The 110,326-nt window shown below is 63.8% G+C and carries 124 protein-coding genes, 1 tRNA gene, 1 other RNA gene and 1 pseudogene (2 of these 127 cut by a window edge); 42 read left to right on the top strand and 85 right to left on the bottom strand.

All coding sequences use genetic code 11. The annotated features are described in order from the left end of the window. Positions 1-988: the 5' portion of a glycosyltransferase family A protein gene (locus DAES_RS11900; protein ID WP_013515275.1), read on the bottom strand. It extends 632 nt beyond the left edge of the window; only the first 988 of its 1,620 coding nucleotides appear in the window; the start codon lies at positions 986-988; the stop codon falls past the left edge of the window. Positions 989-1,080: 92 nt separating this feature from the next. Between DAES_RS11900 and DAES_RS11905 the strand changes: the two genes are divergently transcribed. Continuing rightward, positions 1,081-2,814 carry a glycosyltransferase family 2 protein gene (locus DAES_RS11905; RefSeq protein WP_013515276.1) on the top strand — a complete coding sequence of 578 codons (1,734 nt, stop codon included), beginning with the start codon at positions 1,081-1,083 and terminating at the stop codon, positions 2,812-2,814. Positions 2,815-2,854: 40 nt separating this feature from the next. After that, positions 2,855-3,178 carry a hypothetical protein gene (locus tag DAES_RS11910; RefSeq protein ID WP_013515277.1) on the top strand — a complete coding sequence of 108 codons (324 nt, stop codon included), beginning with the start codon at positions 2,855-2,857 and terminating at the stop codon, positions 3,176-3,178. Between the two features lie 20 nt (positions 3,179-3,198). Here the strand turns inward: DAES_RS11910 and DAES_RS11915 are convergent, their stop codons facing one another. Then, entirely contained in the window at positions 3,199-3,429 is a 231-nt protein-coding gene (locus tag DAES_RS11915) for a cold-shock protein (protein WP_013515278.1), read from the bottom strand. A gap of 45 nt (positions 3,430-3,474) precedes the next feature. Continuing rightward, a complete protein-coding gene (locus DAES_RS11920; RefSeq protein ID WP_013515279.1) occupies positions 3,475-5,064 on the bottom strand; it encodes an ABC transporter ATP-binding protein in 1,590 nt (529 codons plus the stop codon). An 81-nt stretch (positions 5,065-5,145) separates the two neighbouring features. On the opposite strand from DAES_RS11920, the gene DAES_RS11925 reads away from it, so the two are divergent. Beyond that, complete coding sequence (locus DAES_RS11925; RefSeq protein ID WP_013515280.1) at positions 5,146-6,084, top strand: DUF362 domain-containing protein; 939 nt, start codon at positions 5,146-5,148, stop codon at positions 6,082-6,084. Positions 6,085-6,125: 41 nt separating this feature from the next. Then, the gene (gene hypF / locus DAES_RS11930; protein WP_013515281.1) at positions 6,126-8,453 is read left to right on the top strand and encodes a carbamoyltransferase HypF; all 2,328 of its coding nucleotides are present in this window, start codon (positions 6,126-6,128) and stop codon (positions 8,451-8,453) included. Between the two features lie 82 nt (positions 8,454-8,535). On the opposite strand, the gene DAES_RS11935 is transcribed toward hypF, so the two are convergent. The 4 genes from DAES_RS11935 to ispG form a co-directional block, all read right to left on the bottom strand. After that, positions 8,536-9,720, bottom strand: coding sequence for a phosphoglycerate dehydrogenase (locus tag DAES_RS11935; protein ID WP_013515282.1), 1,185 nt, complete (start codon positions 9,718-9,720; stop codon positions 8,536-8,538). 15 nt (positions 9,721-9,735) lie between these two features. Beyond that, entirely contained in the window at positions 9,736-10,878 is a 1,143-nt protein-coding gene (locus tag DAES_RS11940) for a pyridoxal-phosphate-dependent aminotransferase family protein (RefSeq protein ID WP_013515283.1), read from the bottom strand. Positions 10,879-11,222: 344 nt separating this feature from the next. Continuing rightward, positions 11,223-12,962, bottom strand: a complete 1,740-nt coding sequence (locus DAES_RS11945; protein ID WP_013515284.1) for a proline--tRNA ligase — start codon at positions 12,960-12,962, stop codon at positions 11,223-11,225. Positions 12,963-12,965: 3 nt separating this feature from the next. Next, a complete protein-coding gene (gene ispG, locus DAES_RS11950) occupies positions 12,966-14,036 on the bottom strand; it encodes a flavodoxin-dependent (E)-4-hydroxy-3-methylbut-2-enyl-diphosphate synthase (RefSeq protein ID WP_013515285.1) in 1,071 nt (356 codons plus the stop codon). A 158-nt stretch (positions 14,037-14,194) separates the two neighbouring features. Between ispG and DAES_RS16980 the strand changes: the two genes are divergently transcribed. Then, positions 14,195-16,156 carry a methyl-accepting chemotaxis protein gene (locus tag DAES_RS16980; protein ID WP_013515286.1) on the top strand — a complete coding sequence of 654 codons (1,962 nt, stop codon included), beginning with the start codon at positions 14,195-14,197 and terminating at the stop codon, positions 16,154-16,156. A gap of 67 nt (positions 16,157-16,223) precedes the next feature. Here DAES_RS16980 and DAES_RS11960 read toward each other — a convergent pair whose 3' ends face one another. From DAES_RS11960 to DAES_RS11990, 7 genes are all read right to left on the bottom strand, one after another. Further along, the gene (locus DAES_RS11960) at positions 16,224-16,664 is read right to left on the bottom strand and encodes a 4Fe-4S binding protein (protein WP_013515287.1); all 441 of its coding nucleotides are present in this window, start codon (positions 16,662-16,664) and stop codon (positions 16,224-16,226) included. 12 nt (positions 16,665-16,676) lie between these two features. Beyond that, positions 16,677-17,756, bottom strand: a complete 1,080-nt coding sequence (locus DAES_RS11965; protein WP_013515288.1) for a hydrogenase large subunit — start codon at positions 17,754-17,756, stop codon at positions 16,677-16,679. A gap of 12 nt (positions 17,757-17,768) precedes the next feature. Then, a complete protein-coding gene (locus DAES_RS11970; RefSeq protein WP_013515289.1) occupies positions 17,769-18,137 on the bottom strand; it encodes an NADH-quinone oxidoreductase subunit C in 369 nt (122 codons plus the stop codon). A gap of 24 nt (positions 18,138-18,161) precedes the next feature. Then, positions 18,162-18,605 carry an NADH-quinone oxidoreductase subunit B family protein gene (locus tag DAES_RS11975; protein ID WP_013515290.1) on the bottom strand — a complete coding sequence of 148 codons (444 nt, stop codon included), beginning with the start codon at positions 18,603-18,605 and terminating at the stop codon, positions 18,162-18,164. 3 nt (positions 18,606-18,608) lie between these two features. After that, the gene (locus DAES_RS11980; protein ID WP_013515291.1) at positions 18,609-19,457 is read right to left on the bottom strand and encodes a respiratory chain complex I subunit 1 family protein; all 849 of its coding nucleotides are present in this window, start codon (positions 19,455-19,457) and stop codon (positions 18,609-18,611) included. Beyond that, complete coding sequence (locus tag DAES_RS11985) at positions 19,457-21,352, bottom strand: NADH-quinone oxidoreductase subunit 5 family protein (protein ID WP_013515292.1); 1,896 nt, start codon at positions 21,350-21,352, stop codon at positions 19,457-19,459. The genes DAES_RS11980 and DAES_RS11985 overlap by 1 nt, the downstream gene beginning before the upstream one ends. A 331-nt stretch (positions 21,353-21,683) precedes the next feature. Then, a complete protein-coding gene (locus DAES_RS11990) occupies positions 21,684-22,361 on the bottom strand; it encodes a phosphoadenosine phosphosulfate reductase family protein (protein ID WP_013515293.1) in 678 nt (225 codons plus the stop codon). Between the two features lie 102 nt (positions 22,362-22,463). Here DAES_RS11990 and DAES_RS11995 point away from each other — a divergent pair, with 102 nt between their 5' ends. The 3 genes from DAES_RS11995 (at position 22,464) to DAES_RS17370 (ending at position 24,123) form a co-directional block, all read left to right on the top strand. Then, the gene (locus DAES_RS11995; RefSeq protein ID WP_013515294.1) at positions 22,464-22,904 is read left to right on the top strand and encodes a pyridoxamine 5'-phosphate oxidase family protein; all 441 of its coding nucleotides are present in this window, start codon (positions 22,464-22,466) and stop codon (positions 22,902-22,904) included. Positions 22,905-22,955: 51 nt separating this feature from the next. Next, a tRNA-Arg gene (locus DAES_RS12000) sits at positions 22,956-23,032 on the top strand. A gap of 380 nt (positions 23,033-23,412) precedes the next feature. Then, positions 23,413-24,123 (top strand): DUF4136 domain-containing protein, encoded by a 711-nt coding sequence (locus DAES_RS17370; RefSeq protein WP_013515295.1) that lies wholly within the window; start codon positions 23,413-23,415, stop codon positions 24,121-24,123. Positions 24,124-24,313: 190 nt separating this feature from the next. On the opposite strand, the gene DAES_RS12005 is transcribed toward DAES_RS17370, so the two are convergent. The 38 genes from DAES_RS12005 to DAES_RS12195 all read right to left on the bottom strand — a co-directional run bounded on the left by DAES_RS12005 (position 24,314) and on the right by DAES_RS12195 (position 52,932). After that, positions 24,314-25,449, bottom strand: a protein-coding gene (locus tag DAES_RS12005; protein ID WP_157864856.1) for an IS3 family transposase whose coding sequence is annotated in 2 segments (ribosomal slippage) — positions 24,314-25,194 and positions 25,194-25,449 — 1,137 coding nt in all. Because the reading frame shifts where the segments join, the coding sequence is not laid out codon by codon here. Between the two features lie 390 nt (positions 25,450-25,839). Beyond that, on the bottom strand, positions 25,840-26,637 hold the full coding sequence (locus tag DAES_RS12015; RefSeq protein ID WP_013515298.1) for a DNA adenine methylase: 798 nt from the start codon (positions 26,635-26,637) through the stop codon (positions 25,840-25,842). Between the two features lie 155 nt (positions 26,638-26,792). Beyond that, a complete protein-coding gene (locus DAES_RS12020) occupies positions 26,793-27,008 on the bottom strand; it encodes a TraR/DksA C4-type zinc finger protein (RefSeq protein WP_013515299.1) in 216 nt (71 codons plus the stop codon). Between the two features lie 4 nt (positions 27,009-27,012). Next, positions 27,013-27,330, bottom strand: a complete 318-nt coding sequence (locus tag DAES_RS12025) for a hypothetical protein (RefSeq protein WP_013515300.1) — start codon at positions 27,328-27,330, stop codon at positions 27,013-27,015. Between the two features lie 9 nt (positions 27,331-27,339). Continuing rightward, positions 27,340-28,140: a hypothetical protein gene (locus DAES_RS12030; protein WP_013515301.1), complete on the bottom strand. Its 801-nt coding sequence runs from the start codon at positions 28,138-28,140 to the stop codon at positions 27,340-27,342. 8 nt (positions 28,141-28,148) lie between these two features. After that, positions 28,149-28,949, bottom strand: a complete 801-nt coding sequence (locus DAES_RS12035; RefSeq protein WP_013515302.1) for a hypothetical protein — start codon at positions 28,947-28,949, stop codon at positions 28,149-28,151. Then, complete coding sequence (locus DAES_RS12040; RefSeq protein ID WP_013515303.1) at positions 28,949-29,548, bottom strand: YmfQ family protein; 600 nt, start codon at positions 29,546-29,548, stop codon at positions 28,949-28,951. Before DAES_RS12040 ends, DAES_RS12035 begins: the two co-directional genes overlap by 1 nt. After that, positions 29,548-30,603 (bottom strand): baseplate J/gp47 family protein, encoded by a 1,056-nt coding sequence (locus DAES_RS12045; RefSeq protein WP_013515304.1) that lies wholly within the window; start codon positions 30,601-30,603, stop codon positions 29,548-29,550. Before DAES_RS12045 ends, DAES_RS12040 begins: the two co-directional genes overlap by 1 nt. After that, positions 30,603-31,043, bottom strand: a complete 441-nt coding sequence (locus DAES_RS12050; protein ID WP_013515305.1) for a phage GP46 family protein — start codon at positions 31,041-31,043, stop codon at positions 30,603-30,605. The genes DAES_RS12045 and DAES_RS12050 overlap by 1 nt, the downstream gene beginning before the upstream one ends. After that, positions 31,043-31,594: a phage baseplate assembly protein V gene (locus tag DAES_RS12055; RefSeq protein ID WP_013515306.1), complete on the bottom strand. Its 552-nt coding sequence runs from the start codon at positions 31,592-31,594 to the stop codon at positions 31,043-31,045. Before DAES_RS12055 ends, DAES_RS12050 begins: the two co-directional genes overlap by 1 nt. After that, on the bottom strand, positions 31,594-32,634 hold the full coding sequence (locus DAES_RS12060) for a phage baseplate assembly protein (protein WP_013515307.1): 1,041 nt from the start codon (positions 32,632-32,634) through the stop codon (positions 31,594-31,596). Before DAES_RS12060 ends, DAES_RS12055 begins: the two co-directional genes overlap by 1 nt. After that, complete coding sequence (locus DAES_RS12065; protein WP_049776402.1) at positions 32,627-33,823, bottom strand: DNA circularization protein; 1,197 nt, start codon at positions 33,821-33,823, stop codon at positions 32,627-32,629. The genes DAES_RS12060 and DAES_RS12065 overlap by 8 nt, the downstream gene beginning before the upstream one ends. Next, positions 33,820-35,700: a phage tail tape measure protein gene (locus DAES_RS12075; RefSeq protein ID WP_013515309.1), complete on the bottom strand. Its 1,881-nt coding sequence runs from the start codon at positions 35,698-35,700 to the stop codon at positions 33,820-33,822. Before DAES_RS12075 ends, DAES_RS12065 begins: the two co-directional genes overlap by 4 nt. Positions 35,701-35,707: 7 nt before the next feature. Further along, complete coding sequence (locus DAES_RS18045) at positions 35,708-35,833, bottom strand: hypothetical protein (protein WP_013515310.1); 126 nt, start codon at positions 35,831-35,833, stop codon at positions 35,708-35,710. Beyond that, on the bottom strand, positions 35,817-36,191 hold the full coding sequence (locus DAES_RS12080) for a phage tail assembly protein (RefSeq protein WP_013515311.1): 375 nt from the start codon (positions 36,189-36,191) through the stop codon (positions 35,817-35,819). The genes DAES_RS18045 and DAES_RS12080 overlap by 17 nt, the downstream gene beginning before the upstream one ends. Before the next feature lies 1 nt (position 36,192). Continuing rightward, positions 36,193-36,549, bottom strand: coding sequence for a phage tail tube protein (locus DAES_RS12085; protein WP_013515312.1), 357 nt, complete (start codon positions 36,547-36,549; stop codon positions 36,193-36,195). A gap of 12 nt (positions 36,550-36,561) precedes the next feature. Further along, a complete protein-coding gene (locus DAES_RS12090; RefSeq protein ID WP_013515313.1) occupies positions 36,562-38,028 on the bottom strand; it encodes a phage tail sheath subtilisin-like domain-containing protein in 1,467 nt (488 codons plus the stop codon). A 3-nt stretch (positions 38,029-38,031) separates the two neighbouring features. After that, positions 38,032-38,229: a DUF2635 domain-containing protein gene (locus DAES_RS12095; protein ID WP_013515314.1), complete on the bottom strand. Its 198-nt coding sequence runs from the start codon at positions 38,227-38,229 to the stop codon at positions 38,032-38,034. A gap of 2 nt (positions 38,230-38,231) precedes the next feature. Next, positions 38,232-38,786, bottom strand: coding sequence for a phage protein Gp37 (locus DAES_RS12100; RefSeq protein ID WP_013515315.1), 555 nt, complete (start codon positions 38,784-38,786; stop codon positions 38,232-38,234). Continuing rightward, positions 38,783-39,256: a phage virion morphogenesis protein gene (locus DAES_RS12105; protein WP_013515316.1), complete on the bottom strand. Its 474-nt coding sequence runs from the start codon at positions 39,254-39,256 to the stop codon at positions 38,783-38,785. The genes DAES_RS12100 and DAES_RS12105 overlap by 4 nt, the downstream gene beginning before the upstream one ends. After that, positions 39,253-39,663, bottom strand: a complete 411-nt coding sequence (locus DAES_RS12110; RefSeq protein WP_013515317.1) for a gp436 family protein — start codon at positions 39,661-39,663, stop codon at positions 39,253-39,255. Before DAES_RS12110 ends, DAES_RS12105 begins: the two co-directional genes overlap by 4 nt. 3 nt (positions 39,664-39,666) lie before the next feature. After that, on the bottom strand, positions 39,667-39,915 hold the full coding sequence (locus DAES_RS12115) for an HI1506-related protein (RefSeq protein WP_013515318.1): 249 nt from the start codon (positions 39,913-39,915) through the stop codon (positions 39,667-39,669). Between the two features lie 12 nt (positions 39,916-39,927). Next, on the bottom strand, positions 39,928-40,821 hold the full coding sequence (locus DAES_RS12120) for a Mu-like prophage major head subunit gpT family protein (RefSeq protein ID WP_013515319.1): 894 nt from the start codon (positions 40,819-40,821) through the stop codon (positions 39,928-39,930). Positions 40,822-40,830: 9 nt separating this feature from the next. After that, positions 40,831-41,238 (bottom strand): hypothetical protein, encoded by a 408-nt coding sequence (locus tag DAES_RS12125; protein WP_236608409.1) that lies wholly within the window; start codon positions 41,236-41,238, stop codon positions 40,831-40,833. Then, positions 41,235-42,362: a phage protease gene (locus DAES_RS16985; protein WP_013515321.1), complete on the bottom strand. Its 1,128-nt coding sequence runs from the start codon at positions 42,360-42,362 to the stop codon at positions 41,235-41,237. The genes DAES_RS12125 and DAES_RS16985 overlap by 4 nt, the downstream gene beginning before the upstream one ends. A gap of 416 nt (positions 42,363-42,778) precedes the next feature. After that, positions 42,779-44,044 (bottom strand): phage head morphogenesis protein, encoded by a 1,266-nt coding sequence (locus DAES_RS12135; RefSeq protein WP_013515322.1) that lies wholly within the window; start codon positions 44,042-44,044, stop codon positions 42,779-42,781. A gap of 3 nt (positions 44,045-44,047) precedes the next feature. After that, positions 44,048-45,610: a DUF935 domain-containing protein gene (locus DAES_RS12140; RefSeq protein ID WP_013515323.1), complete on the bottom strand. Its 1,563-nt coding sequence runs from the start codon at positions 45,608-45,610 to the stop codon at positions 44,048-44,050. Further along, positions 45,610-47,262 carry a hypothetical protein gene (locus DAES_RS12145; protein ID WP_013515324.1) on the bottom strand — a complete coding sequence of 551 codons (1,653 nt, stop codon included), beginning with the start codon at positions 47,260-47,262 and terminating at the stop codon, positions 45,610-45,612. The genes DAES_RS12140 and DAES_RS12145 overlap by 1 nt, the downstream gene beginning before the upstream one ends. Next, the gene (locus DAES_RS12150) at positions 47,259-47,780 is read right to left on the bottom strand and encodes a DUF3486 family protein (RefSeq protein WP_013515325.1); all 522 of its coding nucleotides are present in this window, start codon (positions 47,778-47,780) and stop codon (positions 47,259-47,261) included. The genes DAES_RS12145 and DAES_RS12150 overlap by 4 nt, the downstream gene beginning before the upstream one ends. A gap of 6 nt (positions 47,781-47,786) precedes the next feature. Beyond that, entirely contained in the window at positions 47,787-48,095 is a 309-nt protein-coding gene (locus DAES_RS12155; protein ID WP_013515326.1) for a hypothetical protein, read from the bottom strand. Further along, positions 48,085-48,432, bottom strand: a complete 348-nt coding sequence (locus tag DAES_RS12160; protein WP_013515327.1) for a hypothetical protein — start codon at positions 48,430-48,432, stop codon at positions 48,085-48,087. Before DAES_RS12160 ends, DAES_RS12155 begins: the two co-directional genes overlap by 11 nt. After that, positions 48,423-49,094: a hypothetical protein gene (locus DAES_RS12165; protein ID WP_236608410.1), complete on the bottom strand. Its 672-nt coding sequence runs from the start codon at positions 49,092-49,094 to the stop codon at positions 48,423-48,425. The genes DAES_RS12160 and DAES_RS12165 overlap by 10 nt, the downstream gene beginning before the upstream one ends. Then, entirely contained in the window at positions 49,091-49,696 is a 606-nt protein-coding gene (locus DAES_RS12170) for a transglycosylase SLT domain-containing protein (RefSeq protein ID WP_013515329.1), read from the bottom strand. The genes DAES_RS12165 and DAES_RS12170 overlap by 4 nt, the downstream gene beginning before the upstream one ends. A gap of 38 nt (positions 49,697-49,734) precedes the next feature. Next, a complete protein-coding gene (locus tag DAES_RS12175) occupies positions 49,735-50,160 on the bottom strand; it encodes a putative holin (protein ID WP_049776404.1) in 426 nt (141 codons plus the stop codon). A gap of 90 nt (positions 50,161-50,250) precedes the next feature. Next, the gene (locus DAES_RS12180) at positions 50,251-50,748 is read right to left on the bottom strand and encodes a hypothetical protein (RefSeq protein ID WP_013515331.1); all 498 of its coding nucleotides are present in this window, start codon (positions 50,746-50,748) and stop codon (positions 50,251-50,253) included. Beyond that, a complete protein-coding gene (locus DAES_RS12185; RefSeq protein ID WP_013515332.1) occupies positions 50,749-51,705 on the bottom strand; it encodes a hypothetical protein in 957 nt (318 codons plus the stop codon). Positions 51,706-51,835: 130 nt separating this feature from the next. Beyond that, the gene (locus DAES_RS12190) at positions 51,836-52,561 is read right to left on the bottom strand and encodes a hypothetical protein (RefSeq protein WP_013515333.1); all 726 of its coding nucleotides are present in this window, start codon (positions 52,559-52,561) and stop codon (positions 51,836-51,838) included. Between the two features lie 29 nt (positions 52,562-52,590). Beyond that, positions 52,591-52,932 carry a helix-turn-helix domain-containing protein gene (locus DAES_RS12195; protein WP_041271433.1) on the bottom strand — a complete coding sequence of 114 codons (342 nt, stop codon included), beginning with the start codon at positions 52,930-52,932 and terminating at the stop codon, positions 52,591-52,593. A gap of 122 nt (positions 52,933-53,054) precedes the next feature. On the opposite strand from DAES_RS12195, the gene DAES_RS12200 reads away from it, so the two are divergent. From DAES_RS12200 to mltG, 25 genes are all read left to right on the top strand, one after another. Next, complete coding sequence (locus tag DAES_RS12200; RefSeq protein WP_013515335.1) at positions 53,055-53,279, top strand: DNA-binding protein; 225 nt, start codon at positions 53,055-53,057, stop codon at positions 53,277-53,279. A gap of 42 nt (positions 53,280-53,321) precedes the next feature. After that, positions 53,322-53,771: a hypothetical protein gene (locus DAES_RS16990; RefSeq protein ID WP_013515336.1), complete on the top strand. Its 450-nt coding sequence runs from the start codon at positions 53,322-53,324 to the stop codon at positions 53,769-53,771. A gap of 12 nt (positions 53,772-53,783) precedes the next feature. Beyond that, complete coding sequence (locus DAES_RS12210; protein ID WP_013515337.1) at positions 53,784-54,230, top strand: hypothetical protein; 447 nt, start codon at positions 53,784-53,786, stop codon at positions 54,228-54,230. Further along, positions 54,223-54,528, top strand: a complete 306-nt coding sequence (locus DAES_RS12215) for a helix-turn-helix domain-containing protein (protein ID WP_013515338.1) — start codon at positions 54,223-54,225, stop codon at positions 54,526-54,528. The genes DAES_RS12210 and DAES_RS12215 overlap by 8 nt, the downstream gene beginning before the upstream one ends. A gap of 13 nt (positions 54,529-54,541) precedes the next feature. Next, complete coding sequence (locus tag DAES_RS12220) at positions 54,542-54,736, top strand: hypothetical protein (protein WP_013515339.1); 195 nt, start codon at positions 54,542-54,544, stop codon at positions 54,734-54,736. After that, positions 54,726-55,712, top strand: a complete 987-nt coding sequence (locus tag DAES_RS17810; protein WP_013515340.1) for a hypothetical protein — start codon at positions 54,726-54,728, stop codon at positions 55,710-55,712. The genes DAES_RS12220 and DAES_RS17810 overlap by 11 nt, the downstream gene beginning before the upstream one ends. A 1-nt stretch (position 55,713) precedes the next feature. Next, the gene (locus tag DAES_RS12230) at positions 55,714-57,432 is read left to right on the top strand and encodes a DDE-type integrase/transposase/recombinase (RefSeq protein ID WP_013515341.1); all 1,719 of its coding nucleotides are present in this window, start codon (positions 55,714-55,716) and stop codon (positions 57,430-57,432) included. A 3-nt stretch (positions 57,433-57,435) separates the two neighbouring features. After that, positions 57,436-58,587: an AAA family ATPase gene (locus DAES_RS12235; RefSeq protein ID WP_013515342.1), complete on the top strand. Its 1,152-nt coding sequence runs from the start codon at positions 57,436-57,438 to the stop codon at positions 58,585-58,587. 30 nt (positions 58,588-58,617) lie between these two features. Beyond that, positions 58,618-58,863, top strand: a complete 246-nt coding sequence (locus tag DAES_RS12240; protein WP_157864858.1) for a hypothetical protein — start codon at positions 58,618-58,620, stop codon at positions 58,861-58,863. After that, the gene (locus tag DAES_RS12245) at positions 58,856-59,365 is read left to right on the top strand and encodes a host-nuclease inhibitor Gam family protein (protein WP_013515344.1); all 510 of its coding nucleotides are present in this window, start codon (positions 58,856-58,858) and stop codon (positions 59,363-59,365) included. The genes DAES_RS12240 and DAES_RS12245 overlap by 8 nt, the downstream gene beginning before the upstream one ends. Then, complete coding sequence (locus DAES_RS12250; protein WP_013515345.1) at positions 59,362-59,598, top strand: hypothetical protein; 237 nt, start codon at positions 59,362-59,364, stop codon at positions 59,596-59,598. The genes DAES_RS12245 and DAES_RS12250 overlap by 4 nt, the downstream gene beginning before the upstream one ends. Beyond that, a complete protein-coding gene (locus DAES_RS12255) occupies positions 59,591-59,791 on the top strand; it encodes a hypothetical protein (protein WP_013515346.1) in 201 nt (66 codons plus the stop codon). The genes DAES_RS12250 and DAES_RS12255 overlap by 8 nt, the downstream gene beginning before the upstream one ends. Positions 59,792-59,823: 32 nt before the next feature. After that, entirely contained in the window at positions 59,824-60,093 is a 270-nt protein-coding gene (locus tag DAES_RS12260; protein ID WP_013515347.1) for a hypothetical protein, read from the top strand. 16 nt (positions 60,094-60,109) lie between these two features. Further along, positions 60,110-60,388 carry an HU family DNA-binding protein gene (locus tag DAES_RS12265; RefSeq protein ID WP_013515348.1) on the top strand — a complete coding sequence of 93 codons (279 nt, stop codon included), beginning with the start codon at positions 60,110-60,112 and terminating at the stop codon, positions 60,386-60,388. Continuing rightward, the gene (locus DAES_RS12270; protein WP_013515349.1) at positions 60,388-60,648 is read left to right on the top strand and encodes a hypothetical protein; all 261 of its coding nucleotides are present in this window, start codon (positions 60,388-60,390) and stop codon (positions 60,646-60,648) included. The genes DAES_RS12265 and DAES_RS12270 overlap by 1 nt, the downstream gene beginning before the upstream one ends. Further along, an RNA gene (locus DAES_RS17375) (hammerhead ribozyme type II) lies at positions 60,647-60,711 on the top strand. The genes DAES_RS12270 and DAES_RS17375 overlap by 2 nt, the downstream gene beginning before the upstream one ends. Positions 60,712-60,720: 9 nt before the next feature. Next, positions 60,721-60,930 carry a hypothetical protein gene (locus DAES_RS12275; RefSeq protein WP_013515350.1) on the top strand — a complete coding sequence of 70 codons (210 nt, stop codon included), beginning with the start codon at positions 60,721-60,723 and terminating at the stop codon, positions 60,928-60,930. Positions 60,931-61,309: 379 nt separating this feature from the next. Continuing rightward, complete coding sequence (locus DAES_RS12285; protein ID WP_013515351.1) at positions 61,310-61,501, top strand: hypothetical protein; 192 nt, start codon at positions 61,310-61,312, stop codon at positions 61,499-61,501. Between the two features lie 81 nt (positions 61,502-61,582). Beyond that, positions 61,583-62,026, top strand: coding sequence for a regulatory protein GemA (locus DAES_RS12290; protein ID WP_013515352.1), 444 nt, complete (start codon positions 61,583-61,585; stop codon positions 62,024-62,026). 9 nt (positions 62,027-62,035) lie between these two features. Next, the gene (locus DAES_RS12295; protein WP_013515353.1) at positions 62,036-62,377 is read left to right on the top strand and encodes a Mor transcription activator family protein; all 342 of its coding nucleotides are present in this window, start codon (positions 62,036-62,038) and stop codon (positions 62,375-62,377) included. A gap of 241 nt (positions 62,378-62,618) precedes the next feature. Beyond that, complete coding sequence (locus tag DAES_RS12300; protein ID WP_013515354.1) at positions 62,619-66,146, top strand: FAD-binding and (Fe-S)-binding domain-containing protein; 3,528 nt, start codon at positions 62,619-62,621, stop codon at positions 66,144-66,146. Between the two features lie 113 nt (positions 66,147-66,259). Then, the gene (locus tag DAES_RS12305) at positions 66,260-67,345 is read left to right on the top strand and encodes a two-component system sensor histidine kinase NtrB (protein WP_013515355.1); all 1,086 of its coding nucleotides are present in this window, start codon (positions 66,260-66,262) and stop codon (positions 67,343-67,345) included. A gap of 75 nt (positions 67,346-67,420) precedes the next feature. Next, positions 67,421-67,834: a PaaI family thioesterase gene (locus tag DAES_RS12310; protein ID WP_013515356.1), complete on the top strand. Its 414-nt coding sequence runs from the start codon at positions 67,421-67,423 to the stop codon at positions 67,832-67,834. Continuing rightward, positions 67,835-68,251 (top strand): Holliday junction resolvase RuvX, encoded by a 417-nt coding sequence (gene ruvX / locus DAES_RS12315; protein WP_013515357.1) that lies wholly within the window; start codon positions 67,835-67,837, stop codon positions 68,249-68,251. After that, positions 68,224-69,282 (top strand): endolytic transglycosylase MltG, encoded by a 1,059-nt coding sequence (mltG, locus tag DAES_RS12320; protein ID WP_013515358.1) that lies wholly within the window; start codon positions 68,224-68,226, stop codon positions 69,280-69,282. Before ruvX ends, mltG begins: the two co-directional genes overlap by 28 nt. 22 nt (positions 69,283-69,304) lie before the next feature. Here the strand turns inward: mltG and lepB are convergent, their stop codons facing one another. From lepB to DAES_RS12340, 4 genes are all read right to left on the bottom strand, one after another. Next, the gene (lepB, locus tag DAES_RS16995; protein WP_013515359.1) at positions 69,305-70,171 is read right to left on the bottom strand and encodes a signal peptidase I; all 867 of its coding nucleotides are present in this window, start codon (positions 70,169-70,171) and stop codon (positions 69,305-69,307) included. Positions 70,172-70,251: 80 nt separating this feature from the next. Continuing rightward, a complete protein-coding gene (locus DAES_RS12330; protein WP_013515360.1) occupies positions 70,252-71,271 on the bottom strand; it encodes a glycosyltransferase family 2 protein in 1,020 nt (339 codons plus the stop codon). A gap of 3 nt (positions 71,272-71,274) precedes the next feature. Beyond that, on the bottom strand, positions 71,275-72,204 hold the full coding sequence (locus tag DAES_RS12335) for an ATP-binding protein (RefSeq protein ID WP_013515361.1): 930 nt from the start codon (positions 72,202-72,204) through the stop codon (positions 71,275-71,277). A gap of 11 nt (positions 72,205-72,215) precedes the next feature. Further along, positions 72,216-72,413, bottom strand: coding sequence for a ubiquitin family protein (locus DAES_RS12340; RefSeq protein WP_013515362.1), 198 nt, complete (start codon positions 72,411-72,413; stop codon positions 72,216-72,218). 218 nt (positions 72,414-72,631) lie between these two features. Here DAES_RS12340 and DAES_RS12345 point away from each other — a divergent pair, with 218 nt between their 5' ends. Further along, a complete protein-coding gene (locus DAES_RS12345; protein WP_013515363.1) occupies positions 72,632-73,003 on the top strand; it encodes a response regulator in 372 nt (123 codons plus the stop codon). Between the two features lie 80 nt (positions 73,004-73,083). Here the strand turns inward: DAES_RS12345 and hisA are convergent, their stop codons facing one another. After that, positions 73,084-73,818 (bottom strand): 1-(5-phosphoribosyl)-5-[(5-phosphoribosylamino)methylideneamino]imidazole-4-carboxamide isomerase, encoded by a 735-nt coding sequence (gene hisA / locus DAES_RS12350; RefSeq protein WP_013515364.1) that lies wholly within the window; start codon positions 73,816-73,818, stop codon positions 73,084-73,086. 306 nt (positions 73,819-74,124) lie between these two features. Here hisA and DAES_RS12355 point away from each other — a divergent pair, with 306 nt between their 5' ends. Further along, positions 74,125-74,736: a hypothetical protein gene (locus tag DAES_RS12355; protein ID WP_049776406.1), complete on the top strand. Its 612-nt coding sequence runs from the start codon at positions 74,125-74,127 to the stop codon at positions 74,734-74,736. Positions 74,737-74,762: 26 nt separating this feature from the next. Beyond that, a complete protein-coding gene (locus DAES_RS17645) occupies positions 74,763-75,101 on the top strand; it encodes a hypothetical protein (protein WP_157864859.1) in 339 nt (112 codons plus the stop codon). Between the two features lie 88 nt (positions 75,102-75,189). On the opposite strand, the pseudogene DAES_RS12360 reads toward DAES_RS17645, so the two are convergent. From DAES_RS12360 to DAES_RS12460, 21 genes and pseudogenes are all read right to left on the bottom strand, one after another. Continuing rightward, a pseudogene (locus DAES_RS12360) lies at positions 75,190-76,264 on the bottom strand (IS3 family transposase); the annotation flags it as partial. Positions 76,265-76,471: 207 nt separating this feature from the next. Continuing rightward, a complete protein-coding gene (locus DAES_RS12370) occupies positions 76,472-77,131 on the bottom strand; it encodes an IS1595-like element ISDae1 family transposase (protein WP_013515367.1) in 660 nt (219 codons plus the stop codon). A gap of 641 nt (positions 77,132-77,772) precedes the next feature. Beyond that, positions 77,773-78,426 carry a hypothetical protein gene (locus DAES_RS12375; RefSeq protein ID WP_013515368.1) on the bottom strand — a complete coding sequence of 218 codons (654 nt, stop codon included), beginning with the start codon at positions 78,424-78,426 and terminating at the stop codon, positions 77,773-77,775. Beyond that, the gene (gene hisB, locus DAES_RS12380) at positions 78,426-79,013 is read right to left on the bottom strand and encodes an imidazoleglycerol-phosphate dehydratase HisB (protein WP_013515369.1); all 588 of its coding nucleotides are present in this window, start codon (positions 79,011-79,013) and stop codon (positions 78,426-78,428) included. Before hisB ends, DAES_RS12375 begins: the two co-directional genes overlap by 1 nt. Positions 79,014-79,134: 121 nt before the next feature. After that, positions 79,135-80,139, bottom strand: coding sequence for a twin-arginine translocase subunit TatC (gene tatC / locus DAES_RS17000; RefSeq protein WP_423811093.1), 1,005 nt, complete (start codon positions 80,137-80,139; stop codon positions 79,135-79,137). A gap of 368 nt (positions 80,140-80,507) precedes the next feature. Further along, positions 80,508-80,867 (bottom strand): Sec-independent protein translocase protein TatB, encoded by a 360-nt coding sequence (tatB, locus tag DAES_RS12390; protein ID WP_013515371.1) that lies wholly within the window; start codon positions 80,865-80,867, stop codon positions 80,508-80,510. Between the two features lie 33 nt (positions 80,868-80,900). Beyond that, positions 80,901-82,445, bottom strand: coding sequence for a glutamine-hydrolyzing GMP synthase (gene guaA, locus DAES_RS12395; RefSeq protein ID WP_013515372.1), 1,545 nt, complete (start codon positions 82,443-82,445; stop codon positions 80,901-80,903). 65 nt (positions 82,446-82,510) lie between these two features. Continuing rightward, entirely contained in the window at positions 82,511-83,965 is a 1,455-nt protein-coding gene (gene guaB / locus DAES_RS12400; RefSeq protein ID WP_013515373.1) for an IMP dehydrogenase, read from the bottom strand. A gap of 74 nt (positions 83,966-84,039) precedes the next feature. Continuing rightward, positions 84,040-84,756 carry an ABC transporter ATP-binding protein gene (locus tag DAES_RS12405; protein WP_013515374.1) on the bottom strand — a complete coding sequence of 239 codons (717 nt, stop codon included), beginning with the start codon at positions 84,754-84,756 and terminating at the stop codon, positions 84,040-84,042. Further along, positions 84,749-85,543 (bottom strand): ABC transporter ATP-binding protein, encoded by a 795-nt coding sequence (locus tag DAES_RS12410; RefSeq protein WP_013515375.1) that lies wholly within the window; start codon positions 85,541-85,543, stop codon positions 84,749-84,751. The genes DAES_RS12405 and DAES_RS12410 overlap by 8 nt, the downstream gene beginning before the upstream one ends. Next, entirely contained in the window at positions 85,536-86,792 is a 1,257-nt protein-coding gene (gene livM / locus DAES_RS12415; protein WP_049776452.1) for a high-affinity branched-chain amino acid ABC transporter permease LivM, read from the bottom strand. The genes DAES_RS12410 and livM overlap by 8 nt, the downstream gene beginning before the upstream one ends. A gap of 85 nt (positions 86,793-86,877) precedes the next feature. Beyond that, complete coding sequence (locus DAES_RS12420; RefSeq protein WP_013515377.1) at positions 86,878-87,780, bottom strand: branched-chain amino acid ABC transporter permease; 903 nt, start codon at positions 87,778-87,780, stop codon at positions 86,878-86,880. An 83-nt stretch (positions 87,781-87,863) separates the two neighbouring features. Continuing rightward, the gene (locus DAES_RS12425; protein WP_013515378.1) at positions 87,864-89,030 is read right to left on the bottom strand and encodes a branched-chain amino acid ABC transporter substrate-binding protein; all 1,167 of its coding nucleotides are present in this window, start codon (positions 89,028-89,030) and stop codon (positions 87,864-87,866) included. Positions 89,031-89,225: 195 nt separating this feature from the next. Beyond that, positions 89,226-89,837, bottom strand: a complete 612-nt coding sequence (locus DAES_RS12430; protein WP_013515379.1) for a tetratricopeptide repeat protein — start codon at positions 89,835-89,837, stop codon at positions 89,226-89,228. Further along, positions 89,824-89,976 carry a CcmD family protein gene (locus tag DAES_RS17380; protein ID WP_013515380.1) on the bottom strand — a complete coding sequence of 51 codons (153 nt, stop codon included), beginning with the start codon at positions 89,974-89,976 and terminating at the stop codon, positions 89,824-89,826. Before DAES_RS17380 ends, DAES_RS12430 begins: the two co-directional genes overlap by 14 nt. 53 nt (positions 89,977-90,029) lie before the next feature. Beyond that, positions 90,030-90,695, bottom strand: coding sequence for a cytochrome c biogenesis protein CcsA (ccsA, locus tag DAES_RS12435; protein ID WP_013515381.1), 666 nt, complete (start codon positions 90,693-90,695; stop codon positions 90,030-90,032). A 46-nt stretch (positions 90,696-90,741) separates the two neighbouring features. Continuing rightward, positions 90,742-91,419: a heme exporter protein CcmB gene (locus DAES_RS12440; RefSeq protein WP_013515382.1), complete on the bottom strand. Its 678-nt coding sequence runs from the start codon at positions 91,417-91,419 to the stop codon at positions 90,742-90,744. After that, positions 91,413-92,084 carry an ABC transporter ATP-binding protein gene (locus DAES_RS12445; RefSeq protein ID WP_013515383.1) on the bottom strand — a complete coding sequence of 224 codons (672 nt, stop codon included), beginning with the start codon at positions 92,082-92,084 and terminating at the stop codon, positions 91,413-91,415. Before DAES_RS12445 ends, DAES_RS12440 begins: the two co-directional genes overlap by 7 nt. Beyond that, the gene (locus DAES_RS12450; protein ID WP_013515384.1) at positions 92,084-93,979 is read right to left on the bottom strand and encodes a heme lyase CcmF/NrfE family subunit; all 1,896 of its coding nucleotides are present in this window, start codon (positions 93,977-93,979) and stop codon (positions 92,084-92,086) included. Before DAES_RS12450 ends, DAES_RS12445 begins: the two co-directional genes overlap by 1 nt. 377 nt (positions 93,980-94,356) lie before the next feature. Then, a complete protein-coding gene (locus tag DAES_RS12455) occupies positions 94,357-94,788 on the bottom strand; it encodes a cytochrome c maturation protein CcmE (RefSeq protein ID WP_013515385.1) in 432 nt (143 codons plus the stop codon). Between the two features lie 25 nt (positions 94,789-94,813). Then, positions 94,814-95,863: a hemolysin family protein gene (locus tag DAES_RS12460; protein ID WP_013515386.1), complete on the bottom strand. Its 1,050-nt coding sequence runs from the start codon at positions 95,861-95,863 to the stop codon at positions 94,814-94,816. 163 nt (positions 95,864-96,026) lie between these two features. Here DAES_RS12460 and DAES_RS12465 point away from each other — a divergent pair, with 163 nt between their 5' ends. Continuing rightward, positions 96,027-97,064 (top strand): glycosyltransferase family 9 protein, encoded by a 1,038-nt coding sequence (locus DAES_RS12465; protein ID WP_013515387.1) that lies wholly within the window; start codon positions 96,027-96,029, stop codon positions 97,062-97,064. 63 nt (positions 97,065-97,127) lie between these two features. Here the strand turns inward: DAES_RS12465 and nadD are convergent, their stop codons facing one another. After that, complete coding sequence (nadD, locus tag DAES_RS12470) at positions 97,128-97,784, bottom strand: nicotinate (nicotinamide) nucleotide adenylyltransferase (RefSeq protein ID WP_013515388.1); 657 nt, start codon at positions 97,782-97,784, stop codon at positions 97,128-97,130. Between the two features lie 186 nt (positions 97,785-97,970). Between nadD and DAES_RS12475 the strand changes: the two genes are divergently transcribed. The 4 genes from DAES_RS12475 to DAES_RS12490 all read left to right on the top strand — a co-directional run bounded on the left by DAES_RS12475 (position 97,971) and on the right by DAES_RS12490 (position 101,439). Further along, positions 97,971-98,636 (top strand): site-2 protease family protein, encoded by a 666-nt coding sequence (locus DAES_RS12475; protein WP_013515389.1) that lies wholly within the window; start codon positions 97,971-97,973, stop codon positions 98,634-98,636. Positions 98,637-98,658: 22 nt separating this feature from the next. After that, entirely contained in the window at positions 98,659-99,642 is a 984-nt protein-coding gene (trpS, locus tag DAES_RS12480; RefSeq protein ID WP_013515390.1) for a tryptophan--tRNA ligase, read from the top strand. Positions 99,643-99,718: 76 nt separating this feature from the next. Next, complete coding sequence (locus tag DAES_RS12485; RefSeq protein WP_013515391.1) at positions 99,719-100,147, top strand: FKBP-type peptidyl-prolyl cis-trans isomerase; 429 nt, start codon at positions 99,719-99,721, stop codon at positions 100,145-100,147. 116 nt (positions 100,148-100,263) lie between these two features. After that, a complete protein-coding gene (locus DAES_RS12490) occupies positions 100,264-101,439 on the top strand; it encodes a pyridoxal phosphate-dependent aminotransferase (protein WP_013515392.1) in 1,176 nt (391 codons plus the stop codon). Between the two features lie 74 nt (positions 101,440-101,513). Here the strand turns inward: DAES_RS12490 and DAES_RS12495 are convergent, their stop codons facing one another. From DAES_RS12495 to DAES_RS12510, 4 genes are all read right to left on the bottom strand, one after another. After that, positions 101,514-102,308: an MlaA family lipoprotein gene (locus tag DAES_RS12495; protein ID WP_013515393.1), complete on the bottom strand. Its 795-nt coding sequence runs from the start codon at positions 102,306-102,308 to the stop codon at positions 101,514-101,516. A 2-nt stretch (positions 102,309-102,310) separates the two neighbouring features. Beyond that, positions 102,311-103,579, bottom strand: a complete 1,269-nt coding sequence (locus tag DAES_RS12500; RefSeq protein ID WP_013515394.1) for an alpha/beta fold hydrolase family protein — start codon at positions 103,577-103,579, stop codon at positions 102,311-102,313. Between the two features lie 150 nt (positions 103,580-103,729). Continuing rightward, entirely contained in the window at positions 103,730-104,848 is a 1,119-nt protein-coding gene (msrB, locus tag DAES_RS12505; protein WP_013515395.1) for a peptide-methionine (R)-S-oxide reductase MsrB, read from the bottom strand. Positions 104,849-105,029: 181 nt separating this feature from the next. Then, positions 105,030-105,647: a hypothetical protein gene (locus DAES_RS12510; protein WP_013515396.1), complete on the bottom strand. Its 618-nt coding sequence runs from the start codon at positions 105,645-105,647 to the stop codon at positions 105,030-105,032. A gap of 152 nt (positions 105,648-105,799) precedes the next feature. On the opposite strand from DAES_RS12510, the gene DAES_RS12515 reads away from it, so the two are divergent. After that, on the top strand, positions 105,800-106,093 hold the full coding sequence (locus DAES_RS12515) for a late competence development ComFB family protein (protein ID WP_013515397.1): 294 nt from the start codon (positions 105,800-105,802) through the stop codon (positions 106,091-106,093). Between the two features lie 374 nt (positions 106,094-106,467). Here DAES_RS12515 and DAES_RS12520 read toward each other — a convergent pair whose 3' ends face one another. Next, complete coding sequence (locus DAES_RS12520; protein WP_013515398.1) at positions 106,468-109,623, bottom strand: efflux RND transporter permease subunit; 3,156 nt, start codon at positions 109,621-109,623, stop codon at positions 106,468-106,470. Between the two features lie 12 nt (positions 109,624-109,635). Continuing rightward, positions 109,636-110,326 carry the 3' portion of an efflux RND transporter periplasmic adaptor subunit gene (locus DAES_RS12525; protein ID WP_013515399.1) on the bottom strand. It continues 368 nt past the right edge of the window, so the window shows 691 of its 1,059 coding nt (coding positions 369-1,059); the start codon falls outside the window, past its right edge; its stop codon occupies positions 109,636-109,638.

Consider the following 110,326-nt stretch of genomic DNA (forward strand, 5'->3'; position numbering starts at 1 on the left):
TGCGGGCAGCGGGCGCGCCCACGTTGACCGGCAGCCGGACCAGGGCGGCCCGGTCCGAGCCCACCCGGTCGATGAAGCGGCGCACCACCTCGGCGGTGGTGTCCGTGCTCCCGTTGTCGAGGATGCGCACCTGCGCCTCGCCAAGCTCGGAACGGGCCAGGGAGTCGAGGGTCACGGCCAGATCGACCGCCTTGTTCCAGGAGTAACCAAGGACCATCACCCGCCCCGGCAGGGGGCGGCGGTCATGCGCGCCGTCCACGGCCAGTTCATAGAGGCGCAGCCACAGCCCCACGTGCCAGGGCCGGGCCAGGGCGCATTCACGCAGCAGCCCGGTCCCCATGTCGAGCCTGGACGAGCGCAGCCAGGCCGTGGCCAGCCGCTCGCGGACCAGAGGCAGAGGCAGCGTCGCTTCCAGATCGCGGTAGATTCCCGCTGCGGCCAGCCCGTCGCCGGACACCAGCAGGACGTTGGCCTGGGCATAGGCAAAGAGCGGGCCAAGCCCCTCGGGCGGCGCGAGCAGGATCGGGGTCAGGGCCGTGGACAGCGGCGACCAGTCGCCCCGGATGCGGCAGAATTCGTAAAGATGGTGCCACCAGAACAGGTTGCGCGGCGCGTGGCGCAACTGGCCGGTGATGCAGGCGAGCTGGTCCGCGGGTCGGCCTGCCATGGCCAGCCGGATTTCGGGCGTGACCTCGGCCTGCCAGTGGGCCATGACCGAGCGCAGGGCCGGGATCAGGACGCGCGGCAGGGCGGGCAGCCGCCCCAGGGACTCGGCCAGCAGCGCGGCGCACTGCCCGTCAAAGGGGTTCTCGCCCCAGGCAGCCAGGAGCAGGTCCGCCGCTATCCGCGAAAACACGTCGCCCGGTTCGCGGCTGTGGGCCAGGGCCGTGGCCGCAGTGGCGTGCAGATGCGCCTTGCCCGTGCAGCCCAGCAGCAGCGGGCGCAGCAGATCGCCCGGAAGACCGGCAAGATCGGTGGAATGTGCCATGGTTACCACCTATGCGCCGCACTGCGAAAAGTCAACAGCGTGCCGCTGACGGGTGCGCGAAGCCCCTTTCGAAGCACCCGGATTTCTGCTAGATGTCGGGCATCATGGACATGTCCGCATACCCCGAAGCCCTGCGCCCTCCCGCCACGCTGCCCCCCTGCGCCGGGCTCCAGCCCGCCTTCAGGCAGCGCTTCTCCGGCTGGCACCTGGGCATGGGCACGCCCGACACCCTGGCCGGGCTCCTCCGGGGACTGACCATGCTGGGCGCGGATGACCCCGGCTGCCGCAGCGCGGCCATGGGCATGGGACTGTGGGGCGCGCAGGCGCATCCCCTCTCGCCCGCCCTTGGCGCGACCATTGCGCCCGCCACCCTGTCTGCGCATCCCGGTCTGGCCGCGCTCATGACCAGGCTGGCAGCAGCGCCGCCCCTGGGCGACAGCGATGCCGAGGCTGTCGCCGCCTGGCACACCCTGGCGCGAGGCAACGATTTGCCGCTCATCCTGCGTTTCCTGGCAGCGGTCATGCGCGACCGGGTCAAGGGGCTCTCCTGGCTGCGCCACTGCTGGCAGGATTTGATTTTTTTGAACCGGCCCGAGCTGGCCCAGGCCGCCCTGGACCTGATTGCCTGGGACGCGCCCGCCCAGCCGCTCAAGGCGCGGCTGATGGCCGAGCTGGCCTTCCACACCCGACCAGCCGACGAGGCACTCCCCCTGGTCGCGGGACTGGACCCGTCCCTGTGGGGACTCTGGCGCGCCTGCGCGGGCGGCGAACTGCTGCTGCGTCTGGGAGAATCCGAAAAAGGCCGGGATGCCCTGACCATGCTCTGGCAGGCCATCCCCTGGCACGTCAACCTGACCCTCAAGCTGCACGACCTGTACGCGCCGACGCCCCTGGCAGACGAAGGCAGGGACGAAACCGCGTCGGTGGCCGTGCTCCTCTACTCGTGGAACAAGGCGGACCTGCTGGCCGACACCCTGGAGAGTCTGGCCGCCAGCCACCTGGGCCGGGCAGGCGTATTTGTCCTGGACAACGGGTCCACAGACCGCACCCCGGAGGTGCTTGATCGGGCGCGCGGGCTGTTCGGGCCGCAGAATGGACACGCCCCGCTCAACGTCACCACCCTGCCGGTCAATGTGGGCGCTCCAGCGGCACGCAACTGGCTGCTCTCCCTGCCCGAGGTGCGCAAGACCGCCTGGGCCGCCTTCCTGGACGACGACGTGGTCCTGCCGCCAGACTGGCTGACCCGGCTGCTCGACGCGGCACAGGGGCGTCGCGATGTGGGAGCCGTGGGCTGCCGCATCACCTCGGCCACCCCGCCCCACGGGCTCCAGTCGGCGGACTACAACCTCTTTCCCCAGCCGCCCAGGCCGGTGCAACCGGGCGAGCTGCCCAGCCGGGTGCTGGTCTTCGACAACTGCGCCGGGTCACCGGACACGGGGTTGTTCACCTATGTGCGGCCCTGCCTCTCGGTCTCGGGCTGCTGCCACCTCGTATCCATGGCCGCCGTGGAGCGGGCGGGCGGGTTCGACCTGCGCTACACCCCCTCGCAATTTGACGACCTGGACCGCGACCTGCGCTCGGCCCTGGCCGGGATGCCCGCCGTGTACGCCGGGACCCTGGCCGTGCGCCATGTCCAGCATTCGAGCCTGGCCAAGGCGCAGACCGTGCGCCAGACCGGCCACGTCATGGGCAACAAGCTCAAACTCGACACCAAATATTCGGACGACGAACTGGCCGCCCTGGCCCGCGACAACGCCCGCCTCCTCTGGGACGACCTGGAGGCCAAGCACGCAGCCCTGGTTGGCCGGCTGGGCAACGGTGCGTAACTGCGGCTTCGGACCGCCAGTCAACCAAGGAAAGGGAATCATGGAAGATGTCAGGGTATACGCCGATTTCCACCGCATTTCGCCGGAGCTGTTCGAGCGGATCAGGGACTCGATCCCCTTTGATCAGGTGGAATACGACGGCGACGTCCTGCGCCTGGACCACGAGGGCGTCTACCTGATGATCGACGATTTTCTGGAGCTGATCCGGGACGCGCTGCCCGAGGGCGGCTACGGACACGTGGAATACATCGACAACCTCGAATGGGTCGTCACCCGCTACACTATCACCCCTGGCAGGATCGACGAAAAGCGCGTCCTCGTGGACAACGTCCTCGACGCCCACATGCGCGACCACGGGATGTAGGCTGTCCGAACCGCCCGAAATTACAGCAACGTCCGGCGCGCCCCTTCATCGGCCAGATGCACGTCCACGGCCTTGGGGGCGATCTCCTCGTCGGTCACGGCATAGCTGACGCGCTCGCCGGGCTCCAGGCTCTGGAATCCGTCGCGCACGATCTCGGTGTAATGGACGAAGACATCCAGGCCGTCGTCGCCGGTGATGAAACCGAATCCCTTCTTGTCGTTGAACCAGGTCACTTTGCCTTCGCGCCGCACGGGAACCTCCGGTTGCATGATCAGCGTGGAACGGGGTGAACCATCCTACCCCGTGACGGAACCCTTGGCAATGTCCGCGCCCCGGAAAGCGCTGCGCCACGACTCGTATGCCTCGCGGCTGCCGGAAAAGGCCACTCGGCCTGCCTCAAGGACCAGCACCCGGTTGATGGCGTCGATCATGTCCCCGGCGTGGTGGGTGACCAGGACAAAGGACAGACCCGCTCCGGACAGCCGCGCCAGCGACTGACGCATGAGGGCGCGCGAGGGCGCGTCCAGCCCGGTCAGCGGCTCGTCGAGCAGGAGCAGGTCCGGTCCCGGCGCCATGGCCCGGGCCAGGAACACCCGCCGCTGCTGGCCAAAGGACATGCGCCGCAAGGGACGGTCGGCCAGATCGACCAGCCCGACCCGGTTCAGCCACTCGCGGGCGGTGACCAGCTCGTCGTCGGTGGGCTCGTCGAACATGCCCACACTGCCCCGGAACCCGGAAAGCACAGTCTCCAGCGCGCTCACCGCCCAGCCCAGCTCCCGGCCATAGGCGGCCTGAAGCGCGGGCGAGACCACGCCCAGGCGCGGCCTGGCCTCGTCCATGGGCATGCCGCCCAACCGGCTGACGGTCCCGGCCCCGGCCTCGTCCGCATAGGGGGCCAACTCCGAGGTGATCAGCCGCAGCAGGGTGGACTTGCCCGCTCCATTGGGGCCGACCACGGCCCAGCACTCGCCGGGCAGCACCTGCCAGTCAACGGCGTGCAGGATGCGCGTGCCGTCGCAGACCACGGAGACATTGTCCATGCGCACCAGGTACGGATACCCGCCATTCGCGGATTGGGACTCCCCAGGCTCCGTGACCGGCAGGTCGCAGGCGGCCAGCCGGGGCGCGTCGTCGGCCAGTCCGCGCAGGGCGGCCTCCCGACCGCCTTCGGCCTTGATCCGACCGCCGTCGAGGATGGTGACATGTTCGACGCAGTCCGGCACGTCACCCGCCCGATGGGCCACGCAGACCAGGGTGGCCCGCGCCTCGGGGCTGGCCGACGCCGCGTCGAGCAGGCCAAGGATCTCCCGGCGCGTGGGCGCGTCCAGCCCCTCCAGGCATTCGTCGAGCAGGAGCACGTCCGGCCTGGCCGCCAGGGCGCGGGCGATGAGCACCATGCGCGCCTGCCCGGTGGAGAGCGTGCCCATCTCCCGGTCCGCGAGATGGCCAATGGACAGCTCGTCGATGATCGCGCCGGCCAAGGCCAGCTGGGCATCGGTAGGCTCGTCGTAGAGCAGCGGGGTGTCGAAGAATCCGGCCAGGATCACGGAGCGGGCCGAGGCGCGACGGGCGTGGAGAAAATAGAAATCCTGCATGTCCGACGAGACCAGCCCGATGCGCTGGCGCAGGCCGATGGGCGAGGATTGCGGACCGTGGCCAAAGTCAAAGATGCGGGATTGGCCTTGCGTTCTCCCCGCTGCCTGTCCCGCCATTTGGTCGGGCGCGATCTCGCCACGCAGGAGCTTGAGCAGCGTGGTCTTGCCCGAGCCGTTTTCGCCGATCACGGCGGCGTGGCGGCCACGCAGGAGTCGCCAGGAAACCGGGCCGAGCAGCCGGGTCTGGCCGCGCGTGACCGAAGCTTCGGTCAGTTCAATGAGACAATGCATGTTTCCATTGTCCCTTTTCGATCCCTGGTTGGCAACCCTTTTGCCTTGAATGGTCGGAGGGTTCCGGCCTATGCTGTGCCCATGAGCGCAGAGACTCCCAAGGCCGCCGTGGCCATGACCCATGTGCCGGACTACGACCCGGCCCGGCTCGACACCGCCGTGGCCCGACTGCTCGAAACGAGCGGGCTGACGCTCGCGCCGGGCACTCGCGTGCTGGTCAAGCCCAACCTCGTGGCAGCCAGGAACGCCCGCCACTGCACCACCCATCCCGAGGTGGTCCGGGCGGCCTGCGCCTATCTGCTCGACTGCGGGGCCAGGGTGACCGTGGCCGATTCCCCGGCCTTTGGCCCGGCCTCGCAGGTGGCCCGCGCCTCGGGGCTGGCCGAAGCCCTGGCCGGGCTGGGCCTCAGGGTCGCTGGCCTGGGCCGCCCCGCGCCCCTTGCTCTGACGCGAGGCGGGACCATCGGCCTCTCCCGCGACGCCCTGGAGGCCGAGGCCATCCTCAATCTGCCCAAGCTCAAGGTCCACTGCCAGATGGTCATGTCCGGCGCGGTCAAGAACCTGTTCGGCTGCGTGGTCGGGTTTCGCAAGGCCTTTGCCCACCACCACCTGGGCGCGGACCGGGACATCTTCACCGCCATGCTCATGGACGTGTACGCGGCCCTGCCCCGGACGCACCACCTGATGGACGGCGTCCACGCCCTGCACCGCGACGGCCCCACGGGCGGCGACCCTTTCCGGCTCGGCCTGCTGGCCGCGTCCGCAAGCGGCGTGGCCCTGGACACCGCCGCCTATGCCGTGCTCGGCCTCGCGCCCGGACACGTGCCGCTGTGGCAGGAGGCCGTGGCCCGGAACATGGCCGGGGCCGACCCGCGGGGGCTTGTCTATCCCCTGGACGCGCCGGACCGGTTCGACGCCGCCGGGTTCATGCTGTCGCCTGCACGCGCCCTGCAATTCGCGCCTTTGCGCCTGCTCCGGGGCCGGGTGCGCAGCCTGTTGAAACACTTCACCAATTCCTGATACCCCTTGCGCTCGCTCCTGCGGGACGGTACATTGCGGCCATGTCCTTGCTCTTGCGTCACCGCTTCATCGTCACCGGGCAGGTGCAGGGGGTCGGATTCCGGCCCTTTGTCTATCGCATCGCCGCTGCCAACGCGGTCACGGGCACGGTCAACAATTCGAGCCAGGGCGTGATCATCGAGGTGCAGGGCACGGCGGAGCAGGTGGAAACCTTTGGCTTTGACCTGACCGACAAGCTGCCGCCCCTGGCCCGAGTGGTCAGTCTGCACGCGGAACCCACAGACCCGGTGGCCGACGAAAGCGGCTTCACCATCCTCAAATCCACGGGCGGGGCAGGACATTCGGTGCTCATCAGCGCGGACGTGGCCACCTGCCCGGACTGCATGGCCGACATCGCCACCCCCGGCAACCGCCGCCACCGCTATCCTTTCACCAACTGCACCAACTGCGGCCCGCGCTACACCATCACCCGCTCCATTCCCTACGACCGGCCCATGACCTCCATGGCCTGCTTCCCGCAGTGCCCACAGTGTCAGGCCGAATACGACGACCCCATGGACCGCCGCTTTCACGCCCAGCCCAACGCCTGCCCGGCCTGCGGCCCGCAGGTGTGGCTGACCGACCCTGCCGGGACCACCCTGGCCAGGGGCGACGAGGCCATACGGATGCTGGCCGAGGCGCTGGCCCAGGGACGCCTCGCGGCGGTCAAGGGGCTGGGCGGTTTCCACCTGGTCTGCGACGCCGCGTCGGACAAGGCCGTGGCCGAGCTGCGCCGCCGCAAGCACCGGCCCGACAAGCCGCTGGCGGTCATGCTGGCCGACCTGGAAGCAGTGCGGCAGTTGGCCGTGGTAGTGCCCGCCGAAGAGCCGTGGCTGACCGGCATCCGCAGGCCCATTGTCCTGGCCGCCAAGCGCGAGCCGCTGGCCGTGTCCCCCCTGATCGCGCCAGACACGAATTTCCTCGGAGTGATGCTCCCCTACACGCCGCTCCACCACATCCTGCTCGACACCTTTGCCCAGGCGGGCGGAAGCGAGATTCCGGCCCTGGTCATGACCTCGGGCAACCTGTCGTCCGAGCCCATTGCGCTGGGCAACCGCGAGGCCCTGGCCCGACTGGGCGAACTGGCCGATCTTTTCCTGCTCCACGACCGCGACATCCTCATCCGCACCGATGACTCGGTGGTGCGGGTCAACCCGGCCTCTGGCGGGCCGGTGCTGCTGCGCCGGGCGCGCGGCTTCGCGCCCGAGCCGGTCTTCCTGGCCGAGCCCGGCCCCACGGTGCTCGGCACCGGCCCGGAGCTGAAATGCACCCTGACCCTGACCAAGGGCGATCAGGCCTTCCCCAGCCAGCACATCGGCAACATGGCCAACCTCGAAACCCTCGCCTTCTATCGGGAAATTCTCGACCACATGCAGGACATCCTGCGCGTCAGGCCGGAGCTCATCGTCCGCGACCTGCACCCGGACTACATGACCAGCGCCCTGGCCGAAGAGCTGGGCCAAACCCTGGACATCCCGGTCATCAAACTCCAGCACCATGTGGCCCACATCCACGCCGTGCTGGCCGAGAACAAGTTCACGGACCCGGTCATCGGACTGGCCCTGGACGGCACCGGCCTTGGCGAGGACGGAACCATCTGGGGCGGCGAATGTTTGATGGTCGATCCGGAAAGCCTGGAACACCAGCGGCTGGCGCACTTCTCCCACATCCGGCTGCCCGGCGGCGAGGCTGCGGTGCGGCAGCCGTGGCGCATCGCCCAGGCCGCCCTGTGGGAGCTGGGCGTGACCGCGCCGGGCGCGTACCCCTGGCCCTGGCTCGCCCAGTTCGAGCAGGAGAGCGCATTTCTGCCCCAGATGCTCACAAGGGGCGTCAACTCGCCGCGCACCAGCAGCTGCGGACGCCTCTTTGACGCCGTGGCCGCCCTGTGCGGACTGACCTCGGCCATCTCCTACGAGGGACAGGCCGCCATCCTGCTGGAAAAGGCGCAGGACATGACCGAGACCGGAGCCTACCCCTGCCCGCTCAAATCGGCTGATCCGGTCTCGCTGAACACCCTGGAGTTGGTGGCCGCAGCCCTCGACGACCTGGGCCAGGGCGTGCCGGTTGGCACAGTGGCCCGGCGCTTCCACCTGGGGCTGATCAACGGTTTGACCGAGATGGCCTTTGCCTTCTCCACCCTGCTCGACATCCACCACGTGGCCCTGTCCGGCGGAGTCATGCAGAACCTGACCCTGGCCGCCGAACTGCCGCGCGCCCTGGAACGCGCCGGGCTCATCCCCCTGGTCCACCGCCACCTGCCGCCCAACGACGGCTGCATCTCGCTCGGCCAGGCCGTCTGGGGCCAGCGTTACCTGCGGCTGCACGAATAACCAGCCTCTTCCGCCTGACCGACGACACGAAAAAAGGCCGGAACTCGCGTCCCGGCCCTTGATATCTCCATGCTATTACAGGCTACAAGGAGACCCGGCTCACGCCTTTGATGGCGGTCAGTGCTTCGCGCACCGCATCGCCCGGCTGGGTGTGGACGATGTACACGGTCTGGACCTGATCGCCCAGGCGGCGGGAGTTGTTCTCGCGGATGTTGACCCCCATCTCGCCCATGACCGTGCCGAATTTGCCGAACATGCCGGGCGTGTCCTCATGGGTGATGAAGATGGTGTAGACATCCGAGCCCTCGTCATCCACGGTCTGGCCGACGTTGACCGAGTTGTTGAACTCGCCGCGCCGCAAGTAGCCGGTGACCACCTCGGCGATCTCCAGGCCGGTGCGGATGCCCGCGTTGCGGGTGGACGCGCCCAGGTGGGCGGACAGGACGATGTTGTCCAGCTCGCGCAGCTTGCACTCAAAGGGCATGCCCTCGCGCTTGGGCTCTGTCTCGTAGCAGTCGAGCGCGGCCCCGGCGATGGTGCCGGTCTTCAGCGCGTCATACAGAGCATCCTCGCTGACGTTCCTGCCGCGCGAGGCGTTGATCAGGAAGGCGGTGTCCTTCATGATCTTCAATTCTTCCTCTTTGATGACCGGCTCGGCGCCGCCGCAATGCAGGCTGACGAAATCGGACCGCTCCAGCAGCTCGGGAACTGTGTCCACGTATTCAAGGGGGGCGTCGATGGAGCGGTACAGGTCAAAACCGATGACCTTCATGCCCAGCGCGCCCGCCTTGCCAGCCAGGGCCTGACCGATGCGACCGCAGCCGATGATGCCCAGCGTCTTGCCGAACAGTTCCACCCCGCTGAACCGCTTCTTGTGCCAGACGCCGTCCATGAGGGTGTGGTGGGCAAAGGGCACGCGCCGGGCGATGGCGAACATCAGGCCCAGGGCGTGCTCTGCCGTGGCGTTGGTGTTGCCGTTGGGCGCGAACTTGACGATGACGCCAAGCTCCTTGGCCGCTTCAAGGTCAATGTTGTCCGTGCCCACGCCGCCGCGGCCCACGATCTTGAGCCGACCGCCGTCGCGCACGCCCGCTTCGAGCACGGCGCGGGTGACCTTGGTGGCCGAGCGCACCAAAAGCGCGTCAAAGGAACCGATCTCGCTGATGAGGTCGTCCTCGTCGCGCTTCTCGGTCTCGATGGTGAATCCTTCCTTTTTCAGATACTTGACGGCCTCGTCCACCAGCCCGTCGTTGGCAAGTATGCGCATGGCGTCTCCCCCCGGTTATTGAAGTTTCTTCAGTTCGGCTTCGAGCTTGCCGAGGTATTCGGCGAGCATGTCGGGCGTGATGTCGCCCATGTGGCCTACCCGGATGACCAGACGGCGGCCCTCGGCCTCAAGGGCGGCGTTGAGCTTGCCGTAGCCGGGATCCATCAGATACCCCTGCCCGCGCAAAGACTCCTTGACGCCCTTCTTGAGCTGGCCCGTGGTCACCCCTGCCGGACAGAGCACGGCAGACACCGTGGGCGAGCGATAGCCCTTGGGCGCGAACATCTCAAACCCGTCAAGTCTGGACACCCACGCCTCGACCATGCCCCGCATCTCGGCATGCCGGGCAAAGCGGTTGGCGACACCCTCCTCCTTGACGATGCGCTCCAGCTGCACGCACATCTGGTTGGCCAGGGTGCAGTTGGGAGTGGTCAGGGTCTGGTTCTTGCGGGCGCGCTCCAGCTGCTTGGTGATGTCCGTGGTGTGGCCCTTGCAGGTCACGGTCTTGGACTTTTCCTCGGCCTCGCGGCTGATGAAGCCGATGCCGAACCCGGCGGGCAGGGCCAGGGACTTCTGGGTGGCCGTGGAGTACATGGCCGCCCCGGAGTTGGCGAGGTCCAGGTCCGCGCCGCCGAAGATGGACACGCCGTCCACCAGGGGCATGGCGCCGTGTTTGCGGATCAGGGCGCAGACCGCCTTCATGTCGTTGGTCACACCGGTGGAGGTCTCGTTGTGGGTGAAGGAGACCACGGCAGGCTTGAGCTCGACCAGCTTCTTTTCCAGCACAGCCATGTCGATGGCCTGCCCGTAGTCGAACTTGAGATTCTCGGCTTTTTTGCCGTTGGCCACGGCGATATTGTAGTAATGGTCGCCAAACGCGCCCACGGACACGTTGAGCAACGTCTCGCCCTCGGCCACCAGGGAGCGGATGGACGCCTCCATGGCCGTGGAGCCGGAGCCAAGGAACAGGACCGGCTCGTAGGCGGCACCCGCCCCGGCCAGTATCCTCAGATTCTCCCGGATGGGACCGAAACGCAGGTCGTTCTCGGTGTCGCGATGCCCGAACTCGGGCAGCAACGCGGCCTGCTTGACATCGTCCCGAATATAGGTCGGGCCGGTAATGAACAATTTCAAAGGCGCAAAATTCGGCTTATTCATGGATCGTGTCCTTCACTGAATTTAACGGAAAGGGAAAACCCCGACCACCGTTCCAAAAATGTCCCCGTTCATATAACGGGACCGGCCCAATGTCCAGACAGGCCACAATGTCGCTGATTATTCCCCTGCCACTCCAATTCCCAGAACATCATTCTCTCCCCCACCAACCTCCCCACCATTCACTCCCAAAACCCCGCCCCCTTCCCAAAAAACTTCGGCCAGCCTGTCCCGAGGGGCAGGCTGGCCGATTCATCTCTTCAGCGCCGCAGGTTCGCCTGGGGTCACAGGCTCCCGGCCCTTGACGGGTCCAGGGCAGCGCCCTGGCCGCCAGAGGCATTCCTCCCCTACAATTCCAGCCCCCAGCGGCACCAAATCTCCTTGCGCCAGGCGGTGAACGCCTCGGCAAAGCCGTTGATGGGCAGTTCGATCTTTTCGCCGGTCTTGCGATCCTTGGCCTCGACGATGCCGCTTGCCAGCCCCTTGCCGCCCAGGACCAGCTGCATGGGGTAGCCGATGAGGTCGGCCTCGGCAAACTTGACGCCGGGACGTTCCTTGCGGTCATCAAAGCAGGCGTCCACACCAAGAACGCGGAGCTGCTCATAGAGCTCGGCCGCCTTGGCGTCCACGGCCTCGTCCTTGCCGCCCAGGGAGATGAGCACGGCCTCGAACGGCGCGATGGAGGGCGGGAAGCAGCAGCCTGCCTCGTCGTTGTTCTGCTCGATGGCCGAGGCCACGATACGCGAGACCCCGATGCCGTAGCAGCCCATGACCATGTATTGGGTCTTGCCGTTCTCGTCGAGGAAGGTGGCTTCCATCTTCTTGGAATACTTGAGGCCGAGCTTGAAGACGTGGCCCACCTCGATGCCCTTGGTGAACTCGATTTCGCTGCCGCACTCCGGGCAGGGATCGGTGGGTTCAATGACGCGCAGGTCGGCGAATTTCTCGATCTTGCAGTCGCGGCCCAGGGAGAGGTGGCGGACATGGGTGTCGGCACCGTTGGCTCCGGCCACCCAGTCGGTGGCGAGGCAGAGCTCGGCATCGGCGTAGACCGGCACGCCCTCGGCCAGCCCGACGGGTCCGGCAAAGCCCACGGGCGCGTTGGTGAGCTTGCGCACCAGGGCTTCGTCGGCCAGCTCGATCTCGTTGCCGCCCACGATGTTGCGCAGCTTGACATCGTTGACTTCGCGGTCGCCGCGCACCAGGGCGGCCACGGGGTTGCCGTCCACCACAAAGAGCAGGGTCTTGATGAGCGTGTCGGCGGTGATGCCGAGAAAGGCGCAGACCTCGTCCACGGTATGCCGGTCGGGCGTCTCCACCTGCTCGATGGGCGGGCACGGGGCGTTGCACAGGCACTCGCCCTGAGGCACGGCCACCTTGGCCTTTTCGAGATTGGCCCCGAACTGGCAGGATTTGCAGGAGGCGATGGTGTCCTCGCCGGTGTCGGCCAGGACCATGAACTCATGGGAAAAATCGCCGCCAATGGCCCCGGAGTCGGCCTGGACCGGCTTGAAGCGAAGCCCGATGCGCGAGAACGCGGCCTTGTACGCCTCGAACATGGCCCAGTAGGACGTCTCGGCCCCGGCCTCGTCGCGGTCAAAGGAGTAGGCGTCCTTCATGATGAATTCGCGACCGCGCATGAGGCCGAAGCGGGGTCGGATCTCGTCGCGGAACTTGGTCTGGACCTGATAGAGATTGATGGGCAGCTGCTTGTAGGACTTGATCTCGCCGCGCACGAGGTCGGTGATGACCTCCTCGTGGGTGGGTCCGAGACAGTAGTCGCGGCCATGGCGGTCCTTGAGGCGCAGGAGCTCCTTGCCGTAGTAGTCCCAGCGTCCGGTCTCCTGCCACAGGTCGGCGGGCTGGACCATGGGCATGGACACTTCCATGGCCCCGGCCCGGTCCATCTCCTCGCGCACGATGCGGGCCACCTTGTTGATGGAGCGCAACCCCAGCGGCAGGTAGTTGTAGATGCCGCTGGTCAGCTTGCGGATCATGCCCGCACGCATCAGAAGCTTGTGCGACACGACCTCGGCGTCTGCCGGGTCTTCCTTGAGGGTCGGGATGTAATAGCGGGAAAGACGCATGTATTATGATCTCCTTTCGCGTAAGAACGCTTCGATTTCCTTCATGAATTCCGGCAGCAGGTTGGCATCGCCCCGGACCTTGCGCACGACCTCGCCCCTTCTGAAGATGATGCCCAGGCCGCGGCCGCCCGCGATGCCGATGTCCGCCTCGCGCGCCTCGCCCGGCCCGTTGACCACGCAGCCCATGACGGCCACGGTAAAGACCTCCTCCACCCCGCGCAGGGCTTCCTCCACCTGCTCGGCCAGGGTGATGAGGTTGATCTCGGTGCGCCCGCAGGTGGGGCAGGAGATGATCTCCGGCCCGCGCTGGCGCAGGCCCAGGGCGCGCAGGATCTCGTAGGCCACGCCGATCTCGGCCACCGGGTCGTGGGTCAGGGAGACGCGCAGGGTGTCGCCGATGCCCTCCCACAGCAGGATGCCCAGGCCCACGGCGGATTTGACCGCCCCGCGCACCAGGGTTCCGGCCTCGGTGATGCCGATGTGCAGCGGGTAATCCACCCGCTCGGCCATGAGCCGGTAGGCGGCGATGGTGTTCAGCACCGACGAGGTCTTGAGCGAAATCTTGATGTCCGTGAAACCGCGCCGCTCCAGCATGGCCACATGGCGCAGGCCGGACTCGACCATGGCCTGGGGCGTGGGTCCGCCGTGGCGATGCAGCAGGTCTTTCTCCAGCGAGCCGCCGTTGACGCCGATGCGGATGGGCACCCGGCGCTCCAGGGCGGCGCGGACCACGATGTCCACCTTGGATTCGTCGCCGATGTTGCCGGGATTGATGCGCAGGCCGTCCATGCCCGCCTCAAGCGCGGCCAGGGCCAGCCGGTGGTCGAAATGGATGTCCGCGATGAGCGGCACCGGGGAACTTGCGCGGATGGCCGCAAGGGCGGCAGCGGCCTTGTCGTCGGGCACGGCCAGACGCACGATCTCGCACCCGGCCTCGGCCAGGCGGGTGATCTGGGCGACCGTGCTCAGGACGTCTCGGGTGTCGGTGTTGCACATGGACTGGACGCGGACCGGGTTCTCGCCCCCGATGCCGACGCCGCCGATGTCCACGGCCCTGGTCTGTTTTCTTTCCATTGGGAGAGGGACATTACGCAATTTCCCGGCGCAAGCCAAGGGGCGCTTTGTCACCGTCCCGTCATGCGAATATAATTGTTCTCGCATGAAAAACGGCTAGAGTTTTAGGAGAACGGGTCTTTGGGCTCGCCCTCAAAATTCCCAAGGGGAGGAAATCCATGCATCTTTCAATCCGAGCCAAAATCATCTCAACAGTGTCCGGATCGCTGCTGCTCCTGTGCGCCGCCATTCTCACGGTCAGCCTGAGCACCACCTACAGCGATTCACTACACTACAGCACCAATTCCGCCGAGGGTCAGTTGGAGCATATCGACGGAACCATTTCCATGTACATGCAGGAAGCGCTGAACAATACGGTCATGATGGCCAAGGATCCGCGCGTGCTCAGGATAGACGAAATCCTGACCTCGTACATCGACAGGAAGGAGGACAGGGTTGATGTCACGCCCTGGCCAGAGGATACACTGGGTCGGGAGATTCGCGGTTTCTACCAGATGATCCTTGGTTCCCACGCCAGCTACAAGGACTGTTATGTGGGCACGGCCAACGGCTCCTTCATCATCGGCGGCAACGATCCCATGCCCGGCGGCTATGATCCGCGCGCGCGTCCCTGGTACAAGGAGGCGGCGGCCCAGCCGGATAAGGCCATTGTCTCCAAGGCGTATGTCTCCACCACTGGCGACGCCATGGTCTCCACGGCCAAGGCGGTCCAGGGGGATGGCAAGATAGTCGGTGTGGCGGCCATGGACATCTCCCTGTCGCAGTTGACCAAGCTGATCACCTCCATCAAGCTCGGCAAGACCGGCTATGTCATGCTCGTGCAGGACGACGGCGTGATCATCGCCGACCCAAAGAATCCTAACAACAACTTCAAGAACGTCAGCGAACTGCCAGACACAGGGTACGCGGCTATTTTTGCCATGAATTCCGGCAGTATTGCTGAAACCCTTGGCGGCGTGGAGAGTCTGGCCGTGGTGCGGACCTCGCCCACGCTCAAGTGGAAGTTCATCGCCATCATCGAGACCTCCGAGATCACGGCCCCGGTCTGGGCCAACGGCCTGAGCGTCACCGGGCTGTCGCTGGCCGCGCTGATCGCCATCGCGGCGGCCATATGGTTCTACATGAACAGGCTGGTCAGCAACCCGCTGCGCAGCGTGGCGGACATCCTCGCCCTGGCCGCCGACGGCGACTACACCACCCGGGCCAGGGCCGACCGCCAGGACGAGATCGGCGACATCATGAACGCCCTGAACACCATGTCGTCCAAGCTCTCCGAGGTAGTTGGCGAGGTCATGGAAGGCAGTGCCAATGTGGCCTCCGGCAGCGAGGAGCTCTCCGGCACGTCGCAGGCGCTCTCCCAGGGGGCCACCCAGCAGGCTGCCGCGCTGGAGGAGGTCTCCTCGTCCATGGAGCAGATGGCGGCCAACATCCGGGCCACCACGGACAACGCCCACCAGACCGAATCCATCGCCAGGAAGGCGGCGGAAAGCGCCAGAATCGGCGGCACGGCAGTGGCCGAGACCGTGACCGCCATGAAAAAGATCGCGGAAAAAATCTCCATCGTCGAAGAGATTGCCCGCCAGACCAACCTGCTGGCGCTCAACGCGGCCATCGAGGCCGCGCGCGCCGGGGAGCACGGCAAGGGCTTCGCCGTGGTCGCCGCCGAGGTGCGCAAGCTGGCCGAGCGCAGCGGCACGGCGGCCTCCGAGATCAGCGAGCTGTCGTCCAGCAGCGTCGAGGTGGCGGTCAAGGCGGGTGAGATGCTCGGCGACATGGTCCCGGACATCGAGAAGACCGCCGAACTGATCCAGGAAATATCCGTGGCCAGCAGCGAGCAGAACACCGGGGCCGAGCAGATCAACGCCGCGCTGCAACAGCTCGATCAGGTGGTGCAGCAGAACGCGGCCGCGTCCGAGGAAATGGCCTCCACCTCCACGGATTTGGCCAACCAGGCCCACGGGCTGCAACAGGTGACCTCCTTCTTCAAGGTGGCCGGAAACGACATGGTTTCCCGGCCAAACGGACACGTCGGCAGGCTGACCAGCCGAGCTGCGGCAAAGCCCAAGCCCCTTCCATCAGGCGGCACGAGCCCGGATGACACGGAGTTCGAGCGTTTCTAAACGCGACACAGGAAACGCCCCGGCCTCATGCGAGACCGGGGCGTTATTCGTGGCAGGCGCTCAGGCGCTATTTCTTCTTGGACTCGGCCTTGTCGGCGTCGTCCGCCTTCGGCTCGGCCTCGGCCTTGGAGGTTTCAGCCTTGGGAGCGGTCTCGGCAGCCTTCTTCTTGGGCTTGGGCGGCTCGCCCTTCTCGACCATCATGGTTTTTTCGGTCAAGGGCTTGCGGTGCACGTCCTTCATGTGCAGGCACTTGGTCGGGCAGGTGTCCCGGCAGATGCCGCAGTAGACGCAGGCGTGGGGGTCGCAGGTCCAGAGCCCCTGCTCCTTGTCCACCTCGATGCACTGGCTGGGGCACTTGCGGGCGCAGGTGCCGCAGAAGATGCAGCCGTCGATGTCTATGTACAGCTCGCCCCGATAGTTGGGGAACGGGTCGCGGACAGTGAAGGGATACTGGCGGGTGGCCGGTTTCCTCAGCAGGTTCATGATGACTGTGGGTGTGAAGAGCATGTCGGTCCCTCCTTAACGTTCGGTGCAGCTGATGCACGGGTCGATGGAAAGGACGATGACCGGCACGTCGGCCAGCTCGCAGCCGGGCAGCATGGCCAGCAGCGGCGGGATGTTGGCAAACGTGGGCGTGCGGATGCGCAGCCGGTCAAGGTGCTTGGTGCCATTGCCCTTGATGTAGTAGACGCACTCGCCGCGCGGCTGCTCCACCCGGGTGTAGACCTCGCCCTCGGGCGGGTTGCCCTTGACCTTGGCCGCCAGCTCGCCCTCGGGCAGCTTGGCAATGGCCTGGCGCACGAGGTCCATGGATTGCAGGGTCTCGCGGAAGCGGACCGTGGAGCGCGCCCAGCAGTCGCCCGAGGTCTCGAACACCGGCTCGAAGTCGATCTCCGAGTAGCCGCCGTAGCCGAGCATGCGCATGTCCTGGGCCACGCCCGAACCGCGCAGGGTGGGACCGGCAGCGCCCAGGAGGTAGGCGTTCTCCTTGGAGAGCACGCCCACGCCCACGGTGCGGGCCTTGACCGTGTAGTCGTTCATGATGGTTTCCTGCAGGGCGCGGACTTCCTTCTCCACGATGTCGATCTCGCCCAGAATCCAGCGGATCTGATCGGACGAGAGGTCGGCGCGCACGCCGCCGATGACGTTCACGGACACGATGACGCGGCTGCCGGTGGTGGCCTCGTTGATGTCCATGATCCGCTCGCGGATCTTCCAGAACTGCATGAACAGGGACTCAAAACCAAAGGCATCGGCAAAGAGGCCCAGCCACAGCAGGTGGGAGTGGGTGCGGTGCAGCTCGGACCAGATGACGCGCAGCATCTGGCCGCGCTTGGGCACCTCGATCTCCATGAGTTCCTCGATGGCCTGCGAGTAGCAGACCGCGTGGATCATGGAGCAGATGCCGCAGACGCGCTCGCAGACCTGGATCATCTGGTGGTAGTCGCGGATGTCGGCCAGCTTCTCCAGGCCGCGGTGGACGTAGCCCAGGGCCGGAATGGCCTCCTTGACGATCTCGTCCTCGACCTTGAGGGTCAGGTGGACGGGTTCGGGCAGGACGGGATGCTGCGGGCCGAAGGGAATAACGGTGATAGCCATGTCAGCCTCCCCCTATTGCTTGGGCGCGATCTTGATGTTGGAGACCAGGGGAACCTGGGTCACCTCGGGATCAAGATAGAGCGTGCGGTTGAAGTCAAGGACCAGGCCGTCGAACTTGACGTCCCACTGGTCGCGGATCTCGTTCTCCACCAGCAGCGCGGCGAAATAGACGCCGGAGACGCTCGGGATGGAGGCGTTGCGCTTGACCGACAGGCGCAGGTGAACGGTGTCGAAGTCCTTGTCGAAATGATACAGGATGCCCAGCCCGTCCTCGCCAATCTGGTAGGTCGAGTACGTGACCAGCCTGTAGCCGTCGTTCTTCATCTTCATGACCTCGCCGACAACGGTGTCGATGGTCACTTCTATCACTTTACCTTTCACGATATATCACCTCTTGCGGACAGCCTAGTCGGCTTCTTCCACTTTTTGAGCGAACTTGGCCAGGCCCACGACCACGCCGTCGATGATGGCCTCGGGCTTGGCCGGACAACCGGGGACATAGACATCCACGGGAATGACCTTGTCGACGCCGCCGACCACGTTGTAGGCGTCGCGGAACACGCCGCCGGTATTGCCGCACGCGCCGATGGCGATGACGGCCTTGGGCTCGGGCATCTGGTCGTAGATGTTCTTGAGCACCTTCTTGTTGCGGTGGTTGACCGTGCCGGTCACCAGCAGCACGTCGGCGTGCTTGGGGTTGCCCACGTTGATGATGCCGAACCGCTCCACGTCGTAGAGGGGGGTCAGGCAGGCCAGAACCTCGATATCGCAGCCGTTGCAGCTCCCGCAGTCAAAATGCATGATCCACGGGGACTTGGCGCGAGACTTCTTGATGAATGAACCGAACATAACTTACCCCGCGTACAGCCAGATGAGGTTAACAACGGACATGCCCATGCCAAGCAGCCAGACACGCTTGAGCATCCAGCGCCAGGTCATGCGGGCCATGGTGTTGTCCACCAGGATTTCGAGCATGTAGGTGCCGAGCAGCAGCACGGCCATCCAGACCACGTTGGTGGACCAGAAGAGCGCGCACAGGCCGAGCACCAGCACGGTCTCGTACCAGTGAGCGATTTCGATCAGGGCCAGATACGGGCCGGAGTACTCGGTGAGCACGCCCTTGACCAGCTCCTGGTGCCCGTGGTGGGAGGTGGAGAAGTCGAACGGCGACTTGCGCAGCTTGATGGTCAGGGCAAAGCCCAGCGCCAGGTACAACAGCGGCATCTTGGCCAGCAGGGGCTGCTCCAGCTCCCACACGGCGCTGATGGAGAAGCTGCCGGTGACCAGATAGATGCCCACGAACACGAGGATGAGCACCGGCTCGTAGGCCAGTATCTGCATCAGCTCGCGCTGTGCGCCCACCTGGGAGTACGGCGACTTGGCGGACATGGCGCCCATGACCAGGAACACCGCGCCCACGGCCTGCACGAAGAAGATCACCAGCAGGTCGCCCTGGGCAAAGAAGAGCGCCACGGACACGGCAGCCGCGATCATGTACACCCAGGCGCAGAGGATCTGCCACTGGTTGACGACCATTTTTTCCTTACCGAGCAGCTTGGCCACGTCGTAGAAGGCCTGCATGATCGGCGGGCCCTGGCGGGACTGGAACCAGGCGGTGACCCGGCGATCCAGACCGGCGATCAGGCCGCCGAGAACCGGACCGGCCACAAGGCCGATGATGACGAGAATAAGCGTATCCATTAGAGAGCCCCTCCCAGCATGAGCACGATCAAGGCGACCGCCAGCGCGTTGAAGATGGGCGTGAGCTTGCCTTCGGCGAACAGCTCGCCCAGGTACATATTGCCAGCCGAGAACGGAACCGGGCTGTTCATGGGACCGATGTAGGTGCCCTCGTCACCGGTGTTGGAACCGGAGAGATAGGGAGCCACGATCTTCACCTTACGGAAGCCCGACGCGGCCTTGACCGCGTAGAGCGCGCCAAGCCCCAGGACGATGAACAGCGGCACCACGGCAAAGGAGCCGGTGGCCGCGTCCAGGGAGCCGAAGCTGACGGTGAACGGCGGGGCGTCGAACATGGGGGCCAGCATGGAGTTGTAGATCCACGGCGAGGCCAGGGAGAGGAAGACCGCGCCCAGGCACAGGACCGTGAGCGGCATGCGGATCAGGCCCGCCTGCTTCTCCGGGGCCGCGCCCGCCTCGCGGGTGGCCATGAGCAGACCACCCCAGCGCGCCCAGTAGACCATGGTCAGGGCCGAGCCCATGGCCAGCATGACGATGACATAGATGTTGGCCGATGCGGCCTCCATGGCCATCCACTTGCTCATGAGCACGCCAAAGGGCGGCAGGAGCATGGTCAGGATGCCGATGATGGTGATGGTCGCGGTGCGGGGGAACTTGGCGTACAGCCCGCGCATGTCCTCGATATCGCGCGAGCCGATGGCCTGCTCGATGGCGCCCACGCACAGGAAGAGCAGCGACTTGGAGATGGCGTGGAAGATGATCAGCAGCACCGCGGCGGTGATGGCCAGCGGGGTGTTGAGGCCCGCGCAGCAGATGATCAGGCCGAGGTTGGAGACCGTGGAATAGGCCAGGATCTTCTTGCCGTTGGACTGGCCGATGCACAGGGCGGCGCAGGCCAGGAAGGTGAACGCGCCGCACACGGCCACGCCGTCGGAGAGCAGCGTGCCCGAATAGGCCGGGGCAAACCGCAGGACCACGTAGACGCCCGCCTTGACCATGGTCGAGGAGTGCAGCAGGGCCGAGACCGGGGTGGGCGCGACCATGGCGCCCAGCAGCCAGCTCTGGAACGGCACCTGGGCCGCCTTGGTGAACCCGGCCAGACACAGGAAGCCGACGCCCGTGACCATCAGCGCGCCCTGGGGGCCGCCCGCCAGGATGGCGGAGATGTCGAGCGTGCCCACCTTGGAGTAGACCAGCATCATGCCGAGCACAAAGGCCAGCCCGCCCAGGGAGTTCATCCACAGGGCGCGCACCGAGTTCTTGACCGCGACCTCGGTGGCGTCGTGGCCGATGAGCATGAAGGAGCACAGGGTGGTCACTTCAAAGAAGAAGTAGAGCCACAGGATGTTGTTGGAGAGCACCAGCCCGTTCATGGCGCCCAGGAAGAGCAGCAGGAAGAAGAAAAACTGCGGCTGGCGCGATTTCTTCAGGTGCAGATGCTCCTCGTGTTCCTTCATGTAGGGAATGGCGAAAATGCAGATCAGGGAACCGACGATGGAGATAACCAGGACCATGATCAGGGAGAGCTGATCGCCGGCAAGCGCGGGGACCGCAGCGTGCTTGACCATGACCAGCTCGAACCAGACAAGAAGCGCGGCCTGGGCCAGGGTGAAGCCCTGGATCAGCAGGTTCCTGTGTTTGACACCATACATGAAAATGACGCCCAGCAAGGCGAAATCCAGGACTGTGACCAGGAAATCGCTGGGGATTCCAAGGACCGACCCCACGGTCAGTGGATCAAAGATCCCCTGCCCCAGCAGCGCCAGCGACGCAGCCGTGAGGACCGCGCCGGTGGCCAGCACGGTCAGCGTCCGCACGGCACTGGACCGCACGAAATAGCAGACCGCAGCAGCCACTGCGGGAAGCAGAATGAGAAGAAACAGCAAATTCGACATGATGACCTCGTTTCAGAAGATTGACACGAGTACAACGGACACCAGAAAACGGTTCACCTCCAACCGTTTTCGGATACGAATGCACCAAACCCTTAGCCTAGTAACCAAGGGCTATTAGGGGAAGTTAATTGATTGGTCAAGACCCCTCCAGCGGAAAAGACGCGCAAAAGGAGAGCGTCTAACCTCCTTACTTTTTTGTAAAATTCGGATTAAGAATATCTGCGGTCTGGTCGTGAGCCCTGGGGGAGCGGTTGGCGGAAACGAATTTTTCCCGAATCGGACCGGGACTTTTTCCCGGCCCTGCGCCGGGGTACCACCCCGCGTTCTTATATTAGAAATAGCCGAGGCTGGTCAGGGTGTGCAGGGCGCGCTCCTTGGCCTGGTCGCGTCCGCCGCGCTCGCCCTCGGCTGCACCGGGCAAGGCCGTGCACGGGCGGCAGCCCAGGGAGCGGTAGCCCTGGTCGTAGAGCGGGCAATGGGGCAGGTCGTAGCGGGCGTGGAAGGCCCAGATGTCGGTCTCGGTCCAGTCGAGGATGGGATTGACCATGACATGGGGCGGGTCCTGGCGCGGCTCCAGGGCGAGGCGGCCCGCCCTGTCCGGGTGCTCGTCGCGGCGGATGCCGGTGATGAGGTGGCTGGCCCCGGTCTGGCGCAGGGCGCGGGCCAGGGGCTCGATCTTGAGATCGCGGCAGCAGGCTATGACATCGCGGGCCACGGGGTAACCATCGAGCACCACGCCGGGCCGGGCAATGTGCAGGTCCACGCCCCACCGGGCGGCCAGCTGGTCGCGAAAGGCGATGATCTCCGGAAACTTGCAGCCCGTGTCCAGATTGATGGCCCGGACCGGCCCCAGGCCGTGGTGGTCCAGGAGCGCCTTCCAGATGAACAGGACCACGGTGGAATCCTTGCCCCCGGTCCAGGCCACGCGGATGCGGGCCGGGTCCGGCCCGGCAAGCAGCCCGGCTAGCAGGGTTTCAGTGGCGCGTATGGCGTCGTCCAGGCTGGGCATGGCTCCTCCAGCGTTGAGAGTGGCGGGAAAGGGTCAACCGCGCACGTTATAATTGCGCGCCGACGTTGACTGCCATATATGGGTTGCATGAGCCAAGACAAAATGCAAATCATCGACGACCTGATCCTGAGCCGGGAGCTGTGCGTGCTGGCCACGTCCGACGGCATCGAGCCGTACACTTCCCTGATGACCTACCTCTTCGACCACGCGTCCATGAAGTTCTTCTTCCTGACGCGCCGGGACTCGCGCAAGAGCCGCAACCTGCGCAAATGCCCGCACGTGAGCCTGCTCATCGACAACCGCGACAAGCACCTGCCCAACTCGCCCGACACGGCCACGGCCCTGACCATCCAGGGGGTCTTCATCCCCATCCGCAAGGACCAGACCGTGGACGCGATCATCAAGCGGTTCATCATGAAATACCCTTACATACAGGACTTCGCCACCCACCCGGACACCGAGCTTGTCCGCATCCAGGCCCGGACCGGCCTGCTCCTCCAGGGATTCGAGGACAAATTCGAGACCAAATTCGAGAAATCCTAAAAAATCGCTTGACCTCACGGCCGCCTTGAGCATAAACAGGTCTTCCTTTGCGCGCCCGTAGCTCAGCTGGATAGAGTGCCGGACTACGAATCCGTAGGTCGCACGTTCGAATCGTGCCGGGCGCACCACAAAATCAAGGGACTCAGGATAACACCTGAGTCCCTTTTCCTGTTGCTGGGGGGGGAAGAAATGCTGATGGGACTAGGACTATAGCGCAACCTACATAATAATTAAAACCACACATTCACGGCTTGTTTCCCGACCAAAATCTCCTGACCCATAGTTCGGCACCGTCTCAACGGCTACGATCTTTCAATCGCCTTGTACGTGGGGTGTTTTTGCGGAATAACATCAACGTGATGTGGAAAAGTCCCACTACTTCCCCCGATATCACCAAATGGAACAGGGGAAATAGTCACAAATCACATATGGGTGTTGATCAACCCAATGATATAAGGTACGATTTTCAACAGCACAATCGGTACTCTGGGACCAGTGGAGGTGCGGCGTGCGTTTATGGTCTTTTGGTTTACTAATCCTTGTTGCTTTGTTTGCCTCTGGCTGTTTTGGAAATGGGTATAGGGGAAATGTAGACTCTTATTGCTCAACCCCAATTTATAATGGCATGTCCTACGTCCTCCTCCCCGGCAACAAGGATATTTCAGTAGATGACCTTCAATTCAGAGAGTACGCCTCCTATGTGTCAAGGGCTTTGATAAGCAGAGGAATGCGCCCAGCTGAAGGCAATAGCCCAGCAGACTTAGCGATCTTCGTTGGATATGGCATAAGCGACCCCAAAGTTTCTACCATTACGCGATCAACCCCCGTTTGGGGGCAGACAGGGGTGAGTTCTTCTCATACATACGGGACATTAAACACATACGGCGACTATGGGACTTACCAAGGCACTACGATCTACACGCCTCAACATGGAATCAAAGGATACAGACAGATAACAGAGACTCACACCAATTATACTCGATATCTATTTCTGGATGCCTACGATCTAAAAGAATTCTTGAAATCAAAGAAAGAAGTTCAGGTCTGGAGGGTGACTGTCACTAGCTCCGGAGAAACAAACGACTTGCGTCATGCTATCCCCTTTCTTGTCGCTGGTTCAATGGAGCACCTTGGGACTAATACCGGGCAAAAGGTCGAATTCAAAGTTAGAGAAGGGTCTGACGAATTGCTACTCGTTAGAGGAGCACCTGCCCGTTAAGTACCCCCCATCCACTCACATATAGAGCTTACTGCCATGAAAAATCATATTAACTCTCGCGGCAGCCTTCTTCCTCTTATTATAGCCGCCTACCCCAGCGATCAAGCCTCTTAAGGCTTAGAAGCTGACCAAGCGAGGGCTGCGGCTCTTCGAATCACGGAGCCGCTTCGGCGACTTGATTCGGGTGACCTTACCCCGCCGAGTATACCACCCGTAAGTTTGGGTTCTGGCTGGTCCGGTTTTCTTCATTCATGGTTCTTCCGTATTCCTCTGGGGCCAATCCGCCAAGTGCGCTGTGTGGTCGGGCTGTGTTGTAGTCCTGCCTCCACGCCTCGAGGATGTCCCTAGCCTCTGCGAGTGACTGGAACGCATGGGCGTTCAGGCACTCCTCACGGAATTTGCCGTTGAAGCTCTCCACATGCCCATTCTCCATCGGCCTGCCAGGCCGGATGAATTCCAACTGCACCCCCACGCTGGTCGCCCACTGATCCAGGGCCCTACCCGTGAACTCTGGCCCATTGTCAGAACGCAGATGCTTCGGGTATTCGCCGCGCTGGCGCAATTGCTCCAGCACCCGGACCACGCCCTCGCCCGGAATCGATGAGTCCGCTTCGAGCTTGGGGCAGCGGCGGTCCCACAGGTCAATGATCGTCAGCACCTTGATTCTGCGGCCATTGTCCAGGCTGTCACTCACGAAGTCCATGGCCCACTGCTCATTTGGGCCTGTGGGCGCGGGTTGGACCACCCGCAGGTGGCTCTGGCGCTTGCGCTTTGGCCGCAAGCGCAACGACAGTGCCTCTTCCCTGTACAGCCGCTCAACGCGCTTGTGGTTCACCACCAGACCCTCGCGGCGCAGCAGCAGATAGAGTCGGGGGCATCCGAACCGCCTACGCTCCTCGGCTAGCTCGCGTAATCGCATGCGAAGATCCTTATCGCGATCTGGCGAAGGGACGCGCCGCAACGTCCTGCGATTGAGGTCGGTCAATTGACAAGCCCGCCGCTCGGAGTAGCCGTACACCTCAATAATCTGGCGTGCGGCATGACGGCGAAGGGCGGGCTCAGTCATTTTCGGCCCAGCACCTCTTTGAGCACCTGTATGTCAAGCGCCTGATCGGCCACAAGGCCCTTGAGGCGCCGATTCTCTTCCTCAAGCTGCCGCAACCGTCGGGCCTCGGATACCTCAAGGCCCGCGAATTTGCTGCGCCACTTGTAGAACGTCGTGTCCGTGATGCCGATCTGGCGGCACAGTTCTGCCACAGGACGTCCAGCCTCCGCCTGCTTTAAAAGCCCGATGATCTGCTCTTCCGTGAACCTGCTCTTTCTCATCTTCGTGATCTCCTTTGCCGGAGTCACAAACTTATAGCTGGGATACCAAACGGGGGGAAGGTCACGGGAGCAGCCCCGATTGGATCAGATTCTTGGCCGTAGAGTGCTGCGGCCAAGATGGGAAAGGCCCTTTTCTTTGGTGACTTTCTTTTGGGCCAACAAAAGAAAGTCACCCCGCCGGGAGGGCAATCAAATAAACTGGAGGAGCGCCAGCGACGGCTCTTCCCTTCCTCTCCTCCCTTCCCCTCCCCGCTCCTTCTCCCCTTGATGCCGCGCGCGAAAATTAACTCTGAATTGCGCGATAATTGACCCTGTCCCGGTGTTTCACAGTGTGCAAGAGCATTTCAAAAAAACTGAGGGTGCGCGTCAAGGAGATTGACGCGCACCCTTTTAGTCTTCGCAGAGGCCGAGGAGGCCGCGCTTGGGGGTGTAGTTCATGATCAGCAGTTCGTTGACCGGTTGGTTGCTTCCTCGGCTCACGGTGTAGAGGGTCTCGACCTCCTGCAGGGCGAAGAGGCTGAAGGTCTGGCGGATCTCGGGGGTGTCGTTGATGGACAGGAGAAAACGGCCCTTGAGCCCGGCGAGCTGGGCGGCCATGGCGGAGAAGTCCTCGCGGCTGAACAGCCCCTTGCCGTAGTCATCCTCGCAGCCCCAGTAGGGGGGATCGAGATAGAAGAACGCTCCGGCATCGTCATATCTGGCCAAGTAGTCATGCCAGGGCAGGTGCTCAATGACCACGTTGGTCAGGCGCAGGTGGACCTGCGAGAGCTCCTCCTCCATGCGTACCAGGTTGATGCGCGGGGGAGACGACTTGTCCACCCCGAACACCCCGTCCCTGCGCCCGGCAAAGGCGAGGCGCTGCGTGTAGTAGAAACGTGAGGCCCGTTGGATGTCGGTCAGGCCCCTGGCGTCCTGCTGGCGCTTGAAGTCGTCGAACAGCTCGCGGCTTGTCAGGAGCCATTTGAACTGGCGGCAGAACTCCTCCAGATGGTTTTGCAAAACGCGGTAGAAGGCAACCAGGTCGCCGTTGATGTCATTGAGGCTTTCGAGCCTGGTTTGCGGCTTGCGGAAGAAGACCCACCCGGCCCCGGTGAATGCCTCGCCGTAGCGATCATGGGGCGGCATGAGCTTGATGATCCGGTCTGCGAGGCGGGACTTGCCGCCAAGCCATGGAATGGGCGAATTCACTTGTGTTCCTTTACTTTCTGGCCTTTGCCCTGCTAAGAAAACTCCACCCTGATCAGGGGAATGGAGCAGCTGGCTTTGGCCGGTGGACCGGTGGGCCTACACCGGACCAGTGGGGGCGTTGGCGCGCCCCCGCCTGTTCCTCTTGTCATTATCCTTTATATATGCTCGGCCTCCTCCTGGCAGTCGCGGCAGAGGTTGCAGCCGGGGATGGCGATGAGCCGGGCCGGGGCAATGGGCTCGCCGCATTCGTGGCAGATGGCCACGCCGTCCACCATGGGTGCGCCGGGGCCGATGCGGCGGTCTCTGTTAGCCAGGGCGGCGGCGCGCTCCAGGGCCTCGCATGCCTGGGCCATGTCGACGATGTCAGCCATGTGCCTACTCCACCGCCACGGGCAGCCCGTCCGCGCCCAGGGCGGTGCCAGCGGGCCAGCCGTAGTCGGCCATGAGCAGGGAGGGCACGTCCTCGGCAGGCACGGGCACGCCGCCCGCGTCCTGTTCGGCCTCGAATGCGGCCAGCACACGCCCGTCGTGCTCTGCCATCCAGGCATGGGTCTGCGGGTAGCCCAGGAACCCCTTGTGCTCGAACCGCTCCTCGTCGCGATTGGACAGCCCCCATATCTCGGGCAGCGGGTCGATGCCCGCCACCGGGGCGCGGTAGCCGAGGTCGGTCAGGGTGTATTGCGCGTAATTCATGGAGCCTCCTTATGCGGGGATGTAGCAAGGCCGCTTGGCCAGGGTGAGAGATTTTACAGTCTGGCCTCCTGAATAGTTGCTGCCATAGCTCAAAAACGAGCCGAGGATGCACTTATAAACTCCAGCGTTATAAGCCGTAATCTGGTTTGGCCCGGCAAAATCCTCCGAGAATTGATTGATTGAGAAAGTCAGGAAGTCGGTCAGCTTTGACGGGAATACCTCGTTGTCTTGAAGTATGCCTGCGAAGCATATGCCTTTGGCATAGTCCAAACTGGCGATGGTCATGTAAGGCTGGCCGGTGACGGGCCAGAGTTCATTGGTGGCAGGGAGTTTTAAACCAACCCCCAAGCCCGACACATTGTTTGACGAGCCTGCCGAGAGCGTAAATGTCGAGGAGTTTTTCAGCAGCCGCAAGTCCATGGCTTGAAAGCCAGCCGCGTCTTGGCCCAGCAGGTTGACCAGATATGCGTTGCTTCCAACCAGATTCTTGTGGCGCAGTACCATGGACCATCCCAGTGGGGCCTGGGCAAAGGCGTTGTAAAACGCCATTGTCCCGTAAAACGATTGGAACGTCCCGTCTTGAATGGTTCGATAGGTGCCGTCAGAGCCGGGGTTGGCGTTTTGCGTTAGTACCAGGTCCGCGCCGGTCAGCCCGCCCCCCACGCCCACCTCGTTGGCTCCGGCTGCGCCGGTGAACTCGCAGACGTAGGTGGCGTCGTTCGCCCCATCCTCTGTCCATGGCAGCGGCACAAATTTATATTTGCCCTCAATGCCGCTCTTGCCCTGCCCGCCAAATGCCAATCTGCTCATAGAGCCTCCTACCAGCCGGTGACGGCCTGGTTGCACGTGTACTGTATCCAGATGCCCATGAGCTGGCAGTCCGCCGCCATGGGGGTGGCCCCGGCGTCCACGTCGCGCGTGATGCGCAGGTGGATCAGGTTGCCCAGGGCCGGTGTGCCCTCCACGGTCAGTTCGGCGGACGCGGGCGAGACATGGGCCGCGCCCACTGCCTGGGCCTGATCCGCAATGGTCACGCCCGCAGCCGCATATGCGGCGTCCAGGCTCTCGCCATCGCCCAGGGCCACGGCCTGGGCCACCAGGGTCATGTCCTCGCCAGCCGCTGCGCCCTCGCCCGGCGTCCAGATGGCCTTGAGTTTGATCGGCCCCCGATCCCACGCCTCGGGCATGGGGTAGGTGATCTCCACGCTTGCGTCCGCGTCGCCGGGCAGCGCCCGGTAGCCATACCGCTGCCCGTGGGTGGCGGTGGCGATCACCCCGCTGGCCGCGCCGCCGTCCTCGGTGGGCAGCAGCGCGCTGGCGTCGATGTAGTCGGTTTCGATGGTGGGGTGGGCCGCATATGCTTGGGTGCCTAGATGGCTGGCCGGGGCGTATTCGGTGTCGTCCTGGGCGGCCAGGATCAGCATTGCGATGGCCGTGGCCAGCTGGGTCAGGTCGCCGCTGTCGGGCTCGAGCCCGGCGGTGGTGATGACGTTGACTATCTCGCGCTGCGCGTGTTCGATGGCGGCGGCTGAAACCGCAGAGCCTTCAATGCCGGATGCCGGGACAGCGTCCACGTAGCTGTCGTCGGGTGCGCCGCCAATGGGGGGTACGTACTGCATCACTCCTCCTCGTATGCGAAGATCAGGGTTGTGTGGGCCGGGGCCAGGCGGGACAGGATGCATTCCAGGTCCTCGGCCGTGGCGATGGCCCCGAGCTTGTCGCCGCAGGCGGATGCCCCGGCGCGGAAAAAGGTCACGCGCGGCCCGTGGACGCGCATCCTCCACGTGTGGCGGATTGTCGGCGCACCGTTCAGGGTGTCGCCGCAACGGGACAGGCCGGTGATGAACGGGCGGAACTCATCAATGGTCACGGCGTAGCCAAGCCCCTCGGCCAGTCTCTGGAAATAGGCGCGGCTTTGCCCGCCCCGAGCCGTCCACACCGAAACCACGCGACTGCGCCGCTCCTGCAGGGTGGTGGCCGCGCCGGTGCAACCATCGGGCAGGCCGCAGACCCGCTCGTAGTCGGAGAGCATCTCCAGAGCGGTGCGCGGATCCGCCTCGTCGAGCAGGTTGTCTGCCCGCGCGTCGACGTCGGCCATGCCGTCGGCCAGGGCGCGCAAGAGGCGCACCCAGACGCTGCCCAAATCCTGAGGCATGGCCGTGCCCACAGGGGCCAGCGCCATCAGCTGCGCGAGATAATCGTCAGACGACAGGGCCACTAGATGTCCTCCCAGGTGGTGGTGCCGAGCACGGCGATCTCGCCGGTGGCGTGGGTGACATTGGCGGACGGGCTGACCAGTACGTGGTCGGATTCTCCAGCCGCGACGGACACGGCCTCGCGCAGGCGGCTGATGAGGATGGTGCCGCCCGGCTCGGCCTCGCGCAGCAACAGATCGGCCAGCTCGGCGGCCACCGCCGCCCGGACCGCCGCCGTGTTGGGGACCAGGGCAATACGCGGATTGAGAGGCACCGGGATGGGAGCCACGGCATAGACGTCAGCCGTGATCGGGCGCACGCCGTCCAGGTGATCCTGCAGGGCGGCAATCGTTGCGCTGGCGGGAATGCCGTCATCGGTCACGCCGTCCGTCATGGCCCGCACCGTGACCGTGCCGGACCCCATCTCCTTCGGGTAGACCCAGGCGCGGGTGACGCCCGGCACCTCCAACGCCCAGGCCTTGTAATCGAAATCCGCGCCGCCATGCGGGGCCTGGCGAATCCGGGCCAGCAGCCGGGCCAGCAGGGATTGATCAGGCTCGGCGTCCGCTCCGCCGGTCACCTCGCTGCTCACGGCAGTCGAAACCACCCCGGCCACGGGGCTGGGCAGGGACAACATTGTCCCGGCAGCCAGGTTGCCGTCCGCGCCGGTCACGGACGCCTGAATGTCCAGCGTGGCCGCTCCGTCTGCGAGCACGGCCTCGGACACGACATTGTACTCGGCCCCATCTGCCCGGCGCAGCACGGTCCCGGCGGGCACCACTGCCCCGGTCGTGCCGGATACCGTGGCCGTGCCCGTGGCCGTGGATGCGCCGGTGCGCTCCACGCCCCAGATGAACGCCCCTCGCTCCATGATCTCGGCGTCCGCCGTATCGGGCATGATCTGCCTGGATATCCAGTCCAGGTAGCCATAGAGGCCGTGCCGCCCGGCGGCGTCCATGCGGGCCAGCACGCCAAGCACGCTGCGCCGCAGTAGCGACACGGCTCCGCCGAGCCGTGAGGTGATGGTGGCGGAAGATCGCGCGATGAGCGTGTCCAGGGTCGGTCTGTCAAATGGCATCACGCCTCCCAAAGGGTTGCAAAGGTGTAGACGGCGTCCGAGCCGTCTGTGCGCTCGATAACCACGCGCAGGCCGAGCACGCCGGTGCGGACAAACGACGCCTCGACCCGGACGGCGCGGGCCACGCCGTCGTCGAGCATCCAGGCCAGAGCCTCCTCGGCATAGGCGCGGGCGCGGACCAGCACGCGCGGCAGCTGTTTCTCGCGGCTCAGGAGCCACAGCCGCGAGCCATACTTGTCGCCGATGATGTCCGGGTAGGTGTCGCCCCACCAGCCGCGCCGGTCGCCGGTGCCGTCCGGGATGACGTCGTCCGCCTCGGCCCGCCGGTCTATGAACAGCGACAGGACCACGGCGGTCTGCAGGCCGTCGTCCCGGACCAGGTCGAGACCCTCCAGGGCCAGGTCGGCCCCCATCTCCTTCCAGATTAGCCGTACGTCCATCACTGCTCCTGATACGGCCCGCCGGTGACGCCGCCGCTGTCGCCGGGATGGGTGTGCCCGTTGTAAACCTCGCGCATGCCGCGCACGGTCCGGGTGTTGCCTGTGGTGGTCTGGTCGAGGATGTCTCCGGCGGCGCGAATGCCTCCGGTCGTGATCACCTCGGGGGTGTCGAGGATCAGCCGGGTGGCGGCCTTGAGCGTGACGATGCCGCCGCGCCCGAAATGGATGCGGTCGCCCTCGTCGGTGTACAGGGCCACCTCGCCGTTTTTGAGGCCCTTGAGGCGATAGCGGCGATCGTCCACGGCGATGAGCACCGTGTTGGAGCGCTGCCCGCCGACGGACAGGGCGATGCCCTCGGCACCGGGATGCGGCACCGAGGTGAACCCGTACTCCTGGAATCGCTCCAGGCCGTCCATGACCTCGCCAGCCAGCAGCCGGGCCTGCATTGCCTGCATCAGCGCGCCATCGTCGGTCAGGGTGATCACCGCCCTGGTCACCACCATGGACAGGCGGCGGCGGATGGGTGCCAGGAGTTTGGAGAGTGCGCGCATCACATCAATCCCTCGTCTTCGTCGGGCTCGGGCAGGGCCAGCAGGGCAAACGCCTCGGGCGGGCACACGGTCAGCTCGGCCAGCTCGCCCTGGCCGGACAAGATCAGCGACACGCCCGAGATGAGCAACGTCTGGTCCACCCCGATAAAGGCGTCCCGGAGCGTGACCAGCCGGTTGGGAGCCCACAGCCCGCCCGCGTGGGACCAGCCGCGCACGGTCACGGTCATGGTCCGGCCACGGCCATAGCGGACGTTGCGCTCCCACTGGGCGCGCTCCGCAGCCGCTGCCGGGTCGATCTGCTCCTCGGCCAGCACGGTCAGCGGACGGTGGCGGCCCACGCCCTTGTCGCGGGCCTGGCCTGCGGGCTGGGCTGCGGACTCGCCAAACCAATCATCCGAGCCGGACGACTGGCCCTTGACCGTGTAGACCGAATAGCGGTCGCGCCCGGAAAAGCGCGCGCCGCACGACAGGATGTTGGTCCCCAGGACCAACGGGGTGGAGACCCGCGAGGACGAAACCCGCGACAGGACCAGATTGCCCAGGCCGTCCGAGAGCAGGAGCACGGCGCGGACCCTGGCGGCGGCCTCCAGTGTCTCGTAGACTGAGTCGCCCTCGTTGTTCTTGAGGCGCTGGAAAGCGGCGGCGCACGGGGCTTCGATCTTCACCCCGATGCCGTATGGCGCGCACAGCTCGCGGGCCACGCCCGGTAGGGTGCGCCCGGAGAATTGGATCGACGGGGCCGAGCAGTCCACCAGGTCGCCGGTGGCGTCGCGGCCGGACACGGTGACCGTGTGCGATCTGGCGTCGTAATCCACGGACACGTCGTCCACGTGGCCGGTGATGACCGGCGCGCCGTCCACCAGCACAGAGCAGGTCATGCCCGGCCTGATCGGGCGGACGACGTCCTGCCCGGCCCATCGCTCGGACACGGCCAGCTCGAAGGAGCCCGCCACCTGCTCCATGGACCTATTGATGGTGATGGAGGTCCAGCCGCCATACAGCGTGCCGTCGACCTTGAGCCGCACGTCATGATCAGGCATCGACCAACACCTCCAGGGGCATGCCGCCGGGTACGGCTCCAGGCCGCCTGACCCGGTTGCGGGCCACGATATCCTCGGCGCGCCCGGCGTCGCCGTATATCTTGTGGGCCACGACCAGCGCCGGGATGGTGGAGGTCGGTGTCCACGTGCCCAGCCGGGCAAGGTCCGCGCCACGGGCGGTGATGTCCACAACCATGGCCGTGCGCAGGTCGGTCAGGGCCAGATAGACGGCGTCCGGGGCTGATGCGGCAGTCGTGTCCAGGGCATCGGCCAGCGAATCGCGCAGGGCGGCGGCCTGGTCGTAGCTCTCGTACTCCAGCGTGGCGCTGCCCCTGGCCGCCTCCACCAGCGCGGCGCGGCGCACCAGATCGGTCACGGCCTGATCGTTGGCAGCGGCTTGTATCCGGCCCGGCGTTGCGGGCACGACGGTGGACGGAGTGGCCCCGGAGTAGAGACTGGCCAGGGCCGACTGGGCGGACCATCCGACAGTGCCTCCGGAGGAACTGCCCAAAAAAGAAATCAGCCCCAACAGGCGGGAGGCCAGGGATTGCGGCATGCCGACCAGAGAGGTCACGTCGCCATGCAGGGCGGTGGCCTGGGCGAACAGCGTGGAGGCCGACATGGCCGGGAGGGCCGCCAGCTCGGCGGCGCTGCGGATGGAGGCCACACCCCTGCGCACCGACACGATGCCGGACTCGCGCACCCACTCCGAAAACTTGGAGGTGGACCAAGTCTCGGCAAAATCCTCTTGCAGTGTCAGCCCGGCCTGATCCGCCTGCGCGCCGACCGCCCAGGAGGTGTCACGGACCGAATCCGGCTCGGCGCTGTCGCCGGTCTCCACAAAGGACACCTTGAAGCGCACCAGGCCGCCCTCGCGGGTGGACTCCTGGCGCGAGAACTCGGCCACGGCCACACGCCTGGAGCCGAGATAGGGATGAACCAAGGTGGCTGGCCCGCCCTCCTCCAGCGCACCCATGAGCTCGTCGGCACGCGACAGGTAGTCCGCTCCGAGCAGATAGCACTCCACACTGTACATACGGCCCTTGCGGCCCATGTCCTCGGCGTAGGGCAGATCGCGCAGCGGATACTCGTGCTGGACCAGCCTGCGCCCGCCGGTGAGGGTGTGTGCCTCGACGAAAAAGGCGACGCCCCGGAAGGAGGCGTCATGCAGCATGTCGCGCCAGCTCACCGGCCCACCCCCGGCATGTAGGGGCCGGTGTCCACGTCGACATTATCGAAACCGCGCTGATTGACCCGGCTGACCTTGACACGGTCATCCGTGACCGTGATGTCGAGGGTGGCCTTGGCCGGTTCCGCGCCGGTCCACTGGCTCAACAGCTCACCAAGCCGGTCGCCCACGTTGCCGCCAGCCCAGGCCCCGGCCAGTCCACCGCCGATGCCGCCGACCGCCGCGCCGATGGCCGTGCCGAGTCCCGGCACGATGCTGCCCAGGGCCGCTCCCAACTGTGCCCCGGCCACGGCTCCGCCCCAGCCGCCCAACCCGCTGCCCACTGCACCGCCGCTGGCCTGGATTTTTTGCCCGGTCGACAGCTCGTCGTCTGTCCAGGCGTTGTAGAGACCGTACCCCGTGCCAGCCAGCGCCAGCGCGCCCCCGGCGCGACCGGCCCACTTGCCAGCGCCGGATATGGCACCGCTCAATCGCGCCCCACGACTGGCCACTGAACGACCGGTTTTGGTCGAGCCGCCGCCCATCTCGCCCGGCAGCAGCGACATCTTGGAATTGACCACGTACACGGGCAGCGGCAGCTTCATGCCACCCAGGCCAGCCGCCCCAGCGGCTCCGGCCAGCCCGCCGCCCCGGCCAAACAGGGACCGCACCCCGGTATACGCCTTGCGGGCCATGACCAGTGCGCCCAAGCCAGCCGCCCCATAGCCGAGCACGGACATGGCCGTGTCCGCGCCCTCCGAGCCCAGGGTGTCCAGCGCGCTGGCCACGGCCCTGATAGGCGTGGCCAGATTGCTGTCCGCAAACTTCGACCACGCTGTGTACAGGGATGTCAGAGCTGCAGAGGCATCCTTGGCGGCGCGTGCTGAGTCAGACAGAGACGTTGTCCCGTCTCCCTGGACCTCCATGAACTTCTGCAGGTTGTCTAGCGACCCGGTCCGTTTGAATTCACCTGCAGCCTGGTTGAATGCCCTGATTGCCTCGGCGTCGAAAATCTTGGCCAGAGCGCGGGTGGAGCCATCGGCCTTTTTGATGACCTCTTCCATGATCTCGTTGACGGGGCGCAAAATATCGTCATCACCCCAGACCTTGACGCCTAACCGGGCAAGGTCTTTCAGCTTGCGCGGGTCCGTCATGGTGCGCATCACTGCCTCGAACGCAGTAGCCGCCTGCTCTGACGAACCTGTACCCATACGGATCATCTGGAGGGCCGCACCCATCTCGCGCAGAGCTTGCGCGCCGGTTCGCCCTGTCGCGGTATAGGCCGTGATCACACGAGGGCCAAGCGCGGCGAGATTCTGCATGGTGAACGCACCCATCTTGCCCTGCTCGTTCAAAGTGTCGAACGCCTCCAACACCTCCCGAGAAGAGGCAATGCCCATCTTCTGGAACTCGGCAAAGAGCTCGCCGATGCTGGCACCAGCCGCCCCGGCCGCCTGGATGGCCACGCCGATGTTGCGCACGTTCTCTTCCGCAAACTTGAGATCACCGGTTTTCTCGACAATGGCCTCGATGGCCGAGGTGATCTCACCGGGATCCACCCGGATGTCCGACATCTGGGCCGTCTCGTAGATGCTGCGCTTGAGCTCGTCCATCTGCGCGGCTGACGCTGACGCCTGGATGCCCAGGCGGGTGAAACGCGTTTGCAGACCCATGACCATCCTGGCTGTGCCCGCGCCTGCCGCGCCCGTTATCAGGGCGGTGTAGCGGTTGCCCAGGGCGTCGAGCCCACGCCCGGCGCTGGCCGCCGCGCTGCGCAGTCCGGCAAAGGCACGGGATCCACGCTGGCTCATGGAGGCCATGGCGTCGCCGTAGCGTTTGGCGCTGGCCGCCAGGTTGCCGGCCAGGTCGAGGGATATGGAGGTGCGCAGGTTGCTCATCAGGGACTCACTTCAGGTGATTGAGATAGCGGATCAGCCGCCGCAGCGGCAGGCCGAGAATCTCCGCCTCGGCCCACCGGGTGCGGCTGGCCAGGGTCAGCACGAGCCGCTCCAGGTCATTCGTGCGCCCCATCAGATCGCCCCCGGTCCGCCCCCTGGCGGGCCAGGGCCATGGCCACGGCGGCGTCCAGCCGGTCGGCCTCGGCCTGGATCATGCCGAGATCGTGGGGTGTCAGCCGCTTGAGCTCCTTGAGGGATATCGGCCCCTGCACGTTGCCTATGCTCACTATCTGGCGACGCAGGACACCAAGGCCAAGGAGCGTGGGGCTGGCCACCAGGGCCGGACCGCCCGGCGTGTGCACCAGCTTCTCGGCCTCCTCCTGGGCCTCGATGATGTCGCCCGCGCGCACCTCGCGCAGGGTGACATCGCGCAGGAACTCGTCGCCCACGGGCAGGCCGGTGACCAGGGGGAAGGTGATGTTGTCGGCCATGCTAGGCCCCCTCGTCGCAGCTGATAGCGGACATCTTGAGGCCCACGGTGCCGTCCTTGACGTTGAGCGAGGGCACGTCGGTGACAAACGCCTCGCGCAGGACAAAGACCGCGCCCGTGTCGGTCTCGAACATGACCGTGGCCGAGGTGATCGCGCCCAGCGCCTTCAGGGACAGGTCGGCGGTGTGGAAGACCTGGCACTCCAGCTCGGGGGCCTGGGTCTCCTCCTTGTAACCGTGGACCTTGCCGTTGCCGACCTGCGCCTCGCGCTTCTCGCCGCCGGGGTTGAGGGTGGCGCCGTCCTGCGTGCGCAGTTCGGTGCCGTCCACACGGATGATTGCCTTGCCGGTGACTTGCATGATGGATTCTCCTTAGATGATGAACTGGATCTGCTCGGCGAGGATGCGGAGCTGGTTGACCAGGTTGGGCGGGGACAGGACGTCCACACGGTTGCGATCGTCCGCGTTGCGCTCCACGAGCAGATCGGCCTTGTACTGGTCGAAATCCTCCACGAGCCCTTTCTCCTCCAGCTCGCGGAACAGGGCGAGCAGCTCGGCCCGGACGATGGACGGGGTGACGATGGCCTGGCCCGGTCCGAACCGGGTGCCGTCGTCGGCCAGCTTGTGGCGCGGGAACTTGCTGGTGATGCGCACGCGGGTGGCATAGCGGATGTATCCCAGCGTGGCCGGGGTGGTGACGTCCAGGTAGCTGGTGTCCGCCAACCCGTAGCTGTTGGTCTGGTACGTGGTGATGGCGCGCTCGATGCGGGCCGTGCCATCGCTGCCCACCGTGAAGGTGGACAGTCCGTCGTACAGGAGCAGGTTGCGCTCCTCCATGGTCCAGCGGTCGCCCTTGGCCGGAGGAAGGAAGCCGGGCAGCGTCAGTGTCTGCAGCGGGCGGGCCGGGTCCACCGAGAGCGAGGCGGCGGCGACCACGGCGTAGATCGCGGCCAGCGCCCAGGGCGGGGACGCCGCCTTGCCCGTGGGCAGGCAGGTGACCAGCTGCATGTTGCGCCCGGCGCTCCATGCCGATGCCTCGCCAAGGGTGCCGCGCACAGCGGTGTAGGCGATGCCGTCCATCTGGCGCATGGGGCCCCAGCGTTCGGCCAGCTCGGCTTCCAACGCCACCATGTTGGCCGCATCGGTCCAGGGCATGACCAGGCCGTTCCACCATTCGTCGCCGAATGCGGCGATGGCGGCGGACACGTCCGGGTTGCCGGTACCGCCGGACATGGCCGCCACGGACACGCCGATACCGGCGGGCAGGGACTCCCCGGTGTAGTAATTGGTCCGCAGGTCGATATCGTTGCCGGACTCGCCTTTGTGCCGGGCGGTCAGGGTGACCACGGCCTCGGCGGCCAGGGCGGTGACAGGCAGGTCCGCATCGCCGTTGACGGCGGCAGCCAGGGCAGTGGCCACCTCGGCGGCGGTGTCGCCGCTGGCCACCGCGATACGCACCCGCTGACCGGCAATATAGCAGTTGAGGGTGCCCGCAGCCGTGGCCGCGCCGGTGACGGTCAGCGTGCCGGTGGCCGCCGTTCCCGCTTCGGCATCGGCCAGCGGGATGGCCCAGGTCTCCTGGTAGCGGTCGGCCTTCTTGCAGGCCGCGAACATGTCGGCCAGCATGGAGCCGCGACCGAACAGGGCCACGGCGTGGTCGGCGGACAGAACGCGCACCGGGGTGCCGGGCGCGGCGGTGCCGGTGGCCAGCATCTGGCCGAGCACCAGGGTCTTGTAGTCGATTTCCGGAGTGCCCTGCATGGCGCGCGAGCTGTCAAACTCGATATACACCAGAGGGACGCGGAGCTTGTCGGGGATGGTGTTGAAGCTGATGGTCATGGACTACTCCTTGTCGGTCTTGGTTTTGGCCTTGGCCTGACCGATGGCCGATCCGGTGGACAGGACCACGTCGCCGTCGCGCAGACGCCGATGCCAGTAGGTCGTGGCAGGGACGATCGCGCCCTGGGCGGGCACGGCCTGGCCGGTCCGGGGGGCGCGCACCTGGCGGCCCGGTGCGGGCTGGACGAAAATATTCTGCATGATCAATCCTCTTGGGGCAGCTGCACCGCATCCTCGGCAACGGGCGCGTCGTCCGAGATGGGGTATTGCAGGTCACAGGTTGCAAACAGGTCCAGGGCGGCCAGGGCGGCGGCGTCCATGGTCTGGCCGATGACCATCCGCTGCTGCCAGGTCACGGCCCAAAGGGACACGCCGATGCGATCAACCTGACCGGAGTAGAGATTCTCGGACCGGACGCGCTCCGGGTTGCTCACGGACTCGGCCAGCCCCCAGCGGTTGCCGGGCACCAGCAGGGCCAGGGCGTCGACCATGGCCAGGGCGGCGGCGTCCCGGTCTGCCACGTGGCTGTCGCCCGCCAGGGCGTATGCTCCGAAGGTCAGCGTGCCCGTGACCTCGTCGTGCTGCACGGACTGGTCTGTGATGCCGAGCACGGCGACAAAGATCGCCGGGGACCGCGTGGCCAGCCTGGCCAGCTCACCGGCGTCGAACCGACCCGGATGGGTGGCGCAGGCCTTGAGGCTCGGCATGGCCGCCTTGATGGCATCGGCCACGGCCTGCCGCAGGGTGCGAACGCTCATATGTCCTCCATGGTTCGGGTGGCGAAGTCGTCCATGATGGCCTCCAGGTCGGCCTCGTTCTCAATCGACAGGCCGAGGTATGTCCGGGCCGCGATGGTCACCCGACGCCGGGAGCCGACAATGCTCATGTCCAGACCGAGCTGATGCGTGGCGGCGTAGACCAGGTTCGACCCGATATCCACGGACCGGCCATCGAGGCCGACGACGTGCTGGATGGAGTCCCACAACCCGCCGCGCGCCACCAGCAGGCTCTGGTTGCCGTGCCGGGTGCGGGCGTAAGACTCGCTCCAGGGCTGCCAACGCTGGCCGTCCGGGGTTGTTTTCTCGGTATCAATGCGGCGCTGCGTCTGGGACGCAACCTCCGCGCCCAGATCGTCCATGAGTGCGCGGGTGTCAGCCGCGCCCAGGGACTTGATGCGTTCGGCCAGGCGGGTCAGCCCGGCGTCGTCCACTCGCAGCGAGACGCTCATCGGATCCCCCGGCGGAAGGTGCGCGGGGCGGACACCACGCTGGCCGAACCGCTTGAGGTTTGCGGTTCAGGCTGCTGGCCCAGGGCGATCTCGCCCGTGCCGATGCGGCGCAGCAGGGACACGGCATCCTCGTACCGCTTGCGGCGGCCTTCGGTGGCCATGGCGTCCGTGTCGCACATGCGGTAGACGGCGATGTCCACGGCCAGACGCGTAAGCACCGGCGGCACCTCGGCCAGGGGCAGGTCGTACCGCTTGGCCAGATAGGCGTCGATCTCGGCATCGGCATCGGCCAGGCCACCGGCTATCACCTCGGCATCGGCCAGACCGTCGCCGTCGCGGTCGGCCAGGACCAGCAACTGGTCCTGGCCGTAGCGCGCGATGATGTCCGTTTCGGTCGCGTAGCTCATGGATTATTTCCCGGTTCCCTTGGGCGTGGTCTTGCTTTTGGCCGCAACCTTGTCAGCCGAGACCTTGGCATCGGCCACGACCTTGGCGTCCGCCGTGGCCTTGACCTGGTGAACCACCAGATTGGGGTCGGCCTTGAGCACGGCCAGTTCGGCCTCGGTAAACCTGTCGTCGGGATGCTCGGTGGGCTTGGCCGGATGGGCCACGCCGCAACGGCGGAACCCATCATGCTTGGCAGTGATGATCACGGGCATCGGTCACCTCCCCTAAGCCAGCCACGGGGTGACGAGCACCTCGGCGGAATCGCGGTAGACGTTGGTCGCACCGTCGGCGTTGCGCTCGGCCTTGACCACTTCCAGGGCCGCTTTTTCGAGCGTGGGCGGCACCACCAGGGTGGTGGGCCGAATGCCCAGCGGGCGTCCGTTGTCGCCCTTCATGCCCATCATGGCGGCACGAGCCGCGCCGTAGTTGGTGGCGTCGAGAGCAGCCTTGGAACCAAAAGCCATCTGCCACAGGCCGTAGCCGACGTTGCAGCGGGCATCCACGCCGTAGAGGTACTCGCGCCGGTTGAACACGTTGGCGTCGGTCTCCTTATCCAGGGACACGAACGTGTAGTCCTTGCGCTTCTGGAAAATGAGCGGCTTGATGACCCTGGAGGTGTCGAGCAGGAACCAGGGCGTGCCGGAACCGGCCTGCATGTTGGACACGCTGGTGACAGCGCCGCCAGCGCCGACCACGGGATGGTCTGTATCGAAGAAGTACTGGCCGTCGTAGCACCGGGTGGCAAATCCGGCGGCAAGCAGAGCGAAGATGAGCGTGTCCGGGTGTGTGCGCGCGTCCTCGCCGAGCTGGGCGAAGAGCGGCGAGTACACGCCGATCTGATCGTCTTCGATGTTGTCGCGGGCAACGCCGACGGTGTTCTCGAAGGGTTCGTTGACGATGGTGAAATTGTGCGACTTCAGGTTCTGCACGACCCGGTCGCCGACCCACTTGCGGAAGCCGGTAGTCATGCCCAGCCAGGCGTAGACCTCCTGCGAGGTCGTGGAGGGCACGATCATGGCCAGCTTTTCCCAGTCGCTGCGCGTGCCCTCGAACGCCTTGTTGAACAATACCTTGAAGCCCGTGAACAGGGCGGACAGGGTGGTGTGGTTGATGATCATCGTATCCTCCTAGATGCGGACCCAGACGCCCGAGTCGTCCACGTCCATGATGATGCCTGCCGCCGGGCGGCTGGCTGTGTCGTCGGTCTTGGCCACGGTCTCGTCGTCCACAACGTAGGCGGTGGAGCCGATGTCCGCGCGGGTGATCTCGTCGGCACCGGCGCTGTTGCCGTAGTGGAAGCAGCCTCGCCGTACGGTGACGGCCATGTCTCCGGCGTTGCCGGACGAGTTGTCGGCTGAGGACTCGGCCCGGCCCACCACGGTCAACGTGGCGTCAGCCGAGGCGGGCACTGCGTTGCCATCGGTATCCAGCGCGACCATGCCCCCGGCGTAGATGCGCCCGGAGGCCGCCACGGGAAACTGAAACTCCACCCCCTCGCGGGAAACGGTGTTGCGATCAGCGGAGAGGGCCATCATGCGCCTCCTTCATTGGGGTTCTCGGCCTTGAGGCTCTTGGTGTACTCGCCCTCGGCGATGCCCAGCGACCGGCACACGGCGCGGTCCGCATCGGACAACGAGCCGCCCTTGTCTGCGGGAGCGTCGGGCAGGACCGGGTTGGCGATGACCTTGGGCGCGCTGGCGGCAAACTTCTTGAACTCGTCCAGTCCGCCGTCCTTGCGGCACATGGCCACGTAGAACTCGCGGCTGGCCGGGGCTATCTTGCCCTCGGCCATGGCCTGATTCACGGACCGTTCGATATCCTCGCCGATGGCCTTGGCCTCAATGTCGGCCAGCTTCTGCTCGGCGGTCTGGGCGCGGTTCATGGCCTGGTCGTAATCCGGCCTGGGCACGTAGCGCCCCAGATCCACGGCGGTCTCGGGGTCGGCGCTCCGCGTGGTGCCGGCGGTGTTGGCGGCCTTGGCGGCCTTGGCCATTTCGCTGATCTTGGCCAGAGCCTGTTCCGGGGTCGCCCCGGCGGCCAGTCCCAGAGCCTCGGGCAGTCCCTCGGGCAGCGCGCGGTTGGCGGCGCGGCCGGTGTCGCCCTTGAGCTCGGCGACTGCCGCTTCGATGTCCTGGTCGGTCGCCGTTTCCGGCAGTCCGAGCAGGCGGCACAGTGCCTTTTTCATGTCATCGTCCTCCATGTTGCGCGCCTGGTTCCGATTCAAGGCCGTCAGGCGCAGGTTGGGGGTATTGGTCAGGCCCGCCGAAAGGAGGGCCTGGATTTTGCGATCTGTCTTGGTGTATGCGAACACGGGCGAGAGATATCGGTATTCGCGGTTTTCGACCTGCTGCCTGGCGCGCGGCGTCCATTCTACGCGGCCCCAGAGCGCACCCTGGCGGTCAGCCAGCTCGACGATCCACGCGGCGGCCGGGGCCTCCTCGCCCTTGGGCGCGCGGTACTCGGTGGAGTGTTCCCAATCGATGGGATACGGCAGGCCACGGTCGGCGAAAGCGGCCAGAACGGCCCGCACCTGTTCAGGGCCGGAGTACCAGCTGCGTCCGTCCACCCCCTGGACATTGGGACCGGCCGGGATCAACTCCACCCACTCGGGCGCGCCGTTGGGGAGTTCCACATTCAGGGCTACGAATTGATGTTTCATGCGCCCAGCATGGCGCAGGTTTGGGGCGGGGTCTTGTAACCGAGGTTAGAAATTGCCGGGGTGCGATCAGAGGGCTGGGATCAAACTGCGGGCGAGAGGGCCATCATGCCCGCCGTCTGGATGCGTTCACGATGCGTTCACATCGATTCATGAACGGCCTTGGCGGCACTTTCGGTCCCTTGGCCGACCCAAGGCGCGGGCGAAGGGGCTTGGGTTCGTTGTAGGCCGTTTTTCGCGACCACGGCATTGACTCGGTTGTTGATCGGTCGTACACATATACTAGCTGGCCGCGACACGGTGATGAATCTCCCGGCCGTAACACGGCGCTTGCGCCGGAGTGCCATGCGGGGTTGCCGGACCTGGTCCGGGCAGGGAGGCCCCGCCGGTCAGCTCACAATGAGCCCTGTTCGCAGGGCTCATTTTTGTTTGGCCCTCAGGCGGCGCAGCTCGACGTCCCGCTTGGCGTCGCTGGACGGCAGCCGCCTGAAACTCGTCATGAACAGAGCCTTGCCCGTCCGGGTGGCCTTGACCACCGCGACATACCCGTCCGTCTCCAGCAGATAGATCAGGCTGCGCAGCCCATCCTGGATGCGCTCGCCCAGGTCCAGGGCATCCTGGACCGAGGCATACTCGCCGATGACCAGCTCGGGATGCTCGCGCAGTTGTTTGGCCATGGTATCGGGCGACAGGCGCACCACCCGCGCACCGGCTTTGACCAGGGCCGCGTCCTCATCCTTGAGCACGCCGATGGGATAATCCCCCTTCGGCGATGCGGCCCAGGCGTCGAAGGACGGCCCGGCGGCCATGGCCCGCGCCGAGGCTGCCGCGATGTCGCGCCCGGTGGCCGCCAGCTTCTGCGCGGCCTGATCCAGCCCGGAGGCCAGCCGCCCCACAGCGCCGGGGTTATAGTCCCAGCCTGGATCAATACCCACCGGTACCTGATGCACCTCGCCGGTGCGGCGGTTGACCCACTCGCGGGTCTGTGGCGGGGGCGGCGTGGTCCGCACGGGCACGCTGGACGCCTGGATATGCCCGGTGGGCAGGCCGGTGTCGGGGTTGATCTCCTGCATCGGTTCCGGGGCGCGCACGCCTTCGCCCTGGAGCCGCTCGTATTCCCGTTTGCTCACGGGACGCACCCGGCAATTGCAGCCCCAGCCGTTGGGCGTCATGTGGCTGATCCAAAACGGATCGTCCACGGGCAAGAGCAGGCCGTGCCAGGCCACGTGCTCCGGCCTGTGCTCGCGCGAGGGGCCGAGCTGGTAGAGCAGATACGGCAGCGAGTCCTTGGTGCGCTGGATGCGCTCCCATTGCCCGGCGGCGCGCGCCGTGCGCATGTTGGTCTCGTAGATCACCCGCAGACGGCGCGGGCTGCCCAGCTGCACGCGCCGGGTTTTGCCGGTCAGGGGATCAGCCATATCCTTTTCGCCCCACCAGCCCTTGCGCTGCAGCGTCGGGGTCAGGTCTTTGGCAAAGTCGCGGAAGGTGCGGCCGTCGCGCAGGGCGCGGTCCACCTCGGCCCGGATATCGGTCAGGATGTCCGTCTGCATGGCCTTGGCCACGGTAAAGGAAGTGGCATGTTCCTCGCGCCAGACATCGCGGTGATCAAAGGACGGCGTAACCGACTTGGACCGAAAATACTCCAGGGCCTCCTTGGGCACCGGGCCGGGAAAGTTGACGGCCATGCGCTACTCCCCGCCGTCGCCCAGGCCGCGCGCCGTGAAGGTGGCCAGGGCCAGGGACCGCACCAGGGCATCGGCGTTCATCTCGCCCAGCAGGCCGGGCAGCCCGGCCAGGAATTCCTCGTAGCTGGCGCACCGGTCGGCCAGGGACTGCACCGGGTCCAGCACGGGCCGCATGAGCTGCTCCCAATCGGCCATGGCGACGTCCAGCAGCTCGTCATGCTCCGCGTCCGGTCCAGCATCCCGCGCGGCCTGGGATGCGCGGTTGACCGCCCGGCTGCGGTTGGCGGCCTGGGCTGGCATGTCCGGTGCCACCGACATGGCCTGTCCGAGCAGCACAGCGTCCGGTCCGGGGTCCGGGAAGCCGAGGCGGTCGCGCACCACGCTGGCCTCGATGCCCAGCCCGCCCAGCGGCACCAGTTTGTTCAGCGCGTCGGCCAGCGCCGCGATGTCCTCGGGGTCTTCGGGCCTGATCACCACGCGCGGATAACACTGCTGTGGTCCCCAGTTGAGATCCACATACGGCTTGACCAGGTCGCGGTTGAGGGACGCCGCCACCTGCCGCCCGTCGTCGGCGACGATGTCCATGCGCACGTCGTCATGCACCGTGGCCTGGGCCTGGGAGCTGCCGTCGTCCGTGGTCATGGTCTGGCCCAGCACGCCCTTGGACACCTGGCGATCCAGCCACTCGGCCAGGCGGGGGAACAGCTCCGGCCCGCCCGCCGCCTTGGCCGCCTCCTGAAATTCGATGCGCATGGAGTCAGGCAGCACGGCGGCGGCGTCCGATCCCAGGTTGGCCACGGCCTGCTTGAGGGTCTCGATGTCGCGGTCCGAGGCGTTGACGCCGTAGCGGCCAATCCGCAGCGGCATGCCGAACACCTCGGCAAACGCCATCCAGTCCGAGATAGTGTAACACTTGCACATCCAGCTGACGGCGGCCAGCCGGGCCAGCCCGGACCGTATGGGCAGGCCGGACTTGATCTTGGGCAGGTGGGTGACGAATTTGTACGGCGGCAGAGGGCGGCCCTCGAAGGTCGCGCCCTCGTCCAGCAGCCGCAGGTGCTGGCCCGACGCCCGGTCGAAGACGAAAAAGCGCGGATCGCGCCACACGTACTCACGCGGAGTCCAGGCCGAGCCGCTGGTGTCCCACATTATCTCCACGGCGGCGAAGCCCTTGGCAATGGCGTCGAGCATGTCCGTGACCAGACCGGGAAACTCCGGCGCGCGGATGAGCTCGCGCACCGCGTCGGCTATCTCCACGTCGCGGTCATCGTCGCTGGCTGCCTCCACAGAGGGCTCGATACCGGCCACGGCGCGCTTGCGCGTGGAGAGCACCGAGGCATAGTGCAGGTCGCGCTCCTCCATCTCCTCGGCCAGGATGAGGTATTCCAGGGCATCGCCGTCTGCTGCGGCCCGCAGGATGCGCGCCAGCTTGGCCGGAGTCATGCCCTGGGCCACGGACTCGCCCGACCAGGCCGTGCGGATGCCGGTCAGGCTCGGAGCCGCATGTTCCCGACGCAGGGCGGACAATTCGATCCGCCGTCCCAGATGGTCATACAATGTGGGCATTACAGCACTCCTCGGCGGAATCCGGCAGTGACCCGCACTGGCCGGTTTTGGTTATCGTCGTCGGGATCACGGCGGCGGACGGGGTGGTAGGCGAATATTTCCTCCACTCGGTTGCTGGAGGCGTACCACGTCAAGGTTAGTGCGCTGGCAGCGTCTCCATGGCGGTAGAGTTCCGGGTCTTTGATGTCCTGAACCCGGATGGACGGGACGCGCGGGATGCCGTCAATATCTTCGACAGTCCGCAGGTCGCTTTCCACATCCGCATCCTGGGGGAGATCCCACATCCCATCCTCAAATGCCTGCACGAATTTGGGGTTCCAAGCCCGGTACCATGCGATATTCATCTGCACCTGCTGAATTACATCATGGCCGTACTTGTCCGCTGTGTACTCGGCCAAAATCGCGCCGTTGCCTGTAGCGTCCATGGCTCCACCGGAAAACCTGGGCAACCCGTCAATGATGTTCCACAAAATTTGTTCCTGCTGACGAGTGGGGACGTTATGCATCTCGACCATGAACGGCACTCGGCGACGCAAATCCTGGGCTATCTCCGCTGGAGTGATGATGCTGAAATCCCGGTGTCTGGCGAAATCCTGACCAAAAACATGCTGACGGCGGCGATCAAGGCCCGCCAGCAACGGAGTAATATTCCCCGCGATCCAGTGATCGGCCCACTCCCGACGCTCCCAGTCCGGGCGGCGGGCAAAATCGTCAGCCAGGGCGATACGTAGAACGGGCCGCTTCTCTCGCATGGCCTCTTCAATCCAAACGCCGGGGATGGACTGTCCGCCGGAGTCGCGCGGCACTGCGTCCAACTCCTCAAGCATGGCCGCCCGGCGCGGGCCGTAGCGTTTGCGGATGCGGTCGTACCAAGCCCGCTTGCCCTTCTCACTGGCGGTCCAGCCTTTCATCAGACAGACGCGTTCATAGAGGCCATTGGCCACGGCCATGTCGAAAGTATGGGTATGCACTGTGGCACCAGCTCCATAGCGCCCGGCGCGGATGTCCTTGATGAGCTGGTTAAACGGGTTGCGCTTGCCGTTGTGGGTAGAAATGATTCTGATCTTGCCACCCCAAATCAGCAGAGCGGTAGTGGCTTCTATGACCGCCTGGACGTTGGCGTGAAAAGCGGCCTCGTCTATGACAACGATGCCCTGCAAACCGCGAATGTTGGCCGGTCGGCTGGACAGGGCTACAATCTGGAATCCCGAGCTGAACCGAATGCGGTAGGCGTTGATGTGCTTGGTGTGGCCTTCCCCGTCCTGGTCCTCAAACAGAAACTCCTCGATGCCGGACAAACCCAGGCTCTGCGCCTGGGCGATAATCCGGGCGAACTTAGCGCAGTAGCCGATAAATTCCAGGCCCTTTTCCTTGGTGTCGCCGATGTAGTAGACGTTGTCGCCCTCGGCGTCTCGCCTGGAGGATGCAGTGATGGTGTCATCCAGAGCCTCGCCGAAGGTGATGCCTGTACGCCGCCCTTTTTCCTCCACCTTGAAATCGGACGGGTCTTTGATCCACTCCACTTGGTGGTCCATGAGTACCCCTTCGGCCAAGGGGTCAAAGCCTTCAGGTATCTCGCGGACCCTGGGCGGCAGTTCGTCAAAGGACAGGACGCGAAGCACGTCTCCCAAGGGAGCAAGCTGATCGTTCATCGGACACCCAGAACTTTTTCTCGCCAGAATCGGGCTTGATCCTCGGTCATGCCTTGGGCTGTGGCCATCTCGTCCACCAATTCGGCAGCGCGATCACGCTCCTGTTGGCGCGCCTCGGCCATCCACTTTTTCTGTGTCACGCTGGCCCGGCCCAGCTCGGCAATGGACTTGGCCAGGGAACCGATGTTGATCTTGCTCGGGTCGATTTCGATGTCTTGGAGCACGCCGAACAGCCGCTCCTGAACCAGTCGCATGAGCGCGTCGTTCATGGTGTTCTCGTCGTCCGGCGCAGCGTCCACGATGGCCCGTGCCTGCTCGCTGGCCAGCTTGAGATTGGACAGCCGCTCCTCGAACTTCTGGCCGTATCGGTGGATGGCGCTCTTGGAAATGTCATACCCGCGCGCCTTCAGCTCGTCGGCCAGCAGCTGGTAGCCCGCAAAACCGTTCTCGGCCAGGGCTCGGTCCAGCCACTCTTTCACGGACTTTGGCAGGGTCTGTACTGCGGAGCGTTTTGCCATGGCCGCCTACCAATACTTGGCGGGCCGGGCTATGCCGGGCTCGCAGCTGACGGTGTACTCGGCCACATCCACGCCGTGGCGGTTGAGCCTGGCGAACCACCTGCCATCGGGCTGCTTTTCCAGCTCCACCAGTTCGCGCTCGGCCAGATAGTCCAGCTCGCGACGCACCTCCATCTGGGTGGTGTCGGTGTACACGCCTTGGACCGTGGCCAGGGCGACCTCGTCATAGCAGCCGATGGGCCGGGCGTTGTTCAGGGTCAGGATGAGCATCCAGCGCATGTGCTCGCGCCGGACTTTGGCATGATCAACAGCCACGGGGGCCTCCTTTGTCTATCTTCTCGGCCAGGGCGTCGAGCTTGGCCTCGATGACGGTCTGATTGCGGATGAAATCTTCGCGTCGCACGTATTCGAGTGGTAGCTCGGCGCGCAGCCTGAGTAGATTTTTCTCATTGTCCTGGGCCAGACACTCGGCAGCACACGCTTTGTCGTGGGCGGTGTCCGCTGTGCTCCGCGCGCTGTCCGCGCGGGAACTTGCCAGAGCCATGGACAGCTTGCTGACGATCTTCCAGACCGCGAACACGAAGCCGAAAAACGACAGCAGCACGGTAGCCGACAGCATGAGCAGCTGCCACATGGGGATGGTCACTTCCATGTCTCCTCCCGCGTCGGGCGGCCTTCGGCCCAGTCGATCAGCCCATTGAGCTGCGCCTCCAGCTCGCGGCAGCGCGCGCCGTAGTCGCGGATATGGGCCAGGATGTCTTGCGGTGTGACGGCGGGCATTAGCGGGCCGCCTCCTCGTGGTATCCAGGCACCAGCGGTCTGGGCGGCTGTGGCCGCTGCATCAGGGCCGGGGGCGGCTCCGGGCACGGCGCGATCACTGTCACCGGCACCGATGGCCTCGTTGTAGAGGCGCACCCAATCAGGCCCGAACAGGCAACGGCCATCAACAGCAGCAACGTTGCGACTCGCATCCTCAATCCTCCGGTTGGTTATCTGGCGGCGTTGGGCCGCGATGGTTTTGGTGGCGTCCAGGTACTGCCGCTCCAGAGCATATGTCCGCGCGGTTTCGGCCTCCAGCATGGCCCGAGCCCGGCTCTCGGCCTCGGCCAGGGCCAGGGCGTGGTCCGCGCGGATCCCGCTCACCTCGGCCCGGCGCTCGGCATCGGCCCGCTCGTATCCGGCGTGGTAGCCGCGCCACGCGGCGTAGCCGGTCAGCAACCCCACCAGGAGCACGGCGGCCAGGATCAGGGCGATCATCCGCCAGCGGCCAGTTACGGCAGTGGACACGGCAGAAAAAATGGTCATCAGGCTCATGGGCACACCCCCCGGCCCCATCCGGCGGCCTCGTACACAGGGGAGAGCGTGAGCAATATGCGGCGCGGGTAGCCCCGGTTTTCGCGGATGGCCCAGGCGGCGCGGCCCGCGTTGACGGTCTCCACATGGTCCCACCACCGGGCCGGATCCAGCCCGCTGGCCTCGGCCAGCCGCTTGTCCCGGTTGAGCCAGCCCAGACCGCCGTTGTAGGCGGAGAGCGTCATGGCCATGCGGTGGCACTCGGTCACGGCTGTGATGCGCTGCCACAGCCACAGGTCGTAGGCGACCATGGCCCGCAGCGCCCAGCCGGGGTTGTACGGCGCGGGTTCGCCCGTGTGCGGGGCCACCTCGGGTAGCCAGGCCGATGTCGCGGGCATGAACTGGGCCAGCCCCTGCGCCCCGGCCTGGGAGCGGGCATCGGTCCGCCACAGCGACTCCTGATGCACCTGGGCGGCAAAGGTGGCCACCGGCGCATTAAGCCCCCACTCGGCGCGGGCGCAGCGGATGAGCGTTGAGCGGTACTGATGGGCGGCGCGGGGGATCTCCTGGGCGTTGGCAACGGCCACCCACAGCAACAGGTTTGCCACGGCGCAGATCAGCATCAGCCACGGCAGCCACTCTTCCCAGCGACGGGGCACGGCTACAGCCCCAGGCCCACGGCCAGCATGGCGGCGGCCACGATCATGGCCCGGCGCAGCTGGGCCACCACGCATGGCACCCACAACCGGGGCTGCGCGGTGGGGCCAAGGCGGCGCAGCGGGCCAATATATTCATGGGGCCGGGCATACGGGAACAGGGCGCGGTCCAGGCAGTATCCGGCCACGCCCGCGATGGTGATGAGCGCCACCTTGTAGGCAATCACGGCCAGCTGCTGCGGGGCGGCCAGGGCCACCACGGCCAGCAGGGCCAGGGCGGGGATGATGATGGATGTCATGCGGGGCGCGGTCATGTCGGTTGTCTCCTTGCGGTTGTGCAGGTGGTGCGGCGCGGGCGGCCCGGCCAAAGGAGCGACAAACACCAGACCGCCCGCCCGCACCGTGTAGACATGACCATAGGCCAGGACCAAGGGCTGGTCCTGTAACGCGGGTTACAAACTGAAGAGGGGTAAAAGGAACGGAGAAATGAAAAGGCCGCCCGGAGTGGGCGGCCTTGGGGGTTATTCTGACTGAGAAGCCTCGCCGTTTATTCCGCAGGCTTTTCTTTGTTCGTCGATCAGTTCGTCATACCGACGCATTTGAATGTTCACCAGCGCCCAGGGCAGTCGGAACGAGAGGACAAAAGCCATGACCGCAAGGCCGAGGTAAGCCCTTTCTATCCAGATTGTGACGGCGGAGTGGTCCTTGATCAGCGCTGACAAGAATATGAGGGTCAAGGTGATCAGGTAGAGCACGAACATCCATTTGTTTCGGATGAGACGGCGGTTGACGTTGTTCCTGTTGAGCTCGGAAAAACGCCAACTGTTTCTGCTCGCCACGCCTGACGGATCGCCGATGATGGTGATGACTGCGATCAGGAAGCCGGAGAGAATGGAAAAGACGGTTACGATAATATTGACCGCGCTCTCGTTGCCATGAATAAGCGGCTGCCCCCAGATGGCGGCAGAAATTCCTGACAGCAGGGCCAGACTGAAAAATGCTATCCTTCCAAAATCCATTTACTGATCCAACAATCCCTTGTTCCGAAGCTCTTTCAGGTAAGTTCGCATCTCTGCCCAGACCGACTCATGTCTTACGGTTTTTCCATACTTGGGCACCTTGATCTCCTTGCGCAGGGTGATGGTGCTTGCAGAAATGGTTTCACCATCACCGGTGACAATTTTAAAGCCGTCGTCCCCTTCATCTACAGCCATTTCGGCGAGGCTTTCAATCCTTTTTTGCCCCAACTCGCCGCCCTTGAATCTCCTGTCGTATTTGAGAATGATTTCGGCCGTCAGGTTCTCAGCCTCGGAATACTGCGCAAGAGATTCATCCTTTTTGCATATCTCCAAAAACTCTTCGGTGACAGCCTTAACCACCTTCTCCGACATGGTATTGGTCGTCCGCTTGAGGTGGTCCAAGGTGGCCGGGAAAAGTCCGGCGCTCAGGTGGAGTCGCTTGACACCCTTCTCCCGAATCATCCTTACCTTGTCAACATCGGCCACGCTTACGAGCGAAAACGCAAGCGCCTCTTCCGGCTGACCGGTCTTTTCCAGAAGGTGCATCAGGTATTCCTTTGCCTTGCTAACCCGCAGACCTGTGGAGCAGAACAAAACATGATTGTCCTGGACAAGGAGCATCAAGTCACCGTCCATGAAGTCGTTGCCCTGGGGAGGGACTGCTGTTCCGAGGTCGACCTCCTTGTTTTGCCCGCCCTGGGGGACAAGCGAAACGGGTTCGCCCGGAGTGGAGACGGAGACGTGGACGTATTGGCGTCTTTCCTTGGTGGAGGGGTCACGTTTTCTTTCTTCGTGACAGCACTTCACCTCCTGCCCATCAATGGTGAAAGTGCGATCCGCAACGGTCGTGACCCGTCGGTGTGCCGCCGCAAGATATTCGCACAGGGTGAGTGCCTTATTGTCAGGGAAGAATGCCCTTAAGTAGCTCATCGTTCTTGATTTGTCTCCCTCTGCCATGGATCCTCCTTGTTGTTTACCCCACATCCTTCAATCGCTTCCCGCCCCGTTACGCCCACAAAGCCGCCTTTCCAGAGGCTCGCTGTCAAGGTCTAAGCTCCTCTTCAATCTACTCAAACTCCACCAACTGTCAGAATTCGCCGTGTGCGGGCAGGGCTGGCAGATCCACCTCGACCTCGGTTGTAAATGTCTTATTCCCATTGGCCGCGACGGCCACGCCCGGACCCGAGAGCCATGCGTTATTCGGTCCCAGAACACTGTTCTGCCTTGGCAGCACGCCTATCTGCAAAATGTAGATTCCGGCGACCAAGCCTTTCTCATAGGCGCTGGGGAACCAGCTTTGAAAGCGACCGTCTGTCACGATCACATCCCACTTGGCGGGGTCCATAGCGGTGTCGAGGTACAACACCTTTCGCTCGGGAATCGTCTGGACAATGCTTGAGCAGAGTCGAGTTCCGTCCGGCAGGTTGGTCTGGCCGGAGAGCATAAGACGTTTATCATCCGCAATGCGGAGGCGGACATCGGAAAAAGACGGGGTGATCGTCGGCTCGGGCTTTATCCAGCCGCTTACTCTCTCGGGAACGTGCTGCGCAATCGTTGGGAGGATGAGAACAGCCCCGCAGATAAACAATGCCGGGCACAGCTGTAAGCGGGAAGGGATGTGGTTAATGATCAGCCAGCCGACAAACCAGCAACCAACCCCCAGCAGAGCAATGACAAAGTAAGGGATCGTCATCTCCGGCCCATGAGGGAGCAGGAACGCGCCACCAATTGCGGCCAAGCTCCAGCGCGCCCAAACAGGGAGCAACCAGAAAACCACAGCGAATAGAATGATAAGAACAACATACGCCGTCATAACTGCCTAACGCCCCCTTGTCAGACGATTTACCCCGCGTTCTTCAAGTTCTTTTTCCCAGGACGTTGCGCGAGCAGAGCGCTCGTCTTGATAATCGCGTCCTGCTCATCCGTCGGGCAGTGGCGGAAATTGTCCAGCAACGCCGCCTCCACAGAGGTCAGCTCCGGCTTGGGCGGCTCTCCCACTCCGAGCAACAGCCAGTTGGCGTCCACCTGGAACACCTGAACGAACTTTATCAGAAAGTCTTCAGGCACTCGCTGCTTCCCATAGACCACGGAGCGAACCCTTGATTCCTTTTCATCAAGCATTTGCGCCACTTTGGCCACAGACAAGCCTTCAATAACCTGCTTAATTCTTGTCGGAATAGACAAAATTCACCCTTGTTAATTATTTCAACTTGACAATTGTTGAAATAATTAACTACAACTGTTTCACGACAGTTCGGAACAAGTTCACACATTGACATCGACAACGGAAAACAAAGGATCACGACATGATTCGCACCTCAGAGGACGTAAAAAACGAGTTCAAGCGCAAGGGTATCTCCATTTCTCAATGGGCAGTTGCCAACGGCTTTCAGCCGAATCTGGTCTACGACATCCTCGCCGCCCGCCGTAACCCCACACGGGGCCAGACCCACAAGATCGCCGTGAAGCTCGGCCTCAAACGGGGCGAGATCGTGGATGACCGCGAAATCGCCACGGCCATCAACGCATAACGACCATGCCCTATTGTGTAACGACAAACCAGCGGCCTGACAATGTCTAAGCTGCGGCCAAAATTTGACCAGGGAATGGTGCAACTGACCCTGCCCATGTCCACGCTGGCCTCGCAAACCCACAAGGCTGGCGGCCTGCGGTGCAAGGAGGCCGTCAAGGAGGCGTTGCGCCGGGCGCTGGCCAACTGCGGCCTGTCGCGCGAGGTGGTGGCCGACGAGCTGTCGCGCCTCACCGGCGAGGCCGTCTCGGTACACGCCGTCAACAACTGGGCCGCGCCCGGCAAGGGTGACAGGTCCATCCCCCTCGACCAACTGGCGGCACTGACCGTCATCACCGGCGACCCCGGCCCGGCCAGGGCCGCCCTGGAATGCGCCGGGCTGGCCGTGCTCATGCCGGAACAAACGCCGCTCTACGAGCTTGGGCGGATCACCGCCGAGGATCGGGAGCGGGCCAAGCAGCGCAAGGCGCTGTGGGATCAAATCAACCGCTAAAAGGAGTGTGTCATGTTTGACGAGATCAGGGATTTGCTGGCCGATGCCGATCTGCAGATGGAACGCGTGATCATACTCGGGCTGCTGGACGCCGACAGGCCAGAGGGAGACTTCCTGGAGCTGCTTGAGGACCACACCACCAACGAGCTGGCGGCGATGTTCGGCTTGTCCCCCGAGGCGTTTGGGGTGGTGGGCGAGGATTGTGACGAGCCAGGCTGGGCCATTCTGTCCCGCAGGTTCGGCTACCTGCTGGAGCTGATGCGACCCTTGCCCCAGTGCATCGCGTTTGACGACGACGGCGAGGTCATCGGCTACGCCTTCACGGGCTTTTATAAAATCATCTTCGCCTATGGCGACACCCTGCCCGACGCCGTGGCCCAGGCCATCCGCAAGTCCGGGCAGGTCTACGACGAGGCCGTGGCCCGCGCCCGCGAGGCAAGAGGCATCAACCATGTCTAAGGCCACCTCCACCTCGGCCCGGCGCGTCCTGCGCGTGCTCAAGATTCTCAAGGGCCACTCCCTGCGCGGCCTCTCCAACGGCGATGTGGCCAAGGCCCTGGGCGAGAGCCCGGTCAACGTGACGCGCGCCCTGCAGGCGCTGGCCGAGGAGGGGATGGTCACGCAGCTGGACACGGGCCGCTGGGCACACTCCGTTGCCCTGCTCCAGATAGCCCAGGCCCACGCCAACGAAATGGCCGGGGCCCAGGACCGCATCATGGAACTCAACCGCCGCATCCTCACCGGATCGCAAAACTAGAAAGGAGACACCCATGAGTATGTTTGACGCAATGAATGACATCCTGAACATGACATTTGGGGAGCTTGTGGAGCTAGGGGAAGTGTCCTGCACCATCAAGGATGGCGACAATCCGGTTGCCGTCATGGCTGTGGTCAAGGGCGAGGACGCCTGCCGCGAAGTGCTGGCCGTGATCGCCAAGTATGAGGAGGCCGGGGATGACGTCTAACGATCAGAAAACGCTGGCCGAAGTGTACGCGGATCAGGGCACCCTGGCCATCCCCGAAGCCGAGCTGATGCAGGTGCAGAATAGCGCGGCCGTCGCAGCCCAGGCCGTCATGGATGTGGAGGGCGTTCTCCGCGACCTCGGGCGACTGGACGCGACCCTGTTTTATGCGAATGTCGCAGATTCCATGCTCGTGCAGATTTTTGAAAAGGTAAAAAAAGAAAAGGCTTACAAAAAGCTCCACTACTTCGACGAGGCCAAAAACCTGCGACAGTTTCAGACGCTAGAGGAGTTCTGCGAAATCAAGCTCGGAAAGTCCTACCGCAGACTGCAGGAACTTTCCCAGCACATGCAAGCCCTCGGCTCCGACCTCTACGAATCCGCCGAGCGCATCGGCTTCCGCAATCGCGATTACCGCGCCCTCAAGGCACTGCCGCCCGAGGATCAGGCCGTGGTCAAGCAGGCGCTGGAGAGCGAGAGCAAGGACGAGGTGCTGGACATCCTGCAAGACCTGGCCGCCCGACATCAGAGCGAAAATGAGGCCGCCAGGAAGGAGCGCGAGAACCTGACCGCCGATCTGGAGGCGCGCAGCAGGCTGCTGGAGGACAAGGCCAAGCGGCTCCAGACCACTGAGGAGGAGCTCTACAAGCTCAAGTCCCTGCCGCCGGACGCCAACCTGGAGCTCAAGCTGGCGCGGGAAGAGGAGGCGGTCAAGGCGCTGGACGCCGCCTACATGGGCGCGCTGGCCGAGATCAACCGGTTCCTGCTCCAGGTGGACGCCGTGCTCGGTGGCGAGGGCATCTCGGCGCAGACCGCCGAGTATGCCGTGGCCTCGGTGCAACACTACTGCGAGTGCGTCAACGCGGCCCTGGTCGAGCACGGCATCCCCGTGGACTTTGAGAACATCGTGGCCCCGGAGTGGATGCGCGGCGCGGCCAAGGCAGACCTGGAAGCGGGCCGCACGGGCCACGAGGCGTAACATGAAAGCGAACCTCGGCGAGATCGACACCCTGCGCGCCCTGGCCGCCCGCCTGGATGAGGCGGGACACGGTGAGCGCCAGCCTTTGGTCGGGCAAGTGGCCAAACTACTCTGCTGCTCGGAGCAGACCGTGTACCGCCGCCTGCGCCAGGAGATCGGCTGGGCCTCGGGCCGCAAGCGGCGCACGGACGCCGGGCGGATCAGCGTCAGTGAGGATACAGCCCTGGCTGCCGCCCATCTGGTGCATGTGGCTACCAGGAGCCATGGCAAGCGCACGCTGCCTGTGACCGTGGCGCGCAAGGTGTTGCGCGACAGCGGGTACACCGAGGCGGGTGTGTCTCCCTCTACGCTCTCGCGCGCCATGCGCCGATATGGCTGCCACCCGGACATGCTGGCCCAAGGCAAGCCCGCCGTGCGCCTGCGCAGCCTGCACCCCAACCACTGCTGGCAGGTGGACCCCTCGCTGTGTGTGCTGTTTTACCTGCCCAAGGGCGGATTGTCCGTCTGCGAGGAGAGCAAGTTCTACAAGAACAAGCCGAAGAACGTGGCGAAGATCGAACGGGAGCGCGTGTGGCGCTACGTCATCACCGACCACTACAGCGGCACCATCTACGTCAAATATGTGCAGAGCGCTGGCGAAACGGCGCAGTCGCTGGTGGACGTGTTCCTGGATGCCATCTCGGATCGCGGTCGGCACGACCCCATGCACGGGGTGCCGCACATGCTGCTCATGGACGCTGGCAGCGCCAACACCAGCCACCTGTTCCTCAACCTGCTCGACAGGCTGGGCGTGCGACACACGGTGCATATGCCGGGCAACGCCCGCGCCAAAGGGCAGGTGGAGCAAGCCAACAACTTGGTGGAGACCCAGTTCGAGGGGCGGCTCCGGTTCATGAACGTCCAGACCATCGCCGAGCTCCAAGCGCGAGCCGACGAGTGGCGCATGCACTACAACGCCCGCGCCATCCATACCCGCACAGGCAAGAGCCGCAACGATGTCTGGATGACCATCATCGAAGCCCAGCTGCGGCTGGCCCCTGACTTGGCCCTGTGCCGCGAACTGGTCACCACCCGGCCTGTGCAGGTGACGGTCCGCACGGACATGACCATCACCCACGCCATCAAGGGCTACGGCCGCAACGAGTATGACCTGCGGCTGGTGCCGGGGCTGGTGCCCAAGCTCAAGGTGGGCGTGGTGGTCAACCCGTACCGTGCCCCGGCCGTGGACGTGATCGTCGCCGATCCGGAGACGGGCGAGGACCGTATCTGGACCGTGGAGCCCATGAAGAAGAACGAGGCCGGGTTCTGGGAGTCCGCGCCGGTCATCGGTCAGGAGCACAAGGCCCAGCCGGACACCGTTGCCGACAGGCATGTCAAGCGCATTGTCGAGGCCGCTGGCGATGACCCCAGGCACATCCGGCCCCCTGCGCACGTCAACGTCATGGCCGACATCCGGCCCGCTCCCGAGTACATGCCGCGCCGTGGCCGCGACCTGGGGCTGGACGCCAGCCGCAGGGAGATCGCGCCGCTGACCGTGGCCGAAGCCGCGATCAAGCTCAAGCGGAGCCTGGGCGACCTGTGGCCCACAGAGGGCTACGCCTGGCTCTCGCAGCGGTATCCGGCTGGCGTGCCAGCCGACGAGCTGGACGCCATAGAGCATCGGTTCGCCGGGCGCGCAGCTGCCGTCACGCCGCTCAAACTGGTTGTCAACGAGGGATAAACCATGACGCTCAAGGATTTGCTCGAAGGGTGCGGACTGTCACAGCGCGATCTGGCGAGGGCTCTGGAGCTCTCCCCTGCGGCTGTGTCCGACATCGTCAACCATGACCGGTGGCCCAAGACGGCTGACACGCGCCAGCTCCAGGCCGCCATCCGCAAGGCATTGCGCGCCGCTGGCGCGAACGAAAGCAGAGTGAAGCACCTGTTCCGCCCGTCCAGGGCACGGGTGAAGGCTGAACCTCAACCAAAGGAGACGATCATGTTGCTGAGAAGACAGGGGCTGTTCCCCAAGACCAAAAAGCATTTCGGGCTGATGGCCGATCCCTTCGACGAGATCCGCGGGGCCGAGGACGTGTTCCTGTCCTCGGAGATCCGCTACGTGCGCGAGTCCATGCTGCATATCGCCAAACACGGCGGGTTCCTGGCTGTGATCGGCGAGAGCGGTTCCGGCAAGTCCACCCTGCGCCGCGACATGGTCGACCGCATCATCCGCGACAAGCTGCCCGTGCATGTCATCGAGCCCTACGTCCTGGCCATGGAGGACAACGACACCGAGGGCAAGAGCCTCAAGGCCCTGCACATCGCCGAGGCGATCATGGCCACCGTGGCCCCCGGCGAGAGCATCAAGAGCAGCCCCGAGGCCCGGTTCCGCCAGCTGCACCGTGTGCTGCGCGACAGCGGGCGCACCGGCCATGCCCATGTCCTGGTCATTGAAGAGGCCCACGGCCTGCCGCTCAAGACGCTCAAGCACCTCAAGCGGTTCTTGGAGCTGGAAGACGGGTTCCGCAAGCTGCTCTCGGTGATCCTGCTCGGCCAGCCCGAGCTCAAGCACAAGCTCTCCGAGGCCAATCACGAGGTGCGCGAGGTGGTGCAGCGCTGCGAGGTGGTGGAGCTCAAGCCCATGAACGGATCGCTGGCTGGCTATGTGGCCCATCGCTTTGAGCGTGTCGGGGCCGAGGCGGGCAAGGTCATCACCGAGGACGGCATAGAGGCCCTGCGCAGCAAGCTGACCGGTCCGGCCTCGCGCGGCGGGGCTAACGACTCGGTCAGCCTCGTCTATCCGCTGGCCGTCGGCAACATGATCACCGCCGCCATGAACCTGGCCGCCGATGTCGGCGCGCCGGTGGTGGACCCCGGCATCATCGCCCAGGTGTAACCCATTACCAAGGAGGAAAACGACATGGAAATGACCATCATTAACGGCAGCGAAACCCGCAGACAGACCGGCAATCAAGCATGGCCCGGCAACGCCGAGGGCGAGATTGGCCGCAAGATCGCGAAGCTGGCCCTGGCGCTCAAGGGCCTGATCCAGCGCGACATGGCCAGCGTCACCGTCACCGATGCCAACCGGCTGTGCGACGACATCATTGCCGAGGCCGAGCGGGTCGAGGGACTGGAGACTGTCGCAGCATTCGGAGGTGCGCATGGCTAGGCTCAAGCCCAAGACCACGGTCATCGCGGACAGCAAGCAGGCCGAGGCGGCCATGATGGAGCTGGGCGGCCTCGGCAGGGAAATCACGGCCATCGAGCACGACGCCCAGGAAAATATCGACCTGATCAAGGCCAATGCGGTGGCGGAGATGGAGCCGCTCCAGGTTCGCAAGAAGGAACTGGAAGACGCTTTGTGCACATACGCCACCTTGAACAAGGGCAAGTTGTTCAAGGAGCGCAAAAGCCAGGAGACTCCGTTTGGCGTCTTTGGCTGGCGCAAGGCGACCAGACTCCTCACCGCAAGCAAGGTGACTCTCGCCGATGTCCTGGAGCGACTCCGCGAACTGGGTATCAGAGAAGCCATCAGAACGAAAGAGTCTGTGGACAAGACTGTCCTTGCGGACTGGCCGGATTCCCGGCTGGAAGGCGTGGGTATGAAGCGCGTCTCCAAGGACGAGTTTTACATTGAGATCCACGAGGACACCCTGGGGGCCGACCAATGAGTGATGCCGGATTGCGCCGCGCGCTGCATGCGGCGGAGGCCCAGACCATCCGCCACGGCAAGACCATCCGCGAGTTGCTCCGGCTGCTCCGGAGCGTGCGCGAGGACGGCGGCCTGAACAGCGCCCAGTGCGAGGCCCTGGACCAGCTGGTGGCGCGCAACGAGCTGGTGATGACCGGCCTGCTGGACGAGGCCGACACCCTCCACCCGGAGTCGGGGGTGGCCCGTGGCTGACACGCTCGCCTACACGGTCCGGGTCAAGTCCGACACGGGGCTGGCCGTGCTCGTCCTGATCCCGGCCCTGGGCATCGTGACCTGGCTGCCCAGGAGCCAGGTCACGATGCCGGAGACCATCCACTTCGGCGACACGCTGGAGGTGGAAATTCCCCGGTGGCTGATTCGTAATGAGCGGGAATGGCTCGGCTAGGGTTGAACCCACAAGCGTCAAGGAAACCCATCATGCCCAAGTGCCCACAGTGCAAGACCATGCGCCCCAAGGAGGCGTTCTACACTCCACGCGGATACCGGTGCATCGCCTGCCGGGACTGCCGGACAGCCAGGATCGTCAAGCAGGCACCGGCGCCCGAGCCGCAGCCCAGGGCGCTGCCGGAGCCGAAAAAGCCGGTGGCGAAGTACCAGAACCGGGCCATGGGCTTTTGCCCCTACGATGGCGGCGGCAGATGGGCCGGGGTGGACATGCAATCAATCAACTTCGCCCCGCTGGGGTGAAAACAAGGAGAACGAGATGAACAAGAGCGAACTGATGGATGCCGTGTTCGAGCGGCGCACGACAGGGTTTTCCAAGTGCCACGTTGAGAAGGCCGTCAATGACGCGCTGGACATTATCGCCGAGCAGCTGGCCAAGAGCGACAAGGTGGTCATTACCGGCTTCGGCTCTTTCGAGGCCGTGACGACCGCCCCGCGCCTCGGTCGCAACCCGCACAACGGCGAGGCCGTGCAGATCCCGGCTGGCAAGAAGATAAAGTTCAAGCCGGGCAAGGCACTCAAGGAGGCGGTGAAGTGATGTTCACCGCATACTGCTTCCGCACCGGCGAGATCGGCGTGACCGACGGTGGGTTGCCCGAGGGCACACTCCCCATCGCGCAACACCACGACAAAGCTACGTTGGATGAGGCCATATCCACCTATGCCACGCATTCGTGGCAGAAGGGCCTGCTCATCGTCGGGGAGCTTCGCATGGCTAACACCGATGACGATGCAGCCGAGGCGCTGGATCAATTCAAGGGGCGGGTTGAAAACCACCTGACCAACTCCACGCAATAAGCGAAACCGCCCTGCGGGGCGGTCGCCGGGGCGTGGCGGCCTCGGCCTGATGAGCAGCCAAGGGAGACGCATATGCACGACCTGCCTCGCACACCCTACAAGGAAAAGGCTGAAAAGCTGGAGGTGGCTCTAGCCCATGCCCAGCGGCGAGCGGCCTGGGCCGAGACGGTAGCCAAGGCCGCCAAGTTCGACCTCGCTGAAGCGCGTGAGGAGATTGAGCGCCTCAAGCGGCTGCTCAAAGCCCCGCGCCAGGCAACGCTCTTTCCGCAGGGGCGGGCATGATGAGGACTAGGGACGAAGGCAGAAAACTCAACATGCGGTTGCATATGGGTAGGGGTTACACCAACCCTCGGTGTTGCCCAACATTTTCCTATTTTTTCTTAGCTGCCAGACACCCTATATTTTCAATGGGGATGCTCACTGCTTGGAACTCATCCCGTCCTGGACACCGTCTGTTCTGGGCCATTGTTACGGCCGTCGAGGCAAACCAGAGAGGGAAGGCACATCAGGAGGATACTCGTAGGCAGTACCCCAATTTTGAGTGTTACCGATTGCTAGAAGCCGCCAGACGCGAGGTGGTGGAGGCTGCGCAAAGGATCGGTGCGCAGGTGTACCAAGACAGATGCAAGGCTAAATGGGCAAAGCTCTTTCAGGGGCAGGCATGAACGACAGATTCAGCGTTGGCAGAGATGAGGGCTATCTGGTCATCCGGGACAACGAGCGCGGAGGCCGCGCCGTCATCGCCTTCCTGCCCAATGACCGTAAGCCCGACGCCCCGCTCAACATGGCCAGCGTCTGCGTCAAGGCGCTGAATGCAGAAGCCGAGAAATACAGAAAACGCAGAGACACATGAGCGACCACTACCACTGCAAGCGGTGCGGAGCATCACTGATCTACGACCCACCCTGCGACTGCTATAAGAAAGGAGCACATCATGAAGAAACCCGGAATGAGCCCCCAGGCCCGGCGCGGGATGATCTCCAAGATCAAGATCGGTCAGAAGCAGCTCGGCATGACGGACGACGCCTACCGCGACATGCTTATGGATCGGTACCAGAAAAACTCCGCCGCGACTCTGTCTTTTCGGGAGTTGGTTGATCTCGTGGCCCACATGGAGGCTCTGGGAGCGCAGTTCATCAGCAAGCAGGCTCCCAAGTCGCAGCAGATCCGCGACCCGCAGTCGCGCCTGATCCGCTCCCTGTGGCTGCAGCTGCACGATGCCGGGCTGGTGCGCGATTCCAGCGAGGCCGCCATTGCCGCCTACGTCAAGCGCCAGACCGGCGTCGAATCCCTGGCCTGGCTGTCATCCCCCCAGGCGTCAAGCGTCATCGAGTCCCTCAAGCAATGGCTGGCCCGAGCTGATCAGCCGGTAGTATAAGGAGGATGTATGAGTGAAGGGCGCGAAATCGGGACTGAACTGCTGATCGACCTGGCCGAACAGATCGGCGCGTTGGCGCGGTCATCGTTCGGGGTATCACCTGCTCGCGCGGCGGAATTCGGCCAGGATGCGGCAGCCATGTTAGCAGATCATTGGGGAGGTCAGCATGTTTACATCCCCAAAGACGTGGCAACCAGACAACGGGAGCGGTATCATCAAATTTACAGCGAGTTCACAGGTTCAAACCAGCATGATTTGGCTCGCAAATACGGTTTGTCAGTCCAGCACGTTTATCGTATTCTCCGCCGAGTTAGAGATGAGCGGCGGCAGCGGCAGTACTCGTTAATCTAGTTACTCATAGTGAAACAGTGTTTCCTTTTCGACATCCCGACACATCCCGGCTCATCCCAGGTAGTCCCGATTTATCACGCCCGTCTCTCTAGATTATAACAGTGGGTATCATCCCCTGCCGCGCCGCAAACACCTCCCCCCTCCCCCTCCTTGCCAACCCCACCCCCACCCCCTATACTTGCCATCCAAGCAAAAACCACTTACCCATTCCCCTTTCACGAACCGCCCGGAGAATACCGCCATGGCCCAACTCGGCCCCCACATATCCATATCAGACGAACAGCTCATCACCCGCGCCCTGGGCGTGGTGGACATGGAGCGCTACCAGCACTGGCCCGAAGGGGTGAAAAAGCTCGCCTCCAATCTGGCGGCGGAGCTGTTCATGGTCCGCTACAACCCGTTCATCGACCCGGAGCTGGTGCGCACGTCTGTGGAGCGGCGGCTGAACATGTCAAAGCCCATGCTTTCCAAGGGATTTGCCAAGATATTGTCCACGGGCATCGAGTTGTTCTGGGAGAGTTTCGACGCGGATCAGGCGTTTCGCGACACGCTCATGGAGCGGCTGGGGGCGTTCATCCCGCGCGAGGCCATTGGCGACGCGCCCAACTGCCGCATCGAATCGGCCACGGACGCCACGGACCTGCGCATGGAGCTGCCCCTGCTGGTGCTCTTTCCCGAGACCGAGGAGCAGATCAGACAGGTGGTGCGGCTGGCCAACGAGCTGAAATTCGGCGTCATCCCGCGCGGGGGCGGCACCGGGCTGACGGGCGGGGCGATCCCGGCGGTGGGCCGCTGCGTGATCCTCTCCCTGGCCCGGTTCAAGCGGATCATCGACATCGACCCGCAGGCGCGCACCATCACGGCCCAGTCGGGCGTGATCACGCTGGACGCCATCAAGGCGGCTGCCGGGCAGGGGCTGCTCTTCACCGTGGACCCGGCCTCCAAGGCGGGCTCATCCCTGGGCGGCAACATTTCCGAGAACTCGGGCGGGCCGTTCGCCTTTGAATACGGCACCACCATCGACACCATATCGAGCTACCGCATGATCACGCCCGACGGCGGGCTGATCGAGGTGCGGCGCAAGGACCACCCGCGCCACAAGATATACACTGACGAGGTGGCGGTCTTCGAGGTTTTCGACGAGCGCGGCGCGCTCAAGGACACGGTCAGCCTGCATGGCGGGGAGATACGCGGCGCGGGCCTGGGCAAGGACGTGTCCAACAAGTATCTGGGCGGGCTGCCCGGCGTGCAGAAGGAGGGCGTGGACGGCATCATCACCCAGACGAGCTTTGTCTGCTATCCGATCCCGGCCCACTCGCGCACCCTGTGCCTGGAGTTCTATGGCCGGTCCATGAAGAACGCCATGTACGTGATCAAGGACGTGGTCGGCCTGCGCGACACGATCCGCCGCAAGGGCGACCTGGTCAAGATTTCGGCCCTGGAGGAATTCGGGCCCAAGTATGTGCAGGCCATCGAGTATCAGGCCAAGTCCATGCAGTACGAGGGCGACCCCATCTCGGTGCTGCTGCTCCAGCTCGACTCGGACGACAGGGGGGCGCTGGACGACGCCTGCCGGACCATCGTGGCCCTGGCCCAGCCCTATGACGGGGTGGACATCTTCACCGCGCGTGACGAGCGCGAGGCAGAGCTTTTCTGGGAGGACCGGCACAAGCTCTCGGCCATTTCCAAGCGCACCTCGGGCTTCAAGATCAACGAGGACGTGGTCATCCCGCTGGAGGTCATCCCGGAGTTCTCGGACTTTCTGGAAGACCTGAACCTCATCTATCTGGCCAAGATATATCGCAAGACCCTGCACAAGGTGCGCGACATGGACGGCGTCAACTACGAGGACCCGGACATCCTCGAAGGGTTGTCGCGGGCCAGGGCGATCATGGGCGGCGAGGTCACGGCCAGGGACATCTCTGACCAGGAGCAGGACGCCCAGTGCCGGTTCCTGTTCATCAAGCTGCGCGACGCCTATCCCAAGCTCGACCGCGAGATCAAGGCCATGTGGCAGGAGATGCAGCACAAGCGCGTCATCATCGCCAACCACATGCACGCGGGCGACGGCAACTGCCACGTCAACCTGCCGGTCAACTCCAACGACCCGGAGATGCTCGCCTCGGCCCACGAGGCGGCGGACGTGGTCATGCGCAAGGTGCTCACGCTCAAGGGCGAGGTCTCGGGCGAGCACGGCATAGGGATCACCAAGATCGGCTTTCTGGGCGAGGAAAAGATCAAGGCCCTGGCCGAATACAAGAAGCGCGTGGACCCGGGCAATGTCCTCAACCCCGGCAAGCTGGTGCGGCGCGAGCTGCCGAGCCAGCCCTTCACCTTTTCCTTCAACCGGCTGATCCAGGATCTGGACCAGACCGCGCTCAAGGACAAGGAAGCGCTCATGGCGCTCTTGCGCAACATCCAGACCTGCACCCGCTGCGGCAAGTGCAAGCAGGTCTGCCCGATGTATCAGCCGGTCAGGGGGCTGATGTACCACCCGCGCAACAAGAACATCAGCCTGGGCGCGCTCATCGAGGGCATCTACTACTCGCAGATCCAGTCGGGCGAGCCGTCGGCCCGGCTCATGGCCCAGTTGCAGGACCTCATCGACCACTGCACGGCCTGCGGCAAGTGCACGGCGGTCTGTCCGGTCAAGATCGACTCTGCCGGGGCCGCCCTGTCCCTGCGCGCGTTCCTCGATTCCAAGGGCAGGTCTGGCCACCCGCTCAAGCAGATCATTTTGAAGAATCTCGCCCGCAACCCCTCGGGCAGCCTGCCCCTGGTGGCCAAGGCGCTCTCGGTTGGCCAATCGATCCAGGACAAGACCCTGGGGCTGATCCCGGCGCGCTGGCTGTCGCGCATGGAGTCGCCCGCGCTTTCGGGCCGCAGCCCTGGCATGGACTTTCGCAATCTGCACGAGGCGCTGGGACTCGACTCCGGCCCGGTGCTCAAGAACAGCCAGGCCGCCTGGGACGAGACCGTGCTCTACTTTCCCGGCTGCGGGGCCGCGCTGTTCTCGCGCTCCATCGGCATGGCCACGGTCTACCTGCTGCTCAAGGCCGGGGTGAACGTGGTCCTGCCCGACCGCCACATGTGCTGCGGCTACCCCCTGCTCTCCAGCGGCTGCGAGGAGGCGTACAAGACCAACCGCCACCGCAACGTGCGCGAATTCATCGACCTGCTGGTCAAGACCGGCAAGGCGGGCCTCAAGGCGACCACCCTGCTGACGGCCTGCGGCACCTGCCGCGAGTCCCTGGAGAGCTACGACTTCTCCGGCGAGCTGGTGGACCCGCTCCGGCACCTCGACGTGGTCCAGTTCCTCATGGACCGGCTGCCCGTGCTGCGCCAGAGCGAGCCGGTGCTCTACCACGCGGCCTGCCACGCCGAGTGGGTGGACGCGCCCAAGATCAAGGCCGCCGAGATATACCGCGCCGGTCTGGCCAAGCTCACCGGGGCCGAGGTCGCGCTCTCGCCCGGCTGCTGCGGCGAGTCGGGCCTGGGGGCCATGACCAGCCCGGCCATCTACAACCGGCTGCGCGAGCGCAAGCAGGAGCAGCTGCACGCCGACCTGACCGACGACCGGACCCGGCCCATCGTGGTGGGCTGCCCGTCGTGCAAGGTGGGCATCAAGCGGTCCATGCTCCAGATGAAACGGCCAAACCGGGTCATGCACACCGTGGAATACCTGGCCGAATGCCTGGGTGGCCGCAAATGGCGGCGCGAATTCAAGGATATGATGAAACAGATCGAGCGCAAGGGCGCGGGCAACTGACGCCCTCTTTCCTTGGACCCACCCCGCGCCCAAGGACCACGATCCGCCTCCTCATGGGTGCGGACCGATTGCCAAACCCGCGTGTCCCATGGCATGCTGGGAACAGGGAACCCATGCAAAAACTCGTCGAAGCCATCCTCGCCAACCTGCCAGTCGGGCTGATCATCATCGGCCCGGACGGACGGATCGTGGAGGCCAACAGGGCCGCCTGCCTGATACTGGGCTGTTCCCTTGAAGAGTTCAGGAACAGCACCTGGGGCGAACTGTTCATGTCGCGCGGCGATAATCTGGAATTCTCCGAGGTGGTGCTCGACGCCATCCAGAACGAGACCCCCAAATCCGAGCGCGTCACCCCCTACCGCACCCCGGAGGGCGAGGAGCGGTTCCTTTCGGTCATCTCGTCGGCCCTGCGTGAGGAGGGCAAGATATCCTCCATCGTGGTCCTCATCGAGGACATGACCCGGCTCAACGCCCTGAACCAGCGCGAAAAGAACATCCTGGCCCTCAACCACCGACTGGCCGAAGAACGGGCCGAAAGCCTGATCGCCTTTGCCCGCTCGGTGGCCCACCAGATCCGCAACCCGGTCATGACCATCGCCGGATTCGCCCGCCTGCTCATGCGCAAGGCCGACCCGTCCATCCTGGAGCCCCTTGAGGCCATCGCCGAGGAGACCCTCAGACTGGAGACCATGGTCCGCTCCGTGGCCGACTACAGCGCCATCACCGTGGGTCAAGCCATGCAGGTCAACCTGTGGGTGGTCATCGAGGAGGCCAAGCGCCGCATCGAGAACCACCCGGCGGTGAGCGGCCAGAACCTCCGCTGGAAGACCGACTGCCCGGACATGAATATGCGCATTGACCGCGACCTCATGGTCCAGGGGCTGGCTGAGCTGTTTCTCAACAGCGCGGAATTCGCCGGACCAGGGGCCCAGATCGCCCTGTGCGCCCGCGAGCATGACGGAACCCTGACCCTCACGGTGACCGACAGCGGCCCCGGCTTCACCGACGAGGGGCTGGAGCTGGCCTTTGACCCGTTCTACACCACCAAGACCGTGGGCGCGGGCATGGGCCTGACCCGGACCAAACGCATCGTGGGCGAGCACCAGGGAACCATTGCCATCGCCAACACCGACGACGGCCACGCCCAAGTGACCATCGACCTGCCGGTCAACGGGCCGGAAATGATCGTCTCGGGTTGACCCGATCACTGTGGCATGTTTTTCTGCCCCATGCACAAACCCACGCATCACGCCGCCGGGCAGGACACAGCATCCATGAGCACAGAAGACATCAAGACCCTGCTTGAAACGAAGAACCGTTTCGCCGCCCTGCTCGGCATCGCCATCACCGACATGGGCGACGGCGCGGCCACGTGCGTCATGCCCGTGCGGCCCGAACACGGCAACCTTTACGGCACGGTCAACGCGGGCGCCATCTACGGGCTGGCCGAGACCGCCTTTGGCGCGGCGGCCCTGAGCCGTGGCCAGGCCGTGGTGGCCGTCAACCTGACCATCGCCTATGTCCGCCCGGCCACGGGGGCCACGCTCACGGCCAGGGCCGAGGAGCTCTCGGCAGGCAGGCTCATGGTCACCTACTCGGTCAAGGTGTTCGACGAGACGGGCGGGCTGGTGGCCGATGTCCAGGCCATGGGCTACAACACTGGCAAAGCCCTGATGGAGCTTGGCTAGGTGCGCGCCCTGGGCATCGATTTCGGCCTCAAGCGGGTGGGGCTGGCCATCAGCGACCGCTCCGGCATCCTGGTCTCGCCCTACCTGACCTTGGAGCGCACCACGCGCGACGCCCTCTTTGAGGCGATCATTGAAATCATCCGCCAGGAATCCGTGGAGGCCATCGTGGTCGGGCTGCCCCTCTCCATGGACGGCGAGGACACCCTGACCACACGCCAGGCGCGGAACTTTGCCCAGAGCCTGGGGCGGCGGACCGATCTGCCCATCCACCTCGCGGACGAGCGGCTGACCTCGGCCCAGGCCGAGGAAGAACTCAACGCCGCCGACCTTCGCGGCACCAAACGGAAGATGGCCCTGGACAGCCAGGCCGCCGTCATCATCCTGCGCACATGGCTCGAAAACGCACTCTCCTCCTGACCCTGACAGGTCTTGTCCTGGTGGCCGCCCTGGCCGGGGCATACCACGGCTTCGTGCTGTGGCAGGACCACCGGTTCATGACCGTGCCGCCTGAGTCTCCGGGCCGCGAGGTGGTCATCCGGATTGAGCCGGGCCAGCCTTTTTCCGCCGTGTCGGCCACCCTGCGGAAAAACGGGGTGATCACCGACAGCCGCCGCTTCACCGCGCTGGCCGCCTCGACCAACAGGACCGGGGCCGTGCGCGCCGGGGAGTTCGTCCTGCACACGGACTGGACGCCGGAGCAGGTGCTGCGCGAGCTGACCACCTCGGCGGGAGTCATGCGCCGGGTCGCAGTGCGCGAGGGGCTGACCTGGTGGCAGACCGCCGCCTTGATCGAAAAGGCGGAGGTCGGCTCACGCGACGCCTTTGCCGCTGCCGTGACCGACCCGGAGATGCTGGCCGGATACGGCATCCGGGCCGAAAGCGCCGAGGGATACCTCTTCCCGGAAACCTACCTGCTCACCCCGCCGCGCGGCGACTCCTCGCGGGCCATGGCCGAGCTCATGATCAGGGAATTCTTTGGCAATGCGGCCAAGGTCTGGCCCCAGGGGCTGCCGGAGTGGGATGAACTGCACAGGGCGGTGATCATCGCCTCGCTGGTGGAAAAGGAGACCGGCGTGCCCGACGAACGCGCCCGCATCGCCGGGGTCTTCCACAACCGGCTCAAAAAGCGGATGCTCATCCAGGCCGATCCGACCATCATCTATGGGCTGGGCAAATCCTTTGACGGCGATCTGGTCAAGAGCCACCTGCGCGACCGGAGCAACCCTTACAACACCTACGTCCATCCGGGCCTGCCGCCCGGCCCCATCTGCTCGCCCGGCCTCGAATCCCTGCTGGCGGCGGTCCATCCCGAACAGCACCACTATCTCTATTTCGTGGCCAAGGGGGACGGCTCGCATTATTTCAGCAAGACTCTTGAGGAGCACAACAGGGCCGTGGGCAAATACCAGATCAGACGCAACCCGGCCACTTACCGCTCCACTCAATAACGCCCTGCCAGCACCGACACGATCAGCGCACTGTCTCGCCGAACCGGGATGCCCACCCCGCGCCGGACGGGCCGGGATAATAGACGTAGAGCGCGCGGGCCATGATCCTCTCGCGGGGCACGGGACCGAGCCAGCGCGAGTCGTAGGACTTGTCGCGATTGTCGCCCATGAGGAAATACTGGTCCGGGCCAAGCCGCAGCGGCCCGCCATCGGCGAGGTGCGGCGTTGATCCGCCGGTGTGGCGCGCATAGGGCTCGTCGAGCCGCTGGCCGTTGACGACCACCTCTCGCCCCTCGACGCGCACGGTCTCGCCGGGCAGCCCCACCACCCGCTTGACGAAGTGCCGCCCGCCCCCAGGCTCGATGAAGACCACCACCTGCCCGCGCCCGATGGGCGAATCGGGCCGCAGCCGCGCGGCCAGGAACCGGTCGCCCACGCGCAAGGCGGGCTGCATGGACACGGACGGCACCTTGAAATTCTGATAAAATTGCGCCTTGAGCGCACCCTCCACGCCAGCCCCGGCAGCCGCGCTGATGCCCACGGCCAGGGCATACGCCCACCACCGGTTGAACCGCGTCGGCACATATCCGCCCCGGCGCGCGCAGCGGTAGGCATCCACAGCAGCCGCGATGTTGTAGGTCGCCAGCACGCCCCCGGCCAGGACAAGCCCGGCAAAAGTGCGCAGGGCCGGGATCAGGGCCAGGGCCAGAACGACCTCGCCCGCCAGGAAGCACGCGCCCTTGCGCCACTGGCCGTTGTAGAGCTGGCCCACTCCGGTGGCCATCAGGGAAAGGAGCGCGGCAAGCCACGGCCTGCGCCGTTTGCCGGAAACGCCCGAAGCCATGGCCGCGAAAGCGGCGTCGTCGGTCCGGGGTGTCTGGTGCGTCATGGGCCCTCCTGCGTCCTGATCCGTGAAGCCAGGCGTCCATCCTGCCGGAAATGGGTGGGAAAGGGAATGGTGCGGCCCGGTCAGGCCACGGGGAGGTAGTCGCGGCCCAGGACAAAGCCGCGCCCGTCCAGGAAATCCGCGATGTCCTCGCGCGCGCCCCGGCTGGCCACATAGGGCAGACAGAACGCCTCGCCCGGCGGCGGCACGGCCTCGCGCGGGCGCACCTCGATGCCGCCGATCACATGGCCGATTTTGCGCGGGTCCACGTCGTAGTAGGCGGCAAAACGGACCCCGTGCTCCAGGAGCATGTCCGCGCGCTTGCGCGTGGTCCGGCCCGAGCCGAGGATGTGGACCTCGGGGTGGTTGCGGTTGTAGCTGGCCAGCCAACGGGCCAGATACTGTGCCTTGACGCGGTAAAAGGCGTCCGCCCGGTAGCGCGGATGGGTACGCGAAAGCCGGTCGGGCGGGTCGTTCCAGACCAGCAGCTCGGCATCGACCTTGGCCATGCGCACCCCGGCCTCCAGCCAGCGCAGCAGCAGCTCGTAATCCTCGGGAAAATCGCCGTCCCGGTAGGGGCCGTGCGTTTCAACGCAGGCGCGACGGCACATGATGGAGGGATTTGGCACCGGAAACTCCACGAACCGGTTCAGGCTGATGGCCTCGTGGGTCAGGAGCGTGTTGGTCCAGTCCACATACCGGGCGTATCCGGCGCATCGGTGCCGGTCGCCGCCAAAACGGATGCGGCTGCCAGCCAGCCCGATCTCGGGGTGCTCGTCGAGCAGCCGGGCCTGGGCGGCCAGCCTCTCGGGCAGCATCTCGTCATCGGCGTCCATGCGGGCGATGTAGCGCCCCCGCGCCAGACCCATGGCCGTGTTGGCAGCCACGGCCACCCCGCCGTGAGCGGCGTGGACCACACGCACCCGGTCGTCCCGGCGCGCGAACTCGTCCAGGACCGCGCCTGTATTGTCCTCGCTCCCGTCATCCACTGCCACCACCTCGATGGCCCGCAGGGACTGGGCCAGGATGCTCTCCATGGCCCGGCCCACGGTGTCAGCGCAGTCGCGGCAGGGCATGGTCACGGTGACGACCGGTTCAAACACGGCTCACCCCTCTGCCGCCAGGGCCGCGGCCTTGTTGGCGCGCACGGTCTCCTTGATGCGGCAGACCGAGCAGGTGCCCGCGCTGGTGGGCGAAGCGCACTCGACGCACGGGGCCAAAGGCTCGCCCACCTCGGCCTCGCGCGCGGCAAAGGCGGGTTTGCCTTTCTTGAGAAACCCCTGGTAGAATTGGAACTTCTGCCCTGGGCTGCGGTGCTCAAGCTCGCCCCACAGCTCCTTGTGGCTGGTGAAGCTGGCGCCCGAGGCATAGGGGCAGGCTGCCGAGTGGATCTCGATGCCCTTGAGAAAGGCGTAGTTGGCCGTCTCGAACTCGCTCAGACGGAACAGGGGCTTGACCTTGCGCACAAACCCCTCGCGCGCGGGCAGCGTCGGCCCCTGGTCCGAGAGGTAGGCCGTGTCCCAGCGCAGGGTGTTGGCAAAGAGCCGGGCCACCTCATCGTCGAGGTTGTGGCCTGTGGCCAGGGCGTCGTAGCCGCCCTCCATGGCGATGCGGTTGAAGTGATGGCGCTTGATGCGCCCACACACCGAGCAGACCGGGCGGTTGACATACGCCTTGATGTCCGGGATGGGCAGCCCCTCCTTCTCCATTTCCAGCACCTCAAGCTTCAGGCCGTGGCTGGAGCAGAACGCCTCGACCTTGACGCGGGCGGAAGGCGACGAACCAGGGATGCCCAGATCGATATGCAGGCCGGTGACATCGTATCCCTGGGCCGCCAGCTCAAGCATGAGCGAGAGGGAATCCTTGCCCCCGGACAGGGCCACCAGGATGCGCTCTTCGTGGGTGAACATCTTTTCGCGGCGGATGGCCGTCTCCACCTGCCGGGTGAAGAAGAGCGGATAGCACTCGGCGCAGAAACCGGAGTGGTGGCTGGGCAAGGTGACGCAGGCGAGTTTTTTGCAGCGCGAGCATTTCATGGCGGTTCCTCCTAGCCTGCCGAGGTCACTTTGCGTACCATGATGGCATCACCGGGGTTGAGACGGCGATCCGGGGTGAGCAGTTCGCCGCTGCGGGCCACAATGGCCATGGTGGGACGCAGCTTGAACCTGTTGAGGACGGCCAGCACGGTCTTGACGCCGTGCAGCTCGACCACCTCGTTGTCCGGCTCCAGAGTGACTGTGATCATGCGTTCTCCTTTCCGCCAGCCGGTTGAAAGCCGACGGGGTGCAGCGGACCCTACCCACGAAGGCGCGTGAATTCAAGAAAAGATGGCGCGACACCCCGGCTTGGCCCGGCCCGGCAAGGGCAATGTGATTAATAGGCCAAAAAGATGAAACCTGTATTGACCCAAATCCAAAACATCCATTAGAGTGGATTCTAGGGTAAATTCCCAAGGAGGATTCCATGAGCCAACCGACGATACTCGTTGTCGATGATGAAAAGCACATACGCATGCTCTACCGCGAGGAACTGGAAACCGACGGATACACAGTGGCCACCTCGGACGGCGAGGAGGACATCCTTGATGTGATCCACCGCGAAAAACCGACCATCGTCATCCTGGACATCAAGCTGGGCGTGAACCGCTCGGGACTCGACCTGCTCCAGGAGATCCGCTCCGAAGACCAGCAGATACCCGTGATCCTCTCCACGGCCTATGATTCGTTCCAGCACGATCTCAAAACCATCGCCGCGGACTACTATGTGGTCAAGTCCGTGGACCTGACCGAACTCAAGGACAAGGTCAAGATGGCCCTGAACAAGGCCAAGTCCTGAGCGCCCCGAACAGAGCGTAAAAAAACGACGCTCCCCGGACTGGTTCCGGGGAGCGTCGCTGTTTGCATTGCCTGGCCCGGCTACACGGCCTGGGCGTCGATCCAGGCGTTGGCCTCGCGCACGTCCAGGGTGCCGACATAGATGGCCCGGCCTGAAATGGCGCCTTCAAGCCCGTCCCTGCACAGCGGGTGGAGCGCCTTGATGTCGTCGAGAGTATGCACCCCGCCTGCCGCGATGACCGGCACGCTGGTTTTGGCGCACAACGCCTTGAGCCCGGCCACGTTGACGCCGGTCTGCATGCCGTCGCGGGAGATGTCGGTATAGACGATGAAGCGGATGCCGTCGCGCTCGAGCCTGGGCAGCACGTCGTCCATGGTCAGCCCTGCGTCCTCGACCCAGCCCTTGGTCTTGAGCCTGCCGTCAACCGCATCGAGCGAGACGCCGATCTTTCCGGGCAGCGCCCGGCACAGGTCCGAGAACAGGTCCGGCGACTCCAGGGCCATGGTGCCGATGATGAGCCGGTCCACCCCGGCCTCGATGTATTTATGCGCGGTGGCGATGTCGCGGATGCCGCCGCCCAGCTGGACCGGGATGTCGATGGATGAGCATATGGAGCGGATCAGCTCGAAGTTCTTGGGAATCCCTGAGAACGCGCCGTCGAGATCGACAACATGCAGGAAGCGCGCGCCGAGATCGGCCCAGCGGCGGGCCTGCGCAACAGGGTCGGCGGCAAACACAGTGACCTGATCCTCCCGGCCCTGGGCCAGTCGGACACATTCACCGTTCTTGATATCAACGGCGGGGAAAAGAATCATAATCCAAATCCTCGTATCTAACTATTTAAATTATTAAATATTTAAAACGCATTTTCATGCTTTACTCACCATTTTCCCAACACTAGGTTGGCCCAGATGTATGATTTTCACACAGGATCGAAGTCCAGCCTGTACGCAGATAAAAATCGAGTATTATCCGCATCTGATTTTCTATGCAGTTGGACGTTCTTTGTGCTAGAGAATTCTTGCGGTTGCAGCTCTTGTTGAGAACTCAAACCAGAGAGATTTACTCATGGCCCTAACCCATATCCAGATCATACAATCTCTAGCGAGGCCTTATCCTGGATGGAAAAAGAAATCAATTGTGGAGTGCCCGTAACTGAGCTTCACCACCTTTCTGGCAGGATCGGCATGTATGTAGCCCTGATTTCAAATGGGCAGATGGCAACCGAGGTCAATCAGAGGGGCTATGATGTCGTCAGCGAAAGTCGTGGTCGAATCTCAGTCAAGACAACGGCTCAGAACACCTATGTCGGACACTTCAGCTTCAATCCCAATACATTGGATCAAGTGGACTGGATCAGCGCTTTAAAGATCGACGCTGACGAGATGGAAATCCAGCTTCTCTTGGATACCGAGAAGGAAGAAGTTCTCGAACTCATGAGGGAGTCAAAAGGCCAGTATACTTTCCCAATGAGTAAACTAACACCAACGCCAGAAAGCTCAAAGCCAATCAAATACGTCAACGAAGTTCAGCATACAGAATACACTGTACGAGAAGCGGAGACTGGGACATTTGAAATTCTGAAAGGCTCTGAAAGCATCTCGCCGATAAAACCAACTATGAGAATGATCGCCAAAGAGATTGGAGTCGATCTGACCAATACAAATGGGAATACGAAAAACACGCGCCAATTGGGGGCGAGTGTTATTCACGCGTTGCAGGATATTAGTTAAAGAAGTCGTCTGGAGTTAAAGAATTTATGAGTGACAATCAGTGGCTTAAAGACGGGTTAAGTTGGTTCCTTCAATTCATTCCTCAAACAGAATGGGAAACTCGAAAGACTGAAATCCTGAACTATCTTGACGAAGCCCTTTGGAACCCTGATGGACGAACCCGACGAATATCCTATGATACTGATGTCTTTGCCTGGTATTTAGTGCTGGTTGATTTGTATCTCAACCAATCAACAAAGTATGATTTTTTCCAAGGCAGTCGAGTTATCCCATATATTCTTACAATTGGAAAAAACGCTCACCAGCTCGATACAATAACGGGGATTGAAGAAAGGGCTAGCAGGATTGTAAAATGCAAAGTGTAAAGTCCCCTTTCATAGGGCCAGTTAACGGTAGAGACTCCCGACAGTTTTCGGGGGGGTTGCCCAGAGGGCAGGGGGTACCCCCTGCCCTCTGGGCAGCAAAATTTATCGGCGACATATTCCCCAGGGATTCATGAGGACGTCCCTCGTTGTACTCACGGATAAAGTCCTCCGTAATGGCCCGAACTTCGCTCAGGCTGTTGAACACGTACAAATCAAGCACTTCTTCTCTGTAGGTCCGGTTGAACCGCTCGATGTATGAGTTCTGGGTGGGCTTGCCAGGCTGAATGAACTCCAGATTCACGCCATGCGATTCTGCCCAGGCCGCCATGACAGTCCCCGAGAACTCCGGACCATTGTCCATTCGCAACCTTTCGGGATAGCAGCCACGCTCTTCGGCGACCCGATCCAGCACCCTTACCACTCTTCCTGCTGGCATATTGGTATCGATTTCCACGGCCAAGGCCTCACGGTTGTAATCATCTACAGCGTTGAAAGTCCTGAAGACGCGACCGCTGTAAAGGGTGTCCCGCATGAAATCGATCGACCAGCAATGGTTTGGCGCAAGCGGCTGGGCCACTGCCGTCCGAGAGGCTTGCGGAAGCCGCTTCTTGGCCTTGCGCTTCAGGTTCATTTTCAAGAGGCAGTAAACCCTCCAAACCTTCTTGTGGTTCCAGGGCTTGCCCTGCTGTCGAAGGACGTTGAAAAGTTTACTGAAGCCCCATGTAGGCTTTTTCTCGGCCAGTTCAGTCAAGGCTGCGATGACATCGCTATCGTCCCGCGGGTGCGGCTTGTAGGCGTAGTAGCTCCTACTGATGCCCATGGCCGCGCAGGCCTTGCGCGAGCTCAGCTCAAACGCGTTGACCATGTGCGTGACAACTTCCTTGCGTTGAACTGGCCTCAGAGTTTTTTTCGATTACATCCTTGAGCGCCATGTTTTCCAGGCTGAGGTCGGCGAACATCTGCTTGAGCTTACGGTTCTCCGCTTCGAGATCCTTCATCCGTTGGATATCGGATGCCTCCATGCCGCCATACTTTGACTTCCACTTGTAGTACGTGGCGCTGCTCACGCCGTGCTCGCGGCAGACATCGACGACAGTCCGTCCGCCTTCCACTGCCTTCAGGATCTTGACGATCTGGTACTCACTGAACTTCGATTTACGCATACAAAACTCCTGTCCCATTTTGGGCCAGAAGTCTCTACTTGGCAATGGACCTAGTTTACGGGGACTTTACAAAACGACATCTGGCAAAAGCCCTGAGTCAAATACCTAAAGGAGAAATGGGGGCGATACACTTTGGCATAGAAGCCATCGAAGGGGATGAGATTGAACAACTCAGGTTATTAAAAACAAAGGGGCTGTCCTAGCTAACTAGGATTTTCCCCGCTGATTAATCCACTTTTTCAGTTGCTTGAGTAACATTTTATGGTCACCACAATTGAACCGCCACTCACACTCTTTAAGGAACAGGAAAAAACTGTCCCTGGGGATGCCGTTGAACCGGCGGAGGTGGCGCTTGGCTTGGTTCCAAAAGTTCTCAATCCCATTGATGTGGTTTTGCCTGTCCACGAACCTTTCAGAGTGATTGATCCGCACATGGTGGAAGTCCGAGACATCCAGCGCATCATAGCTTCTGAAAGCGTCAGTGTACACGATACTGTCCGGCAAGATCATGCGCTCCATGATGGGGAGAAGTGTCGTGCTCCGGGCGTTTGGGATCATGACCGTATAAACCCGCCCTCCACGCTTCAACAAGCCGAAAACAGGGACTTTCCCTGCAGCACCTCGACCGCGCTTGCCTTTCCTGACTCCTCCGAAATAGCTCTCATCAACTTCAATCTCACCGTCGAATGGCGATGCCTTTTCCATCTCATCGGCAATGATTTTCCTCAGCCGAGTGAAAAACGTGGCCGCCGTGTTCTTGTTGACGTCCACCAGTTGAGCGGCAGCACGTGCCGTTGTGCCGGCAATGAAGTGCTCAATGAGCCTGGCCCGCTTCTGTGGGCTGAGCCTGCTTTTCCTTTCGTACATGATGCCATCCTAAGCCTAAGCGGAGTGCTTAGCTAGGACAGCCCCAAAACAAATAATGAATTACAAAAATTTAATTTTGGAGATAAGAACATCCAATGGCTATACTACCATTTACTATCTCCCATGACCTCTCCTGACGAAAACTGGGCTTTTGAAGAATCAACATCTTCTGTCTGCCACGACCGAGTAACAATCCCTCAGTTAAATCCTTCAGCATTACTGCACTACGAAAGCGTAAACAATGGTTTCCCATGGGAAAACAGATAAAGCTAAGCGCCATCGCATAAACGAGAGGCGAATCACTCTTGTGAGCAAAAATCATTGAGGAGTTGAGAACGACTTCCCATTAATCATCACTATCATCAAACTAAGAAGCCGGTTTACCGACTGTCCAGTCACAGCTCAACACCACACAGAAAACCATCCAGTTTTCACTTAAATCGTCAACACAACCAGCCAGAAAAAGCTGAAAACCTCAGATCAAACCAAGCCTGGAACAACAATGCCAACCATACAGGTTGGCATTTCCGGTTGGCAGACAGCCATAAAGCTTGAAAAAAGGGTTAGCCGGAGCAACCAGCTAACCCTTTGATTTTATTTACCAAAAATAGTCAGCGCGTCCCATCCAACGCGCATCGGAATCATAATCCCAGTTCCATGAGCTTTTCCTCGATGCCCTCAGTGGCCAGACGCGTGGCGGTCACCCATTTGCCGCCGCGATCCATGAACTTGCGCGCGGTGAAGAGGTTCTCGCTTAAGCCCACCTGGGTCTCCTCATAGCGGGCGCGGGTCATGCGCTCGTTCTTGACGTCGATGAGAAAGAAATCAAGGGCCACCGAGGCAGGGGCTTCCACCCCGTTGGGGCCGCCGTCGCGCTCGCGCCAGTAGGTCACCTGCGGGACCAGCAGGGTGTCCGCCTGAATGCACTTGGCCACGCCGAGCCAGTACTTCCAGGCCGATATCTTGGGCAGGCCCGACTCCTCGAAGACCACCACATCCTGACACTGGAGCACGGCGGTGGGCGTGATGAAATCAAAGACCTGATGCCGATGCAGGGCGTCCACCAGGGCCGAATCCAAAGCCTGGAGGGTGCCGTCGGGCACGGGCTTGCCCTCCTCCTCAAGGTAGCCGGCCAGGATCTGCCAGTTGTAGATGGGGTTGCTGAACCCGGCCACGGCCAGCTTGCCTTCGGGCCTGGGCACCGCCGCCGTCCGCTTGGACGTGGCGCAACCCGCCGCCAGGAGCATGGACACACACAATGCCGACACCGCCATGAAAGAGTATACGCGTCGCATCAGTCAAGACTCCCTTTGGTGCTGGAGACGCCCGCGCGTCCGATGCGGACGGCCTGGGCCAGGGCAATGCCCATGGCCTTGAAGGCGGCTTCGAGCAGATGGTGGCCGTTTTGGCCGTATTCATACCTGACGTGCAGGTTCATGCCCGCTTTATAGGCAAAAGACTTGAGAAATTCGCGCCAGATGTCCTTTTCGTCCCCGGCGATGATGTCTGGCAGCAGGGCGTCGTCATAGACGATGTACGGCCTGCCTGAAAGATCGACCACCACCTCTGCCAGCGCCTCGTCCATGGGCACCTTGGCCGAGGCCACGCGGACAATGCCCCGCTTGTCGCCAAGGGCTTCGGACAACGCCTGTCCAAGGCACAGACCGATGTCCTCAAGACTGTGATGGGAGTCGATTTCAAGGTCGCCCTTGCAGGTCAGGTCGAGGTCGAACCCGGCCCAGAAGGCGGCCAGGGTGAGCATGTGGTCGGCAAAGCCGATGCCCGTGTCCACCTCCACCCGGCCCTCGCCCTCAAGGGTCAGGGTCAGGCTGATGTCTGTTTCCTTGGTGGCCCTCTTCACCGTGGCCGTGCGCTTGCCCATGGCGCTCTCCTTGTGTTGCGCGGCGTTCGGAGTCAATCTCCGAGCGCGACTGTATAGCAATTCTCTAGAAAAGAAAACCGGGCAGTTGCGTCGCCTGACGCCCCTGCCCGGATATTCGGCGCTATGCCTTGTCGTGTCCGGATTCCGGCTCGCCCGACGGATTCCCGGCCTCGGCTCCCGCCGTGGTCTCGGCTGCCGCTGCGGCTGCGGCGGCGTCCATCTCGGCCTGGGCAGCCGCCTCGGCAGCGGCCTTGCGGTCCAAATGCCGCTTCTCGTTCTTGCCGAAGAAGTACGTGACCCAGATGCCCACCTCGTACAGGAAGATCAGCGGCCCGGCCATGAGGCACTGGGTGAACGGATCCGGCGGAGTGAGGATGGCGGCCACGACAAAACCGATCAGGATGGCGTACTTGCGTTTCTTGCGCAGCCCATCGGACGAGACCATGCCCATGCGCGCCAGGAAGAAAATGAACAGCGGCAGCTCGAAGACGAAGCCAAACGCGAACAGCAACTTGAGGCAGAAGCTCAAGTATTCGTTGAGCTTGGGCGTAAACTGGATGCCCTCGGTGGAGAAGCTGGCAAAGAACTCAAACCCGAAGGGAAAGACGATGAAGTAGCCAAACAGCGCGCCCGAGGTGAAGAAGATGGCCGAGATGACGGCAATGGGGATCATCCATTTGCGCTCGTGGGAATACAGGCCGGGAGCGATGAAACCCCATATCTGGGCAAAGACGTACGGACTGACCAGGAAGAGCCCGGCCACAATGGATATCTTGATATACGAGAAGAACGCCTCTGCCGGGTAGGTGTACTGGAAGTGCCCTTCCTGGGCCACCTGCACCAGGGATTTCTGCAGCGCGTCCACGAACAGGTCGATCTTGTCCATGTGCTGGAAGCCCTGATCACCCAGGATCTTGGTCAGGGCGCCCCGCAGATCGTCGTAAAAGCCGATGGGCAGCATGGGCTTTTCCGCCATGCGCTGCTGGAACACGGTGATCATCGGCTGCATCAGAATGTTGAACATCTGCTCGGCAAAGCCGTAGCAGGCGACCATGCCCACCGCGATGGCGATGAAGCTGCGCGTCAGTCTGACCCGAAGTTCGCCCAGGTGATCGAGCAGACTCATCTGGGTGCCTTTCTCTGCTTCATCGTCGGCAGCAGCGTCAGGGTCCTTTGCCTCGGGCTGCTCGCCCGCGTCCGGGCCGCTCCCGCCCGAACCGCCGCCCGAACCGCCGCCCGAACCGCCGCCCGAACCGCTGCCGGAACCTCCACCGGGACTGTCGCCACCGGAGCCGTCGCCGGAGCCACCACTGGAAGCATCCAGGGCCTCCCTGGCCTCGGCAAGCCCCTCGTCCGTGATCACCGGCCCATCCGGATTGGTCAGGGAAGGGTCATCGGCGTTCATGAGCGAGGGATCGTCGGCAGAAGACGCCCCCGAAGGCTCGGCCACGGGTTCCCCTGGGGCTGCGCTTTTCACCTCGTCCTTGTCGGAGCTCATGCCGATTCCTTGGTGTCCTTGGTCATGTCAGGCCCGGCAGGTGGCGCGCCCTGTGCGGCAGCGTCGCCAGCCGTGTTGCCAGCCGTGTTGTCAGCCGTGGTAGTGGGCGCTGTCGCGGCTTCGGCCTTTTCGGCCTTGCGGCGCTCCATCTCCTCGTCCACCTCGCGCTTACGGGCAGTGGTTTCGGCCTTTTTGACCTCGTCGTCCAGCGTGCTCTTGACGTCGTTGCTGACGCGTTTGAACTCCGCCATGCCCTTGCCCAGCGAGCGCAACAGGTCGGGCAGTTTCTTGGGCCCGATGACAATGAGAGCCACCACACAGATGATCAGAAGCTCCGGTCCGCCTACTCCAAACATATGTCCACCCTGGTTACAGGAAGTTGACGTTAACTATTCCCACTCAATGGTGCTCGGCGGCTTGGACGAGATGTCCAGAACCACGCGGTTGACGCCCTTGACCTCGTTGATGATGCGGTTGGAGATGCGGGCCAAAAGCTCGCTGGGCAGCCGCGACCAATCCGCGGTCATGGCGTCCAGCGAATCGACGATGCGCAGGGCGATGACGTTCTCGTAGGTGCGGTCGTCGCCCATGACGCCCACAGTCTTCAGCGGCAGCAGCACGGCAAACCCCTGCCACACCTTGCGATACCAGTCGGACGCCACCATCTCGTTCTGCACGATCCGGTCGGCCAGCCGCAAAATGGACAGCCGCTCGTCCGAGACCTCGCCGATGATGCGGATGGACAACCCCGGCCCGGGGAAGGGCTGTCGCCAGATGATGTGCTCGGGCAGGCCCAGTTCATAGGCGGCGCGGCGCACCTCGTCCTTGAAGAGTTCGCGTAGCGGCTCCACCAGCTTGAGGTGCATCTTCTCCGGCAGGCCGCCCACGTTGTGGTGGCTCTTGATGACCGCCGAGGGGCCCTTGAAGGATTCGGACTCGATCACGTCCGGGTACAGGGTGCCCTGGCCCAGGAACCTGACACCCTCAATGGCCTTGGCCTCGCGGTCGAACACGTCGATGAAGGTGTAGCCGATGATCTTGCGCTTCTGCTCCGGGTCGGTCACGCCCACAAGCTTGTCCAGGAACTCACGCGAGGCGTCCACGAACTTGACGTTGAGGTCGAAATGCTCGGCCAGGAAGCCGACCACCTCCTCCTTCTCGCCCATGCGCAAAAGCCCGTTGTCCACGAAGATGCAGTGCAGGTTTCTGCCGATGGCCCGGTGCAGGAGCACGGCGGCCACGGTGGAGTCGATGCCGCCGGACAGGCCGAGCACGACCTTGGCGTCGCCCACCTGCTTCTTCAAGTCTTCGATGCAGGTATCGACAAAGCTGGCCATGGACCATGTGGGCGTCAGCCCCGCCACCTTGAACAGGAAATTCTGGATGATGGTCGCGCCGTCGGTGGTGTGGGCCACCTCCGGGTGGAACTGGAGGGCGTAGAGTTTTCTGGCCGGGTCGCCCATGGCCGCGAATTCGATGGAGTCGGTCCTGCCCATGGTCACGAACCCCTGGGGCAGCGCCTCCACGCGGTCGCCGTGGGACATCCAGACCGTCAGGTTTTCCTTGTCCTCGATGCCCTCGAACAGGATGCAGTCGTTCAGGGCCTTGAACTGGGCGCGGCCATACTCGCGGTCGGTGGAGGCCACGACCCGCCCACCCATGTTGTGGGCCAGCAGTTGCATGCCGTAGCAGATGCCCAGCACCGGGACGCCCATCGCGAGATAATCCATGTTCAGGGCCGGGCAGCCGCCCTCAAGCACGCTCGACGGCCCGCCCGAGAGGATGAGCGCCGATGGCTTGAACGCCTTGACCCGCTCCGGGTCCACATTGCAGGGGTGGATTTCGGAGTAGATGCCCGCCTCGCGCACGCGGCGCGCGATGAGCTGGGTGAACTGGCTGCCGAAATCCAGGATGAGTACTCGGTTGTTGTGCATGTGTTTCTCTCTAATTCACATCAGCGGAAATGAAAAGGCGAAAACCCCTGGCGTATCGGACAGGCCTAGCCGTCTCCGCGATAATTGGGGGATTCCTTGGTGATGGTCACGTCGTGGACATGGGACTCGCGAAGCCCGGCGGGCGATATCTGCACCAGCTTCGACTTCTCGTACAGCTCATCAAGGTTGGCCGAGCCGGTATAGCCCATGCCGGAGCGCAGGCCGCCCACGAACTGGTAGAGCGACTCGCCCACCGGGCCACGGTAGGGAACCCGGCCCACAATGCCTTCGGGCACCAGCTTCTTGGATTTCTCCTGAAAATAGCGGTCCGAGCTGCCCTTCTTCATGGCGTCGATGGAGCCCATGCCCCGGTACTGCTTGTAGGTGCGGCCCTGGAAGAGGATGGACTCGCCAGGGCTCTCGTCCGTGCCTGCCAGCACAGACCCCATCATGCAGCTGTGCGCGCCCACGGCCAAGGCCTTGACCACATCGCCGGAGTATTTGATGCCGCCGTCGGCGATGATGCACTTGCCGGCCTCGCGGGCGGCGCGGGCCGCCTCCATCACGGCGGTGATCTGGGGCACGCCGACACCGGCCACGATGCGCGTGGTGCAGATGGAGCCGGGGCCGATGCCCACCTTGACCGTGTCCACGCCCGCCTCGATCAGCGCCTTGGCGCCCTCGTAGGTGGCGATGTTGCCGCCCACCAGTTGGAGGCTCGGGAAGGCGGCGCGCAGCTCGCGGGCGGACTTGAGGATGTTCTCGGAGTGGCCGTGGGCCGAGTCGAGCACCAGGAAGTCGGCCCCGGCCCGCAGCAGGGCCTCGGACCGGCTCAGGCAGTCGCGCCCCACGCCGATGGCCGCGCCCACCAACAGGCGGCCCCGGCCATCCTTGACCGCGTCGGGATATTTCTTGTGCTTGTTGATGTCCTTGATGGTGATCAACCCCTTGAGGCGGTTCTCGCTGTCCACCACCAGCAGCTTCTCGATGCGGTGCTGGTGCAGCTTGCGCTTGGCCTCCTCATTGTCGATATTCTCCGGCACAGTCACCAGATCGCGGCTGGTCATCAGCTCTGACACCAGTGCCGAGTCGTCCCGCACGAACCGGATGTCGCGGTTGGTGATGATGCCCACCAGATGGTCGCCCTTGACCACGGGCAGGCCGGAGATGCGGTACTCGGCCATGATCGCCTTGACCTTGCCCAGGTCGTCGTCCGGATGGACCGTGAGCGGATCGGTGATCATGCCGGACTCGGACTTCTTGACCCGGTCGATCTCGCGCGCCTGCTCGCGCACGGACATGTTCTTGTGGATGACGCCAGCCCCGCCGTGGCGGGCCATGGAGATGGCCATGCGCGACTCGGTGACGGTATCCATGGCGGCGGAAATGAGCGGTATGTTCAACTTGATTCCCGGCGTCAGGTACGTGGACACGTCCACGGAGTCCGGCAATACGTTCGAGTAGCCCGGCAACAGCAGGACATCGTCAAAGGTCAGGGCTTTATCGAGTATTTTGCTCATCTCAATCCTCCAGAGCGTTTGGGTCCCATATATGCCAGAGGCCGGACAGAAGGTCCGGCCTCGCAGCGTTCTTCTCACAGGCCGAGATAGGCCTTTTTCACCTGCTCGTTGGTCAGCAACCTGTCGCAGGTGTCCGAGAGCACGATCCTCCCGTTTTCCATGACATACCCCCGATGCCCTATCTTCAGGGCGAGGTTGGCGTTCTGCTCCACCAGGAAGATGGTGGTGTTGTGCTCGGCGTTGACCTTCTGGATGATCTCGAAGATCTGGCGGACCACCAGCGGGGCCAGCCCCATGGAAGGCTCGTCGAGCAGCAGCAGCCTCGGCTTGGCCATCAGGGCGCGGGCGATGGCCAGCATCTGCTGCTCGCCGCCGGACAGGGTGCCGCCCTGCTGTTTGCGTCGGGCCGCCAGGATCGGGAAGAGGCCAAAGCACATCTCCATGTCGCGGCGGATGCCGTCGCTGTCGTTGCGCAGGAATGCGCCCATGTCAAGATTCTCCTGCACGGTCAGTTCCGGGAAGATCAGCCGCCCCTCGGGCACCTGGCAGATGCCCCTGGCCACCAGTTTTTCCGGGCTGACCCTGGTGATGGGGTCGCCCTGGTAGAGCACCTGGCCGTCGCGGGCCTGAACCACCCCGCACACGGTCATCAGGGTGGTGGACTTGCCCGCGCCGTTGGCCCCGATCAGGGTGATGATCTCGCCGCTGTCGATATGCAGGCTGATGTCGTAGAGCGCCTGGATGTTGCCGTAAAAGCTGTTGACGCCCTTGAGTTCGAGAAGCCTAGTCATCGTCGCTCTCCCCAAGGTAGGCCTTGATCACTGCCGGGTTGTCGGCGATCTCGCGGGGAGTGCCGTCCGCGATCATCCGTCCATAGTCGAGGACATAGATGCGGTCTGACATGGACATGACCATCTTCATGTCATGCTCAATGAGCATGATGGAGAGGGAGTACCGCTGCCGCAGGCCGACAATGAGCTCTTCGAGTTCGAGCGTCTCCTGGGGGTTCATGCCGGCGGCGGGCTCGTCGAGCAGCAGCAGGAAGGGGTCCGTGGCCAGGGCGCGGGCGATTTCCAGCCTGCGCTGCTTGCCGTAGGGCATGTTGGCCGAGCTCTCGTTGACGTATTGTTCAAGCCCGACAAGCCTGAGCAGTTCGTAGCTGCGGTCGATGACCGCCTGCTCTTCGGCGCGGGTGGCCTTGTTGCGCGAGATGGCACCCCAGACAGCCGAATGGGTCCGGCAGTGGGTGCCGATCATGACATTCTCAAGGGCAGTCATGGACGGAAACAGGCGGATGTTCTGAAAGGTCCGGGCCATGCCCAGCTCGGTGACCTTGTTGGGCTTCTTGCCGTTGATGCGCACAGGATTGCCCGTGGCGCCGGGATCGACCAGCACGTCGCCGCTGGTGGGCGTGTAGATGCCGGTGATGCAGTTGAAGAAGGTGGTCTTGCCCGCGCCGTTGGGACCGATAAGGGCCACTATCTCGTTTTGACGGACCACGAGATCAACATCGTCCAGGGCGCGGATGCCCCCAAAGTCCTTATCCACGGCCTTGACGTTGAGGACCGGATTACTCATGGGCCGCCCCCGCGCCATTGGTGGCTGTGTAGGTGTAGACCTTGCGCTTGGCGCTGATCAGCCCCTGGGGCCTGAAGACCATGACCAGGACCATGATGGCCCCGAACAGGAGCATGCGGAACTCGGCGAACTCGCGCAGGTATTCCGGCACGAGGATGAGGATGATCGCTCCGGCGATGACGCCCCGGATGGAGCCCATGCCGCCGATGACCACGATGGACAGGATCATGGCCGACTCCCAGAAGGTGAAGGAGGCGGGGTTGATGAAGGTGGTCTTGGCCGCGAACACGACCCCGGCCATGCCCGCCCAGGTGGCACCCAGGGCAAAGGCGAGGAGCTTGGTCTTGACCTTGTCGATGCCCATGGCCTGACAGGCTATCTCGTCCTCGCGCAGGGCGAGCCAGGCGCGGCCAATGCGCGAGTTCTGGAGCCGGTTGACGCTGAAGATGGTCAGGATCAGCAGGCCGATCATGATATAATACATGTAAATGGTCGAGTCGCTGATGGTCATCTTCATGCCGAAGAAGCCGGGCCGGGAGATGTTCGATATGCCCGAAGGCCCCATGGTCACATCGCCCCAGTTCTCAAGCACCAGACGGATGATCTCGCCGAAACCCAGCGTGACGATGGCCAGATAGTCGCCGCGCAGGCGCAGCACGGGAAAGCCGAGGATCACACCAAGGATGGTGCCAAGCGCCGCGCCAATGGGCAGCATGAACCAGAAGCCGATGTCCCAGTGCATGTTGCACAGGGCGTAGGCGTAGGCACCGACAGCGTAGAAGGCCACATAGCCGAGATCAAGCAGCCCGGCCAGCCCCACCACGATGTTCAGGCCCAGCCCGAGCACGATGTAGACCAGGCAGGAGATCATGATGTTGGTCTGGTAGAGGTCGAAGACCTGGGGGTAGAGCCCTGCCAGCAGGGCGACGACTCCGAGGGCCGCGAACTTCAGGACGGGATGGGACTGGATTGTGGTCAAAAGCCGCGCCGACGGAGTTTCCTCGTGGTCCTTGTCCAGCTTGAGCTCCTTGCGGGCCAGCAGCCAGCGCCAGACAAAGGAGCCAAGGAAGATGGCCACGGCGATGTAGGCCATGTTCTCCCAGCGCCAGACAATGGTGTTCTCGATGGTGTTGACCCTGATGACCAGGATCGGAAAGGTCAGAAAGGCGAACCAGACCGCGGCGAGCGCCGATTTCCGCACGGCCTGGGCGATGCTGTCGCACCCGGCTGACAGGAAGAAGCGCCCCATCCCCTGCTGACCCGTTTCATTGATTGCGTTGCTCACGATATATTCCTTGTAAGGCAAGGCGGCATGCGCCGCAGTGAATGCTTGATTACACCTTCTGGGTCTTTTCCTTGCCCATGATGCCTGCGGGCCTGAATATCAGGATGAGCACGAGCAGGCAGAACGCGAACACGTCCTCGTAATCCGAGGAAACGTAGCCGGTGGCAAAGGCCTCGGTCAATCCGAGCACCAGCGCGCCGAGCATGGCACCGGGGATGGAGCCGATGCCGCCCAGCACTGCGGCGGTGAACGCCTTGATGCCCGCGATGAACCCGATGAAGTAGTTGATCTGTCCAACATGGGAGGCGATGAGCACCCCGCCGACCGCGGCCAGACTCGACCCGATGATGAAGGTGGCCGAGATGACCATATCGACGTTGACGCCGACCAGCATGGCCATCTTGCGGTTCTGGGCCGTGGCGCGCATGGCCTTGCCCAGCTTGGTGAACTTGATGAACAGGGTCAGCCCGATGCAGACCGTGACCGTGGCCACGACGATGACCAGCTCGGACGAGTTCATGATGGACCCAAAGGGTTTCATGAAGTCGAACTGGGGGGTGAGCGCGGGGAAGGGAAGAAAATCGGAGGTCTGGGAGAGCATGACATAGTTCTGCAGGAAGATGGACATGCCGATGGCCGAGATGAGCGGCGAGAGGCGCTGCGCGCCGCGCAGCGGCTTGTAGGCGACCTTCTCCACGGTGTAGCCGTAGGCGGCTGCCCAGAGAACGGCGCAGACAAGGGCTATGGCCAGGATGGAGGCTGCCGGGAACCCCAGAGCGGTGAGCACTCCGGCCACGATCAACCCGGTGAACGCGCCTATCATGTATATCTCGCCATGGGCGAAGTTGATAAGCTCGATGATCCCGTAGACCATGGTGTAGCCCAGGGCGATGAGCGCGTAGATGCTGCCCCGGGTCAGCCCACCGAAAAGCAGTTCCAGAAAATATTCCATTGGATACTGGTCCTATAGGTTAAATAACGCCAGGGGACAGGCGCTAGCCTGTCCCCTGGGCAAATGCAACTGGGTATCTCTAACTACTTGATTTCCACGTACTTGCCGCTCTGCACCTGGTAGACGGCAAAGCCCACGCCCTCGGCGTCGCCCTTGGCGTCGAACTTGACGGAGCCGACAGCGGTGTCCACATACTGGGTGCGCAGGGCTTCGGTGACCTTGTCGTAGTCGGTGGAACCGGCATTCTCGACAGCCTTGAGCAGGGCCAGGGCCGCAGAGTAGGCCTCGGGGAAGAACGGACCGGGATCAGTGCCGAACTCGGCCTTGTGAGCGGCCACGGCCTCCTGGTAGACCGGGTTGGTGGAGAAGTCCATGGGGCCGGTGGCGTAAACGCCTTCGGCGTACTCGCCGGCAACCTTGATGAAGGTGTCGTCCTTCACGCCGTCGTCAGACAGGAAGGGAATGGTGATCTCCTTCTTGCGCATGCCGGAGACGATCTTGGAGGCCTCGGGGTGGTAGCCGCCGAAGATGACGCCCTGGGCGCCGGAGCTCTTGATCTTCTGGACAACCGCGGAATAGTCCACAGCGCCGGGGGTCACGCCCTCGAACAGGACCACTTCCATGCCCTCTTCGGCCTCGATGAACTCCTTGCAGAAGGTGGCAAAACCCTTGCCGTAGTCGCCCTTGTCGTGAATGACGGCGAGCTTGGTCAGGCCCAACCCCTTGGCAAAGGCCACTTCAAGCGCGGCCTGCGCATCGTCCGGGGCGATGGTGCGGAAAAAGTTCGGGTACTCGCCGGACTGGGTCAGGGGCGGGTTGGTGGCCGAGGGGGACATGAGCACGATCTTGGATTCGAGGTAGATGGGCAGCGCAGCCTTGGTGGCACCGGAGCAGATGTGACCGAGCACGATCTTGACCCCGTCGGAAACCATCTTGGTGGCGGCGTTGGTGGCCAGCTCGGGCTTGCACTGGTCGTCCTGGGCGACCACTTCCACGGTCATGCCGTTGACGCCGCCAGCGGCGTTGACCTTGGCGGCCACCAGCTTGGCGGCGTTGACGCTGGGCAGGCCGTAGGAGGCCAGGTCGCCGGAGTGGGCACCGGCCACGCCGAGGACCAGCTTGGCAGCCGGGGCGACTTCGCCGGTCTGGACGTCAGCTTTTTCATCGGCCTTTTTCTCTTCGGCGCTGCAGGCCGCCAGCATGGCGGCCATGACCAGGCACAGCACGATCAGATGCAGTTTAGTGCGCATACTTCCTCTCCTCGATAGTATAAGTTTTCACAGCAACACACTGTTCCGTAACAACATTTTCAGCCAATGCAAGCGATCCCCCCGGATGACCGGCAGGGCTCTCGGCTGAATGTGACATTGTAGTTATTTCCCGAATCCTGTCAATAGGATAACGCTCCACTGGACGACTGACAACAGCCCGGTTTTCATGAATTTTTATTTTTCGAGTTCCTGTTTCGCCAGCCTGATCATCTCGGCATCATCGTGTTCCAGCTCCAGCACCTTTTCGAAGTATCTTCTGGCTTCGTCCGGTTTCTCAAAATAATGTTTAAAAATGACCCCCAGATTGAACAAGGCTAGCGTGTCGTCCGGTTTGACGGCCAGTATCTCGTCATAGGCCGCGGACGCCTTGACATAATCCTCCTGGCTGAACCGGGCGATACCAATGCCCTTGAGCACGTCCACATTGCCGGGGCTGAGTTGGTTGGCCCGCTCAAGCGGCTCCAGGGCGCGGTCCCAGGCGCGCATCATGAGAAACGAGTTGCCAAGGCCGATCAGGGCGTCCACATCGTCGGGATTGGCTTCGACCTGGGCCATGTACTCCTTGATCCGGGCCATGTTGCCGCCCATCTGCTCCATGCCGGGCGGCATGGTTCCCTCGCCGCTCCCGTCGTTCCCGGAGTTCATGGAAGCGGGCTGGCGGGCCATGACCACCAGATTCGGGTTGTTCAACCGGTAGGCAAAACTGGTGATGAACATGGCGGCCACGCCGACGAAAATCAGGGAAACGACCGCATTGCGGCCAAAGTCATGGTTAGCTGCGGTCATTGTCGCCACCTCCGAGCAGCTCCAGCTGGTGCATGCGTTTCTCCAGTTCGCCTGCCCGCAGGGACAGGAAGACAAGGTATCCGGTCACGCCGAGCCAGACCGCGCAGTTTGCCAGGAAGAGATATGTTGTTGCGGACATTGCGTCTCCTTTATCTATGTTTTTCAGTGTCAGCGCGGGGGAAGCGCCAAGGCCTAGGCCTCGTCGTCCCAGACGAGCATGGCCTCGAGCCGGGCCAGCAGGGACAATTGCCTGATCCGGGTCAGGAGCAGCCCCCCCCAAAGGAAGCCGAAAGCAATGAGCCCGGCAAAGACCGTGTGCCACATGCGCGGGGCCATGCCCGAACTCTCACGGGCCACCCCGTCGGGATGGGCGCTGCCCCAGAGCTTGGCCGCAAAGAAGACCAGCGGCACATCCAGAAAGGCCACTATACCGAGCACGGCGCAGACCAGCGCCTTGCGCTCGCGGCCCATGGGCGTGGACCTGAGCACCAGATACCCCGCGTAGACATACCACATGATCAGCGCGGTGGTCAGCTTGGGATCCCATATCCACCAATGGCCCCACTCGGCCCTGGCCCAGGTCGAACCCGTGACCAGGCTCAAGGTGGCGAACAGCACGCCCAGCTCGGCGGCGGCCCCGGCCACGCGGTCATACGCGGGGTCGCGTCTGAAGAGATAGAGCAGCGACGACGCGAAGACCACGAAGAAACTCGCCAGCGCCCACCAGGAACACGGCAGATGCATGTAGAATATCTTCTGCACCGGCCCGGACTGCGCCACAGGCGCGTAGAACCAGATCATGGACTGGTGCGCGAGCAGGGCCGCGACGGCCAGTGCGGCCAGGACTCTCACTTTCATTGGCAACTCCGATGGATCACGGACCAGGAACATTCTCGTGGCATGGCTACTCCTCCCCGCTGTAGACAAAGGGGAAGAGAAACAGCCCGGCCCCGGCAAACAGCGCGTCAAAGGCGAGGATCAGGCCGAGCCAGCTTCCGGGCTCACCCACAGGGTCTGGCGAAAAGCACATGGCGAACAGGGTGATGCCCGACAAAAGTACGGGCAGCAACAGCGGAAAGACGATGACCGAGAGCAGCGACTCCCTGGCCGCCTGCCCCTGCGAGAGCGCGCCGAGCAGCGCGCCGATGATGACCAGCCCGATGTCCGCGCCCACCAGAGTCACGCCCAGGAGCCACCACGGACCGTGGATGGCCTGACCCAGAAAGGCCACTGTGGCCGGGAGAAACACCAGTTGCGACACCAGCAGCAGACACAGCCCGGCCACGCCCTTGCCGATCCAGACGGCGTGGACCGGGGCGGGCGACGACAGGATGCCCACCCGCGCGCCGTTGGCCTCCTCGATGGCAAAAAGGTCGTTGAAGACCAGCACCAGCCCGAAGGCCGAGGCCAGCCAGAAGATGGCCCCGGCGGCCTGGGCTGAAATGACCCCGCCGACCGGCTTGGACAGGCTGAAGAGAAAGATGAGCAGCAGCCCGAGGAGCACGGCCTGCACCAGCCCCTGCCCGCCGGACACGGAGAGCTTCAGGTCCTTGGCGGCCATGGCTGCGGATCGTTTCAGCATGCCTCGGCCTCCATGGCGTAGTCGGCGGCGGGTCCGCAGTACTCGACCCTGCGCCCGCCCAGGGCGAGGACCGTGTCGGCCAGGGCCGTGTCCTCGCGTACATGGTGGCTGATCCAGACCACGCCCGTGCCCCGGTCGCGCAGCCCGGCGATCTCGCGCCGCAGCAGGGCCAGGGAGCGCGGGTCAAGCCCGGTGCCCGGCTCGTCCAGAAAGAGCAGCGACGGCTCCACCAGATAGACCCGGGCCAGATTGAGCCGCTGGGCCATGCCGCGCGAGAATGACCCGGCCTTTTCCTCTGCCGCCCGCTCCAGGCCCACCCGGGCCAGCAGGGCCAGCAGCGCGTCGCGCGACGGATTCAGGCCGTACATGGTCCCCCAGAAGCCAAGATTGGCCAGGGCGGTCATGCCGGGATAGATGAAGGTGGCGTGGCCGAGATAGGCCATGCGCTCCGGCTGAACGTGCAGGACCACCTCGCCCGCCGACGGCCTGGAAAGCCCGGCCATCATGCGCATGAGAGTGGATTTGCCCGCGCCGTTGGGCCCGGCCACCAGCATGATCTCGCCGGCGCGGACCTCGCAGGAAACCTCCTTGAAGACGAGCTTGCTGCCAAAGAACTTGGCCGCCCGCTTCACGGTCAGGAGCGTTTCGCCACCAGCCGGGACCATTACAGGGCCGCCCCCGGACGCCCTGCCCGCCTGAGCACCAGCAGGGGCATGAGGCACAGGATGGTGCCGCCGATCCAGATCCAGTTGACCAGCGGGTTGACGCTGATCTTGAAGCTCGCCTTGTGGTCCTCTGTGAAGCCGAGCAGCGTGGCGTACACCTCGTCGCCCAGGCTGAAGATGGTGGCCACCTCGGCGAACTGCTGCCGCTCGAAGTTGGTGTAGATGCGCTTGTCGGGCCGCATCTGTCCCAGCACTACCCCGTCTTTGGAGACCTCAAGCGTTGTCGTGGCCCGCGCCTTGAGCTCCGGGGTGGCATCCTCGAACACGCTCAGATACTTGACCTCGTACCCGTCGATGACCGCAGTCTCGCCCTCGGCCAGGACGATCTCGCTCTCCACCTTGTAGGGGCCGGAAAAGGCGATGCCCAGGGCCATGAGCACAAGGCCCAGGTGGATGCCGTAGGCTCCCCACGACTGACGCGAGGCCCGCATGGCCGGATTCAGGACAAAGAGGGTGACGATGCTGACCATGGCTGCCACGGATGCGGCGGCGGTAAAGGCCGCCAGCGGCTTGGTCACGCCCATGGCAAAGAATCCGGCCAGGGAGGCGACCAGGGCCACGGTCACCACGATGAACCCCTTGGTGTCGCGCAGGCCGCCCTTCCACCCCAGCCAGGGGCAGTAGCAGAACAGCAGCACCAGCACGGCCATGAAGGGCAGGCAGACGCGGTTGTAGAAGTTGGCGTCAAGCCCCATGGGCTGCTCGGTCCACAACCGGCTGACGACCGGCCACATGGTGCCCAGCATCACGACCATGCCCAGGGCCAGCAGAAACCAGGCCGTGATGACCAGCAGCCCCTGGCGGCTCAGGAAGTCCGACAGGGAGCGGTGGGTGTGCCGCTCGCTGACAAAGACCACCAGGATCGTCAGCGCGAACCAGAAGACCATGGACCAGAACAGGGGGACGGACACGCCCGACTCGCCAAAGGTGTGCAGGGATTCGATGACGCCCGAACGGGTCAGGTAGGTGGAGAAGATGCACAGCAGGAAGGTCAGCGACATCAGGAAGACGTTGGTCCGCTGCAGGGCGTTGCGCCGGGCCTCGATGATGGCCGTGTGCAGGACCGCGGTACCCGCGAACCAGGGGATGAGCGAGGCGTTCTCGACCGGATCCCAGGCCCAGTAGCCGCCCCAGCCGAGCTCCATGTACGACCACCAGCCGCCCAACACGATGCCAGCGGTCAGGAAGACCCAGGACAGGATGTTCCAGTTGCGACAGACCGAAACCCAGGATTTCTCCTCGCCCGCGATGCTGGCGGCCAGGGCGCAGGCGGCCGGGATGGTGTACCCGGCAAAGCCGAGGAACAGGAGCGGCGGATGGAATATCATGCCCGGGTTGCGCAGCAGCGGGTTGAGGCCGCGGCCATCGCCGGGCGCGGGAATGATCTCGATGAAGGGGTTGCTCCACCCGGTCAGCAGGAGCAGGAAGAACCCCTGCACGGTCAGGAAAAACATCCAGAAGAAGAGCCGCGTCCTCGGCGCCAGGGTCTTGTAGCCGGGCGTGTAGACAAAAACGACGCCCGACAGGGCGATAAGCAGTTCCCAGAAGAGCAGCGATCCCTCGCGGCCACCCCAGAAGGCGGTCAGGGTGTAGACAAAGGAGAGGGCGTTGTCCACGGTGTCGTAGACGTAGCTGAAGGAGTAGTCGCGGGTGACCAGGGCCACGAGCAGCAGCAGGGAGGAAAAAACCACACCCCCCGCGGCCAGGAGCTGGCCGCGCTCGATCAGGACCAGGGCCTCATCCTTCCTGTTCCAGGCGGCGAAACCGGCCCAGGCGGCGAGAAAGAGGAACGCCAGAAGGGAAAACAGCAGGGCCACGTAACCGGTCAGATGCATAAAGGCTCCTTGGCAGACGCATTGAAACGAAACGGCTCGCCCGGCGTCACCCGCGCGGGGTGTGCGCCTCTCTCGACCGTACCGTATTCACTAGTCTGCATACTCGACTTTTCACCGGGATGGTATGAATTTATTGGCAAAGGAAAGCTCCTGCCGCGAGTCGGGGCACGCGCCCCGGACCAGTGTTTCGTGGCGATAGGCCGCATCGACGGGCGTTGCAAGCATGTGAATAAAATTTCACAAAAAGGACAGAACGGCGACAAAAAAGGACGGAAACCGTCCGCCCATGGGCAGGACTCCCCCGCCCTTGCCCTGAAAAAACCCTGGCGCGCGATCCGCCGCGCGCACTCCTCCGGCCAGATGGACCAGGGAATGGATCACCCCTTGCGCTGCTCCATCTCCCGGCTCTCCTCCTCGTACTTGGACGGGCACTTGGTCACCAGCGTCCTGGCCTTGAAGACCGTGGAGTCCGGGTCGAGACCGCCCTCGACAATGACCTCCACGTCCTCCTTGAAGGTGTCGGGCAACGCGCCCCGATACTCCACGCGCAGGGTCTTGGTCGGATCAATCTTGTCGATGAGATCAAAAGATGCGCCGAGGTTGTCCGCGTCGAGCACCAGGCCGTCGGGCGAAACCTTGCCGAACAGGCGCGCCTGCCGGACCTCGCCGCTCTCCATGGCCAACGCCTCGGACACGTTGAGAAAGTACACGCTGTCCTGGGTCAGCCCGGAGACTATGAGATAGCTCAGCCCGCCCAGAAAGAGCGCCAGGGCCACCACATACACGCCCTTGTTCGTCTTTTTCGCCATCATTATCTCCTGGCGCGTCAGGCGCCTATGTATCCTTGGTCTCGTCGCCGCCCCCGGTCAGCTCACTTCGCTGGGTGCGCGCGAATTCCCGCATATCCACCACCCGGTCGGTCTCGTCAACTATTTCACTGCCGAGAATTTCCTCCAGCACGTCCTCCAGGGTCACCACGCCAGCCACCCCGCCGTATTCGTCGAGCACCACGCAAAGGTGGTTGCGGCTGCCCAGGAACTTCACCAGGAGCTTGTCCAGCGTGATGCTCTCAAGCACGAACCGCACCGGGCGCATCAGGTCAGAAAGCCGCATGTCGTCATGGTCGTCGGCCAGGGCCTCAAGCACCTGCCGGCGGTAGACCACGCCCACGATGTCCTCTGGGTTGTCGGCCCAGACCGGGATGCGGCTGTGCGGCCACTCCGGGTGCTGTTGCCGCGCCTGGGCCACGGTCAGCTCCGCCGGGAGCGAGAAGACCACGGTGCGCGGCGTCATGATTTCCTCCACCGTCTTCAAGTCCAGCAGCAGGATGTTGCGGATGGACTGCTCCTCATACGGCTTGATGGAACCGGACCGCCGGGTCAGCGAGACAATGGCCCGGATGTCGTCCTCGGTATGATCCGGCCCCTCCTTCTTGCGGCTCACGAACTTGGAGAGCAGCCGCATGACGGTGATGACCGGCCTGAACACCCAGACCATTGCCGTCAGCGGCCTGGCCAGGGGCGGAGCGATGCGGTCGCTGTACATGATGCCAAGGGTCTTGGGCAGTATCTCCGTAAAAACGAGAATAATTACTGTGAAGCCCAAAGTAAAGAGCCAAAGCGTCTCCTTGCCGTAGACATTGGCCCAGGCCCAGCCCGCCACAGCCGCGCCCGCCGTATGGGCGCATGTGTTCAGCGTCAGGATGGCCGTGATGGGCTCGTCCACCTTGGTCCGCAGCTTGTGCAATATCTTGGCCGACTTGCTGCCCGATGTCATGAGCTTTTCGATATCCGACCAGCTCATGGAATAGAGCGCGGCCTCGGCCACGGAACAAAACATGGAGACGAATACGGCCACGCCGACCGCGAGCACGAGTTCGATCATATGATGTCGTCACTTCCTGTCCAGTCCGGATCAGGCCGGAGTCTGGAGCGTGAAATATACCAGATCGATATCAACGGCGCAACAGACATCCGCCTTGACTTCCATGTGGCCTTGGCTGCCATGCGGCCTTGACTTCCATCCAGATTGAAGCGAACTGGAGGGCATGAGCCAACCCAGCAACGCCAGACCAAGAATCGTGTTCCGCCTGAGCCACCTCGGCGACGTGGCCCTGACCACCGGCGTCCTGACCCACTGGCACGCGACTCACGGCGAAACCTTCATTTTCATCACCCGCTCAGCCAGTGCGCCGCTGCTCGACCACCACCCGGCGGTGACGCGCGTCATCGGTCTGGACGATGCGGCCCTCAAGGAGCACTGGCCTGCCACGGCCCGCGCTCTGGCCGGAGAATTCGCCGGGCATGAACTCATCGACCTGCACGGCACCCTGCGCTCGCGCGTCCTCTCGCTGCTCTGGCGCGGCCCGGTGCGCCGCTCCCCAAAATTCGGGCTGGCCCGCCGCCTCTTCAGCCTCACCCGCTCGGCTTCGCTACGCCACACCCTCGAAGCCACCACCGTGCCCCAGCGCTACGCCATGGCCCGCGACCCGGAGCCGCCCGAGGCCGCGCTCCTTATCCCGCGCATCCACCTGACCGAGGCCGAACAAACCGGGGCCGCCGCCCGCCTGAAAGGCTTCAACACCCGCAAGCCGCGCATCGCCCTGCACCCCTACGCCACCCACCCGGCCAAGCAATGGCCGCGACAAAACTGGCTGGGGCTGACCGCGCTCCTGGCCGGGTCAGGTCTGGACTGGTTCGTGGTCGGGCGCGACCCGGCCCCGCTGCTGCCCGGCAACAAGCGCGACTTCACCAACGCCACGGATCTGCGCGAGACCTGCGCCCTGATGGAACAGGCGGACCTGCTGGTCACAGGAGATTCCGGCCCCATGCATCTGGCCAGCGGCGTGGGCACGCCCGTGGCCGCCCTGTTCGGCCCCACCACCCGCGCCTGGGGCTTCTACCCCGCCGGGCCGCTGGACCGCGTCATCGAAGCTGACCTCGACTGCCGCCCCTGCTCCCTGCACGGCGGCAAGGCCTGCGCCAAAACCCACCAATGCCTCGTCGCCACCGAACCCGAAGCGGTCATGACCGTGATCCGCGACATGCTCGCACGCATCCGGCCCGACAGGACCAACCCGGCCTGATCCCGACTCCGCCCCGTCAGCGGAAAAATCCGAATATCCAGTGACCCTCTGCAACTCGCCCGGTCAGACGCGTTTGCCCCAGTACTGCTCCACCATGTCGGCCCGCTCTTCGAGCAGGGTTTCCACGCCCGGCGGCACCAGATAGCGCAGCGAGCGGCTCTCCAGCCAGCGGCGGCGGATGTGCCCGCCCTTGATGTCGAGGCGGGGGATGTCCAGCACGCGGAGGGTGTGGCCGCCGGAAAAGGTCCAGGCGTCATCCCCCTCGCGCACTGCGTCGGGCCACTGGTCGGCGATGAACCCGGCCACCTTGTCGGCAGCCTCCCAGCGGTTGACCACGGCCAGGGAGGCCATGCCCGGAATCTCCGGCCCGCGCCGCCATTTGGCCAGATCGAGAAAGGTGGACGCGCCCACGATGAAAGTAATTTCAGATTCGGGCTGCTCCACGCGGTAGCAGTTGAGGGTGTCGCAGGTGAAGGACGGGCCTGGGCGCTCGCCCTCCAGCGGATTGGAGCCCAGGCCGGGCACGCCCTCGATGGCCGCGGCGATAAGCTCCATGCGCAGGTCAAAGGGCAGGATGTCCGCCCCGTCCTTGTGGGGCGGCTGCTTGGCCGGGACCAGCTCCACCCGGCTCAGCCCAAGCCGCTCCAGAACTTCAATGGCCGCGCGCACATGGCCCACATGCACAGGGTTGAAGCTGCCGCCGAGAATGCCGATCTTCATGGAGTCTCCTTGGGTGGTTTCCCAAGTAAAATATAGCGGAATGAGGGGAGAGGCAAGGGAAGGAGTGAAGAGGGAGGGAGAACCGAAGGTTCGACCGGCTCCCTTCCGCCCTTTCCTTCTCCGCCGCCCGGCCCCCTCCCATGAAACACCTTGCCCCATGCGGCCCTTACGTGGTAGCCGCTTCCAATGTTCGATCTCTTCTCCCCAGAACGGTTGCAGCAATACGCCATCCTTGCGCCCGGACTGCTCATTGCCCTGGTCTGCCACGAGGTGGCCCACGGGTATGTGGCCTATCTGCTGGGCGATCCCACGGCCAAATCCCAGGGGCGGCTGACCCTCAACCCGCTCAAGCACCTCGACCCGCTGGGCACCCTGGCCTTCTTTGTCGTCCATTTCGGCTGGGCCAAGCCGGTGCCGGTCAATGCGGGCTATTTCAAAAACCCGCGCCAGGGCATGCTGCTCACGGCCATTGCCGGGCCGCTCACCAATTTCATCCTGGCCGCGGCCTTTGCCACCATCATCCACATCCTGGTGAGCCTTGAATTCACCCCCGGCGGACTGTCCGAAAAGATCATCGTGCCCACCTACCTCATGGCCCAGGCGGGCGTGTTCGTGAACCTGATCCTCGGCATCTTCAACCTGCTGCCCATCCCGCCCCTGGACGGCAGCAACGTGGTGGCCTACTTTCTCCCGCCGCGCATGGCCAATACCTACATGTCCCTCAGCCGCTACGGATTCATCATCCTGATCGGCCTCATTCTTATGGGCAGGTTCTCCGGCTACAGCCTCGTCGGCCAAGTCATCCTCCCCATGGTCCACGCCGGGGTCCGAATCCTCGGCGTAACCATGTAACTCCAACCAACCACCCGACATCATGAGCGAAAGACAACGCATTCTCTCCGGCATGAGGCCCACCGGCCCCCTCCATCTCGGCCACTATTTCGGCGTCATCGCCAACTGGCTCAAGCTCCAGGAGGAGTACGACTGTTATTTCTTCGTGGCCGACTGGCACGCCCTGACCAGCGAATACGCCGACGCCAGACGGGTCAAGGGGTTCATCCCCGGACTGGTCAAGGACTGGATCGCCGCCGGGCTGGACCCGGACAAGTGCGTGATCTTCCAGCAGTCCATGATCAAGGAGCATGCCGAGCTGTACCTCTATCTTTCCATGTACACCCCGCTCGGCTGGCTGGAACGCTGCCCCACCTTCAAGGAAATGAACGCGGAGCTGAGCCAGAAGGACTTGAACACCCACGGATTCCTGGGCTATCCGGTGCTCATGGCCGCCGACATCCTGATGTACAAGCCGTGCGCCGTGCCCGTGGGCAGGGACCAACTGCCCCACCTGGAGCTGACGCGCGAGATCGCCCGCCGCTTCAACCACCTGACCGGCTCCGAGGCCCTGCCCGAACCCGCGGACCTGCTGACCGAGGAGGCCAAGCTGCCCGGCCTGGATGGCCGCAAGATGTCCAAGAGCTACGGCAACTCCATCATGCTCTCCGAACCCATCGAGGAGATCGCGCCCAAGGTGCGCGGCATGAAGACCGACGAACGCAGACAGCGCAAGTCCGACCCCGGCGACCCGGACGTGTGCAACCTCTACCCCTACCACAAGCTGCTGACCGACCCGGCCCGGCTGCCGGAGATTTGCGAGGGCTGCCGCAGCGCCACCTGGGGCTGTGTGGACTGCAAGAAGGTGCTCATGGAGTCCCTGGAGCGGTTCCTGACGCCCCTGCAGGAGCGGCGCGCCACCTGCACCGACGAGCGCGTGGCCGAGATACTGAGCGCTGGCAACGAGAAGGCGCGCGCCTTTGCGTCCAAAACCATGGATGAATTGCGCTCGATCCTGAACTACTAGCGCCGCCGTTTGCAATTCCCATGAATTTGGGTAGGCTTGGACTCTAGCCATCATACAAGCGACAAGGAGAGAGCGCATGACCGCCAAGAAAGGCAGCACCGTCAAGGTCCACTACACCGGCACCCTCAAAGAGGACGGCAGCCAGTTCGACTCCAGCCAGGGACGTGATCCCCTCCAGTTCACCCTGGGCCAGGGCATGGTCATCGCCGGATTCGAGAAGGCGGTCATCGGCAAGTCTGTCGGCGACACCGTGACCGTGGAAATCCCGCCCGAGGAAGGTTACGGCGAAGCCAACGACCAGCTGGTTTTCCAGGTGCGCCGCGAGCAGCTGCCGCCCCATGTGGAGCTTGAGGAAGGCGTCATGCTGGAAATCCGCACCGAGGACGGCAGCCCGGCCTATGTCCGGATCGCCAACTTCGACGACGCCCTGGTCACCCTCGACGGCAACCACCCGCTGGCCGGACAAACCCTGGTGTTTGAAATCGAGGTTGTTGAACTCACCTGATTTGTTGGCAATTGATTAAATCAACACCATCCCCGCCCTGCGCCCAACCGGCACGGGGCGGGGTTGTCCATTGAAGAGACGCCGGGGGCCGGAACGCCCGGCACAGGATGCAAGCGATGCACATATCCAAGCGCTGTTGCGGGATGACCCCGTTCCTGGTCATGGAAATTCTTGAGGCCGCCCAGGCCATGGAGCGGGCCGGGCGGTCGGTCATCCACCTGGAGGTGGGCGAGCCGGACTTTGACACGCCCGACTGCGTCAAGCGCGCCGCCTGCCGGGCGCTGGACAACGGCCACACCCACTACACCCACTCCCTGGGCCTGCTGGAGCTGCGCGAGGCCATCAGCGAGGACTACCGCAAGCGCTACGGCGTGACCGTGGACCCGGCCAACATCGCCATCACCCAGGGCACCAGCCCGGCCATGCTCGCAGTCTTCTCGGCCATCCTCGAAGCGGGCGACAAGGTGGTCACCTCAGACCCGTGCTATGCCTGCTACGACAACTTCATCACCTTTGCCGGGGCCGAGCCGGTCAAGGTTCCGGTCAGCGAGGACGACGCCTTCCAGTACCGCGTGTCGGCCATTCAGGCGGCTCTTGATGACAAGGTCCGGGCCATCCTGATCAACTCCCCGGCCAACCCCACAGGCTCCCTGCTCCCGGCGGAACGCATGCGCGCCATCGCCGAACTGGCCGAGGAGAAGAACCTGTGGATCGTCTCGGACGAGATCTACCACGGACTGGTCTACGAGGGGCAGGAGCACTCCATCCTCGAATACACGGACCGCGCCTTTGTCTTCAACGGGTTTTCCAAACTCTACGCCATGACCGGCTGGCGGCTGGGCTATGTCATTGCCCCGCCCGCCTTCATCCGCACCTTGCAGACCGTCTGCCAGAATTTCTTCATCTCGGCCAACGCCATGTCCCAGTGGGCCGGGCTGGCCGCGCTCAAGGAGGCCGGGCCGGACGTGGCCCGCATGGTGGCCACCTACGACAAACGGCGCATCTACATCCTTGACCGGCTCAAGGCTATGGGGTTCGTCATCAGGCACGATCCCACGGGCGCGTTCTACGTGCTCGTGAACATGCGCCGTCTGGCGGCAAAGTTCGACGGCTCGTCCCTCAAACTCGCCTATGACATCCTGGACAAGACCGGCGTGGGGGTGACGCCGGGCATCGACTTCGGCCAGAACGCCGAGGGATTCATCCGCTTCTCCTACGCCAATTCCCTGGCAAACATCGCCGAGGCAATGGACCGGCTGGAGCAATATCTCAAGGAACACCACGCGGGCTGATCGCCTTGACAAGGCCATGCGAAAAGGGCGTCCTTCCGTTGCCGGAGGACGCCCTTTTCGCGTGGAACCACGAATCAGCGCTGGATGTCCAGCTCTCGCTTCTTGGTGTAGACGTAGCGGACCATCTCGTACTCAAAGGGCGATCCGGTCTCGTGATAGCGGAAGGGGACACTGGCCCGGCGGTTGAGGGAGCGGATGACCAATTCGGCCACGGACACGTCCCAGGTGTTCTTGACCCCGGCCAGCCGGTAGATTTCCTTCATTTCAAGATACAGGAGCAGGAAATCGCCGCCGAACCCGACCGTGTCGCGCACATTGGACGGACCAAAGGCGGGCATGACGAAATACGGACCATTGCCCACGCCCCAGAAGCCCAGGGTCTGGCCCACGTCCTCTTCCTGCCGCTTGAGGTGCTCGGCCCCGGAGGCCACGTCCATGAGCCCGAGCACGCCAAAGGTGGAGTTGATGAAAAAGCGCGAGGTGGTGATGGCCCCCTTCTTCATTTTGCCTTGGAGCAGGCAGTTGAACAGGACCGGCAGTTCATTGAGATTGTTGATGACGTTGGAGACGCCCTTTCTGGCCGGGCCGGGGAGCACGGTCTTGTACACCTCCACCGCGGGCAGCAGCACATAGGCGTCGAGCCCGGCGTTGAAGTCGTAGATGTGCCGGTTCATCGGCTCCCAGGGATCGTAGACCTCCATGAAATCCAGGTCGTTGGCCTTGGGGTCGGGCCAGCGGTTGACCTCGGTGCGAAAATCCGTGGGCTCAAGGTTCAGGGACGGCTCCACCCGCTTGGTCGCGGTTGCGCCGCAGCCGCAAAGGAGCAGGGCCAGGGCCGAAACGGCCAGGAGGATCGCAAGGCGCCGCATGGTCACGGCTTCACCATCGCGACCATGGCCTCGACAAAGGGACCGTACATCATGTTGCCGCAGTGCCCGCCTGAAGGGTAGAGCGTGGCCCGCTGGCCGAAGACCGTCTTGATGAACGCCAGATCGTTGTCGTTGAGGATGACATCGTCGCTGTTGCCGATGAGCACGACCTTGTCGTTCTCCATGAGGTAGGAGCGGATGTCGTAGAGGCTGCACTGGCGCATCATGGTGTAGCGGTCCATGGTCGGATCAAGATGCTTCAGGTAAGGCAGCAGGAACTCGTCCATGTAGTTCTCGAAACTGATGTCAAAGGCGGCCTCGGCATAGGGCATGAGCGGCTTGCCGGTGGTCAGCGGGTAGTCGGCGGGCGGCACGAGATATCCGGCCCGAAGGCAGACATCCGAGGCAAAGATCATGGACGACGACGAGAGCCGGAAATCGACCCCAATCAGGGAGCGCAGGTCCACGCCGTCCATGTTCACGCGGGTGACCATTTCATAGAGAAAGTTGTCGTCAAGGTCGGTGACATCGGCGTCACGGTAGTAGTTCGAGAAGCGGTCGATGAGGCTCTCTATCTCCTCGCGTACCGTGACCTCACCGAGATTCTCGGCTGTCAGCCACGAGTCGAGCCGCTTGACCGAGTGGTACAGGCTGACCGGCGGGTTGATCATGAGCGCCTTGCGAAACCCGAACTCCCCGGCCACGGAATCCTTGTGGGCGAGAAAGGCGGCGTGCAGCGCGCCGAGGCTGTATCCGGTGACATAGTACCCGGACACCGCGCGCTCCTTCTCGACCGTTTCCTTGATCCAGCCCATCACCCGGTACAGATCGTCCACATCGTGGGGCACATAGCCCGGCGCGCCGAAGCGCGAGGCGCTGATGACGAAATTCATGTGGGTGGGCGACGACAGGGCGACCACGTGAAAGCCTGCTTCATGAAAGACCTGGGTCAGGAAGCCCATCTTGATCGAGTCGTGCTCCGCGCCGGTCCCGGCGATGATGAAGATGAGCGGGGCCTCGCCCTTTTGCAGGGCGGTGCTGTAGAGCATCTCGCCGCTGTAGGAGAACACCTCCGGGATGTTGCGGCCCTCGATGCGGATGGACCGCTGCTTGGGCTTCACCATCTGCTGCGTCCGGTATATCTGATCCGGGGGCGTGCCATAGACCGTGGCCTGATAGGGATCACTGTAGGGATAGCTGTAGTCCGCCGCAAACGCTGTCGCGAGCGGGCACAACACTATGGCGAGACACAAGAAGACCACTGGGCGCATGGGGTGGATTCCGGGTTGAATTTTCCTCTGGCGGCTCGGATGCAATGCTCATACCTACCCGCATTGCCCCGCCATGGCAACATCCGTGAGCAAAACGTCCAGGTGATATGCTGCTACGCCACCCTGGCCGGGCCGCCGCCCGCCTCCCTGCTATTTGAAAAGGTCCGCGTATTCCCCGTAGCCCTCGGCGGCCAGGGACTGGGCGGGCACAAAGCGCAAGGCTGCCGAATTGATGCAGTAGCGCAAGCCTCCGGGCTTTGGTCCGTCGTCAAAGACATGCCCCAGGTGGGAGTCGGCCAGCCTGCTGCGCACCTCGGTGCGCACGGCAAGCAGGCTGGCATCGCGCCGCGTCACCACGGCGTCTTCGGCCAGCGGCCTGGTGAAGCTCGGCCAGCCGGAGCCGGAGTCGAACTTGTCCGCAGACGAGAAAAGCGGCTCGCCGGAGACCGCATCCACATAGATGCCGTCGCGGTGATTGTCCCAGTATTCGTTGTCAAAGGGAGGCTCGGTCCCCTCCCGCCGGGTGACCTCGAATTGCAGCGGGGTCAGGCTGCGGCGCAGGGTCGCATCATCAGGCCGGACAAACCCCCGCCAGCCGTCAGATCCGGCCTTGACAGGCGCGTGGACATCCCTGCCCCAGGTGTCGCGCACAAACCGGTCCCTGCCTGACATGGTGCGGTACGCCTTGTAGCGCAGGGGGCATTGGCGCGAGTAATCCTGGTGGTACGCCTCGGCCTCGTAAAACGTGGTAAAGGGGAGAATGGGCGTAACCACCGGGCTGTCGAACCGGCCCGACTCCTCCAGCGCCCGCTTCGACGCCTCGGCCATCACCCGCTGTTCCTCGTCGTGCACGAATATGGCAGACTCGTATTGCGGCCCCCGGTCGCCAAAGGAGCCGTCCTCGTCCGTGGGGTCAAAACACTTCCAGTAATGATCCAGCACCTCGGCATAGCTCACCTTCTCCGGATCGAAAAAGACCTGCACCGCCTCCCGGTGTCCGGTCCTGCCAGTGGAGACCGCTTCATACGTCGCCTCGGCCCCGGTCCCGCCCGCATAGCCGGAGACCGCCCGGACCACGCCGGGCAACCGGGCCATGTCGGACTCCACGCACCAGAAGCAGCCGCCCGCCAGGGTGGCCACTTCGACTTTTTCCGCATTGCTCATGCTATTCTCCCTCGAAGCCTCGCCCCAGGCCGACAGCCCGGCCAGCGCCATGACCAACGACGCGGCCAGTGCCGCCGCACTCAGGATGATTCGTTTTCCGGCCATGGCTGGACTCGATTCTGCTAAAAGATACTATTCCCAACTTTGCAGAGATAGGCATGGCTGCGTTGGCTGTCAACGGGCCAGGGCCGCCGCTGGCCGCGCACGCGAAAGAGCCGGGCTGCCCGCAGGCGGTCCGGCTCTTGTGTTTCGATGGCTGGCTTGAAACCTGGCGGGCAGGCCGGAGCTACACCCGCAGGTCCAGGCTGGCGTAGGTTGCGCCTGTTTGGTTGTGTACCATGCCGCCGCCCATGAGCAGGGACGAGGCGGACGAATTGGACTCGAACCAGATGGACATGCTCTGGGCGCTCAGGCTCCGGCGCAGCTGGCTGGGCGTCAGCTTGCGCTCCGCCGTGCTGTTCAGCTTGCTCAGCTGCACGCCCTCCTCGAATTTTTCCGCCATTTCGGGATTGTCGAGAAAATACTTGTCGATGGCCGCCTTGTCCGGATGCCCCTTCTGGGCCGTGACAACGCCGGTGGACGAGTCCACACTGAGCTTGATGTCGATGGAGGTGTCCACGCCAAGCTTGGTCATGTCAGCCTCGAACTGCTCGGACCACTCCTTTTCCAGGTTCTCCTTGTAATCGGCCAGATCCTTGAAGGTCAGCTTGTTGCCGTTTGACTTCGGAATGTTCGCCAGCAGCGACTCGATCTGCTCCCGCACCTGGGACATGGACGAGGTCTGGCTGGTGGAGCTCGTCGAGGACTGCTGGATCTGAGCCTTCAGGGCCGCCTCGGCCTCCTGGCGGGCCTTGGCCGCCTGCTGCGCAGTGGACCCGTATGTTGTGTCAATGGCTGTCGTCATCCCACTCTCCTTCTTCCTGCGCTTGCACAGGGAAATTTTTGCATTCCCCTCCAGCACAGCACGAATCGTACCACCCAGCCAATTGCACAGACGCGGCCGTGTGTGCTATCGTCATGACAATCAATCCGCTGCGATCCAAAAGGGAGAGGACCATGGCTGATACCGAACTCACGGTCAGGGGAGTTGATCTGAACAAAATCCGCAACCGCAATGAAAAACGGGTTGCAAAATTCATGGTCGAAATTCTCGACCAGTATTACGAGGACTACCTCTTCGAGCAACTCGACCTGGAAGACATCTACGCCCTGACCCTCAACCTGTTGCCCGCCCGCTACGTCCAGCGCGGCTCCATCATCCTCTCCGACCGACTCTCCGACTTCGTCATCAAAAGCAAAATCCGCGAAGCCACCGAACGCGTCCTCGAAAACCCCACCCGATCGGATTAGGATTTCGCCTGCGGCGACCAGAGAGGGGCGGGAGAGGGGAAACCCCTTTTGAGAAAAAGTGGTTTCCCCTCTCCCGCCCCTCTCTGGACTCTCCCCACCCTCTCCCCTTCCCCCAAACTTTTTATGGGGGGGATATCTGAATGGAAAGGCGAGAGCGAAGAGGAGGAAGAAAGGTTCGACTGCGAGGCGCGAAAAGAGGCCTAAAGTGAATCGCGGACTACCCGACGAGACTCTCTACCTCCCGACCCGTGCCGCGACCCCGGCTGGGAAGTGAGAAAGGTTCGAGTGCCAGGCGCGGCAAGGGGATCAAGCTCGACGCGTAGATTACCTACGCGAGGGTTTGGGCTTCTTGTCGCAACGACGCAATCGGGCCTTTATCGCTTCCCAGGCTTTTCCATGGGGATGGCGAACATGAGGAGCGCGGGAATGACGAAGATGGTGAACACCGTGGACAGCGCAAGGCCGCCAAGCACGACCGAGCCGAGGCCGCGGTAGAGCTCCGAGCCGGGGCCGGGGGCCACGGCCAGGGGCAGCATGCCGAACAGCGAGGTGGTGGCCGACATGTAGATGGGCCGCAGCCGGGTGCGCGTGGCGTCGAGGATCGCCTCCTTGTAGTCCATGCCATGCTCGCGGACGTTGCCCAGCGACTGGTGGACGATGAGGATGGCATTGTTGACCACCACGCCGATGAGGATGACAAAACCGAGCATGGTCAGGATATCCAGCGGCTGGGCCGCGATGAACCAGTTCTCGAGCTTGAGTCCCAGAAACCCGCCCGCGCTCGCGAGCGGGATGGTGAACAGGATGATCAGCGGGTAGACAAAGTTGCCGAACAGGGCGGACATGAGCAGATAGGTGATGATGATGGCCAGCAGGAAGTTCCACTGCAAGGCCTCGCGGGTCACGGTCAGCTTGTCTGCCGCACCGGCAAGACGCACGGTCAGGCCGTCGAGCAGCCCCATCTCGCGCACCTTGGGGATCATGGAGTTCTCGATGATCTCCATGGCCTGTTGCAGGGGCATGTCGGTCGGCGGCGTCACCTGGAGCGAGACCGTGCGCTGGCGTTCCAGGTGCCTGATCTGGTTCATGGAATAGGTGCGCTCGACATTGACCAGGGAGCTGACCGGCACGGCCCAGCCGTTGGGCACCGCCACCAGGGCGTCGAGCAGATCCTCAGGAGTGGCAATGTCCGTGACCGACCCCTTGAGCACGAGGTCCACCTTCTTCTTCCCGTCCTCCTTGAAGTCGCCGATCTTGCGGCCATCGAGGATGACATCCACGGCCACGCCCAGGTCCTCGGTGGACATGCCCGCAGCCCGGACCCGGTCGCGCTCCGGCATCAGGCGGATTTCCGGATACAGCAGCTCAAGGGAAGGCACCGGGCGCACCTGCGCACCGGGAATCTCCTGCATGGTCATGCCGAACATGGTCCCGGCGGCGGCCACGAGGCGCTCCAGGCTCGGGCCGGAAAAATCCACGTCGATGACGCGGCCCTTGCCAAGCCCCTGCTCGAAGATGGACGCCTGGATGGACACGCCGTACATGCCCGGAATGGAATTGATAATGCGCGTAAACAGCGGCGTCAACTCGCCGCCCCGCTGCTCGTCCGTGGACACCGCGCCAAACAGGTTGATGGTGGGCGCGGACACGAAGAACATGTCCTGAATCCCAGGCATACCGTTGACATCGGTCATGAAATGCGGCTCGCTCTGCTCCCAGACATATTCGCCCATGCCCAGCCGCTCCTCATAGGAGAGGCCCGGCGGGGGGATAAGGATGGAGATGACCAGGTTGCGGTTGCCCTGGGGCAGGTACTCCATCTTGGGGAAGAACGACCAGGCGATGAATACCGAGGCGGCGGTCAGAGCCGCTACGGTGATGATGCGGTTGCGCGGCAGGGTGATGGCCTTGTCGAGCAGGTTGATGATCATGTCCGAGGCCCGACCACCCAGTTTCGTCAGCGGAATCAGCGCCCGCTTAATTCTCGAGAGCCTGGGCGCGGCAGCCTCGCCGCCCGGTCCCGCGGCCAGGGCCCGCCGCTCGGCCACGCCGTAAAGCTGGCGCGCCAGCATGGGGATGACCAGCACGGACACGAACAGAGACAGGGTGATGGCGCAGGTGACCGCGATGGCGATGTCCTTGAAGAGCTGCCCGGCCTCCTGCTCCATGAAGACCACGGGCAGGAACACGGCCACGGTGGTCAGGGTCGAGGCCACGACAGCCCCCCAGACCTCCCTGGTGCCATCGTAGGCCGCGGCCACGGCTCCCTTGCCCAGCCGCCGGTGCCGGTCGATGTTCTCCAGCACCACGATGGCGTTGTCCACGAGCATGCCCACCGCAAAGCTGATGCCCGCCATGGACACGACGTTGAGCGAGCGGCCCGCCGCCGAAAAGATGATGAACGAGCCGATGATGGAAATGGGGATGGACAGGGCCACGATGAGGGTGGACGAGAACGACTGCAAAAAGACGAACAGGACCACGATGGCCAGGACCGAGCCGATCATGATGTTCTGCTGGACCAGATCGATGGCGCCGTTGATGTAGGGCCGCTGATCGTAGACCCACTGGAGGGTGACGCCGTTGTCCTTGAGGATTTTCTCATTGAGGTCGTCCACCACCGTCTTGACCGAGTCGGTCATGGCAATGACGTTGGTGCCCGGCTCGGGCTTGACGCCGACAGCCATGCCCGGCACGCCGTTGTGGAGCATGGCCACGGAGTGCTTCTCGTTGCCGTGCCTGACCTTGGCCACGTCGCTCAGCATGACCCTGTGCTGGCCCGAAGAGGAGATGACGATGCGCTCGATGTCCTCCGGGGTCTTGAACTCGGCAGGGGTGCGGATGCGGTAGTCGCGCCGCCCCACGCCGAGGTTGCCCGCCGAGATGGAGACGTTCTCCTTCTGGAGGATGCCGGAGAGCTGGGGAATGGTCAGGTTGTAGGCGGCCAGCTGGACCGGATCGAGGATGATCTGCATCTCGTTGTCCCGCCCGCCGCCCACGAAGAGGTCGGCCACGCCGGGCACGCGCTCGATGTACTGGCGCACCTCGTCCTCGAAGAAGGTCCGGTAGGTCTGCACGTCGCGTTCATTGCCCGGCAGGGTGCGCATGACCATCCAGATGACCGGCGAGGTGGACGCGCCCGTGGCCGAGACCACCGGGCGGTCTGTGTTGTCCGGGTATTCCGGCACCTCGTCGAGCTTGTTGGAGACGCGCAGCAGCGCGGTGTCCACGTTGACGCCGATCTCGAAGGTCAGGGTCAGCTCGGCCTGCCCGTTGTAGCTTGAGCTTTCCATCTCGGTCAGGCCGGGGATGCCCTTGAGCACCTTTTCCTGCTCCTCGATGATGTCGCGCTCGATCTCGTAGGGCGTGGCGCCAGGCCAGGTGGTGGTGACGGTGATGACCGGCTCGGTCACGTCCGGCGACAACTGGTAGGGCAGCGTGCGCAGGGAGATATAGCCGAACATGACGATGAGAATGACGCCCACGAGGACGGCGACCGGCTTCTCGATGGCGGCTTTGACGATATCCACGGATGCCTCCGGCTAGTTCTGCGGGGTGGCGGCCACGGGCTGTCCCGGCATGAGCCGCTCGTTGCCCTTGATGACCACGTCCATGCCTTCCGCGAGCTTCGGGGACTTGACGCCAGCCATCAGCCCCTTGAAGCCCACCACGTAGACGGGAAAAGCCTCGGCCTTGCCGTCCACCACAGCCCAGACCACCTGTTCGCCACGCGCCGCAATGATGGCGTCGCGGGGGACCACCAGGGTGGCGCCGCCCAGCCCGCGCGGCAGGCTGACACGCGCCTCCATGCCCTCGGCCAGGGTGCTGTTGCCCGACACCCGGATCTTGACCGGAAAGGTGCGGGTGGCCACATCCCCCTTGGGAATGACGGCAAAGACCTCGCCGGTCATCTCGGTCCCTGCGGTGCGCACCTGGACCGAAAGGCCGGGTTTGACCACGCCGTAGGCCTCGCCGGGCGCGTTGACCACCACGTCGAAGTGGTCGTCGCGGGCCACCACCGCCACGGTGGAGCCCACGGACATCCATTCGCCTCGGGCCACGGGCACGTCGATGACAACGCCGTCAAAGGGGGCGCGGATGGTCTTCTTTTCCAGCTCTTCCAGCAGCTGGGCCATCTCGGCCTGCACGGCCTCGTACTTGTTCAAAAGCCCTTCCGCGGTCAGCCGCTTGGAGTCGAACTCGCCCTCGGCCACGGACTGGCTCTTGAACAGG

Origin of the sequence: Pseudodesulfovibrio aespoeensis Aspo-2, assembly GCF_000176915.2 — a bacterium.
Taxonomy (GTDB): domain Bacteria; phylum Desulfobacterota; class Desulfovibrionia; order Desulfovibrionales; family Desulfovibrionaceae; genus Pseudodesulfovibrio; species Pseudodesulfovibrio aespoeensis.

Bases quoted from the DNA above. Each gene is read 5' to 3' on its own strand.
- DAES_RS12270 (WP_013515349.1), top strand. From the start codon at position 60,388: ATGTTCACCGCATACTGCTTCCGCACCGGCGAGATCGGCGTGACCGAC.
- DAES_RS12370 (WP_013515367.1), bottom strand. From the start codon at position 77,131: ATGTACGAAAGGAAAAGCAGGCTCAGCCCACAGAAGCGGGCCAGGCTC.
- DAES_RS11985 (WP_013515292.1), bottom strand. From the start codon at position 21,352: ATGTCGAATTTGCTGTTTCTTCTCATTCTGCTTCCCGCAGTGGCTGCT.
- DAES_RS12160 (WP_013515327.1), bottom strand. From the start codon at position 48,432: ATGGAAGTGACCATCCCCATGTGGCAGCTGCTCATGCTGTCGGCTACC.
- DAES_RS11910 (WP_013515277.1), top strand. From the start codon at position 2,855: ATGGAAGATGTCAGGGTATACGCCGATTTCCACCGCATTTCGCCGGAG.
- DAES_RS12190 (WP_013515333.1), bottom strand. From the start codon at position 52,561: ATGACGGCGTATGTTGTTCTTATCATTCTATTCGCTGTGGTTTTCTGG.
- DAES_RS12450 (WP_013515384.1), bottom strand. From the start codon at position 93,979: ATGCATCTGACCGGTTACGTGGCCCTGCTGTTTTCCCTTCTGGCGTTC.
- DAES_RS12135 (WP_013515322.1), bottom strand. From the start codon at position 44,044: ATGGCCGTCAACTTTCCCGGCCCGGTGCCCAAGGAGGCCCTGGAGTAT.
- DAES_RS12140 (WP_013515323.1), bottom strand. From the start codon at position 45,610: ATGCCCACATTGTATGACCATCTGGGACGGCGGATCGAATTGTCCGCC.
- msrB (WP_013515395.1), bottom strand. From the start codon at position 104,848: ATGGCCGGAAAACGAATCATCCTGAGTGCGGCGGCACTGGCCGCGTCG.
- nadD (WP_013515388.1), bottom strand. From the start codon at position 97,784: ATGAAGATCGGCATTCTCGGCGGCAGCTTCAACCCTGTGCATGTGGGC.
- DAES_RS11920 (WP_013515279.1), bottom strand. From the start codon at position 5,064: ATGCATTGTCTCATTGAACTGACCGAAGCTTCGGTCACGCGCGGCCAG.
- DAES_RS12185 (WP_013515332.1), bottom strand. From the start codon at position 51,705: ATGGCAGAGGGAGACAAATCAAGAACGATGAGCTACTTAAGGGCATTC.
- DAES_RS12275 (WP_013515350.1), top strand. From the start codon at position 60,721: ATGCACGACCTGCCTCGCACACCCTACAAGGAAAAGGCTGAAAAGCTG.
- DAES_RS12150 (WP_013515325.1), bottom strand. From the start codon at position 47,780: ATGGCAAAACGCTCCGCAGTACAGACCCTGCCAAAGTCCGTGAAAGAG.
- DAES_RS12090 (WP_013515313.1), bottom strand. From the start codon at position 38,028: ATGACCATCAGCTTCAACACCATCCCCGACAAGCTCCGCGTCCCTCTG.
- DAES_RS12245 (WP_013515344.1), top strand. From the start codon at position 58,856: ATGGCTAGGCTCAAGCCCAAGACCACGGTCATCGCGGACAGCAAGCAG.
- hypF (WP_013515281.1), top strand. From the start codon at position 6,126: ATGTCCTTGCTCTTGCGTCACCGCTTCATCGTCACCGGGCAGGTGCAG.
- DAES_RS12180 (WP_013515331.1), bottom strand. From the start codon at position 50,748: ATGGATTTTGGAAGGATAGCATTTTTCAGTCTGGCCCTGCTGTCAGGA.
- DAES_RS12425 (WP_013515378.1), bottom strand. From the start codon at position 89,030: ATGCGCACTAAACTGCATCTGATCGTGCTGTGCCTGGTCATGGCCGCC.
- DAES_RS12515 (WP_013515397.1), top strand. From the start codon at position 105,800: ATGGCTGATACCGAACTCACGGTCAGGGGAGTTGATCTGAACAAAATC.
- DAES_RS12200 (WP_013515335.1), top strand. From the start codon at position 53,055: ATGATTCGCACCTCAGAGGACGTAAAAAACGAGTTCAAGCGCAAGGGT.
- DAES_RS17380 (WP_013515380.1), bottom strand. From the start codon at position 89,976: ATGTCCGCAACAACATATCTCTTCCTGGCAAACTGCGCGGTCTGGCTC.
- DAES_RS12080 (WP_013515311.1), bottom strand. From the start codon at position 36,191: ATGGCCGACAACATCACCTTCCCCCTGGTCACCGGCCTGCCCGTGGGC.
- DAES_RS12355 (WP_049776406.1), top strand. From the start codon at position 74,125: ATGGAAAAAGAAATCAATTGTGGAGTGCCCGTAACTGAGCTTCACCAC.
- DAES_RS12460 (WP_013515386.1), bottom strand. From the start codon at position 95,863: ATGATCGAACTCGTGCTCGCGGTCGGCGTGGCCGTATTCGTCTCCATG.
- DAES_RS12495 (WP_013515393.1), bottom strand. From the start codon at position 102,308: ATGCGGCGCCTTGCGATCCTCCTGGCCGTTTCGGCCCTGGCCCTGCTC.
- DAES_RS12375 (WP_013515368.1), bottom strand. From the start codon at position 78,426: ATGCGACGCGTATACTCTTTCATGGCGGTGTCGGCATTGTGTGTGTCC.
- DAES_RS11975 (WP_013515290.1), bottom strand. From the start codon at position 18,605: ATGTTCGGTTCATTCATCAAGAAGTCTCGCGCCAAGTCCCCGTGGATC.
- DAES_RS12250 (WP_013515345.1), top strand. From the start codon at position 59,362: ATGAGTGATGCCGGATTGCGCCGCGCGCTGCATGCGGCGGAGGCCCAG.
- DAES_RS12490 (WP_013515392.1), top strand. From the start codon at position 100,264: ATGCACATATCCAAGCGCTGTTGCGGGATGACCCCGTTCCTGGTCATG.
- DAES_RS12440 (WP_013515382.1), bottom strand. From the start codon at position 91,419: ATGCTGAAACGATCCGCAGCCATGGCCGCCAAGGACCTGAAGCTCTCC.
- DAES_RS12170 (WP_013515329.1), bottom strand. From the start codon at position 49,696: ATGCTGATCTGCGCCGTGGCAAACCTGTTGCTGTGGGTGGCCGTTGCC.
- DAES_RS12145 (WP_013515324.1), bottom strand. From the start codon at position 47,262: ATGAACGATCAGCTTGCTCCCTTGGGAGACGTGCTTCGCGTCCTGTCC.
- DAES_RS11905 (WP_013515276.1), top strand. From the start codon at position 1,081: ATGTCGGGCATCATGGACATGTCCGCATACCCCGAAGCCCTGCGCCCT.
- DAES_RS12050 (WP_013515305.1), bottom strand. From the start codon at position 31,043: ATGGACGTACGGCTAATCTGGAAGGAGATGGGGGCCGACCTGGCCCTG.
- DAES_RS12300 (WP_013515354.1), top strand. From the start codon at position 62,619: ATGGCCCAACTCGGCCCCCACATATCCATATCAGACGAACAGCTCATC.
- hisA (WP_013515364.1), bottom strand. From the start codon at position 73,818: ATGATTCTTTTCCCCGCCGTTGATATCAAGAACGGTGAATGTGTCCGA.
- DAES_RS12045 (WP_013515304.1), bottom strand. From the start codon at position 30,603: ATGCCATTTGACAGACCGACCCTGGACACGCTCATCGCGCGATCTTCC.
- DAES_RS16990 (WP_013515336.1), top strand. From the start codon at position 53,322: ATGTCTAAGCTGCGGCCAAAATTTGACCAGGGAATGGTGCAACTGACC.
- DAES_RS12115 (WP_013515318.1), bottom strand. From the start codon at position 39,915: ATGCCCGTGATCATCACTGCCAAGCATGATGGGTTCCGCCGTTGCGGC.
- DAES_RS12510 (WP_013515396.1), bottom strand. From the start codon at position 105,647: ATGACGACAGCCATTGACACAACATACGGGTCCACTGCGCAGCAGGCG.
- DAES_RS11940 (WP_013515283.1), bottom strand. From the start codon at position 10,878: ATGAATAAGCCGAATTTTGCGCCTTTGAAATTGTTCATTACCGGCCCG.
- DAES_RS16985 (WP_013515321.1), bottom strand. From the start codon at position 42,362: ATGAAACATCAATTCGTAGCCCTGAATGTGGAACTCCCCAACGGCGCG.
- DAES_RS12240 (WP_157864858.1), top strand. From the start codon at position 58,618: ATGACCATCATTAACGGCAGCGAAACCCGCAGACAGACCGGCAATCAA.
- DAES_RS12025 (WP_013515300.1), bottom strand. From the start codon at position 27,330: ATGAATTACGCGCAATACACCCTGACCGACCTCGGCTACCGCGCCCCG.
- DAES_RS18045 (WP_013515310.1), bottom strand. From the start codon at position 35,833: ATGGGGCGCACGAATGACCTGGAGCGGCTCGTGCTGACCCTGGCCAGC.
- hisB (WP_013515369.1), bottom strand. From the start codon at position 79,013: ATGGGCAAGCGCACGGCCACGGTGAAGAGGGCCACCAAGGAAACAGAC.
- trpS (WP_013515390.1), top strand. From the start codon at position 98,659: ATGAGCGAAAGACAACGCATTCTCTCCGGCATGAGGCCCACCGGCCCC.
- DAES_RS12485 (WP_013515391.1), top strand. From the start codon at position 99,719: ATGACCGCCAAGAAAGGCAGCACCGTCAAGGTCCACTACACCGGCACC.
- DAES_RS12335 (WP_013515361.1), bottom strand. From the start codon at position 72,204: ATGAAATGCTCGCGCTGCAAAAAACTCGCCTGCGTCACCTTGCCCAGC.
- DAES_RS12060 (WP_013515307.1), bottom strand. From the start codon at position 32,634: ATGCCTGATCATGACGTGCGGCTCAAGGTCGACGGCACGCTGTATGGC.
- DAES_RS12455 (WP_013515385.1), bottom strand. From the start codon at position 94,788: ATGGCGAAAAAGACGAACAAGGGCGTGTATGTGGTGGCCCTGGCGCTC.
- DAES_RS11945 (WP_013515284.1), bottom strand. From the start codon at position 12,962: ATGCGTCTTTCCCGCTATTACATCCCGACCCTCAAGGAAGACCCGGCA.
- DAES_RS12285 (WP_013515351.1), top strand. From the start codon at position 61,310: ATGAACGACAGATTCAGCGTTGGCAGAGATGAGGGCTATCTGGTCATC.
- DAES_RS12345 (WP_013515363.1), top strand. From the start codon at position 72,632: ATGAGCCAACCGACGATACTCGTTGTCGATGATGAAAAGCACATACGC.
- DAES_RS11965 (WP_013515288.1), bottom strand. From the start codon at position 17,756: ATGGCTATCACCGTTATTCCCTTCGGCCCGCAGCATCCCGTCCTGCCC.
- DAES_RS17810 (WP_013515340.1), top strand. From the start codon at position 54,726: ATGACGTCTAACGATCAGAAAACGCTGGCCGAAGTGTACGCGGATCAG.
- mltG (WP_013515358.1), top strand. From the start codon at position 68,224: ATGGCTCGAAAACGCACTCTCCTCCTGACCCTGACAGGTCTTGTCCTG.
- DAES_RS12095 (WP_013515314.1), bottom strand. From the start codon at position 38,229: ATGCAGAATATTTTCGTCCAGCCCGCACCGGGCCGCCAGGTGCGCGCC.
- DAES_RS12265 (WP_013515348.1), top strand. From the start codon at position 60,110: ATGAACAAGAGCGAACTGATGGATGCCGTGTTCGAGCGGCGCACGACA.
- DAES_RS12075 (WP_013515309.1), bottom strand. From the start codon at position 35,700: ATGAGCAACCTGCGCACCTCCATATCCCTCGACCTGGCCGGCAACCTG.
- DAES_RS12020 (WP_013515299.1), bottom strand. From the start codon at position 27,008: ATGGCTGACATCGTCGACATGGCCCAGGCATGCGAGGCCCTGGAGCGC.
- DAES_RS12035 (WP_013515302.1), bottom strand. From the start codon at position 28,949: ATGCAGTACGTACCCCCCATTGGCGGCGCACCCGACGACAGCTACGTG.
- DAES_RS12120 (WP_013515319.1), bottom strand. From the start codon at position 40,821: ATGATCATCAACCACACCACCCTGTCCGCCCTGTTCACGGGCTTCAAG.
- guaB (WP_013515373.1), bottom strand. From the start codon at position 83,965: ATGAGCAAAATACTCGATAAAGCCCTGACCTTTGACGATGTCCTGCTG.
- DAES_RS11990 (WP_013515293.1), bottom strand. From the start codon at position 22,361: ATGCCCAGCCTGGACGACGCCATACGCGCCACTGAAACCCTGCTAGCC.
- DAES_RS12110 (WP_013515317.1), bottom strand. From the start codon at position 39,663: ATGAGCTACGCGACCGAAACGGACATCATCGCGCGCTACGGCCAGGAC.
- DAES_RS12100 (WP_013515315.1), bottom strand. From the start codon at position 38,786: ATGAGCGTTCGCACCCTGCGGCAGGCCGTGGCCGATGCCATCAAGGCG.
- lepB (WP_013515359.1), bottom strand. From the start codon at position 70,171: ATGACGCACCAGACACCCCGGACCGACGACGCCGCTTTCGCGGCCATG.
- DAES_RS11995 (WP_013515294.1), top strand. From the start codon at position 22,464: ATGCAAATCATCGACGACCTGATCCTGAGCCGGGAGCTGTGCGTGCTG.
- DAES_RS12215 (WP_013515338.1), top strand. From the start codon at position 54,223: ATGTCTAAGGCCACCTCCACCTCGGCCCGGCGCGTCCTGCGCGTGCTC.
- DAES_RS12410 (WP_013515375.1), bottom strand. From the start codon at position 85,543: ATGAGTAATCCGGTCCTCAACGTCAAGGCCGTGGATAAGGACTTTGGG.
- DAES_RS12465 (WP_013515387.1), top strand. From the start codon at position 96,027: ATGAGCCAACCCAGCAACGCCAGACCAAGAATCGTGTTCCGCCTGAGC.
- DAES_RS11960 (WP_013515287.1), bottom strand. From the start codon at position 16,664: ATGCTCTTCACACCCACAGTCATCATGAACCTGCTGAGGAAACCGGCC.
- DAES_RS12055 (WP_013515306.1), bottom strand. From the start codon at position 31,594: ATGCGCGCACTCTCCAAACTCCTGGCACCCATCCGCCGCCGCCTGTCC.
- guaA (WP_013515372.1), bottom strand. From the start codon at position 82,445: ATGCACAACAACCGAGTACTCATCCTGGATTTCGGCAGCCAGTTCACC.
- DAES_RS11935 (WP_013515282.1), bottom strand. From the start codon at position 9,720: ATGCGCATACTTGCCAACGACGGGCTGGTGGACGAGGCCGTCAAGTAT.
- DAES_RS12405 (WP_013515374.1), bottom strand. From the start codon at position 84,756: ATGACTAGGCTTCTCGAACTCAAGGGCGTCAACAGCTTTTACGGCAAC.
- DAES_RS11980 (WP_013515291.1), bottom strand. From the start codon at position 19,457: ATGGATACGCTTATTCTCGTCATCATCGGCCTTGTGGCCGGTCCGGTT.
- DAES_RS12290 (WP_013515352.1), top strand. From the start codon at position 61,583: ATGAAGAAACCCGGAATGAGCCCCCAGGCCCGGCGCGGGATGATCTCC.
- DAES_RS12230 (WP_013515341.1), top strand. From the start codon at position 55,714: ATGAAAGCGAACCTCGGCGAGATCGACACCCTGCGCGCCCTGGCCGCC.
- ispG (WP_013515285.1), bottom strand. From the start codon at position 14,036: ATGGAAAGAAAACAGACCAGGGCCGTGGACATCGGCGGCGTCGGCATC.
- ccsA (WP_013515381.1), bottom strand. From the start codon at position 90,695: ATGAAAGTGAGAGTCCTGGCCGCACTGGCCGTCGCGGCCCTGCTCGCG.
- DAES_RS12500 (WP_013515394.1), bottom strand. From the start codon at position 103,579: ATGCGCCCAGTGGTCTTCTTGTGTCTCGCCATAGTGTTGTGCCCGCTC.
- DAES_RS12165 (WP_236608410.1), bottom strand. From the start codon at position 49,094: ATGAGCCTGATGACCATTTTTTCTGCCGTGTCCACTGCCGTAACTGGC.
- DAES_RS12305 (WP_013515355.1), top strand. From the start codon at position 66,260: ATGCAAAAACTCGTCGAAGCCATCCTCGCCAACCTGCCAGTCGGGCTG.
- DAES_RS12430 (WP_013515379.1), bottom strand. From the start codon at position 89,837: ATGACCGCAGCTAACCATGACTTTGGCCGCAATGCGGTCGTTTCCCTG.
- DAES_RS12340 (WP_013515362.1), bottom strand. From the start codon at position 72,413: ATGATCACAGTCACTCTGGAGCCGGACAACGAGGTGGTCGAGCTGCAC.
- DAES_RS12030 (WP_013515301.1), bottom strand. From the start codon at position 28,140: ATGAGCAGATTGGCATTTGGCGGGCAGGGCAAGAGCGGCATTGAGGGC.
- DAES_RS12310 (WP_013515356.1), top strand. From the start codon at position 67,421: ATGAGCACAGAAGACATCAAGACCCTGCTTGAAACGAAGAACCGTTTC.
- DAES_RS12220 (WP_013515339.1), top strand. From the start codon at position 54,542: ATGAGTATGTTTGACGCAATGAATGACATCCTGAACATGACATTTGGG.
- tatB (WP_013515371.1), bottom strand. From the start codon at position 80,867: ATGTTTGGAGTAGGCGGACCGGAGCTTCTGATCATCTGTGTGGTGGCT.
- DAES_RS12260 (WP_013515347.1), top strand. From the start codon at position 59,824: ATGCCCAAGTGCCCACAGTGCAAGACCATGCGCCCCAAGGAGGCGTTC.
- DAES_RS12105 (WP_013515316.1), bottom strand. From the start codon at position 39,256: ATGAGCGTCTCGCTGCGAGTGGACGACGCCGGGCTGACCCGCCTGGCC.
- DAES_RS17645 (WP_157864859.1), top strand. From the start codon at position 74,763: ATGAGTGACAATCAGTGGCTTAAAGACGGGTTAAGTTGGTTCCTTCAA.
- DAES_RS12295 (WP_013515353.1), top strand. From the start codon at position 62,036: ATGAGTGAAGGGCGCGAAATCGGGACTGAACTGCTGATCGACCTGGCC.
- DAES_RS12085 (WP_013515312.1), bottom strand. From the start codon at position 36,549: ATGCAAGTCACCGGCAAGGCAATCATCCGTGTGGACGGCACCGAACTG.
- DAES_RS11925 (WP_013515280.1), top strand. From the start codon at position 5,146: ATGAGCGCAGAGACTCCCAAGGCCGCCGTGGCCATGACCCATGTGCCG.
- livM (WP_049776452.1), bottom strand. From the start codon at position 86,792: ATGGGGCGCTTCTTCCTGTCAGCCGGGTGCGACAGCATCGCCCAGGCC.
- DAES_RS12210 (WP_013515337.1), top strand. From the start codon at position 53,784: ATGTTTGACGAGATCAGGGATTTGCTGGCCGATGCCGATCTGCAGATG.
- DAES_RS16980 (WP_013515286.1), top strand. From the start codon at position 14,195: ATGCATCTTTCAATCCGAGCCAAAATCATCTCAACAGTGTCCGGATCG.
- DAES_RS12125 (WP_236608409.1), bottom strand. From the start codon at position 41,238: ATGATGGCCCTCTCCGCTGATCGCAACACCGTTTCCCGCGAGGGGGTG.
- DAES_RS12235 (WP_013515342.1), top strand. From the start codon at position 57,436: ATGACGCTCAAGGATTTGCTCGAAGGGTGCGGACTGTCACAGCGCGAT.
- DAES_RS12420 (WP_013515377.1), bottom strand. From the start codon at position 87,780: ATGGAATATTTTCTGGAACTGCTTTTCGGTGGGCTGACCCGGGGCAGC.
- DAES_RS12475 (WP_013515389.1), top strand. From the start codon at position 97,971: ATGTTCGATCTCTTCTCCCCAGAACGGTTGCAGCAATACGCCATCCTT.
- tatC (WP_423811093.1), bottom strand. From the start codon at position 80,139: ATGAGTCTGCTCGATCACCTGGGCGAACTTCGGGTCAGACTGACGCGC.
- DAES_RS12445 (WP_013515383.1), bottom strand. From the start codon at position 92,084: ATGGTCCCGGCTGGTGGCGAAACGCTCCTGACCGTGAAGCGGGCGGCC.